Origin of the sequence: Streptomyces sp. NPDC085946 (genome assembly GCF_044540485.1) — a bacterium.
Taxonomy (GTDB): domain Bacteria; phylum Actinomycetota; class Actinomycetes; order Streptomycetales; family Streptomycetaceae; genus Streptomyces.
The window spans coordinates 228435-338184 of record NZ_JBITSF010000008.1 but is presented as its reverse complement, the minus strand read 5'-3'; the positions used below and the strand labels follow the sequence as shown (position 1 = coordinate 338184).

Here is a 109750-nt window from a genome sequence, read left to right as displayed (position 1 = left end):
TCATATCCGTTAGCGTGCCCGGCGGCGCCCGGCCGCGCCATGAGGTGAACCGCCAGGACGCACGGGGGTAAACCCCACCCCCGCATGCACCGCGGTGACGGGCTGCTTACCGTGCCTTTATCAGGGCCTAGACTCCCGTGCGTACAGATCGTCGCACCACGGCGTTCACAAGGGTCACGGAAGAAGCAGACTCAGGGAGCGAGGGACGGACGTGCCGGAACCGACCGCCGTCGAGACGACCGTCGTCGCGGCGGACTACTTCGAGTCCTACTCGGTCGTCGGACTGCTCGCCGCCGTCGGCGTGCTGTTCGTCGCCGTCGCCTTCGGGGCCGGACGTCTGCTGCGCCCCGTGGTCCCCACCCCCGAGAAGCTCCTGACGTACGAGTGCGGCGTCGACCCCGTCGGCGAGGGCTGGGCCCACACCCAGGTCCGCTACTACGTCTACGCCTTCCTGTACGTCATCTTCGCCGTCGACTCGATCTTCCTCTTCCCCTGGGCGACCGTCTTCGCCGATCCCGGCTACGGCGCGACGACCCTCGTGGAGATGTTCATCTTCCTCGGCTTCCTGGCCGTGGGCCTGCTCTACGCATACAAGAAGGGCGTCCTGGCATGGACGTGACCCCCACCCCCGTCTCGCTCCCCGAGCCGAAGCGGCTGGGCGCGCTCGCCCGCCTGGCCCCCGAGCCGATGAAGGTGGTCCTCAACTGGGGGCGCCGCTACTCGCTCTGGGTCTTCAACTTCGGCCTCGCCTGCTGCGCCATCGAGTTCATCGCCGCGTCGATGGCCCGCCACGACTTCATCCGCCTCGGCGTCATCCCCTTCGCGCCCGGCCCGCGCCAGGCCGACCTGATGGTGGTGTCGGGCACGGTCACGGACAAGATGGCGCCCGCCGTGAAGCGCCTGTACGAGCAGATGCCCGAGCCGAAGTACGTCATCTCCTTCGGCGCGTGCAGCAACTGCGGCGGCCCGTACTGGGACTCGTACTCGGTGACCAAGGGCGTCGACCAGATCATCCCGGTCGACGTGTACGTCCCCGGCTGCCCGCCCCGCCCCGAGGCGCTGCTCCAGGGCATCCTCAAGCTCCAGGAGAAGATCGCCCGCGAGTCGCTCGGCGAGCGCTACGGCACGGCAGCGGCCCGCCCTTCGGCGGCGGCCCTGCAGAGCGGCCTGGTGAAGGCGCCGTCGCCCACGGCCACGGACTCGACGACCGGCTCGGCGACGGGTTCGACGACAGGTTCGACGACCGGCTCGGCTCCCGGCGCGGTCCCCGATGCGAACCCGGGGGAGGAGCGATGACGGCGGTCGGCTGGCTGCCCGCCGGCGTCGAGGACCTCTTCGGCGCCGGGGCCACGGCCGAGGAGTCCTACGAGGTCCTCACCGTCGACGTCCCGCCGACGGCCTGGGTCCAGGCGCTGGAGACCGCCCGCGACCGGCTGGGCTGCACGTTCTTCGACTGGCTGAGCGCGGTCGACGAGCCGGGCACGGGCTTCCGCGTCGCCGCCCACGTCGCCGCCCTCGCCCCCGTGCGGCGCCTGCTGCTGCGCACGACCGTCCCGCACGAGTCGCCGGTCCTGGCCAGCGCGGTCGGCGTGTACGCGGGCGCGACCTGGCACGAACGCGAGACGCACGAGATGTTCGGCGTCGTCTTCGAGGGCCACCCCGGGCTGGAACACCTCCTCCTCCCGGAGAACTTCGAGGGCCACCCCCTGCGCAAGGACTTCGTCCTGGCGGCCCGGGTCGCCAAGGCCTGGCCGGGCGCCAAGGAACCGGGGGAGCCCGCGGCGGGTGCCGCCCACGCCGGCCCCAAGCGCCGCCAGATGCTCCCCCCGGGCGTCCCCGACCCCAACGAGTGGGGCCCCCTCAAGGGCCAGCTGCCCCCCGCCCCCGCCCGCCCGGCCCGGGGCGCGGCCCGCCCGGCGGGCGAACGCCCACCGCGCCGCACCCGCACGGCGGGCGAGGGCTCGGCGAGCCAGGCGGCAGCGCCGGCGGAGCCGGGTGCCGCGCCGACGGGTCCGCGCCGGGCGCGTACGGCGGCGGAAGGCTCGGCGAGCCAGGCGGTCCCCGGCACCGAAGCGCCGTCCGGCGGTGCCACGCCCCCGACCGGTGCGCCGGCGGCTCCGCGTCGTGCCCGGAGCGCGGGCGAGGGCTCGGCGTCGCAGCGCGCTGCGGGGGCAGGCGCCCCGGCCGGTCCGCGCCGGGCGCGCAGTGCCACGGAGGGCTCCGCGAGCCAGCGCGCCGCGTCGGCCCCGACCACGCCCGAGGACACGGCACCCACGGAGAACGCGGCACCCACGGAGAACACGGCACCTACAAAGAGCGCGGCACCTACGGAGAACGCGGCACCCGCGGACGACACGGTAGCCACCGACGGCACGGTCGCTACCGACGGCACGGCCACCACGAGCGCCCCGCCCGTTCCCCCCGCCACGGGCGACGATCCCGCCGCCGCGCGCCCCCAGGCGCGTGCCGCGAAACCCCCCGCTGCCCCGCGCAGCCCGGACGCCCCCTGGCACCACGCCCGTCCGGCCTTCGACGCACCGCGCCCCGAACCCTCACCGGAGGCCGCGCCGCTGCCGGAGAGGGAGGACCCGCAAGCCGAAGACGACCCGCACAACCCCGAGGACCCCCAAGGAGGCCGGCAGTGAACGACGCGCTCGACGTCATCCTGCGTCTCCTGGTCGTCTTCGTCGTCTTCCTCACCTTCCCGCTGATCATCGGCCAGACCGAGCACAAGGTCATGGCCCACATGCAGGGCCGCCTCGGCCCGATGTACGCCGGCGGCTTCCACGGCTGGGCCCAGCTCATCGCCGACGGCGTGAAGTTCGCGCAGAAGGAGGACGTCGTCCCCGCGGGCGCGGACCGCCGCATCTTCCAGCTCGCGCCGGCCGTCGCCCTCCTGCCCTACCTGCTCGTCCTGCTCGCCGTCCCGATCGGTCCGGGTGAGGGAGCCGTCGGCCAGGTCCTGGACGCGGGCGTCTTCTTCGTCCTGGCCGTGATGGGCGTCGGCGTCCTCGGCTCGCTGATGGCCGGCTGGGCCTCCGCCAACAAGTTCTCCCTGCTCGGCGGCCTGCGCACCGCCGCCCAGCTCCTCGCGTACGAACTCCCCATGCTGCTCACCGCCGCCTCCGTCGCGATGGCGGCCGGCACCGTCTCCCTGACCGGCATCCTCGACGCCTTCCAGTGGTGGTGGCTGCCCTGGCAGATCGTGGGCGCCCTCGTGTTCTTCGTGGCGGGCCTGGCCGAACTCCAGCGCCCGCCCTTCGACATGCCGGTCGCCGACTCCGAGATCATCTTCGGCGCGTACACCGAGTACACCGGCCTGCGCTTCGCCCTGTTCCTCCTCGCCGAGTACGCCGGGATCGTCGTCCTGTGCGGCCTGACCACCGTCCTCTTCCTGGGCGGCTGGCACGGCCCGTGGGGCGCCGACGGCCTCGGCTGGGTCTGGACCCTGCTGAAGACGGCCCTCCTCGCGTTCGTCGTCATCTGGCTGCGCGTCACCTATCCGCGCCTGCGCGAGGACCAGCTCCAGAAACTCGCCTGGACCCTCCTCGTCCCCCTCGCCCTCGCCCAGATCGCCCTCACCGGCATCGTCAAGGTGGTGATCCAGTAACCATGGCGCCCATTCCCGGCTCGGGCCTGGCCAAAGGCCTGGCCGTCACCCTGCGCACGATGACGAGGAAGTCCGTCACCGAGCAGTACCCGGAGGCCCAGCCCGACCTCCCGCCCCGCACCCGCGGCGTGATCGGGCTGTTCGAGGAGAACTGCACGGTCTGCATGCTCTGCGCCCGCGAGTGCCCGGACTGGTGCATCTACATCGACTCGCACAAGGAGACGATCCCGGCGGCGGCCCCGGGCGGCCGCGAACGCAGCCGCAACGTCCTCGACCGCTTCGCCATCGACTTCTCCCTGTGCATGTACTGCGGTATCTGCATCGAGGTCTGTCCCTTCGACGCGCTGTTCTGGTCCCCGGAGTTCGAGTACGCCGAGACCGACATCCGCGACCTCACCCACGAGCGCGACAAGCTCCGCGAGTGGATGTGGACCGTCCCGGCCCCGCCGGCCCTCGACCCCGGCGCGGAGGAGCCGAAGGAACTCGCCACCGCCCGCAAGACCGCCGAGAAGCTGGCGGCCCAGCAGCGGTCCGAGGCCGCGGAGGCCACCGGGCACGCCGCACCGCCCGCCGCTCCGGCCTCCTCCGGCACCGCATCCCACGCCGACGAGCAGGCCCGCGCCGCCGAAGGACCCACCCGCCCGCACGGCGACTCCCCGCAGCAGACGGACCGGCCCCGGCCCACGGACCGGCGGCAGGAGGGCCGGGAATGACCCTCGCAGCAGCAGCCACCACGGCGACGGCAGCAGCCGCCCGGCTCACGGCGGACCCCACGACCACGGCCGCCGAGGCCCACGGCTTCCTCTCGCCGACCGGCGTCGAGATCGCCTTCCTCCTCGTCGGCCTGGTCACCTTCGGCGCCGCGCTCGTCACGGTCACCACCCGGCAGCTGGTGCACGCCGCCCTGTGGCTGGTCGTGACCCTCGGCGGCCTGGCCGTCGAGTACCTCCTGCTCACCGCCGAGTTCATCGCCTGGGTGCAGGTCCTCATCTACGTCGGCTCCGTCGTCGTCCTCCTCCTGTTCGGCCTGATGCTCACCAGGGCCCCCATCGGCCGCTCACCGGACGCCGACTCCGGCAACCGCTGGGCCGCCCTCGCGGTGGCCGTCGTCGCCGCCGCCGCCCTGGTCTGGGTCGTCGTCGACGCCTTCCGCACCACCTGGATCGACCTGGACGGCCCCGCCGCCGGATCCACCGAGGTCACCGGCGAGAGCCTCTTCCAGCACTGGGTCCTCCCCTTCGAGGCCCTCTCCGTCCTCCTCCTGGCCGCCCTGGTCGGCGCCATCGTCCTGTCCCGCAAGGCGAAGGCGGAGCCGGACACCCGAGCCGGCGGCGCCCCCGGCGCCCGCGGCGCGAAGGAAGGGGACCGCTGATGCACCTCGCCTATCCCGCCGTGCTCTCCGCCCTCCTGTTCTGCACGGGCCTGTACGGCGTCCTCGCCCGCCGCAACGCGATCCTGGTCCTGATGTCGGTCGAGCTGATGCTCAACGCCGTCAACCTCAACCTGGTCGCCTTCGACGTCTGGCTCAGCAGGACCGCCGAGGAGACCCTGCACTCCGGCCAGGCCCTCACCCTGTTCACCATCGCCATCGCCGCCGCCGAGATCGGCATCGGCCTGGCCATCGTCCTGGCCGTCCACCGCAACCGCGGCACCTCGGACATCGACCGGCTCCGCGACACCGCCGAGGGACACGAGACCGACGGCCCCGGCCCCGACGCCCGCCCGGCCGAAGCGACCGAGAAGGCTGAGGCCACCGCGTGACCACGACCACCCTCGCCGTCCTCGTCCCCCTCCTCCCGTTCCTCGGCGCCGCCGCCGGCCTGCTCCTGGGCCGCACCGCCCCCGGGTTCGTCCGCCCCCTCGCCGTCCTGCCGACGCTCGCGTCGCTGGTGTTCGCCGTGCTGGTCGCCGTGCGCCAGGGCGGCGGCCGGGCCGTGAACGCCGCCACCGAGCTCACCCCCACCGGCTCGGTCCCGATCGAGCTCGCCCTGCACGTCGACGGCTTCGCCGCCCTCGTCGCGGTCCTGGTCGGCGTCGTCGCCACCTGCGTGCAGATCTACTCGACCGGCTACCTCCGCGACGACCCGCGCTACCCCTCGTACGCCGCGCTCGTCTCCCTGTTCACCTCCGCGATGTTCCTGGTCGTCTACTCCGGCGACCTGATGGTGCTGCTGGTCGGCTGGGAGGTCATGGGCATCTGCTCCTACTTCCTCGTCGGCCACTACTGGGAGACCCCCGAGGCCCGCGCCGCCTCCCTGAAGGCCTTCCTGGTCACCAAGCTCGGCGACGTACCGTTCCTGATCGGCCTGTTCGCCCTGGCCGTCGATGCCGGGTCCTTCCGGATCACCCGCGTCCTCGGCGCCGTCGCGAGCGGCGCGATCGACCACCCCACGCCGATCGCCCTGCTGCTCCTGGCCGGCGTGGCCGGCAAGTCGGCGCAGTTCCCGCTGCACACCTGGCTCCCCGACGCCATGGCGGGCCCGACCCCGGTCTCCGCGCTGATCCACGCCGCGACGATGGTCGCCGCCGGTGTCTACTTCGTCGCCCGTCTCCTCCCGCTCTTCGAGGCCTCGCAGGCCGCGATGGTGGTCCTGGCCGTCATGGCCGCCGTCACGATGACCGGCTCGGCGCTCGCCGCGCTCGCCCAGGACGACATCAAGCGCGTCCTCGCCTACTCGACGGTCGGCCAGCTCGGCTACATGACCGGCGCGCTCGCCGTCGGCGACCGCGGCGCCGCCGTCTTCCACCTCCTGTCCCACGGCGCCTTCAAGGCGCTGCTCTTCCTCGCGGCCGGCGTGATCATCCACGCCGCCGGCACCAACTCGCTGGCCGCCATGTCCCGCATGCGGAACCTGCGCGACCGCGTCCCCGACGCCTACTGGACGATGACCGTCGCGCTCCTCGCGCTCGCCGCGATCCCGCCGTTCAGCGGCTTCTTCTCCAAGGAGGCCGTCCTCGGCACCGCCGAGCACGTCGTCACCGGCCACACCGAGCACGCCCCGTCCGCCGCGGGCTGGCTCGTCCTCCTCTCCGGTCTGCTGACGGCCCTGCTCACCGCCGCCTACGCGACGCGCCTGTGGCTGCTGGCCTTCCGCGGCCGGGGCGCCGAGGCCCCGGACCACGGCCGGCAGCCGCTGACGATGACCGTCGTGCTGTGGGTGCTCGCGGTGCCGTCGCTCGCGCTCGGCGGGTTCGCCTTCCGCGCGCTGCCCGGCTGGTTCGACGGCCGCGACCTGACCCCGACCCTCACCACCTCCGTGCTCGGCACGGGCGTGGCCCTGGCCGGCGGCATCGTCACCTACGCGGCCTGGCGGCACACCACGGCCCTCGCGGCCCGCGTCCCGCTGGGCGCGGTCGCGGCCCACCCGGAGGGCGGCGCCGCCCGGGTCGAGGCCGAGGCCGTCGCCGGCCACAAACCCGCCTACGGCACGGTGGCCGCCGCACCCGACCCGTCCGACCCCGGCCGGCTGCTGCTGGGCCCGCTGCACCGCCACGCGGCCCTCGGCTTCCACCTCGACGCCGTGTACGCGGCCCTCTTCGTCCGCCCGGTCCAGGCCGGCGCGCGACTCGTCCGGTTCCTCGACCGCGAGGTCGTCGACGCCTACGTACGCGGCGCGGGCGCCCTGCCGCGCTGGCTCGGCACCGCCGTGCGACGCGCCCAGACCGGCAATGTGCAGACCTATGTGAGCGCGCTGCTCGCCGGCACCGTCGTCCTGGTGGTCGCCGCCGTCCTCGTCGCCACGGGAGCGTGAGCAGGCGTGATCGATATCAGCGAGTCCGTGATGCAGTTCCTTCTGGCGTTCGTCGTCGTCGGCCCGCTCCTCGGGGCCGCCGCCGCCCTCCTGCCGGCCCCGCCCGGGCTGAAGGGGAAGTCGCCCGAGCAGGCCGTGCTGCGGCACGGCGTGACCGTGACCGGCGCGGTCCTCGTCGCGGCGGTCGTCCTGGCGCTCGGCTTCGACCACGGCCGGCCGTCCAGGATGCAGGCCACGACCGACATCAGCTGGATCCCCGCACTCGACGTGCGCATCCACCTCGGCATCGACGGCATCTCCCTCCCCCTCCTGGTCCTGACCGCGCTGCTGACCTTCCTCTGCGCGCTCTACTCGTACTTCAAGATGCCCGCGGGCCCGGCCCCGAAGGCCTTCGTCGCGCTGCTGCTCGTCCTGGAGTCCGGCACCCTCGCGACCTTCGCCGTCCTGGACCTGCTGCTGTTCTTCCTCGCCTTCGAGACGGTCCTGATCCCGATGTACTTCCTCATCGCCCGCTGGGGCGGCGAGGGCCGGGCCGGGGCCGCCTGGAAGTTCATCCTCTACACGCTGCTCGGTTCCGTGGTCATGCTGCTCGGCCTGCTCCTGATCGGAATCACGGCGGGCACGTTCGACATGGTGGCACTCGCCACTGACAACGGCCGGTCGCTGACCACGTCCGTGCAGGTCATCGCCGTTCTGACGATCGGGATCGGGCTCGCGGTCAAGACGCCGATGTGGCCGCTGCACAGCTGGCTGCCCGACGCCCACACCGCCGCCCCGACCGTCGGCTCGGTCCTGCTGGCCGGCGTCCTGCTGAAGATGGGCACGTACGGATTCGTCCGGATCCTCCTCCCCGTGGCGCCGGACGGTTTCCGCACCTTCGCGCCCTACCTCGCCGCCTTCGCCGTCGTCGGGATCATCTACGGGTCCCTGGCCTGCCTGGCCCTCGCCCGGCAGGGCGCGAAGGGCGACCTGAAGCGCCTCATCGCCTACTCCTCCGTCGGCCACATGGGCTTCGTCCTGCTCGGCATCGCCACGATGACCCCCACCGGCGTGAACGGCGCCCTGTTCGCCAACATCGCCCACGGCCTCATCACCGGCCTGCTGTTCTTCCTGGTCGGCGCGCTGAAGGACCGCACCGGCACCACTGACCTCGACACCCTCGCCGAGAAGACCGGAGCCGCCCTGTACGGCAGGGCCCCGCGCCTCGGCGGCCTGCTCGCCTTCGCCGCGGTCGCCTCGCTGGGCCTGCCGGGCCTGGCCGGCTTCTGGGGCGAGATGCTGGCGCTGTTCGGCGCCTTCGACCCCGCCGAGGGACTCAGCCGCCCCGCCTTCCTCACCTTCACGGCGATCGGCGCCTTCGGCACCCTGCTGACGGCCGCGTACCTGCTCGTCGTGGTCCGCCGCGTCTGCATGGGCGCCGTCCCGCAGGACGCCCCGGGGCTGGCCGACGTCCGCTCCTACGAGTTCGCGGCCTGGACCCCGCTCGTCGTCCTCACCGTCGTCGCAGGCCTGTGGCCCAAGGTCCTGCTGGGCCTGTCCGACCCGGCCGTGCAGCAGCTCCTCGCAGGAGGCACCCGATGAGCTCCCTGGCCCTGCCCCCGGCCGAGTCGGTGATCCAGTCCGTCGACTGGCTCGCGATCGCGCCGCCCACCCTCGCCGCGGTCGTCGGACTCGTCGTGCTCGTCGCCGACCTGTTCGCCGACGAGCGCAGGAAGCCCCTGCTGGGATGGCTGTCGGTGGCCGGCCTCGCGGCCTCCCTGCTCCTGCTGCTGCCGCTCCTCGACGGCGACCGCAGCACCTTCTGCCTGACCGGCGACCCCGGTGTGTGCAGCTACACCGCCGACCGCTTCACCCTCGTCGTCCAGCTGCTGGTCCTCGGCGGAGCCCTCCTGACGGCGCTGCTGTCGGTCACCGGGCTGAAGGACGCCCGCGGGGCACTGCCCGAGGGCGAGTTCTGGTTCCTGCTGCTGTCCTCTGCGGCCGGCGCGGCCCTGCTGCCCGCCTCCCGCGACCTGGCGACCCTCGTCGTGGCCCTGGAGGTCGCCTCCCTGCCCGCCTTCGCGCTCGTCGGCCTCCGGTACGGCGACCGGCGGTCCTCCGAGGCGGCGCTGAAGTTCTTCCTGTCCTCGGTCACCGCCACCGCGGTCAGCCTCATGGGCATCAGCTTCCTGTACGCCTCCACCGGCACCCTCCACCTGACCCGGCTGGCCGAACGGATCCCGGACGTCGACGGGCAGCTCACCACGCTCGCCCACGCGGGAGTCGTCCTCACCCTCGTCGGCTTCGCCTTCAAGACGGCCGCCGTACCGTTCCACTTCTGGGTGCCCGACACCTACGTCGGCGCGCCGCTGCCCGTCGCCGCCTACCTGTCGGTGGTCGGCAAGGCGGTCGGCTTCACCGGCCTGATCCTCGTCACGGTCGTCGCCCTCCCGTCGTACGGCGACGTCTGGGGCCCGGCGCTCGCCGTACTGGCCGCGCTCACCATGACCGTCGGCAACGCCGGGGCGCTGCGCCAGCGGGCCACGCGCGCGTACAGCGCGGTCCGGCTGCTCGCCTGGTCGTCCGTCGGCCAGGCCGGCTACCTCCTGGTGCCGATCGCGGCCGCCGCGTACTCCGACGACGCCGAGCGGTCGATCGGCTCGACCGTCGCCTACGCCCTGATGTACGGCGCCGTGAACCTCGGCGCCTTCGCGGTGGCCGCGCTCCTGGGCCGCACCAAGCCCCTCAACCGCGTCTCCGACTACCGGGGCCTGTACGCCGCCAGCCCGCTGACCGCGCTGCTCCTGGCGTTCTTCCTGCTCTGCCTCGCCGGACTGCCGCCCGGTGTCATCGGCCTCTTCGCGAAGGTCACCGTCTTCTCCGCCGCCGTCGACGCGGGCCTCGGCTGGCTCGCCGTGGTCATGGCGGTCAACGTCGTCATCGCGCTGTTCTACTACCTGCAGTGGACGGCCCTGCTGTTCCGCGCCCCGGAGGGCGAGCCCGGCACCCACCGCGTCCCCGCGCCGGTCACCGCCGCGCTCGCCGCGACCGGAGTGCTCGCCCTCGCCCTGTCCGGCGCCCCGCAGCTGGTCCTGCGCTTCACCGACACCGGCCTCTTCTGACCACGGCCCCTCACACCGGTCGCTCCCGCCACGCGGGCCGCTTTGATCACGCGCGCGTGGGGCACCCGCCCCACGCGCGCGTGCCGTGTGCGCCCCCGTCACCCGGACGGCCCACACGCGCCGCCGCACCCACCAGGGAACCCGTGCCATCCGCCTGGCGTTGACCAGTTCGGGAGGGTCCACTGGACGTGACACCGCGACACCAGTGGGCATCGCAGACCAGCAAGGGTTCCCCTGCCGCACCACTTGGAGGGCGTACCGTGCACCGCCGGCACAACGGGCTCAGGACCGCAGTACTCCTCGGGGGACTGTCCGCACTCATCATTGTCATCGGCAGCTTCTTCGGCCGCACGGGACTCGTCGTCGCCGTCCTGATCGCCCTGGGCACGAACGCGTACGCGTACTGGAACAGCGACAAGCTGGCACTGCGCGCGATGCGGGCCCGCCCGGTGAGCGAGTTCGAGGCCCCGGGGCTGTACCGCATGGTCCGCGAGCTCTCCACGCAGGTCCGGCAGCCCATGCCGCGCCTGTACATCTCCCCGACGGACGCGCCCAACGCCTTCGCCACCGGCCGCAACCCCCGCAACGCGGCCGTGTGCTGCACCGACGGCATCCTGCGCCTGCTGGACGAGCGGGAGCTGCGCGGCGTCATCGGCCACGAGCTCAGCCACGTCTACAACCGCGACATCCTCATCTCGTCGGTCGCCGGCGCCCTCGCCTCCGTGATCATGTTCCTGGTCAACTTCGCCTGGCTGATCCCCATCGGCCGCTCCGACGACGACGACGGCCCCGGCCTGCTCGGCATGCTGCTGATCATGCTCCTGGGCCCGCTCGCCGCCGGCCTCATCCAGATGGCCATCAGCCGTTCCCGGGAGTACGAGGCGGACGCCTCCGGAGCCCAGCTCACCGGTGACCCGCTCGCCCTCGCCAGCGCCCTGCGCAAGCTCGAATCGGGCACCAAGCAGCTCCCGCTGCCGCCCGAGCCCCGCATCGAGACGGCCAGCCACATGATGATCGCGAACCCGTTCCGCCCGGGGCAGGGGCTGTCGAAGATGTTCTCCACGCACCCGCCGATGGCGGACCGCATCGCCCGGCTCGAGAGGATGGCAGGCCACCAGTGAAGACCGTCCTGAACGTCATATGGCTCGTCCTGAGCGGCTTCTGGCTGTTCCTCGCCTACCTGCTCGCCGGCGTGCTGCTGTGCGTCACGATCATCGGCATCCCCTTCGGCGTCGCGGCGTTCCGCATCGGCCTCTACGCCCTGTGGCCCTTCGGGTACACCGCGGTCGAGCGCCGGGACGCGGGCGCGCCGTCCTGCGTCGGCAACGTCCTGTGGCTGCTCCTCGCGGGCTGGTGGCTGGCCCTCGGCCACGTCGTGACCGGCATCGCCCTGTGCGTCACGATCATCGGCATCCCGCTGGGCATCGCCAACTTCAAGCTGATCCCGGTCTCGCTGCTCCCGCTGGGCCGCGAGATCGTCCGCACGGACCAGCCGTTCCCGCAGCGCTGGTGACTCCGCGCCGGGGCCCGTCCCGGCTCACGCACCCGTTGTCCACAACCGGCGCGTTGTCCACAGGCCCGCCCGCTTGCCGGCGGCAGCCCGCAGGATGAACCTATGACCGAGACCCGGCAGCGGCCGCCACGGCCACCGGCCCACACCCGCGCACCCGTACACCTGCGCACCCTGCACCCGTGCACCCGGAAGAGAGCGCCGACCAGGCCCGGCCCACCGAAGTCCGCCCCCCACGCCCCGTCGGCTCCTCGCCCTCATGCCCAGGCCGGCGTGCGCCCGCCCACTCCGCAAATCCCCACCCGCCCACTCGCGAGAAGCCGCGCGGCCGGCCGCTCGACACGCCCGTCGCGGCCGCTCCCCAGGCCGGCCGGCCACCCCCGCAGATGCCGCGCACCCGCTTCTCAGCCCCTCACGCCCGCCCAGCACCGCCGCACGCCCCTGCGCACCCCGCCTCCTGGGCCGCGCGCGGCCGACCACCCACTCCCCGCAGGCACGTGCCCTCGGCTCCCTAACCCCTCCGCCCGGCCGCCCACTGCCGCACTCCGTAGACCACGACCCCCACCGCCAGCACACCCGCCCCCACGACCACCGAGACCCCCGGCAGCGAGAACGCCAGCACCGCGCACCCGACGAGCCCCACCGCGGGCACCACCCGCGCCGCCGGAGCCGCGTCGAGCGTCCACGCGGAGGCGTTGGCCACCGCGTAGTACGCCAGCACACCGAAGGAGGAAAAACCGATCGCGCCCCGGACGTCCACCGTGGCGGCCAGGACCGCGACCACCGCGCCGACGGCCAGCTCGGCCCGGTGCGGCACCTGGAACCGGGGGTGCACCGCCGCCAGCGCGCCCGGCAGATGCCGGTCCCGGGCCATGGCCAGCGTCGTCCGGGACACGCCCAGGATCAGGGCCAGCAGGGAGCCCAGCGCGGCCACCGCGGCACCGGCCCGCACGACCGGCGCCAGCCCGGGCACCCCGGCCGCCCGCACCGCGTCGGCCAGCGGCGCGGTCGCCTCCGCGAGACCGCCGGGTCCCAGCACGGAAAGGACGGCCACCGCCACGCACGCGTACACCACCAGCGTGATGCCCAGCGCCAGCGGGATCGCGCGCGGGATGGTGCGCGCCGGATCCCGCACCTCCTCGCCGAGGGTCGCGATCCGGGCGTACCCCGCGAACGCGAAGAACAGCAGCCCCGCCGCCTGGAGGATCCCGCCCACGCCGCCCGAGACCCCGACGTCCAGACGCCCGGCGTCGGCCTCGCCCGACCCCAGGCACACGACCACCACGGAGGCGAGGACCGCCAGGACCACCGCCACGATCGTCCGCGTCAGCCACGCGGACTTCTGCACACCGCCGTAGTTCACCGCGGTCAGCGCCACCACCGCCGCGACCGCCACGGCGTGCGCCTGCCCCGGCCAGACGTACGCGCCCACCGTGAGCGCCATCGCCGCACAGGAGGCCGTCTTCCCCACCACGAACGACCAGCCCGCGAGATAACCCCAGAACTCCCCGAGCCGCTCCCGCCCGTACACGTACGTGCCGCCGGAGGCCGGATAGAGCGCGGCGAGCCGTGCCGACGACATGGCGTTGCAGTAGGCGACCACGGCGGCCACCGCGAGCCCCAGCAGCAGCCCGGACCCGGCCGCGTGGGCCGCGGGAGCCAGGGCGGCGAAGATCCCGGCGCCCACCATCGAGCCGAGGCCGATGACCACGGCGTCGCCCACGCCGAGGGTGCGCCGCAGCGCGGAGTCGGAGTGCGTCATGCGCCGGACCCTACTGACCCGCGCAACCACCAGGTGCACCCGGTACGTCTTGTTCACCAAGACGGCACGAACACGCGCGGCCCGAACGCCGCACACGGGAGGCCGACCGCACACGCACGACGCACGGAGCACTGCCTGTCCCCGGCGCACACACCGCGCGGGGACAGCGCGGGCACAGCGCGAAAGGGCAGGTTCACGGCATGACCTTCATCAGCTGGATCATCCTCGGGCTGCTGGCCGGAGCCATCGCCAAGTTCCTGCTGCCCGGCCGCGACCCGGGCGGCCTCGTCGGCACGACCCTGATCGGCGTCGCCGGCGCCTTCCTCGGCGGCTGGATATCGGCCCGCTGGCTGGACCACCCGATCACCAAGGACTTCTACGACGGCACCACCTGGGCGGCGGCGATCGGCGGCTCGCTCGTCCTCCTGATCGGCTACCGCATCCTGTTCGGCCACTCGCGGGACTGAACGCGCGCCGAACCGCGAGAAGGGCGGACACCGGCGGGTGCCCACCCTTCCTCGTCGACGCGCCGGCGAGGCCGACGCGCCCTCGGACCCACCGGCGCGTCACGCCCCGCCGGCGGATCACGCCTTACCGGTAGTTCACGAACTGCAGCGCGAAGTCGAAGTCCTTGCCCTTCAGCAGGGCGATGACGGCCTGCAGGTCGTCGCGGCTCTTGGAGGTGACCCGCAGCTCGTCGCCCTGCACCTGGGCCTTCACGCCCTTCGGGCCCTCGTCGCGGATGATCTTCGCGACCTTCTTGGCGTTCTCCTGGGAGATGCCCTCCTGGATCGACGCGAAGATCTTGTACTCCTTGCCGGAGAGCTGCGGCTCGCCCGCGTCGAGAGCCTTCAGGGAGATCCCGCGCTTGATCAGCTTGGACTGGAAGACGTCGAGGACAGCCTTCACCCGGTCCTCGGAGTTCGCCTCCATGAGGATCTTCTCGCCGGACCAGGAGATCGAGGCACCCACGCCCTTGAAGTCGTAGCGCTGCGAGATCTCCTTGGCGGCCTGGTTGAGGGCGTTGTCGACCTCCTGCCGCTCGACCTTCGAGACGATGTCGAAACTGGAGTCGGCCATGTCCTGTGGCTCCTTGTATCGGGGTGCGAATCGGGGTGCGTTCCGGGTGCGTACCGGCGTACGCGGGCGGCCGCCGAGTCCGGCAACATCCCGGACCGCATCCGGACAAGCCTAGCCACCCCGCGCCGTCCGGGCGCAGATCAATCCGGTGGCGAAGCACCCCTCGGCATCGGGTATTGTTTACGTCGTTGCCACGGAGCACCGCCGGAAGGCGGTTCGACAGGCAGCAACCCCGGCGGTGTGCCCGAGCGGCCAAAGGGAGCAGACTGTAAATCTGCCGGCTCAGCCTTCCCAGGTTCGAATCCTGGCGCCGCCACACGACCGAAAGGGTCTGTGACCAGCAGCAATGCTGGTCACAGACCCTTTCGTCGTTCACGGGCGCGGCCCGGTCGCTATGGGCGCTTTTTCCCGGTGTGTCTCACCCTGATTCGGGTGCTGACCAGTCCGTGTGGGGCAGGCGTGGGGCAGAGATTCGGCTCTCTAGCTGCCGCTCCTCAGCGCCCGCTCGATCCGGGCGTTAGCCGTGGCCGCACCGCCGTCCAGGCACTTGGCGTACACCCGGAACAGCACCGCCACACTGTGGCCGGCGCGCGCGGCCACTTCCTGCGGTTCCACATCGGAGCTGAGCCAGGTGGACACGGCGGCGTGGCGTAGATCATATGGGCGCTTCGCCAGCAGCGAAGCGCACTGAGCGGGCGTGAGAGCGCGTGTGCGGGCCTCTGCCCACACCTCGCCGTATCCGGTGTCCTGAATGAGCCCGCCGCGTTGCGTGCGGAACAGCCGGCCGTCGGGGGCGACGCCGTACGCGGTGACGTGCCACCGGAGCAGGCTCACGAGATCGGGCGGGATCGGCACGGTGCGGACTGCTTTCCGGGGCCGGTGCTTGAGCCCTCGCCGGTCGTGCGCCTCACCGCTGTCCGTCCAGGCCGAACCCGAGCGCGGGCGGGTCTCTCGGAGTCGCAGAGTGCCCCACCCCCGCCGGGGCAGGTCGCAGTCCTGGAGACGGAGACCGATGACTTCCGCCGGCCGCGCCGCCGCGTAGTACATGCAGCCGAAGAACGCGACCAGGCGCCGCCCGCGGGGACTCTGTGTGCGCACGGCATCGAGCAGCGCGAGAGCCTGCCGGGGGTCTGGCACTGAAGCCGGGTCCAGTTCCTCCGCCACCTGCTCCGGAGCTTTCCACTGCACCTGCGGCAGAGGGTTGTCCGTCAGACGGCCGGCGTCGACGGCGTAGCCGAGGGCGTTGTGGAAGATGGCCCGCTTCCGCCGAATGGTCGACGCGGATGCCGTGGTGCCGTCCAGCTTCTTGGTCAGGGCGTCCAGAGCCGCGCGCACGTGCATCCGGTCGGCCAGAGCGGACGTGGGCAGCGACTTCCGCTCGAACCACGCCAGCACGGCGGCCACGTCGTCCGGGAGTTCCTGGTCACGGCGGCTCATGTTGAACGCCCAGCTGTAGAGAGCCGTCCGCACAGTCTTGGCGTCGGCCATTCCCTTGGTGTTCGTGACAAGCGCCGGCGTCACTGTGGCCATGGCTTCCGCGAGCGTCCGGCGCGTCGAACCGGGGGAGTGCTGCCATTTCATCTCGATGTACTCGCGTGCGTGCTGGTACCAACTCACGTCGTTGCGCTTCCGCAGCTCGGAGACTGGCACCCCAGTGGACTCGTCGAACGGCTCGCCGGCGTGCGCCGCCCGCAGCAGCTCCGCGCGTCGGCCGTCTGCCAGGGTCTTGGTGCGGAACGTCTGAGAGTGCGGAGTCTCGCCCGTCTTCCAGCGCAGCTCTGCAGAGGTCTGTCCGCGGTCCTTCCTCTGCCGGACGGACCAAATCCGAACGTCGTACGTCTTCCCCATCGGAACCTTTCTGGGAAGGGGCCCGGCATGAGCCGGGCCCCTGAGGTGGTGTCGGCGAGCCGATGTGTTCAGTAGGCGGGGGTGTCCAGGTTGCTGAGCCAGTCGTCCAGGTCGTTGCGGCGAACCCGCAGGTGACCGTTGGGAAGCTTCACCAGTCGCGGCGCCTGCCCGCGGGCGCGCATGCGGTAGAAGGCAGCGCGGCTCATGCCGATCTCGGTGAGGACTTCGGGGAGCTTGAGCATCTTGGTGCTGGCCAAGGTGGTGACTCCTTCTCGGAAAGGGCGTCGGGGAGCACTCTCTGAGGGGCGCTACTTCCGCTACCGCCGCTACCGCGCAGGTCAGGGGCCTGTTGGAGGTAGCGGGAAGGGGTAGCGGTAGCGGCGGGGTAGCGGCAATCGGGGCCGGTTGCCGCTACCCCGTTGTGGCTGGTCAGGCGGCGTTTTCGGTGCCGGGTAGCGGAAGTAGCGGACTTTCCGGGGGTGGGGGGCAGTAGCGCTGCCATGCGTCGTGCAGATCGGTGGCGTAGTAGCCCTTGAGGACGCTTCCGGCGGTTTTGATGTTGCGGGAGGCGATCGGCTCGTTGTCGGCCGTCATGTACTCCGTGAGCATCCGCGACAGCCGCCGGTTGTCGAGCGGCTTGCCGTTGAGGTCGGCCCACGGTGCGTCGTCGAGGGCGTTTAGCCGGTCCAGGATGGCGACGGTCGGAAGGCGGTCGATGCCGACCATGACGTGGTCGCGCAGGTCGGTCAGTAGCCGCACGCCCAGGCTGCCTTTGTCGTTGGCCTTGGATGCCTTGACCAGGGCTACGCATGCCGCCCGTGCCCGGTCGGGCCAGTGGCCGCCGACGGCGTCGGCGACGGCGAGCAGGGGTTCCCACACGTCGGCCGGCCGGTCGGTCACCCCGTCGGGCATGTCCGGCCACGCCCCCATGACGTCCCCGCGGGCCTGCTCCGCCCACGCGGCGAGCCGGTCCCGCAGCGCGTGTCCCTCCGCTTCGTGGACGCGGGCCCGGAAGGGTTCGACCTTCTCGTTCCTGGCGCGGCGGCGCATGCGGATGACGATGGAGCGGCTGAGGATCGTGTCGGGCAGGGAACCGAGTCCGGCGACCGCGACCGCGCAGTAGGACGGGAAGGCTTGCACGGTCTGCTGTCCGCCGTCGCCGATGCACCGGTAGGTCACCCCGGTGCGGCGGTGTCCGGCGTTGAGGAATCCGCGCAGTTCCTCGTTGTCCCCGGCCTTGGGGCCGAAGACGGTGTCGATCTCGTCGAACAGGATGGTCGGCTTGCCGGTGCCGGCGGAGACGGATCGGAACAGGGCGGCGGCGGAGGCGTTGACGGCCGTCATGGGCTGCGGCACGAGGGTCTCCACGATCTCCAGCGCGCGTGTCTTGCCGGACCCCGGTTCGGGGGACAGGAAGGCGATGCGGGGGGTGGAGTCGAAACAGTCGAGCAGGTGGGCGTGTGCGTCCCACAGTGCGACGGCGACGAACGCGGCCTCGGTGGGGAAGACGTTGAAGCGTCGGTGGAAGGCTTCCACCTCGTCCAGCAGCGCGGCCCCGTCGATCGTGGTGGGGGTCATGCGGCGTTCCTCCGTTCGGTGCGCAGGGCGGGCGTGCCGGTGCAGAAGTGCTTGTGCGCGGCGTACTCGGTGACCAGAGCGGCCACGGCCTCCTGTCCGCGGGCGGTGGCGGTCTGGCCGCAGGGGCAGGCGTAGGCGGCGGTGGGGGTGTCGCCGTGCCGCTTGGACCAGCGGGCCCCGTCCCAGTGGTGGCGGTAGACGGGCGGGGCGTAGATGCGGATACCGGGCCGCTCCGGTGTCGGGTTGGCACTCGGGTGCGCTCCGTCGGCGGGGAACCGGTTCGAGCGAAGAGCAGTGACGACGCCCTGACGGGCGGCGCCTGTCGGCTCGCCCACGGCCGGCCGGGCGCTGCTCGGTTCGGCGGCGCGCGGGCCGGTGATCGGAGCCTGTTGGCCTTCCAAGCGGGGGCGGGGTGGGGTGGTCATGCCGCCTCCCGTGGCCGGGCGGTGCGCAGGGAGCTGTCCAGGGCGCTGCGGATCGTGGTGCGGCACTCGGCAGCGGTGAGCCCCACCGACTCCCCTGCCGCTTGGAAGGCGTCCTCGGCCACGTTGCGGGGGAGGTCGCCCCACGCGATGAACCGCCCCACCTTGAAGGCGCTGCGGTTCAACGTGGTGTTCCGCAGCCCGTCCGGCGCGGCGGCCACGGTCGCGCACTCGGCTTCCAGCGCGGCCATGGCCGCCCGGTTCCCATCGACCGCCGGGAGCCTGAGCGGGCCCGCCGGGCGGGCGGGAGCCGGTCGCAGGATGGAGAGCAGCCAACCGGGCAGCGGCGCGGCCACAGGAGCGCTCAGCGCTTCGTACCGTCCGGCGGGGGTGATGCTGTCCGCGGCGACGACGTATCCGCCCCATGCGCGGGTGTCCACGGAATCCGCGACGGTTCCGGCTGTGTTGGGCAGCCGGACACCGTCCGGGGCCAGGAAGTACAGGTGTGTCCCGCCGCTCGCGGTCCGGGTCCGGTAGGTGGTCGGGACGGCGTGGCCGGTGCGCTCGCAGAGCGCTCCGAAGGTCGCCGCGCCGTCAGGCGCGTCCGAACTGCCCTTGTGCTCTGGCGTGTCCAGGTCGACCACGACCAGCCCCGAGGGGCCGGTGGCGATGCCGACGTTGAACGGGGCCCGCGTCCAGGCGGCACGGATGCGGTCGGGGTCGGTGGTGGCGCGCTGCTCCCACTTCCGGTGCCCGCCCACGCACGGGCCGGTGCCGGTGCATGCCTTCTCGCCGTGCAGGGCGGGCCGCTTGGTACCGGGACGGAGCGGGAAGACGCGCCAGCCGCATGCGGTGGCGTCCAGGGCGGCGCGCAGCAGGTGTTCGCTCATGCGGCGGCCCTCCCGTCCAGTCCGGGGGCCACGGAAGCGGCGAGCAGGGTTCCGTAGGCGTGATGGGCCTGTTGGGGCACGACGCCGTTGCCGAGGATCTTGAGCTGTTCCTTGCGGGGAATGCCGGGGATGGCGGTGACCCAGCCGGCAGGGAGCCCCATCATCCATTCGACGAACGCCGGGGACAGGCGGCGGTTGCCGCGGGTGCCTGGTTCGGTCGGGCACGGTGCCGAACGACCGGTGATGTGCTCCCACCGGTGGATGGCGGGCCCGTAGTCGGTACCGTCGCTGGCGATCCAGCGGGCATCGAGCCGCACGGCCTGGCCGGGCAGGTAGTACCGGCCGGACGTGTCGCGCTGGTTCGGCCCGCCGTGCGGGCCGTCGGAGGCCTTCGGGGTGGGCAGCAGGTTCACCACGAACTCGTTGAGCGGCCGCGCGTTGCGGCCGAGCAGGTTCGACGCGCCGGACTTCCAGTCGCGGGCCGCTGGGGTGGGCAGCAGGCTCACACGTCCGGCGGGGGTGCCGGCAGCCTCGTGACGGCGGTGCGCAGGTTCATCCCGCCGCGCCGTTTCGGGGACGTGCCGGGACCGCCAGTGCCGTCCGAGGTGGTCGGGGTCGGCATCAGTGGGATGGGCAACTGCGAACCACCGGTCGCGCGGGTGCGGGGCGCCGATTTCGGGGTCACCAGCTCGTAGACATGTCCACCGCGCGTCATACCCGAGCGTGGCCAGGTCCGCGGCGACGACGTCCAGCCCCCGCGAGCGGAGCGCCGCCACGTTTTCCAGGAAGACGTAGCGCGGTCGAAGGACGCCCACAGCCTCAGCGACGTTTTTCCAGACCCGTGACCACTGCCCATGGATTCCGTCCCTTCGTCCAGCGTTGGAGATGTTGCGGCAGGGGAAACCGGCACCGATCACGTCCGGCGCGAACCGGGCGCGCACCTCGTGCCAGTCGACGGTGGTGATGTCGCCGAGGTTGGGCACCCCGGGGTGGTGCGTGGCGAACACGGCCGCCGCGAACGGGTCGCTCTCCGCGAACGCGGCGACCTGTCCGCCGATCCCGGCACTGACGGCGGTCTCCAAGCCGCCGTAGCCGGCGCACAGGGCCAGTAGCCGGGGCGGCGAGCTGACCGCTCGCCGGATGGGGATGGGTTGGGTCATGCTGGGAGGTCTCCAGTTCTGTGTAGAGGAGCTGGACATGGGGCAGCCGCGGTCTTTGGCGAGAGGGCGGTTGCCCCGGCATATGCGCCTGGGGAGGGCTTTGTGACGACTGCCTGGTTGATGCTGGCCATGGGCGATAACCGACGGCAGCACGGAGGGAATGACGGTTATGACGACAACCCGCGTCACCACTACGAGTGGGACAGCACCGTGCCCAATCACGCGCGTGTGGCAGTAGGCGATGTAATCGCGCTGTGGGATAGCAGAGAGCTGATCGGCGTCTCAGTAATCCACGGGATTGACACCCGCACCGAAGAGAAGACGGTCTATTTTTGCCCCAAGTGCAAGCGGGCCGGTTTCAAGCGTCGCCGCCGTCTGGCACCGGCATGCCGCTGCTTTCGGTGTGGAGCTCTCTTCGACACGCCGGGGCAGAAGACGAAGACCGTGACGACCTACCGGTCACAGCACGGCAGGAGCTGGGTCAATGGGCGAGGCCTGCTGGCAGGTGATGAACTGCGGAATCTGTGCGACTCGCCCTTTTCCCAGCTGAGCATGCGGCCCCTCCGGTGGGAGAAGCTGCGGGACGCACTTCTCGAACTCACCGGTGAGGAGCTGCCGCTGGAGCTGGAAGATGAGGGGAGGGTCCCCATCTCGGGAGGCCACAGGGTTTCCGAAGTTCGGGTACGGGTGGGACAACACGCCTTCCGTACCCGGCTTTTGCGTGAGCAGGGGGAACAGTGCGCCATGACCGGCGCAGCTCCCGCAGCTGTGCTTGAGGCTGCTCACCTTTACAGCTATGCCGAATCTGGCGAGCACCACGACTACGGCGGCCTGCTGCTCCGGCGGGACATCCATAGGCTCTTCGACCTCGGCCAGATCACCGTGGATCCAGGGTCCGGCCTGATCGAGATAGCTCCGAGTCTTCGCAGCTATCCGCTCTACGCACAGCTGCATGGTCAGCCATTGACCGTGCAGCTGCGACCCGAGCACCGTGTCTGGCTTGAAGCCCACTGGCTCAGCAAGCGACCTTCTACGTAACCGCTCAGCCGTGGAAATGGCTGCGCTTGATCACGGCCTTGCGGATGTTCACTATGGTGCTGCCCCTGTGGCCGCTCGCGCTGAAGAGCTGCACGGCGATCCATCCGCCAAAAATGACGGCGGCGAGAGTGATGAGCTGGGTGATGAACGCGGTCAGCGCGGCGATGAACGAGGTGAGCAGCAGCAGTCCGCCGCACACCGCGAGGAAGCCGACGCCTCCGAGAGCGACGTTCACCGCAGTGCGGGGGACGGCTGGCTTGGCGACGGCCGGTGCGGGCTGCGGGTGGTTGATGGTGTAGCCAGTGACGATCTGACCGTCCGGCAGGACGATGCTCGTCACTGCCGGGACCGCGCCCGGCTGGACGGGCACCATCGGCGCCGGGTGGACGGCGGCGGGCGGGAGCGGGGTCGGGTGGAGAACTTCCACAGCCCGTGCGGTGGGCGAGTGGTGGGTGTGGTCGGCGTACATGCGGAGTCCCTTCCGGCACGTGGCGGGCCCGCGCCGGTGCGTGACGCGGGCCCGTGTGGGTGGAGTGTCAGGCGCGGGTGTCAGGGGTGTCACGGCCGGGTGTCAGGGGCGTGTGACAGCGCGTCTGCCTAGGGGTTTGACTGTCAGGCGGCCGTGACGGTGTCAGGTGTCAGGCGGCGGCCATGGTGGGGACGATGCGCCACCGGCCGGTGGTGTTCGTCGGCTCCAAGCGCCCCTCGATAGCGGCTTCCTTGAGCCGCGCGGACACCCACGGGCGGGAGAGCTGGTGGCGGTCGCACCAGTCGGTGAAGTCCTTCGGACCCACGATCATCTGCCCGTTCTGCTCGAATTCCTCCAGCGCGGCCGCGAACAGCTCCCGGGCCTCCTCCGGGGACGGCTTGCGGCCGATCTCCTGTCCGAAGATCGGGTCGCCGTCGCCCTCCTCGGCCCCGGGCAGGTCCGCCTCCGGGTCGATTCCGGCGTCCTCGGGGTCGACCAGCATGCCGCCGGCGTGGTCCATATCGTCCTCCTCGCGGACGGCCCGCAGCGCCGCCGGCTGCAAGCCCTCCAGGGTGCGGCCGGTGTAGGCGGCGCCGGCGACACCCACGGCGGCGCCGGCGGTGATCGGGTCGGCGGTGGCGCCGTTGCGCTGCGCCCAGGTGGCCAGCAGCTCCATGACCGGCACGGCGCGGTGGGTGAAGCGGCGGGTGCGGCCCGGGGACGGGTAGCGGTCCTCGGGGATACCGGGCGAGACGACGTAGCAGTAACCCGGGCGGCGGTTGCCCCAGGCGCCCGGGTGGGCGCCCGCGGCCAGCACCTCGTCCGGCAGACAGAACCCCTCGTCCCGCGGGTCGCAGCCGAGCGCGATCACGGACGGCAGCGATGCCCGGGTGGAGGTGGACATCTGGTCGTACGAGGGGCGCTGAAGGGACACGATCAGCGAAATTCCCGCGGAGCGTGCTTCCTGTGCGATGCCGGTGAACGCGTCGTCGCCCAGCGCGCGCAGGGTATTGGCGGCTTCCTCGAACCAGGTGACCAGGAACGGCATACCGGGGCAGCCGCACGCCGTGCCGTCGGTGCGGCAGGTGTGGTCCGGGCTGTTCTGCTGCTCCGCAGCCTGCGGGACCCACTGGCGGTAGCCGTGGGCGCCGAGCCATCGAGTGCGGGCGGGAATGACCTCCTGCACGGCGGCCACCACGACCTCCGTCTGTGTGCCACCCTCCGCAGCCCAGTCCAGGCCCGGCCGCACGGGCGCGAAGTCCTGGAACGCCTTCGGGTCGGAGAACCACACGATCACATCCCGCCGGGACAGGATCTCCGTGAGCAGGTTCAGGGCGGTGTCACCCTTGCCCGAGCCGGTACCGCCGGCGATGAGCACGTGCGTGGAGTTGCGACCCGCGTCCGGGTCACCGGGCAGCCACATGACCAGCGGCGCGCCATCGTCGTAGCGGCCGATGACCAGCGGCTCGGCGATCGAACCCCCGAGGTTGGAGGGGCCCTCCCACTCCACCGTCTCGGCCAGCATGTCCTCGGGGACGATGATCAGGTCCCCGCGCCGGTTGGAGTCGGGATCGGGGGTGTAGCGCACGGCGGAGGTCGGCAGGTCCAGGGCGGAGGCGATGTTGCCCAGCGCCTTGGCCATGTCGGCGTTGGTCTGCTCCCCCGCCGCGAGCGCGACCGGTGCGGTGACCCGGTTCGGCTCCACCTTCGCCGCCCCGATCTGCGCCCGCGCCAGGCCCACCTTCTCCAGCAGGCCCTTGTCGGAGTTTTCGCCCGGGGCGTCGTTGTGGCGCAGGAGCATGCGCACGTTCCACGACAGGGCCAGCGCCGGCCCGCCCATCAGATACAGGTCGTCGAGCGGGCCGGCGGTGGGACCGGCCAGGCACGCAGCGGTCACCCATGCCGACCCGGCGGCCACGGTGATGGCGGAGTGCAGGCGGCGCTGGGAGCTGGTCGACTTGCCGGCCCACCAGGTGACGCCGGTCAACGCGACCGATGCGAGGGTGAGGCCGACGCCGGCCGCGGAACTGTCGGACCACCGCCAGTGCCCCAGCGCCCCCGCCAGACCCACACCGCCGGCGGCGAGCCACGGGGGAAGGTGCGGCTTGGCCCGGTTGAGCAGGTAGCCGCGGACGGAACCGCCCGTTGCGGTGTGCGTGTCGGTGGGGAGGGCGAGCGGGTACGCCCGGCCGTCCTGGTCGGTCCACTTGCGTGCCATGGTCGTACCTCCCTTACTGCTGGGCCCAGTTCATGACCGGCTGCTGCGGCTTGCGGGCACGGTGGCGCACCCGGTTGATCTCCTCCTCGTACTCCTGCTGGAAGGCCGCGTAGCAGGCGGCGGCGTTCTTCGCGGCGTCCCGCAGCGCGTCCGCGGACCGCTGCATCTTGCGCGCCACCTTCGCCGCCCGCACCCGCGAGCCAAACGCCCGCCCGTCCGGGTCGGGCACCGCGGCGAGCACGCCCTTGAGGATCTCGGCGCCCATCGCCACCTCGATGGACAGGGTCACGGCGGCGGCCCGCAGGGTGTTGCAGTAGTTGCGCACCTGCGCCGGCGAGGTGAACTCGGGGGCCGGCAGCAGCGACTCGGCGTGCGTACGGCCACCGCCCCCACGGGCGGCGCCCCGGTTGTTGTTCACGGTCACGTTGACCGGCGGGACGAACGAGCCGCTCAGGGCGCCGACGAAACCGCCCGCGGCGGCACCGACGTTGGCGAACTTGTTGCCCTTGTTGGCGGCGCCGTTCGTGCCGCCGTTACGCGTCGGGGTTGCCATCAGTGGTGTCTCCCTGAAGTCAGTGGGTGCGGCGGACGATGAGCCAGGCGGACTGAGCGGCGATCAGGGTGAGCAGCCACCACAGCTCCAGCGCGCCGGCGAGCGGCCCGAACCCGGCCGCGACGGCGAGCCAGGCCAGCGCGGACGAGATGAGCGCGGCCAGGCCGATGCGCCAGATGAGGACGGAGCCGGTGGCGGGGCGGCGGCGCTGCATGACCAGCAGCCAGGCCAGCGGGCTGGCGGCGGTCGGGGCGAGCAGCAGACCGGACCACCACGCGATGACGTGCAGCAGGGCGGCCACCACCAGCGCCAGGACTGCCAGAGCGGTCGGGGCGAGGGCGCGGCGCGAGCGCCACAGCCACCCCCCGACCACGGCGAGCGCCTCACGGGTCAGGGACGGGCGTTCGGGGACCACGATGACGAACGGGTCGGCGGCGCGGCGGCCCCTCTGGCGGGGGATACGGACGGTGTGGACTCCGGCGGTCGTCTTGGCGCCGCGGGCACGGATACGACTGGACACAGCAGAGCTCCCAGGAAGTCGGAGAGGGCTCAGGCGGCGCGCTGTTCGTCGGGGAAGGCGCAGTCACCGCACATGCCGAGTGAGGGCGGGATGACGTACCCGGCATCCCGTCGGCAGGCGGGGCAGGTGCGGCGGGCGGCGTTGGCCTTGGCCAGCGCCGCCCGCTTCGCGAGGGTCACCGGCCGCACCGGCTTGGCCCGGTCGATCGAGTAGAGGTAGGCGACCAGCGGGCCCCGCCGTCGGCGGGGCCGCTCGATCTGCGCGGCCACGTCCTGCCCGCCGGGCCGAAGCCCGAGGGCGCGCAGTTGGCGGCGGGTGGCGAGCCCGTCAGGGGCGAGCCGCCACCGGTAGACCGGGAGGGCGCCCATCACCGGCTCGCGATGGCCAGCTCAGCACCGCCGCCCGCGGTCGGTTCGCGGTGTTCGGCGTAGCGGGCGGACACCCATCCCACCGACCAGCCACACAGCTCCGCGGCAGCGCGCACCGGCAGCCCGGCCTCGAACGCGGCCCGCACGGTCGCCCGCGCTCGGTCCTCGGGGAACTTCTCGGCGGCCGGGCCGGCAGCCAGCAGCGCGGCGCGTTCACGCTCGGCCCGCGCCTCACGCTCGGCCCGGTCACGGCGCTCACGCTCCGCACGCTCCTGGCGCTCGCGCTCGCGCCGCTCGGATTCCTCACGCTCGGCGCGTTCACGCTCCAGGCGGAGCCGTTCACGCTCGCGCTCACGGCGTTCACGCTCTTCTCGCTCGGCCCGCTCCCGGGCGGCCTGCTGCTCGCGCTCCTCGCGGCGGGCGCGCTCCTCCCGCTCGGTCTGCTCACGGGCCAGGCGCGCTTCGTGTTCACGCTGTTCACGCGCCAGCATCGCGGCGTGCTCACGCTCCTCGCGAGCCAGCCGCTCCGCCCGCTCGCGTTCCTCCCGGGCGGCTTGGCGCCGTGCCTCCCGCTCCGCCTCCTGCCGCTCCTTCAACGCGGTGACGGCGGCGGTGATGGCCCGCCGGTAGGCAAGCCCGGTCTCGGCCGTGACGATCAGCAGCAGCGGCGCGACCGCGTGCACGGCCACGCCCACCAAATCCCTGTTCAGGGCGGAGTCGGCGACGTTCAGGGCCAGGGTCATGCCGCCAGTCATCCAGCGCAGCACCACCGGCCACCGGCCACCGTGCCCGCCCAACCGGGCCAGCACCGCATCCAGACGGACCACGATGACCACGGCCGCGTCGACCACGAGAGGGAGGATCGGCGCCGTCCAGTCCCACTCATCCGGCGTGTGCTCGGCCGCGAGCGGGGTCACGGTGAGGATGGAGTACAGCATCGCGCCCGCCACGATCAGCCACGTGCCGACTGACAGCGCCCGCTCCGCTGAACGGATCTGAACGCCGTTCACGCGGCCACCCCCGTCCATGAACGCACCCGGATCGCGGCGATCAGCACCACCGGCGACGCCGGGTCGTCGGGGTTCTCGCGGTCCTCCGTCCACTGCCACTCAGCGCCCGGTACCGGCTTGAAGCCGAGCGCGCTGAGCGCGTTCGCGCGCTCGGTGAACGTCGGCACCGGCAGTGCGCGGTCAAAGCTGTACTCGGGCCACCGCTCGGCGGTGTCCAGCAGCACCACGTACAGGCGCCACCGGCCGCGATACATGGACATCTGCGCGGTGAACTCCCTGGCCATCACGCCACCACCGGCGCGCCGGTGCTGCCCTGGCTGAGCAGCGCGACGCGGGCGGCCAGCGCGCGGCGGCGGGCCCGGCGGATACGCCGGACGTCCAGCTCCGTCAGCGTGCGGTCCAGCGTGGTGATGTGCGCGTCCAGCAGGTCGACGTCCGCCAGGATGACGGGCATCTCCTGCTCGATCGCGTCCAGCTCGGTGTTCGTCGGCTCCATGAAGTCGGCGAACGCGGTAACAGCGTCCTGAACAGTGACGATGTGCTCCATTGGGTCGTGTTCCTCTCACAGGTGGAACGGCCCGTCGCGGCTCCCGGGGTGCCTCCCGGGAGCCGCTTGCCGTTGGAGTCGGTTCCGGCTCCCCGCGCCCCCGCCCGTACGTCCTCACGCGATGCGCGGAACGGACGGGCGGGAGAGGCAGCCGGCCGCAGCGTCGGCGCTGCGAAACCAGGAAGAGACGGACCGAAAAGTCGAACGGGTGCCGCCGGCCGGTCCGGCCTCCAGCGGCACCCCAGGTATGTCGTCGGTTCACACCGAACCCCCGGTAGATCGCAGAGAATCGACTTGATCTCTCGCGGCTCCGGACGCGCCTTGCTCCGCCTCCCTTGGACGGCGCGCCATTGCCGTGCCGCTCAGTCGTCACTCGCTGAACGGCGCTCCCATCCCTCGCGGGTGTCATGGACCGGGTGCAGCCCAATCACCGGGGTCCCCGTGATCCGGTCCCTGGGTCTACGCCCAAGGGTCAGACCAGCGGCTTAACCGATGACACCGATCGATCCGTGAAGACGACGGACTTTTACGTCTCCCGTGCCGCGCGGACCGCGTGTAGGCGGGACCGGCGGTGTCGTTCCGCGCACCAGGTACCGAAGCCAGCTCCGTAATCTGGTGCGCACCAGTAGAGTGCATCTGGTGCGCACCAGAGTCAAGATGGTTCGCCATTTCGGGTGGCATTCGCTCCCTGCGGTGCCTCTCCAGGAGACCGCTCAGGGCAGGGCTGCCGGTAGCCAACAGCGCTTAACATCCGGCCTGTTAACCCCTGTTGACCTGCGGCAATGTGCGGCATGCTGAGAGCGCCAGTAAGGGCTTTTACCGTCGGACGGTGATCTGTGGGCGCAGGACTTCGAAGCGCGCGGGCGGCGCGAGGCTGGTCTCAGGAGCGGCTGGTTCGCGAGATCGAGCAGTACGCCCGGCGGAACGTCACGGACGTTGCCTCAACCGCGAGCCTGCGGGTGTACGTGTCCGAGTGGGAGAACGGGAAGCGCACACTCTCGGACCGGTATGCGGGCATTCTGCGGAAGCTTCTTGGCGTCACTGACGCGGAGTTGAGAGGCGCTGTACCGGCGTCGGTGGCTGCTTCCGTCGACGGCTACGACGAACTACTCAGCCGGATCGACGCGGCCGGCAGTGTCGGTGAGTCCATGGTTCAGGCGTTCAACGATCAGACAGAGTTACTCCGCACCATGGACAGGCAGAGAGGCGCGGCCGGCCTGGTCGACCAGATGACAGGGCACCTTGCTGCCCTGGAAGACGCGCTCAACTTTGCTGTGCTGCCGACCACGCGCCGCCCCGTCGCGCTCGCCCTCGCGGGTGCGTCGACCCTCGCGGCGTGGCAGGCCATCGACTCGGGGGCGGTCGAACGGGCGTGGCGACACTACGAACTTGCGAAGCGAGCTGCGCGTGACGCTGAGGCTCCGATGTACCTCGCCCACGCCATGGCGGAACAGGCGTACGTGCTCTGTGAGGCCGGTCGGCCCGCCCTTGGGGTCGACCTTGTACGGGACGCGCGGCGCACCGTTGGCCAGTCGGGTTCCGCCCGGCTGCGGGCGTGGCTGTATGCAGCCGAAGCGGAGATGTGTGCGTACGCCGGCATGCCGGATGACTCTCGACGCGCGCTCGATGCGGCTCTGGCCGCCATCCCACCGGGCCCGGAGGACAGGGACCCGGACATGTTGAGCATCTTCCTAAACGGCACCCACCTTGCGCGGTGGCAAGGCAACGTGCTCGCCATGCTCGGTGACGGCGACGCGGTTACGAGTCTGTACGGAGCGCTGGAAGACATGGACCCGTCGTTCGTCCGGGCGCGCGCTGGACTGCACACGGACTTGGCGCACGCGCACCTGACGCGAGCCGAGTACGACGACGCCCACACCCATCTGAGGCAGGCCAGGCTACTGGCGGGCCGCACCGGATCGGTGCGGCAGCGCCGTCGTGTCGACATGCTCAGCGCGCGGCTGTGATTCCCTGCGCGCGCCGGTTGGCCAGGATGTGCAGCAAGGCAACCAGGGTGCCGGACCCCATCAGCTCACCGCGGGCCATGAGCCCCGGAATGTCCGCGAGGGGAACCCATTCGATGTGGCCCGCTTCCTCCAGGTCGGTCGGTTCACCAACCCTTTCTGCCCCGTGCCCGACGAAGATGTCGTGGGGTGAGTCGACCATGCCGACCATGGGCTGATAGCTCACGACGTGTTCCAGAGCCTTCGGGCGCCAACCGGTCTCTTCGACGACTTCCCGCAGCGCCGTGTCGGCCGGTTCCTCGTCAACGTCGACAATGCCGCCCGGGAGCTCCCAGCCGAACTGTTGAGGTACGAAACGGTACCGCCACATCATGAGAACGCGGTCCTGGTCGTCCAGAACGGCGGTGATGGCTACATGGTGCAGCTTCACCACGTGATGTTCGAAGGGCTTCATGCCGGGCGGTTCCACGTCCCAGAGTTGAAGCTTCACCCATCGGTTGTCGTAGAGGTCGCGCTCACCGTGGATGCGCCACGGCTCCACTCCTTCCGGCTGCCTCACGCTCACCGCGCCCGGCACCCGGTACGAACTACGGCCCCGTACCTCCAACGCACCTTCGGCAACGAGACGGGCCAGCACTTGCCGTAGCGCTGTCCGACCGATGCCGAGTTCTTCGACCAGTGCGCGTTCCGAAGGGAGCTTGTCACCGGCGGCGTACTCGCCGGCGGCGAGCCGCTCCCGAAGCGTCTCGTAAACCTTGGTCGTCTTCGGTCCCATCCGCGGAGCACTCTCCGTTCTGCTGTGGTGCGTACCAGCGTAACGGGGGGCAGCGGCCTCCTGCGTGGTGTGGCCGGTGGATCACTCGCAAGCACCCTCGTTGCGCTGCTCTGAAATCCGATGCGGGTACCGCGGTCCTATGGGACAATAAGTCAGTTTTCATCCTGAGGGGGGCAAGTCGTGTCTTCGAGTTCGTTGCCATCGTGTCCGATGCCGCATGCGCATAAGCGTCTCATGGACTGCCATGCCCAGTGGCACGCGCTACAAGAATCCTATTTTGATCCGGACGGCTTTAGGCTGGCGCTGAATTCATTTCTGCAAACTCATCGAAGTGTTACGAGCCTCCTGCTTAAGCATAAGGCGAGTTTGACTGGTTTTCAGGAATGGTTCACGGCGTATAGTGACAGTACGGCGCAACTGCAAGTGATGCGATGGGCTAAGAATTCACGTAATCGCATCGTTCATGAATCCGATCTGGATCTCCACAGCTCTTGCCACGTAACGTGGATTGGAGACTGGCGCACCCGGTCAGAAATACGAGGGACGTTCCCTCCTCGTATGAGCGTCCGTGAAATCCTCTCCGCTATCCAAGAATCACGCGGTATGCCGCCGTTCGGCACTATAACGGTAGCTAGGCGCTGGATCGACAAAGAGCTGGAGTCCTGGGAAATTTTGGATGCCGCTGCTGCGGTCTACATGCATCTAAACGAACTGCTTCGCGCCGGGCATCAAGCGTCCGGCGTTGAAGCCTGCGATCTGGAATGGGGATTCGTTGACTGCGTGACTGCTCAACTCCCGGTCGCCTCCGGGTACCTCCCATGCATGCACATTGCGCAATCCGAACTCATCAGTCACTTCTCGGCTCCGGACGGCAGCGTCCTGGCCGAGCTGTCGGAGGAGTTCGAAGTCGACGAAGCGAAGGTGCAGAAAGCCTCCGAAGAGTACCAGCTGCCAGAGTTTCCGGAGGGTGACGCTATTGCGCGAGTGCCGGGAATGATGAAGATAGCCCGTAAGGTGATGGAGAAGGATGGCCACCATGGGACGTTCGCTTTTCTGTTTGCCGGGGAAAGCGCCCTGAATGCTATAGCGATGAACTTTGACAGTCAGCGCACTAAGAGGCTGTCGTTTGAACGCCTTGCCCAACTAGTGGAGTCCTCTCGCGCCGACGGCCTCCTGATAATCGGAGAAATGTGGGTGGGGGTGCAGACGAAACTGGAAAAGAAGCTGAATACGGTTCTGATTCCCGCTCGGGACCGGGTAGACAAGACCGAGGCGCTTTCTGTTTACGCTGTCACTCGTGACGGGCGTCGAGTGGAGCAGGTGTGCATGGTGGAGCGAGGGCCGAACGGTGAGACGCGTTGTGGTGACCCGATAGAATCCGACCCCGGCGTGATGAACACCATGATTCCCATCTTCAGGAAATGGAAGGAAATGGAAAATCGGGGCCTGTGAGTCGCTTCCGAGCCACGTCATGGGACACATCCACAGGGCAACATGGGATCACAAGCGGCATCAAGGGGCAGGGGACCGATGGCGTCTAAAGCGGATTTCGAGTGGCTCGAAAGTCAGCCAGAGTGGATCAAAAACGTCTACCGCCTCAAGGTGGAAGTAGAATATCGCCGTACATCGGGAACGTCATTTCAGCACGTCTTTGATCGGGTGATGAGATCGATCCATGAGGATGATTATTCAACGACTGCGACCTACGGAAACCAAGGCGACCTTGGCTGTGACGGAATCCTGCGATCCCGACGGGTGCACTTCGCAGTGTATGCACCCAATCCGTATTTCAAAGTGTCGGAAGCCAGAAGAAAGATGCGCGCCGACTTCTCCCGGACGCTCGAATGCTGGGAGATTGGAAGACAGGTAAAGCAGTGGACCTTTGTGATCAACTACCCCGGAGTCCACCCCTCCCTTCTATCAGACGCTCAAGAGCTTGAGGACTCTCATCCGGGGCTAAAGGTGACAGTCTGGAGTCGCTACGACCTGACTCAGCAGCTCCTCGCTTATGCACGTATGGATCTCCTGCACAGCGAATTTGGCACTGTCGAAGAAAAGGCTAGGCGCCTCGTGCCGCTGACCTTCGTGCCAGAGGACACTGCTCTGCCAAGCGACGAGGCCACCCTCACGTATAAAAGATTTCGAGCCCGGATCACCTGCGATCGTGACGAATTCGAGCACCTAACCGAACAGTGGCTGAGTCGATTGGGTGATAATCCGCTTCGGTGGCTGCTCGTGCATAACCAGTTTCTGATCGGAGTTATGGCGGCTGCGACCATGGCCGATGCGTACAACATTGCCGATCCCCCCATGGAGCGGCTGCAGTATGCACTCCCAATCAATGGTTCAGCGTGGGGTGGCGAATTCGAAACGGCTTGGGGGACGGCGGCTGCCATGATCCTTCAAGAGGATTACCCGCGAGATTTTCAAAAAGTGGGCGAGGATCCTGAAAGAATCCTGAAAGTGTGCATGATGCAAGAGGCTCTAACGCTTGGCGCGATTCGTGTGCATTCTTCGATCACAGGTGAGTGGGAAAATGAAATCCTCGAAGATGTCTGGTCGTACGTAACTGATATCAAGATCCATGATGAGTAAGCGGGCAGCCGGGTGGACAGGGTCGACGGAGGTGCGTTTTAGCGCAACCGAACGCAGCCTTCCAGAGGGCCGCTGCTGAACGCTCGTGTGCGCCGGACAGAGCTTCCTGCCTCTCCGCACCTTCACGGGACCTGGGCATGAACGATGTCCAGTGGGTCCCTCCGTCGGCCGCTTACGTGCTTTTCCCGACCACGTGGCTGCTGTCCATTGACGCTTGGAACCAGAGACAGTCACCTCATAATCGCTACTTGCCCGCGCCGGTGGTCACTGGACGCAGGAGGGCATTGCACCCCTGCTGGATGACGAGGTCTAGGCCCCGCGCGCCTACCACTCGCCGCGCCGTGCATGGGGCGGTGGTGGGGCTAGACCGTCGCAGAGCCGGTTCCTCCCAGATGGGGGCGGCGAAGCCGCGCAGACTGTAAATCTGCCGGCTCAGCCTTCCCAGGTTCGAATCCTGGCGCCGCCACACTGGGGAAGACCCCCTCCGATCACGGAGGGGGTCTTTTTCGTGCACGGGGCAGGGGCGTGTGAGGCACGTCTCAGCTATACCGCTCCCAGTGCCTCCACACGGCCTGCGGTGCCGGCGCGCGGCTCACCCCCCGACGCGTACCGCCAGATGCGGGACATCGCCTGGGCCGTGACCCGGCGCGAGGCCTGACCCGGCCGGCCGAGCCGTCCGTGAGCGTGACTTCGACCGATACAGGGTGTTTGTCCTGAGGGGTGCCCATCAGCCCGACCTGCTGGTGACGGACGAGCCGGCCGTCGGTCCGGACCCCATGGTGCGGCGGGAGTCGTGGCTGGTGTTCCAGCGGCCGGCGCGGGAGGGCGCCACCCTGCTGGTCCCCGGCCACGTCATGGACGAGGCCGACCGCTGCGACCGGCTGCTGCTGAAGCCGATGTTCCACGACTCCGAGCCGACCTTCGAGCGGGTCGGGCCGCAGGTCTTCGGTATCTTCCCGGTCGTCGTGATGTACATGGTGGCGTCCGTGTCCACGCCGAGGGAACGCGCCACCGGCACCGCCGAGAGGCTGCTGACGATGCCGGTGCAGCGTCTGGACATCGTGCTCGGCTACAGCCTCGCCGTGCTCATCGCCGGCGCGACTACACCCAAACGCTGACGCGCCGTTCCGGCGGCGGCCCTCAGCCGGCTCCCGGTGCCTACGTCCCATCAGTCCCGCGCGCCCCAGGAGAAGCCGCCGGAGAGCGAGCCGTACCGCGGGAACTCGAACGGGCCGAAATGCAGCGGCCGTCCGTGGCCGCCGTGGCCGAAGCCCTGCGGAGCGGGCTCGTCGACGACCGGTGCCGGGACCGCAGAGGTGCTGGTGGCCGTCACCGCCCCGCCCGCGGTCAGGGCGAACGCGGCCGGCGTCACGACGGCAAGGCACCGTACCCGCAGCCACATGGAAAACCTCCGACTGAAGGAAGAAAAGGGGAAGGAGGCAGGGAAAGAGCAGGCGGAATCCAGCCTGGTGGGCGCCGTCGGCCGCACCTGCCCAGGAAATGCCGCATTACCTCGAAGGGGCCGGACGGCAAATCTCCCTTGATTTCCCCGTGCCGCGATGATCGGACTCCCCGGTCATCTCCCGAGGCCGGGTTCCGGGACATCGGTACGGTCGGCACGGACATCGTGTGACGCGCAGAGGGAAAAGAGGAAAGGGAAACGAAGACCGGGTCGTGCAGGGTGACGCCTTCCTTGGGGCACACCCTTCTGGTCCTGGTGGCGAAGGCGAAACCCAGTGCCCCCGCAGGGCCGCCGCGAGCAGCCGGTCGTCGTCGGCGACCGGGGCGAAACGGTCGTAGAAGTCGGCGCTGTGGGTGGCGATCACCCACGCCTTCTCGTGTTCCGTGGCGCACGTGCCGCCGGTGTCGATCCACTCCACGGCCCGTTCCTCGATCTGCCGTACGTGCGGGTGAACGCCGGATCCCAGCGGGCAGTAAAGAGGTGGCAATTCCACTTCCAGCATGCCGAATGCCATGGCGGGGACCGGCCTTCCGATGGGAGGGCGGGGGGGAGGTGACGATCATCCGCAACGCGTTGTCCCGATGCGGCGATCCACGCCACGGTCCCGCACGGCACCGAAAGGAAAGACAGACCGAAAGGGAGGAGGCCCCAAAGAACGGCGAGACGAAGAGAACGGCGAGACGAAGAGAACGACGAGACGAAAAGAACGACAGGGTGAGAAGAAACGGCAGGACGAGAAGAGCGGTGGGCCGCCGGAGCGGCTGGCACACTGGCCCCATGTCCCCGCGCCGCCGAGCCTGCCCCGTGTGCCGCCGCGAGATCGCCGTCGTGGCCGGGCGGTACGCGCGCCACGACCCGCCCGGCGCCCGGGCGAGCGGCGAGCTGACCTCCTGCCCGGGCTCGCGCCGCCACGCCCTGCCGGGTGTGGAGCAGCCGTCGCTGGACGGCTACGCCGTACCCGAGTTCCCCGGGCAACTGCCCCTGTTCTGACCGGCGTCGCTCAGTTCCCCGCCACCGACTTCACCGCCACGGACACCGGCACCGACCCGCTGATCAGCTCCAGGGTGAGACCGGCCGTCGCGGGCGTGTCCAGCAGCTCCGCCAGGACGGCGGCCACGTCGTCGCGGGGGATCGGCCCGCGGCCCGTGCGGGCCTCCAGACGGACCAGGCCGGTGCCGGCGTCGTCCGTCAGCTGTCCGGGGCGCAGGATCGTCCAGTCCAGCGCGTCGAGGCCGCGCACGTACGCGTCCGCCTCGCCCTTGGCGCGCAGGTACACGTCGAAGACCTCGTCGCCCCGGTGCTCCGGGTCGGCGGCCATGGACGACACGACCACGAAGCGCCGTACGCCCGCGCGGACCGCCGCGTCCGCGAAGAGGACCGCCGCGGCCTTGTCCACCGTCTCCTTGCGGGCCACCCCGCTGCCCGGGCCCGCCCCCGCCGCGAACACCGCCGCGTCCGCGCCGCGCAGCCGCTCCGCGACCTCCTCCACCGACGCCGACTCCAGGTCGAGCACGACCGGTTCGGCGCCCGCCTGCCGCAGATCGTCGGCCTGCTCGGCCTTGCGGATGATGCCCGCCACCTCGTTCCCGCGCGCGGCGAGCAGCCGCTCCAGCCGCAGCGCGATCTGACCATGACCACCAGCGATGACAATGCGCATGCCTTCGACCGTACGCCCCGCCCACCGCATCCGCCGCACGACCGCGGCCCCGCCCCGGCGCGGGCGCCGCTACGACGGTTCCCCGCGCCCCTGCCGCGGCAGCCCCCGCTCCACCGACGCCGCCGAACTGCCGTACTCCCGCACCGCGCTGGTCCGCGCCACCACGCGTCCCCGGTGCACCACGATCCGGCTGTACCCCAGCGACAGCGCCCCCGCCAGCCGGTCCCCGCGCACCGCCAGCAGCTCGGCGGGGAAGCCCGCCTCCACCCGCACCCCGGGCAGGCCCAGCACCGCCCGCGCCGCGCCGCCGACGGCGTCGTAGGCGTCCTCGGGCGGCAGGCCGTGGCGCGAGGCCAGCAGGTACGCCGCCTCCAGCGGGTCTCCCCGGCCCACCGGGTTGGACAGGTCCCGCAGCGCGCCGCTGCCGGCGGCCACCCGCACCCCCGCCGCGCGCAGCAGCCGCACCGGGGCCGTGCCGCGCCGGTCCACGCCGCCGCAGCCGCCCTGCGGCAGGCACACCACGCTCACGCCGGCCGCCGCGAGCCGGTCCGCGGTCCGGGACGCCGCGTCGGAGGGCAGCCGGTCCAGGCCGCCGCACGGGCTCAGGGTGACCCCGGGGCGCAGCCCGCCCGCCATCGCGGCGAGCCGGGCCAGGCGGGCCGGGTCGGCCGCGTCGGTGTGCAGGTCGACGGGGCAGCCGTGCTCCGAGGCCACCTCCAGGACCGCCTCCGCGTGGCCCGTCGGGTCGGGGTCGAGGTCCGGGCAGCCGCCCACCACGGCGGCGCCCATCTCCACGGCGTCCCGCAGCATCGCCAGCCCGTCCGCCCCCGCGGCCCCCGTCAGCACGCGCGGCACCGCCACCGCCGTCAGCTCCACCAGCCCCGCCAGCGCCCGCCGCGCCCGCAGCACGGCGGTCAGCGCGCCCAGCCCCTGGACGCCGCCCACGCGCACGTGCGCCCGCAGCGCCGTCGCCCCGTGCCCGAGCTGGAGCAGGGCGGCCTCCGTGGCCCGGCGCTCGACGTCCCGGGGGTCGTACGGGAGCGGGCCGCAGGCGTCCGCGGACAGGGCCGTGTCGGCGTGGGCGTGCGGCTCGGCCGGGGCCGGCAGGAGCAGGTAGCCGGTGAGGTCCACGCGTGCGCGCGCGTCGCCCGCCGCGAGGCTGCCGGCCGTGCCGACCGCCTCGATGCGCCCGCCGCACAGCCGTACGTCCACGGTCCGTCCGTCGGTCAGCCGCGCCCCGCACAGCAGGAGCGCGGCCGGGCCGGTGGGGCCCGACGGGGACGAGGGCGGCGGCGGTGGCTGCGGCCGGCTGTCGGGCATCGTGCTCCAGGGGCTCGGCGGGCTCGGGGCTCGGGTCGCGCACGGGGGACGCAAGATCACGCAGAGTGAGTCGAGCCTAGGACGGCCGCCGGACCGTCGCGGGGAGGAGCGCAATAGTCGTACCAACGTGGTCCGCCCCGCCCTCCGGCCCCGGTCCGGTGCAGGCGGGAGGCGGGACGGCGGCGACGCGCGGGGCTCCCGGGGGGTCCGGGAACGGGCCCGGCCGGGGACCGGGAAACGGATTTGGGCGAACGGCGGCAGAGCGTGTAATGTCTTCATCGCTCGCCCCAATAGCTCAGTCGGCAGAGCGTCTCCATGGTAAGGAGAAGGTCAACGGTTCGATTCCGTTTTGGGGCTCTGGTGTGACGGTTCCCGCCGCGAGGCGGGGTCCGACCACATCAAAGCGGTGTAGCTCAGTCGGTAGAGCAAGCGGCTCATAATCGCTGTGTCACCGGTTCAAGTCCGGTCACCGCTACTCTCAGTAGCCGATTGCGGGGTCGGTCCTTCGGTCGGCTACTCTTTATGCGTTAATCAAGTCAACCCGTTCGTCAAGGAGCACTCACGTGGCTGCCACCGACGTCCGCCCGAAGATCACGCTGGCCTGCGTGGAGTGCAAGGAGCGGAACTACATCACCAAGAAGAACCGGCGTAACAACCCGGACCGTCTTGAGATGAAGAAGCACTGCCCGCGTTGCAACGCGCACACCGCGCACCGCGAAACGCGATAAATCAGGCTCGTACGCGAGGCCGTCCCCGTATCGTCGGGGGCGGCCTCGCGTCGTTTCAGGCCGCCGGTTACCGGCCGGTTCCGGTCGGCGTCGGCCGCAGCTCAACCGCAGCAGAGATCAGGAGGTGCCGGGCACATGGCACTCGACCAGTCCTTCGTGGGGCGGACCTACCCGCCCACCGAGCCCTACGAGGTGGGCCGGGAGAAGATCCGTGAGTTCGCCGAGGCGGTCGGGGACGCCAACCCGGCGTACACGGACACGGAGGCCGCCAAGGCGCTCGGCCACCCCGACGTGATCGCCCCGCCGACCTTCGTGTTCTCCATCACGTTCAAGGCGGCCGGGCAGGTCGTGCAGGACCCGCAGCTCGGGCTCGACTACAGCCGCGTGGTGCACGGCGACCAGAAGTTCGCCTACCGCCGCCCGGTGCGGGCCGGCGACCGGCTCACCGTCACCTCGACCATCGAGGCCGTGAAGTCGATGGCGGGCAACGACATCCTGGACATCCGCGGCGAGGTCCACGACGAGGCCGGCGAGCACGTCGTGACCGCCTGGACCAAGCTCGTGGCCCGCGCGGCCGGGGAGGCGTGATCACCACCGTGACCGCGAAGATCAGCTACGACGACGTCGAGGTCGGCACCGAGCTGCCCGCGCAGACGTTCTCCGTGACCCGCGCCACCCTCGTCCGGTACGCGGGCGCCTCCGGCGACTTCAACCCGATCCACTGGAACGAGAGGTTCGCCAAGGAGGTCGGCCTGCCGGACGTCATCGCGCACGGCATGTTCACCATGGCCGAGGCGATCCGCGTGGTGACCGACTGGGCCGGCGACCCCGGCGCGGTCGTCGAGTACGGCGTCCGCTTCACCAAGCCCGTCGTCGTCCCCGACGACGACCGGGGCGCCACCGTCGAGGTCAGCGGCAAGGTCGCCGCCAAGCTCGACGACAACACCGTCCGCGTGGACCTGACGGCCACCAGCGCCGGGCAGAAGGTGCTGGGCATCTCCCGGGCGGTCGTACGGCTGGCCTGACGGCACTCCCGGGGGCGCACGGGTGCACGCGTGCGAGGGGCCTCGCGCGCGTGCAACTACTCTTGGGCGGGTGCAGGAACTCCACGACGCCTCCCTCGCCCCGCTGACCACCTTCCGGCTGGGCGGCCCCGCCACCCGGCTGGTCACCGCGACGACCGACGACGAGGTGATCGCCGTCGTCCGCGAGGCCGACGACACCGGCACGCCCCTGCTGGTCATCGGCGGCGGCTCCAACCTGGTCGTCGGCGACAAGGGCTTCGCGGGCACCGCGCTCGTCGTCGCCACCCGGGGCTTCTCCCTGGACGGCACCCGGCTGGAGCTGGCGGCCGGCGAGGTGTGGACCGACGCCGTCGCCCGCACCGTCGAGGCCGGGCTCGCCGGGATCGAGTGCCTGGCCGGCATCCCCGGCTCGGCCGGCGCCACCCCCATCCAGAACGTCGGCGCGTACGGCCAGGAGGTCTCCTCGACGATCACCGAGGTGATCGCCTACGACCGGCTCGCCCGCGAGACGGTCGTCCTGGCCAACGAGGAGTGCGGCTTCTCCTACCGGCACAGCCGCTTCAAAGCCCACCCCGAGCGGTACGTGGTCCTGCGCGTGCGCTTCGCCCTGGAGGACGCCGGCGGGCTGTCCGGCCCCCTGAAGTACGCGGAGACGGCCCGCGCCCTGGGCGTCGAGCCGGGCGACCGCGTGCCGCTGGCCGAGGCCCGCGACACCGTGCTGAAGCTGCGCGCCGGGAAGGGCATGGTCCTGGACCCCGAGGACCACGACACCTGGTCGGCCGGCTCCTTCTTCACCAACCCCGTGCTCACGGACGCCGAGTTCGCCGCGTTCCGCGCACGGGTGCGCGAGCGGCTCGGCGACGGCGTGGAGCCGCCCGCGTACCCGGCGGGGGAGGGCCGCACCAAGACCTCCGCGGCCTGGCTGATCGACAGGGCCGGCTTCACCAAGGGCTACGGCAGCGGGCCCGCGCGCATCTCCACCAAGCACACCCTCGCGCTCACCAACCGCGGCGGGGCGACCACGGAGGACCTGCTCGCGCTGGCCCGCGAGGTCGTCGCCGGGGTCCGCGACGCCTTCGGCATCACGCTGGTCAACGAGCCCGTGACGGTCGGCGTCAGCCTCTAGCGGCCCGCCCCGGCGGCCGTCAGTAGGCCACTCCCACGCCCTGCTTGACGGTGGCCGGGTCGCCGGCCATCGCCAGCATGGCGTGCGCCACGTCGGCCCGCCCGATGAAGCGGCCCCGGGCGGGGGCCCCGCCGACGACCGTCCGGTACCTGCCGGTGACCGGCTTGTCCTGCAGCCGCGGCGGCCGGACGACCGTCCAGTCCGTGGTGCTCGCGGCGATGTCCGCCTCCATCCGGCGCAGGTCCGCGTAGATGTCCTTCAGGACGGCGGAGACGACGGCGCGCACGGCACGGTCGACAGGGCCGTCCTGCTCCGCCGCGGGTCCCACCGGCGCGGCGCTGACCACCAGCAGCCGCCGGGTGCCCTCCGCCTCCATCGCGGACAGCACCGTACGGGTCAGCCGGGTCGCGACACCGGCGTCCTTGCGGCTGCGGGCGCCCAGCCCCGAGAACACCGCCGTCCGCCCGGCCACCGCCGGACGCACCGCCTCCGGATCTGCGAGGTCGGCCCGGAAGACCTCCAGGCCCGAGCCGCCGACGGACAGCCGGGCGGGATCCCGTACGACCGCCGTGACCTGGTGGCCAGCGTCCAGGGCCTGCCGGACGATCTCCTGGCCGATGCCTCCGGTGGCACCGAAGACCGTGAACCTCATGGCGCGTTCCCCTTGCTCCCCTCGGTGGGTGAGTGTTCACTCACCCCGGTCTCCCCTAGAGTGAGCAAGGACTCACCCACCCGTCAAGTACCGCTGGGAGCAGCCATGCCGTCACCGGCCGCCAAGCCGGCGCGCGAGCGGGTCCTGGACGCCGCCCACCACCTGTTGCTCACCGCCGGGCTCTCCCGCGCCACCACCAAGGAGATCGCCCGGGCCGCCGAGTGCTCCGAGGCCGCGCTGTACAAGTACTTCGCGAGCAAGGAGGAGCTGTTCGTCCGCGTCCTGACGGAACGGCTGCCCCAGCTCGCACCACTGCTCCAGGGCCTGACCGCCGAGCCCGGGCGGGGCACCCTGGCGGACAACCTCACCGAGATCGCCCGCCGGGCTGCCCTGTTCTACGAGCAGAGCTTCCCGATCGCGGCCTCCCTGTACGCCGAGCCCCGGCTCCGGCAGCGCCACGAGGACGCGATGCGCGAGATGGGCAAGGGCCCGCACCTGCCCGTCGAGGGCCTCGCCGCCTATCTGCGGGCCGAACAGGCCGCCGGGCGGATCAGCGCCGACGCGGACCCCTTCGCCGCCGCCTCACTCCTGCTCGGCGCCTGCGTGCAGCGAGCCTTCGCCTACGAGATGAGCCCCGGCGGACGCCCTGACGTCGACGACTTCGCCCGGCGCCTGGCCCGCACCCTGCTGAGCGGGATATCCGTCGCCGGCACCCCGGCGTGACCGGGCGGCCGGGCGCGCGAGGCACCCCGCAGGCGCCCGGGACTCCGGCAGTTCCGGCCCCGCACCGGCCCCCGCCGGCACCGGGTCGCGCGACCTCGGCCCCCGCCGCGCCCCACCTCCCCGCGCGACCCGGCGCCGTACGGGACGCCCATGGGCGACCACGACGGGCTCAGCCGGCTTTCCGGCCCGTTCGCCTGCGCCGCCGGCTCCCGGAACGCGATCGTCCACGTCCCGCTGCGGCACGGGGTCACCGCCCGAAGAGGGCACCGGCGAGCTCGTGGTCCTCGTCCTCTTCCTCGTCCACCACTGCCACCGGCTGCGGCCGGGCGCGTGGCCCGCACCGCGCCGCCGGCCCGGCCCCGGCACGCCGCCCACCGTCCGCACCGGCGAGGCCCGCACCGCCCGCACCGCCCGCGACGCCGCGTCCCGGCGACGCCGCCGCGACCGCGCCGGACCGCGCGAGGACCCGCGGCACACCACGCCCGCCCGCACGTTCTTCCTGACCGGCAGCCGCGACGTCCCCGCCGAGGCGGCCGCGCCCCTCGCCCGCGGAGCCGGCCGGGGCCGCACCGAAGACACGCCGCCGGCGGGCCCCCGCCGACAGGCCCCCGCCTACGTGACCGGCCTGCCGGGCTCGCGCCACGACCCCCGCACCCGGCGCCCACCGGAGGCCGTCGTCCGCTTCGGGTCCTGCCCGGCCTGCGCCCGCTTCAGGCGACCGGGGCGCCGAGCCAGTCGTCGATCCCCGACAGCAGCTTGTCCTTCACGTCCTGCGGCGCCGCCGACCCGCGCACCGACTGCCGGGCCAGCTCCGCCAGCTCCGCGTCCGTGAAGCCGTGGTGGTGGCGCGCCAGCTCGTACTGGGCCGCCAGCCGCGAGCCGAACAGCAGCGGGTCGTCCGCGCCCAGCGCCATCGGCACGCCCGCGTCGAACAGCCGCCGCAGCGGGACGTCCTCCGGCTTCTCGTACACCCCGAGCGCCACGTTCGACGCCGGGCAGACCTCGCACGTCACCTGCCGGTCGGCCAGCCGCTTCAGCAGCCGCTCGTCCTCCGCCGCCCGCACCCCGTGGCCGATCCGGTGCGCCCGCAGGTCGTCCAGGCAGTCCCGCACCGAGAACGGCCCGGCCAGCTCGCCGCCGTGCGGCGCCGACAGCAGCCCGCCCTCCCGCGCGATCGCGAACGCCCGGTCGAAGTCGCGCGCCAGGCCCCGCCGCTCGTCGTTCGACAGCCCGAAGCCGATCACGCCCCGGTCCGCGTACCGCACGGCCAGCCGGGCCAGCGTGCGCGCGTCCAGCGGGTGCTTCATCCGGTTGGCGGCCACCACCACCCGCATCCCGAGCCCGGTCTCCCGCATCGCCGCGTCCACCGCGTCCAGGATGATCTCCAGCGCCGGGATCAGCCCGCCCAGCCGGGGCGCGTACGAGGTCGGGTCGACCTGGATCTCCAGCCACCCGGACCCGTCCTTCAGGTCCTCCTCGGCGGCCTCGCGCACCAGGCGCCGGATGTCCTCCGGCTCCCGCAGGCACGAGCGCGCCGCGTCGTACAGCCGCTGGAAGCGGAACCAGCCCCGCTCGTCCGTCGCCCGCAGCTTCGGCGACTCGCCGCTGCCGAGCGCGTCGGTCAGCGCGTCGGGCAGCCGCACGCCGTACTTGTCGGCCAGTTCCAGCAGGGTGGCGGGCCGCATCGACCCGGTGAAGTGCAGGTGGAGATGGGCTTTCGGCAGCTCGGACAGATCACGTACACGCTCCATTCCGTGATCCTGCCGTACGCCCCGGCCGCCCCGGTAGCGCTTTCCCCGAACGTGGTCTTGCTCGCACGGGCGGACGACGAGCGGGCCGCCCCCCGAAGGGGGCGGCCCGCTTCCCGTGACGTCCGCCGCGCGTCCGTCCGTCGTCAGTCCCTGGCCTCCGCCAGGAGCTTCTGCATCCGGCTCACGCCCTCGACGAGGTCCTCGTCGCCCAGCGCGTACGACAGCCGCAGGTAGCCCGGCGTGCCGAACGCCTCGCCCGGCACCACCGCGACCTCGGCCTCCTCCAGGATCAGCGCGGCCAGCTCGACGGTGGTCTGCGGCCGCTTGCCGCGGATCTCCTTGCCGAGCAGCGCCTTGACCGACGGGTAGGCGTAGAAGGCGCCCTCGGGCTCGGGGCAGAGCACGCCGTCGATCTCGTTGAGCATCCGCACGATGGTCCTGCGGCGCCGGTCGAAGGCCTCCCGCATCGTCGCCACCGCGTCCAGGTCACCGGAGACCGCGGCCAGCGCGGCCACCTGGGCCACGTTGGAGACGTTCGACGTGGCGTGCGACTGCAGGTTCGTCGCGGCCTTCACGACGTCCTTCGGGCCGATGATCCACCCGACCCGCCAGCCGGTCATCGCGTACGTCTTGGCGACGCCGTTGACCACGATGCACTTGTCGCGCAGCTCGGGCAGCAGCGCCGGCAGCGACACGGCCGCCGCGTCGCCGTACACCAGGTGCTCGTAGATCTCGTCGGTCATCACCCACAGCCCGTGCTCCACGGCCCAGCGGCCGATCGCCGCGGTCTCGGCCTCGCTGTAGACCGCGCCCGTCGGGTTGGACGGCGACACGAACAGGACGACCTTCGTCTTCTCCGTGCGGGCCGCCTCCAGCTGCTCGACGGTCACCCGGTAGCCGGTCGTCTCGTCGGCGACCACCTCCACCGGCACGCCGCCCGCGAGCCGGATCGACTCGGGGTACGTCGTCCAGTACGGCGCCGGCACGATGACCTCGTCGCCCGGGTCCAGGACGGCGGCGAAGGCCTCGTAGATGGCCTGCTTGCCGCCGTTGGTGACCAGGATCTCGGAGACGTCCGGCTCGTAGCCCGAGTCCCGCAGGGTCTTCGCGGCGATCGCGGCCTTCAGCTCGGGAAGGCCGCCCGCCGGGGTGTAGCGGTGGAACTTCGGGTTCTTGCAGGCCTCGACAGCGGCCTCGACGATGTAGTCCGGGGTCGGGAAGTCGGGCTCGCCGGCGCCGAAGCCGATCACCGGACGCCCGGCGGCCTTGAGGGCCTTCGCCTTGGCGTCCACGGCGAGGGTGGCGGACTCGGAGATCGCGCCGACTCGGGCGGAGACCCGGCGCTCGGTGGGAGGGGTTGCAGCGCTCATGGGGCCCATCGTTCCAGACCGGAAACGCGCGCGGCACACGGGTTTCACGGACTGAACAGCACGGGGCAAACCCGTGAACACCAGTCCGGATCATCGCCGCGGCCTGGGCGATCTTCGGCCGCGCTCGGGCCGCCGCACGGCCGCCGTGCCCGTTTCGGCGCCACCCGCGGGCGCTTTCTGTTCGACGCCCGGGCCAGGAGCACGTACACTCTCACCTCGTTGGCCTCCAACAGCCCGCGCTCACCCGGTGCACACCCAGCACCCGGGCGGATGCGGTACGTTGGGGACACACAAAGGGTCGTAGCTCAATTGGTAGAGCACTGGTCTCCAAAACCAGCGGTTGGGGGTTCAAGTCCCTCCGGCCCTGCTACACACACCTTCGCCAGGATGTGTGCGCATGTACGTACAGCATTGCACCGCCGTGCGGCTCAGACCGGGCGCGGCACGGCCACGACCCGGAATCAGGTGAGGACGAGTGACGGACGCCGTGGGCTCCATCGACATGCCTGATGCCCAGGACGAGGCGCCGGACTCCCGGAAGAAGAACCGCAAGGGCGGCAAGCGGGCCAAGAAGGGCCCGCTGAAGCGCCTCGCGCTCTTCTATCGCCAGATCATCGCGGAGCTCCGCAAGGTCGTCTGGCCGACCCGTAATCAGCTGACCACGTACACCACCGTTGTGATCATCTTCGTCGTCATCATGATCGGCCTGGTCACGGTGATCGACTACGGGCTCGGCCACGTCGCCAAGTACGTGTTCGGCTGAGTCGTGAGCGAAGAGCGCCGAGGTACCCGGCGCTCCTTTCGCATGTTCCACCCCTATGTATCCAGGAAGAAGCAGCCACCGTGTCTGACCCGAACGTGAACGACGCCGTCGAGCCTCGCGGCGAAGGGGCCGAGTCCGTCGAGGACGAGCTCGACACCGTCGCGGGCGCGGACAGCGAGGACACCGAGACCTCCTTCGACGAGGTCGAGGCTGCCGACGCCGACGCCGACCTCATCGAGGACGCCGACGCCGCCGAGGACTTCGAGGACGAAGACGAGGGCGCCGAGGAGGCCGAGGAGGCGGCGGCCGAGGTCGAGGCCGAGCCCGAGCTCGACCCGATCGAGAAGCTCCGCCGCGAGCTGCGCGGTCTGCCCGGCGAGTGGTACGTGATCCACACCTACGCGGGCTACGAGAAGCGCGTGAAGGCCAACCTGGAGCAGCGTGCCGTCTCGCTGAACGTCGAGGACTTCATCTACCAGGCCGAAGTGCCCGAGGAAGAGATCGTCCAGATCAAGAACGGCGAGCGCAAGACGGTCAAGCAGAACAAGCTTCCCGGCTACGTCCTCGTCCGCATGGACCTGACCAACGAGTCCTGGGGCGTCGTCCGCAACACCCCCGGCGTCACCGGCTTCGTGGGCAACGCCTACGACCCGTACCCGCTGACCCTGGACGAGATCGTCAAGATGCTCGCCCCGGAGGCCGAGGAGAAGGCCGCCCGCGAGGCCGCCGAGGCCGAGGGCAAGCCGGCTCCGCAGCGCAAGGTCGAGGTCCAGGTGCTGGACTTCGAGGTCGGCGACTCGGTCACCGTCACCGACGGCCCCTTCGCCACCCTCCAGGCGACCATCAACGAGATCAACCCGGACTCGAAGAAGGTCAAGGGCCTGGTGGAGATCTTCGGCCGCGAGACGCCGGTCGAGCTCTCCTTCGACCAGATCCAGAAGAACTGACCGCTTCCGGACGTACAACTTCCGAACAGGTCAGACGGGCTTTCACGGCCTGTCTGACCTGCTCGGTTTTTGGCCGCGCATGGATACCCGTTATCGTTGTGCGGTATGCCTCCATCCGGATGACCGGATGACGGCGGAAAACTCTCACTAGGACCCGGAGAGAGCACATGCCTCCCAAGAAGAAGAAGGTCACGGGGCTCATCAAGCTCCAGATCCAGGCCGGTGCCGCCAACCCGGCCCCGCCGGTCGGCCCCGCGCTGGGTCAGCACGGCGTCAACATCATGGAGTTCTGCAAGGCCTACAACGCCGCGACCGAGTCGCAGCGCGGCTGGGTCATCCCGGTGGAGATCACGGTCTACGAGGACCGTTCCTTCACCTTCATCACCAAGACCCCGCCGGCCGCCAAGATGATCCTCAAGGCCGCGGGCGTGGAGAAGGGCTCCGGCGAGCCGCACAAGACCAAGGTCGCGAAGATCACCCGCGACCAGGTCCGCGAGATCGCGCAGACGAAGATGCCCGACCTCAACGCCAACGACCTGGACGCCGCCGAGAAGATCATCGCCGGCACCGCCCGCTCCATGGGCGTCACGGTCGAGGGCTGACCTCCACCCCGTAGCACAGCAGAAGTGTGGAAGGGCCTGCTCGGCCCCGACCACGACTCCTAAGAACCCACAGGAGCTTTAAGTGAGCAAGCGCAGCAAGTCTCTCCGCGCTGCGGACGCCAAGATCGACCGGGAGAAGCTCTACGCTCCCCTCGAGGCCGTCCGTCTCGCCAAGGAGACCTCCACGACCAAGTTCGACGGCACCGTCGAGGTCGCCCTGCGTCTGGGCGTCGACCCGCGCAAGGCCGACCAGATGGTCCGTGGCACCGTGAACCTCCCGCACGGCACCGGTAAGACCGCCCGGGTCCTGGTCTTCGCGACCGGCGACCGTGCCGAGGCCGCGCGTGCCGCGGGCGCCGACATCGTCGGCGCCGACGAGCTGATCGACGAGGTGTCGAAGGGCCGTCTGGACTTCGACGCCGTCGTCGCCACCCCGGACCTCATGGGCAAGGTCGGCCGCCTCGGCCGCGTCCTCGGCCCGCGTGGTCTGATGCCGAACCCGAAGACCGGCACCGTGACCCCGGACGTGGCCAAGGCCGTGACCGAGATCAAGGGCGGCAAGATCGAGTTCCGCGTCGACAAGCACTCGAACCTGCACTTCATCATCGGCAAGACGTCGTTCGACGACAGCAAGCTGGTGGAGAACTACGGCGCGGCGATCGACGAGATCCTCCGTCTCAAGCCGTCCGCCGCCAAGGGTCGCTACATCAAGAAGGCCGCCATCACCACCACGATGGGCCCCGGCATCCCGGTCGACCCGAACCGCACCCGCAACCTCCTCGTCGAGGAGGACCCGGCCGCGGTCTGAGCCTGACGGCTCCACGCAACCGGTCACGGGCCCGGCACCTTTCGAGGTGCCGGGCCCGTTCCCTTTGCGGGACAGGTCCGCACGCGCCGGGTTAGCGTGCGGTCACGGGACCGGTACAGGGGGGACAACATGAGGTGCTCGACCGTGCGCCGCGTCGCGCTGCCGCTCGCGCTGGCGACCGCGCTGTCCGGAGCGGCCGCCTGCAGCTCCTCCGGCCCCGGCGACCGCCCGGCCCGGCAGGACGCCGCGCACACCCGCTCCCTGGCCGCCCTGCGCTCCGCGGAGCGCGCCACCGAGCGGGCCGGCTCCGCCCGCGTGGAGTCCCGCACGACCATGGGCTCGCTGATGTCCCTGACGGCCGCCGGCACCCTCGGCTGGGACGGCGGCGTCACCGGCGTCCTGACCCTCACGTACACCGGCGGCACCGTGGCCGACAGCATGCGCCGGCTGGGCACCCCGTCCATGGAGGCCCGCTACCTGCCCGACGCCTACTACGCGCGCATGGGCGACCGGTTCGCCGAGCGGACGGGCGGCAGGCACTGGATCCGGTACGCGTACGACGACCTGGACGACCTGGCCGGCGACTCCGGCGCCCACCTGGGGGACCAGATGCGCACCACCACGCCGAACCAGTCCCTGCGGCTGCTGCTGGGCTCGCGGGACGTGGCGCGGGTCGGCGAGGAGCGGGTCCGGGGCGAGCGCGCCACGCACTACGCGGGCACGGTCGAGGTCGCGGACGTCGCCGACGACGGGCTGCGGACCACGCTCACCCGGGCCGGCGTCACCTCCCAGACCGTCGACGTCTGGGTCGGCGAGCGGGACCTGCTGGTCAAGAAGGTGGAGAAGGCCCGGACGGCCACCGGCGTGCTGACCCAGACCGCGCACTACGACGACTACGGCGTGCCCGTCGAGGTCCGCCGGCCCCCGGCCTCCGACACGCGGGACGTCACGGATCTGGTGACGGACCACGGCGGCGGGACCTCCTGAACGCCGGAGACGATCACCGGCCCCGCCGGCGGAACCGCCGGCTGCGGCACCGGGCAGTCCCGGAGGCGGTGCCCGCGGCGGACGTCGCCGGGGTGGAGGAGGGCCGGGGCGGCGATGCGCGTGAGGTCCTCGGCCGTCATGAGCACGAAGAGGACGGCGTTCGACCAGGGCGCGGACGGCACCGCCGAGATCCGGCTCGCCGGCAAGGCCCTGTCCACCGGCGGGGGAGCCGGCGCGGCCGAGGAACCGGACGGCGAGAGCCGGATCGGGTCCGGCCCGTCCGCGCCCGGCGCCGGCGAGGGCCGGACGAGCTCGGCACCGCGAGCCGGGCCGACGAGGGCCCGGCGGCGGGGCCCGCCCTCCTCACCGGCGCCGAGAGGGCCGACGGCGTGGAGACCGCCCGTTGCTCGGGCACCGTCGCCCTCGACGGCCCGCGCTCGCCGCGGGACGAGGACATGGGCACCCGCGAGCGGCGCGAGAGGAGCATCGACCAGGACGAGAGGGCGGGTACCGGCAAGCTCACGCTCACGACGGACCTGTGGGGGACGGCGAGGACCACACCAGGCGGTCCGGGTGCGCGGCGACGCCGACGAGGGCCCGCTCGACCCGCCCCCACCTCCCTCGACGCGAACGAGCCGGTGACCGTCACGGCCTCGCCGGGACGAGGGCGGATGCCGGTGCCCGAGCGCCGCGGGAGCGGATTTGCTTGACAGGGATGCGGTCACGTACGCTCTTGCAGAAGCCAAAGACCGCTGGTCGTTGCCGTGCGCTCGCATGAGGGCGCGGTGGCCGAAGGATCCGCTGAACTGCGGACGACCCGCGCAGGTGACAGTGGAAGAGTTCCCGGAGTTCGCTGCCTCGTGTGTGCGAAGAACCGGTCGAGCTGAGCCCCGTGCGCCTGCGCCGGGGCGTTTCGTTTTCCCCAGTCCTCCTTCGGGTCCGCGCGGTCCGAATCACCCGGAAGGAGGCCGAGGCTCTATGGCGAGGCCCGACAAGGCTGCCGCGGTTGCCGAGCTGACGGACCAGTTCCGCAACTCGAACGCCGCCGTGCTGACCGAGTACCGCGGTCTCACCGTGGCCCAGCTCAAGCAGCTGCGCCGTTCGCTCGGTGAGAACGCCCAGTACGCCGTGGTGAAGAACACGCTGACCAAGATTGCGGCCAACGAGGCCGGGATCACGACGCTGGACGACCTGTTCAACGGTCCGACGGCAGTCGCCTTCGTCACCGGTGACCCGGTGGAGTCGGCGAAGGGTCTTCGTGACTTCGCCAAGGACAACCCGAATCTCGTCATCAAGGGCGGTGTCCTTGACGGCAAGGCGCTGTCCGCCGACGAGATCAAGAAGCTTGCGGACCTCGAGTCCCGCGAGGTTCTGCTCGCCAAGCTGGCGGGCGCCATGAAGGGCAAGCAGTCCCAGGCTGCCGCGCTCTTCCAGGCGCTCCCGTCGAAGCTCGTCCGCACCGTGGACGCGCTGCGCGCCAAGCAGGCAGAGCAGGGCGGTGCCGAGTAATTCGGCTCGCTTTCCGATCCTCGCCGCGTGAGGTGAGGGTCGATGCGGGCCCGACGTACGCCCGCCGCACCCAGTACATCCGGCACCTGCCGATTTAGTGGAAGGACCGCCATCATGGCGAAGCTCAGCCAGGAAGACCTGCTCGCCCAGTTCGAGGAGATGACCCTCATCGAGCTCTCCGAGTTCGTGAAGGCCTTCGAGGAGAAGTTCGACGTCACCGCCGCCGCCCCGGTCGCCGTTGCCGCCGCCGGCGCCCCGGGTGCCCCCGCCGCCGAGGCTGCCGAGGAGAAGGACGAGTTCGACGTCATCCTCACCGGCGCCGGCGAGAAGAAGATCCAGGTCATCAAGGTCGTGCGTGAGCTGACCTCCCTGGGTCTGAAGGAGGCCAAGGACCTCGTCGACGGCACCCCGAAGCCGGTTCTGGAGAAGGTCAACAAGGAGCAGGCCGACAAGGCCGCCGAGGCCCTCAAGGGCGCCGGTGCCTCCGTCGAGGTCAAGTAAGACCTTCGCGACCGCAGGAACGGCCCGCTAGGGCTGTAACGCGTACGCACCGAGGAGCGATCATCCATCCGGGTGGTCGCTCTTCGGCGTTCCCGGAGGGCGGCCGCGGTCGCCTTGCACCTCCGTCTCCGGGAGGTAAGGTGATCTTCACCGTGTCTTCGGGGGTCCGGTTCGGCCAAGGGGGCCTTGACGAACCGCACGCAGCGCGCAATTCTCAGGACGCGTCGTCACAAGGATCCGAATCCGAGGCATGGATCGACGGCGAAGAGGGCAGTATCAACGTGCGTTGAGGGCAGGCATGCCGCAGACGGCGAGGGCAGTGACGAAGGCTAGGAAGCGGGACTGGACATCAGTGGGCCAAGTGGCTACACTGACCCTTTGCGCTGCCTGTTAGCTGCCCCCTGCCCGTCACCAGGGGTCTGCCCTCACCTGACACAGACGACCAGATGATCTCCGACCTGGGATTTCTGTCTCTGTGCGCGGGAGAGGGGCCGGTACGCGCGTAGTGAGTCCGAGCCCTCGGAAGGACCCCCTCTTGGCCGCCTCGCGCAACGCCTCGACCGCGAATACGAACAACGCTGCCAGCACCGCCCCGCTGCGCATCTCTTTTGCAAAGATCAAGGAGCCTCTTGAGGTTCCGAACCTGCTCGCGCTGCAGACCGAGAGCTTCGACTGGCTGCTCGGCAACACCGCCTGGCAGAGTCGGGTCGAGGAGGCTCTCGAGAACGGTCAGGACGTCCCCACCAAGTCCGGGCTCGAGGAGATCTTCGAGGAGATCTCCCCGATCGAGGACTTCTCCGGGTCGATGTCGCTGACCTTCCGCGACCACCGCTTCGAGCCGCCGAAGAACTCGATCGACGAGTGCAAGGAGCGCGACTTCACGTACGCCGCGCCCCTCTTCGTGACGGCCGAGTTCACCAACAACGAGACCGGCGAGATCAAGTCCCAGACGGTCTTCATGGGCGACTTCCCGCTCATGACCAACAAGGGCACCTTCGTCATCAACGGCACCGAGCGTGTCGTCGTGTCGCAGCTGGTGCGTTCGCCCGGCGTCTACTTCGACTCCTCCATCGACAAGACGTCCGACAAGGACATCTTCTCCGCCAAGATCATCCCGTCCCGGGGTGCCTGGCTGGAGATGGAGATCGACAAGCGCGACATGGTCGGCGTCCGCATCGACCGCAAGCGCAAGCAGTCCGTGACCGTCCTGCTCAAGGCGCTCGGCTGGACCACCGAGCAGATCCTCGAGGAGTTCGGCGAGTACGAGTCCATGCGCGCCACCCTGGAGAAGGACCACACCCAGGGCCAGGACGACGCGCTGCTCGACATCTACCGCAAGCTGCGTCCGGGCGAGCCCCCCACGCGTGAGGCCGCGCAGACGCTGCTGGAGAACCTCTACTTCAACCCCAAGCGCTACGACCTGGCCAAGGTCGGCCGCTACAAGGTCAACAAGAAGCTGGGTACGGACACCCCGCTGGACGCCGGGATCCTGACCGTCGAGGACATCATCGCGACGATCAAGTACCTGGTGAAGCTGCACGCCGGCGAGACCGAGACGGTCGGTGACAACGGCCAGCCCGTGGTCGTCGAGACCGACGACATCGACCACTTCGGCAACCGCCGCCTGCGCAGCGTCGGCGAGCTCATCCAGAACCAGGTCCGCACGGGTCTGGCGCGCATGGAGCGAGTCGTCCGCGAGCGGATGACGACCCAGGACGTCGAGGCGATCACGCCGCAGACCCTGATCAACATCCGGCCGGTCGTCGCCTCCATCAAGGAGTTCTTCGGCACCAGCCAGCTGTCCCAGTTCATGGACCAGAACAACCCGCTGTCCGGGCTGACGCACAAGCGTCGTCTGTCCGCGCTCGGCCCGGGTGGTCTGTCCCGTGAGCGGGCCGGCTTCGAGGTCCGTGACGTGCACCCCTCGCACTACGGCCGCATGTGCCCGATCGAGACCCCCGAAGGCCCGAACATCGGTCTGATCGGCTCGCTCGCCTCCTACGGCCGGGTCAACGCGTTCGGTTTCGTCGAGACCCCGTACCGCAAGGTCATCGACGGCCAGGTCACCGACGAGGTGGACTACCTGACCGCCGACGAGGAGGACCGCTTCGTCATCGCGCAGGCCAACGCCACGCTCGGCGACGACATGCGGTTTGCCGAGGCCCGCGTGCTGGTCCGCCGCAAGGGCGGCGAGGTCGACTACGTCGGCCCCGAGGACGTGGACTACATGGACGTCTCGCCGCGCCAGATGGTGTCGGTCGCGACCGCCATGATCCCCTTCCTGGAGCACGACGACGCCAACCGTGCCCTCATGGGCGCGAACATGATGCGCCAGGCCGTGCCGCTGATTAAGTCGGAGTCCCCGCTCGTCGGCACCGGCATGGAGTACCGCTCCGCGGTCGACGCCGGCGACGTGGTCAAGGCCGAGAAGGCCGGTGTGGTCCAGGAGGTCTCCGCGGACTACATCACCACCGCCAACGACGACGGCACGTACATCACGTACCGCCTGGCCAAGTTCGCCCGCTCCAACCAGGGCACCTCGGTCAACCAGAAGGTCATCGTCAACGAGGGCGACCGCGTCATCGAGGGCCAGGTCCTCGCCGACGGCCCGGCCACCCAGAACGGCGAGATGGCGCTCGGCAAGAACCTGCTCGTGGCGTTCATGCCGTGGGAGGGTCACAACTACGAGGACGCGATCATCCTGTCGCAGCGCCTCGTGCAGGACGACGTCCTCTCCTCGATCCACATCGAGGAGCACGAGGTCGACGCCCGTGACACCAAGCTCGGCCCCGAGGAGATCACCCGGGACATCCCGAACGTCTCCGAGGAGGTCCTCGCCGACCTCGACGAGCGCGGCATCATCCGCATCGGCGCCGAGGTCATCGCCGGCGACATCCTCGTCGGCAAGGTCACGCCCAAGGGCGAGACCGAGCTGACCCCGGAGGAGCGCCTGCTGCGCGCGATCTTCGGTGAGAAGGCCCGTGAGGTCCGCGACACCTCGCTGAAGGTGCCGCACGGCGAGACCGGCAAGGTCATCGGCGTGCGCGTCTTCGACCGCGAGGAGGGCGACGAGCTTCCCCCCGGTGTGAACCAGCTGGTGCGCGTCTACGTCGCGCAGAAGCGCAAGATCACCGACGGTGACAAGCTCGCCGGCCGTCACGGCAACAAGGGCGTCATCTCCAAGATCCTGCCGATCGAGGACATGCCGTTCCTGGAGGACGGCACCCCGGTCGACATCATCCTCAACCCGCTGGGTGTGCCGTCCCGAATGAACCCGGGACAGGTGCTGGAGATCCACCTCGGCTGGCTCGCCAGCCAGGGCTGGGACGTCTCCGGCCTGGCGGACGAGTGGGCGCAGCGCCTGCAGCAGATCGGCGCCGACCGCGTCGAGCCCCGGACGAACGTGGCGACCCCCGTCTTCGACGGTGCCCGTGAGGACGAGCTCGCCGGTCTGCTGGAGAACACCCTGCCCAACCGCGACGGCGAGCGCATGGTGCTCCCGACCGGCAAGGCGCGGCTGTTCGACGGGCGTTCGGGTGAGCCGTTCCCGGACCCGATCTCGGTCGGCTACATGTACATCCTGAAGCTGCACCACCTGGTCGACGACAAGCTGCACGCCCGGTCGACCGGTCCGTACTCCATGATCACCCAGCAGCCGCTGGGCGGTAAGGCTCAGTTCGGTGGCCAGCGGTTCGGCGAGATGGAGGTGTGGGCACTCGAGGCGTACGGCGCCGCCTACGCCCTCCAGGAGCTGCTGACCATCAAGTCCGACGACGTCACCGGCCGCGTGAAGGTCTACGAGGCGATCGTCAAGGGCGAGAACATCCCCGAGCCCGGCATCCCCGAGTCCTTCAAGGTGCTCATCAAGGAGATGCAGTCCCTGTGCCTGAACGTGGAGGTGCTGTCCAGCGACGGTATGTCCATCGAGATGCGTGACACCGACGAGGACGTCTTCCGCGCTGCGGAGGAGCTCGGCATCGACCTGTCCCGGCGCGAGCCGAGCAGCGTCGAAGAGGTCTGACGGGAGTCCGGCGGGGCCCTGACCCACAAGGGCCCCGCCGACCCCCAGGCCCCCGTATCAGACCAAAGACTCACGACCCTGAGAGGGATTGACGCATAGTGCTCGACGTCAACTTCTTCGACGAGCTCCGGATCGGCCTGGCCACCGCTGACGACATCCGTCAGTGGAGCCACGGCGAGGTCAAGAAGCCCGAGACCATCAACTACCGCACCCTCAAGCCCGAGAAGGACGGACTCTTCTGCGAGAAGATCTTCGGTCCGACCCGGGACTGGGAGTGCTACTGCGGCAAGTACAAGCGCGTCCGCTTCAAGGGCATCATCTGTGAGCGCTGTGGCGTCGAGGTCACCCGCGCCAAGGTGCGCCGTGAGCGGATGGGCCACATCGAGCTGGCCGCCCCCGTCACGCACATCTGGTACTTCAAGGGTGTTCCGTCGCGGCTGGGCTACCTGCTCGACCTCGCCCCGAAGGACCTGGAGAAGGTCATCTACTTCGCCGCGTACATGATCACGTACGTGGACGAGGAGCGCCGTACGCGCGACCTGCCCTCGCTGGAGGCCCACGTCTCCGTCGAGCGCCAGCAGATCGAGCAGCGCCGCGACGCCGACCTGGAGGCCCGGGCCAAGAAGCTCGAGACCGACCTGGCCGAGCTGGAGGCCGAGGGCGCCAAGGCCGACGTGCGCCGCAAGGTGCGCGAGGGCGCCGAGCGCGAGATGAAGCAGCTGCGCGACCGCGCCCAGCGCGAGATCGACCGGCTCGACGAGGTGTGGAACCGGTTCAAGAACCTCAAGGTCCAGGACCTGGAGGGCGACGAGCTGCTCTACCGCGAGCTGCGCGACCGCTTCGGCACGTACTTCGACGGTTCGATGGGTGCCGCGGCGCTGCAGAAGCGCCTGGAGTCCTTCGACCTGGAGGAGGAGGCCGAGCGCCTCCGCGAGATCATCCGCACCGGCAAGGGCCAGAAGAAGACCCGTGCGCTCAAGCGCCTGAAGGTCGTCTCCGCGTTCCTGCAGACCAGCAACAGCCCCAAGGGCATGGTGCTCGACTGCGTGCCGGTCATCCCGCCGGACCTGCGTCCGATGGTGCAGCTGGACGGTGGCCGCTTCGCGACCTCCGACCTGAACGACCTGTACCGCCGTGTCATCAACCGGAACAACCGCCTGAAGCGGCTTCTCGACCTCGGCGCGCCCGAGATCATCGTGAACAACGAGAAGCGCATGCTCCAGGAGGCCGTCGACGCGCTGTTCGACAACGGCCGTCGCGGCCGCCCGGTGACGGGCCCCGGCAACCGCCCGCTGAAGTCGCTGTCCGACATGCTCAAGGGCAAGCAGGGCCGTTTCCGTCAGAACCTGCTCGGCAAGCGAGTCGACTACTCGGCGCGTTCCGTCATCGTCGTCGGCCCGCAGCTGAAGCTGCACCAGTGCGGTCTGCCCAAGGCCATGGCGCTGGAGCTCTTCAAGCCGTTCGTGATGAAGCGCCTGGTCGACCTGAACCACGCGCAGAACATCAAGAGCGCCAAGCGGATGGTGGAGCGCGGCCGCACGGTCGTGTACGACGTCCTCGAAGAGGTCATCGCGGAGCACCCGGTCCTGCTGAACCGTGCGCCCACCCTGCACCGCCTCGGCATCCAGGCCTTCGAGCCGCAGCTGGTCGAGGGCAAGGCCATCCAGATCCACCCGCTCGTCTGCACCGCGTTCAACGCGGACTTCGACGGTGACCAGATGGCCGTGCACCTGCCGCTGTCCGCGGAGGCGCAGGCCGAGGCCCGCATCCTGATGCTGTCCTCGAACAACATCCTCAAGCCGGCCGACGGCCGTCCGGTGACGATGCCGACGCAGGACATGGTCCTGGGTCTGTTCTTCCTCACCACGGACGCCGAGGGCCGCAACGTCAAGGGCGAGGGCCGGTCCTTCGCCTCCGTCGCCGAGGCGATCATGGCGTTCGACGCCGGCGAGCTGTCGCTCCAGGCGCCGATCGACGTCCGCTTCCCGGTGGGCACCATCCCGCCGCGGGGCTGGGAGCCGCCGGCGCGCGAGGAGGGCGAGCCGGAGTGGCAGCAGGGTGACAGCTTCCGTCTGAGGACCACGCTCGGCCGTGCGCTCTTCAACGAGCTGCTGCCCGAGGACTACCCGTTCGTCGACTACGAGGTCGGCAAGAAGCAGCTCTCCGAGATCGTCAACGACCTCGCCGAGCGCTACCCGAAGGTCATCGTGGCGGCGACGCTCGACAACCTGAAGGCGGCCGGCTTCTACTGGGCCACCCGGTCCGGCGTCACCGTGGCCATCTCCGACGTCGTCGTCCCCGAGGCGAAGAAGGAGATCGTCAAGGGCTACGAGGCGCAGGACGAGAAGGTCCAGAAGCAGTACGAGCGCGGTCTGATCACCAAGGACGAGCGCACGCAGGAGCTCATCGCGATCTGGACCAAGGCGACCAACGAGGTCGCCGAGGCGATGAACGACAACTTCCCGAAGACCAACCCGATCTTCATGATGGTGAACTCGGGTGCACGAGGCAACATGATGCAGATGCGTCAGATCGCCGGTATGCGTGGTCTGGTGTCGAACGCGAAGAACGAGACGATCCCGCGTCCGATCAAGGCGTCGTTCCGTGAGGGCCTGTCCGTGCTGGAGTACTTCATCTCCACGCACGGTGCCCGTAAGGGTCTGGCGGACACCGCTCTGCGTACCGCCGACTCGGGTTACCTCACCCGTCGTCTGGTCGACGTCTCCCAGGACGTCATCATCCGCGAGGAGGACTGCGGCACCGAGCGCGGTCTGCGGCTGCGGATCGCCGAGCGCAACGCCGAGGGCACGCTGCTCAAGGCGGAGAACGTCGAGACGTCCGTGTACGCGCGCTGCCTCGCCGAGGACATCGTGGTCGACGGCCAGGTGCTGGCCCCGGCCGGCACCGACCTGGGCGACGTCCTCATCGAGGAGCTCGTCCAGCGCGGCGTCGAGGAGGTCAAGACCCGTTCGGTCCTGACCTGCGAGTCCGCCGTCGGCACCTGCGCGATGTGCTACGGCCGTTCGCTGGCCACCGGCAAGCTGGTCGACATCGGTGAGGCGGTCGGCATCATCGCCGCCCAGTCCATCGGTGAGCCCGGCACCCAGCTGACGATGCGTACCTTCCACACCGGTGGTGTGGCCGGTGACGACATCACCCAGGGTCTGCCGCGTGTCGTCGAGCTCTTCGAGGCCCGTACCCCGAAGGGTGTCGCCCCGATCTCCGAGGCCTCCGGCCGCGTGCGGATCGAGGAGACCGAGAAGACCAAGAAGATCGTCGTCACGCCGGACGACGGCAGCGACGAGATGGCCTACCCCATCTCCAAGCGCGCCCGTCTGATGGTCAGCGAGGGCGAGCACGTCGAGGTGGGCCAGAAGCTCACCGTGGGTGCCACCAACCCGCACGACGTGCTGCGCATCCTGGGCCAGCGCGCCGTCCAGGTCCACCTGGTCGGCGAGGTCCAGAAGGTCTACAACTCGCAGGGTGTGTCGATCCACGACAAGCACATCGAGATCATCATCCGGCAGATGCTGCGCCGCGTGACGATCATCGAGTCCGGCGACGCCGAGCTGCTGCCCGGCGAGCTGGTCGAGCGCTCGAAGTTCGAGACCGAGAACCGTCGTGTGGTCCAGGAGGGCGGTCACCCGGCCTCCGGTCGTCCGCAGCTGATGGGTATCACCAAGGCCTCGCTGGCGACGGAGTCCTGGCTGTCGGCCGCCTCCTTCCAGGAGACGACCCGAGTCCTGACGGACGCGGCGATCAACGCCAAGTCCGACAGCCTCATCGGCCTCAAGGAGAACGTCATCATCGGTAAGCTCATCCCGGCCGGTACGGGTCTGTCCCGCTACCGCAACATCCGGGTCGAGCCGACCGAGGAGGCCAAGGCCGCGATGTACTCGGCCGTCGGCTACGACGACATCGACTACTCGCCGTTCGGCACGGGCTCCGGCCAGGCCGTGCCGCTGGAGGACTACGACTACGGTCCGTACAACCAGTAAGGCGCGGTGACGCGACGCGTCCGACGCACTGAAGGGCGGTCACCCCGTGGAGGGGTGGCCGCCCTTCGGCGTGCCCGGACGGCGGAGGCCGCCCGGGTGCGCGGCGCGTACCGGTACCGGGGTCAGCGCTGCGGCTGGAGGTACGGCTGCAGGTGGTGCAGGCGCGTGTGGTGGTCCGGGTGGGACGCCAGCAGCTTGCTGACGGGGCTCTCGGCGGCCGGCACCCCTTGGCCGGCCGCGGTCAGCGCGGCGGCCCGCTGCTGTTCCTGGTGGTGCAGCTTCTCCAGCACGGCCGCCAGCATCGGGGCGAAGCCGAGGGCGGCGGCGTGCCGGTCGGCGCGCAGCTCGGCGCGGCGGCCGACGGCGGCGAGCGCGTACGGCATCGCGAGGATCAGCAGCGGCAGGCCGTACAGCGAGCTGACGGTGGCCAGGGCGAGGCCGATCACGAACACGCCGAGGAAGAGCACGCCGAAGCAGGAGAAGACGCGCGAGACGCGGAACATCACCGCGGTGACCGTGCGCAGCACGCGCCAGGCGATCCGGCCGGGCAGCGCGTACCAGTAGCCGAGCAGCGACGACCAGGCGTGGCCACCGACGTGGTGGCCCAGTTCGTGGGCCATGACGGCGGCCAGTTCGCCGTTGGGGAGCTCCCGCAGCGCGAAACGGGGGACGCCGACGATGTGGCCGGCGGCGGCGACCGCGTTGAGGCTGTCGCTGTCCTCCACCCACAGCTCGTAGGTGCGGCCCTCGACGCCCGCGCGGGCGGTCACCTCGCGCCAGACCGGTTCGAGCGTGGCGCGTTCCTGCGGCGTGGGGTGGCGCAGGTGGAGCAGGTGGCGCGCGAGGGCGCTCTCGGCGGGGCGGTGGAACACGAGTGCGCCGCTGGCGAGCCAGACTATGACGACGAGGAACCCGAGGCCGCCGAAGAGGAGGGAGACGAGACCGACGACGAGGAGGCTGCACAGGAAGTGCGGCAGGTAGAGCAGCAGGTTGCCGACCGCGGTGGCGTCGGTGCGGCGCTGGTGGGCCGAGAGGTGGACCCGGCCGACGCGGTCGGTGTCGATGTGGTGGGGGTGGGCGGGGTCCTGGGCGGGGGGTGAAGGGGGCGGCGGCGCGGCGGAGACGGGGGGCTGGACGGCGGTCGGGTACTGCGGAGGGGTGGGGTACGCGGGTGGTGCGGGCTGGGGCTGGGGGTACTGCGGGGGTACGTGAGCCTGGGGGTACGCGGGGGGCGTCGGGCCCTGGGGGCCGGGGTACTGCGGTGGTGCGGCGGCGGGGCGGGGGAAGTGAGGCGCCTCGGGGTACGGGGGCGGGCCGGCGGCGGGTTCCGGGTACTCCGGCGGGGTCGGCGGGGACTGGGTCACGGTGGTTCCTTCGGGTGCGTGAGCGGTGGCCGGCCCGTGGGTCAGCCGATGAGCAGGGAGACGGGCAGCAGGAGCGTGCCGGCGCAGAAGGCGATCAGGCCGGTGCGGATCCACTGGTGCTTGCGCCAGGCGATGTGGCTCGTGTCGCCGAGGGCCGCGACCAGCCCGGCCGCCGGGTCGGCCTCGGTGTCGGCGAGCGCGGCGTCCAGGTGGCCGGCGCGGACGGCCCGCCGGATGTCGCCGAAGTACGTCAGGGGCTGGCCGGGCGTCCAGGTGCCCGTGCGGTGGCGGGGCAGGACGGCCAGGAGCAGCGCGCCCAGGGAGACGGCCAGCGAGAGGCCCCCGGCCCACCAGGTCACGGCGCCCGCCGTGGAGAGCGCCTCCGGGGTCCAGCGGCGCCCGGCGAGCAGGCCGCTGAACAGGCCCGCGGTCACGCCGAGCGCGGCGACGAGGACGGCGGCCTTGCTGTCGGCGCGGGCTATCTCGCCGCGCAGGTCGGTGAGCAGGCGTTCACAGAGCTGGACCCGGCCGTGGGCTGTGGCGGCGGGGGCGGTCGTGGGCGCGGGGCCGGTCGTCGTCATGGGGCGGCGTCCCCGGCCGCGCCGCCGCCGGTCCGCGCGGTGGGCGCGGATCCTTCGGGCTCCTCGCCCGCCGCGGCCGGCGTCGCGGAGGGCTGCCGCGGCGGCGCGGTCGGGGTCCTGCCGTACCCGGGCGGCGGCTGCCAAGGGGCGGGCGGCGCCGCGGGGGTGGGCGGCCCGTAGGCGAGGGGCGCGGGGACGACCGGGGGAGTGCCCGGTGTTCCCGGTGGGGCGTACGGGGTGTGCGGGGGCGGGAGCGGTGTTCCCGGCGCGGTGTGCGGGGGAGTGCCCGGCGTTTCTGGCGGGGCGTACGCGGTGTGCGGAGGCGCGGCCGGCATCCGGGCGGGCGGCGGGTACGGGGGCTGCTGGTGCGTGTGAGGGGTCTGCGGGTGTGCGTACGGGGCCTGCGCGGACGCGTACGCGGGGTGCGAGGGCGTGTGCGGGGTCACGGACCGGCCGGGCGCGGGGCCGGGGCCGGTCGCCGCTCCTGCGGGCGTGCCGGGTGTGGGGTGCTGGGGCGGGAGGCCGGGGTGGGCACCAGCCACATCGGCCACATCGGCCACGCCGGCCGCGCCGTTCACGCTGGCCACGCCGGCCGTGCCGTTCACGCTGGCCGTGCCGGCCGTGCCGGCCGTGCCGTCCACGCCGTCCGGGCCGTGGGTGCCGGGGCCGTGCCCGGGTGCGGAGGGCCGGGCGGGTGCCGGGTCCGCGGCGGTGACGGCCTGAGGTGCCGTCGCCGGGGTGCGCGGTGGTGCCTGGGGGTGTGCCGCCGGCGGAACGTCCTCCGCGTCCCCGGGCGGCGTGAGCAGGGGCGCGGCGTGCGGGACGCCCGGCAGACGCTGGGTGAGGATGTCGCTGACCGTGCGCAGGGCCAGCTGTTTGGGGCCCTCCAGTTCGAACTTCTCCGCGTTCTCCCCGTTGAGCAGCTCCTTCACGAGGTCCATCTGCGCCTGGATCATGCGGAGCTGGTCCTCGCGCATGCTGTTCATGACCAGCCGCGAGTCCTCGGGGTGCTGGGCCAGGTGCAGCGCCCAGGCGTGCACGCCGCCCTGCGCCAGGTGCCACTGGTAGAACTCGATCTTCTGCGCCTCCAGGCGCTGGAGCTCCAGCGCCTGCTGCCCCTGGAGCAGCGCCCGCTCGTGCTGCCAGTGCTGCTGCTGGAGGGCGAGGTCCTGCTCGCCGCGGCCGTACTCCATGGCCCGGGTGAGCTGGAGGGCGTCCTGCTGCCGGTGCCGGTGGTCCGTCTCGACGTCGACCTGCATGCCCTGCCGCGCCGCGCGGATCTGCTCGGCGGCGGAGTGGTCGATGGCCCGCAGGCGCTGCTGGTGCTCGATGCCGGCCAGGTCGCGGCGCAGCCGCAGCGTCCAGGTGACCTGGAGTCCCGCGGGCGCGCCGAGCGGCCCGAGCACGGTCACCGCGTGGAGCAGTTCCCGCTCGGCCGCCGCGCTGTCGCCGATCGGGAAGCGGCGCGTCACCGGCCGGGCGGCCTGCTGGAGCTCCCCGAGCAGCATGGCCGGCACGTCCCGGACGCCGCTCGCGACGAACCGGGCCGGGTCGAGGACCTGCCAGGACAGGTCCGTCTCGGCGGTGAACTCGAACGCGTCGTTGTCACTCGGCAGGGTGAGCGTGTCGGTGAAGGGGTGGACGCCCATGTCCACCTCGTACACGGCGGTGTAGCGGCGGCCCGCGATCTCGCCGCGGGTGGGGCGCCTGGGCGGCAGGTAGGCCTCGTACCCGCCCTTGGGGGTGGAGAAGACCAGGGCGTGGTCGATGCGGACCACGTGCTTGAGGGACATCTCGAAGCGGGACAGCTGCCGCACGGTCAGCACCGGGTCGATCAGCCGGGTGTGCCGGTCCGCGGGCTGCTGCCACTCGGGCGGGCGGTGGAAGCCGGGCATGGTGGGTCTCTCCTCGGACGTGCGGGCCCGCGCGGGCGGGCCCCCGGTCAGCGGTGCGGAAGGGTGGTGAGCAGCCGGGCGGCGACGTCGGGCGGGGGACTGCCGTCCTCGCCGGGCATGGTGCGCAGCAGGTGGCCGAGGCGCGCGTGCTCGGTCGGGGTGGTGACGAGCTCCGGCAGGAGCGCGGCGAGGGCCCACTCGGCGGCCGTCGAGCGGTCGGCGGCGAGCACCCAGGCGCGCAGGACGTCCAGGGCGTGCCGGGTGGTGTGCGGGTCGCCGAGCGCCTCGCGCCACAGGTGGGCGACGCCGTGCGCGGACGCGGGGTCCCCGGTGCTCGCGCGGGCGTACCAGCCGAGGACGAGCGGGGTGCCGTGGCGCTCGTCGCCCTCGGTGCGGCGGCACGCGTTGACGAAGCCGCCGAGGGTCAGGTCGCGCACGGGCCGGTCGTCGTCGAGGTGGGCGCGCAGTGCGGCGAGGACCGCGGGGGCGGCGGCCGACAGCAGGAGCAGCTCGACGGCCTCGGCGAGTTCACCGGCCGTCTCCCGGTCGAAGTCGTCCGGGGCGGTGGCGTCCGTGTGCAGGCGGCGGACGGCGCCGCGCAGCGCGGCGAGGGCCTGCTGGGGCCGTTCCGGCCCGATCAGCGCGTACGCCCGCGTCGCCACCCAGCGCAGCCGCCGGTCGTCGTGGCGGGACCAGTCGTCCAGGACGCGGGGGATGTTGGGGGTGCCGACGGCGTGCGCGAAGGTGAGCGAGTTGACCGCGACCAGCCGGTGCCGGAACCGCTTGGACCGTGCCCACGGCTCGATGACGAGGGCCATCGCGGACGGCAGGTCGGTGCGGGCGAGGACGGCGACGGTGGACGCGGCGCGGGTGCGGACCAGGGGGCGGCCGTCGTCGGCGAGGCGGCGCAGCCACTCGACGAGCGCGGGCCGCGCGGAGGGGTGGCCGGTCCAGACCTCGCGCAGCAGGACCAGCGGGACCCGCTCGTCGAGGAACGCCGCCTTGGTCTGGGTGACCGGCCCCCACTCGGTGGTCTCGTCCTCCTCGTACCGCTCGGCGCGGGCGAGCTGGAGGCGTTTGCCGACGTGGGTGCCGAAGACGGGGACCTCGGGGACGCGGGAGGAGTCCTCGGTCCGCTGCAGGCAGCGGTAGAGGAGGTCGCCGAGTTCGGCGGTGAGCGCGTAGGGGCCGCCGTCGAACGCGGCGAGCGCGACGAGGAACGCCTTGTCCCGCAGGTGGACGGCGGTCCCGTCCGCCTCGAACCACTCCTGGACCTGGTGCTCCAGGGTCACCAGGGAGAACTGGGCGACCGCCGCTCCGGTGACCTCCCCGGCGGCGTGCCGGACGAGCAGCCGGGCGAACGCGGCGATCTCGCGCGGCTGGTGGCGGCGGCCCAGGAACTCCTTGACGTCCGGCAGCCCGAGCAGGCGGGCGGTGGTCGCCTCGTCGGCGCGGGCGCGCAGGTGCGCGGCGAGGACGTCCTCGGCGGCGGGCGGCCGCCACGCGGCGGGGTGCACGTCCTCCAGGACGGCGGTGGGGCCGACGGTGACGACGAGGTAGGCGTCCTGGGCGGCTAGCCGGTCCCGGGCGGCCAGCAGGTGCGGTTCGCGCAGCGGGTTGCCGCGGCGGGTGGCGAGGTCGCACAGGACGTGCCCGCGGGGACGCGCGGCGTCGTCGTCGGCGGCGCCGGCGAACCGGTCGGCGAGGGCGCCGGGCGCGGTGTCGCGGTCCAGCGCGTGCACGGAGGCGACGCCGAGCCGGTGCAGCAGCATCAGGGCGGCGGTGCGGCGGCCGGTGAAGCGGGGGCCGGACAGCACCAGGACGCGTTCGCGGCGCAGCCGGTCCAGCAGATCGCCGAGCACCGCGTCGTCGGCGACGAAGGACTCCGCCAGCCGGTCCAGCGTGGCCCGCGGGACCTCACCGGAGGCGGAGACGGAGACGGAGGCGGCGGCGGGCAGTCCGGAGAGGGTCCAGTGGTGGACCGTCTTGCTGCCCATGATCACGTCGCCGGTGACGTCGGCGCGGTGCGCGACGTTGGTGTCGCCGCCGCCGAAGCTGCCGCCGAAGTCGACGGACCCGCCGCCGACGTGCATGGTGCGGGGGCTGTGGTCGAACAGGTCGCGCCGGGCCGACCAGGCGTTCTGCGTCCGGTCGGCCTCCTCCGCCTCCTCGGCCCCGCCCTTCCCCGTCCCGTCCGGGGCGGGCTCGCCCGGCTCCGGCGCGGCCCCGGACCCGCCGGGCGGTGCCGCGGGGGCCGCGGCGGCCTGCTGGTCCTGCTCGGTCACGGCCGCTCACCCCGGTCCCGGAGCCGGTCGCCCAGGACGACGGTGGTGTCGCCGCCGCCGAAGCTGCCCCCGAAGCTGACCGACCCCCCGCTGACGTTCAGGACGTGGCCCGGCGCGGGCGCTCCCCGCGCCCCGGCCGGCGCCGGTGCCTCCGCCGGTCCGGCCCGGTGCGGGACCTCCGCCGGTCCGGCCCGGTGCGGGCCCTTCGCCGATCCGCCCGGCGCCGGGCGGTCCGCGGCGCCGTCGGCTCCCTGCTCCGGGTCGCCGGCCCCTCGCGGCTCCGGGCCGCCCGACGGCCCCCCGCCGGACCCCCGCGGCGCCGGGCGGTCCCCCGAACCGCCCGGCGCCTCCCCCCTCCCCCCTCCACCGTGGTCCCCGCCCGCCGCGGTGCCCGGCACCGGCCCGTGCAGCCAGGCCCGCAGCGGTCCGTTCTTGCTCTCCACCGTCACCGGGTGGAAGTCCTCCGCCGGGATGCCCGGGTGGCCGTGCCGTACGACGCCGGCGTGCACGCTCTCCGAGACGCACAGGACGAAGTCGCCGGACCGTTCCCGCAGCGCGGCGCGCAGCGGCTCGGCGTCCAGCAGGCGGCAGGCCCGGTTCAGGTCGGAGCCGACCCACCCGTCGTGCCCGTCCACGGCGACGTACCCCGAGGCCACCACGCCCCGCAGCCGGATCTGCGCCGAGCTGGACGCCATGCGGTTGAGGGCGCGCAGCTCGGCGGGCACGTCGGTGAGCAGGGCTCTCAGCAGCGCGGTCACCGGGGCGTTCGCGTCGATCAGCTCCATCACCGCGTCGCCCCGGTCGGCCCGCAGCCGCAGCGTCCCGTCGATGCCGGCGCTCTCCAGGGCGCGGTCGGTGACGTCGTAGAGCATGCGCCGCAGGTAGGCCTGCTCGACGTCGTCCCGGTCGCTGTACTTCTCGATGTCGAGCAGGAGGATCGTCCGGCTCACGGGGTCAGCCATGGTCGCCTTCCGGTGGGAGCTGTCGCCTGGGTGAGAAGAGTGACGCCCGGGGCGGCTGCGGGAAGAGGGCGGATGACCCACTCGAAGTGTGAACGTGTGCACACAGGGCACGGGGCGTCGTGCCGCCGGGCCGCCGTGCCGCCGGCCGCTCAGGTCCCGGCCCGCGCGATGCGCCGCAGCACGTCCATGCGGACGATCAGCAGCGTCCGGCGGCCCGTGACGACCACGCCCCTGGCCCGCAGGTCCCTCAGCAGCCGCTGGACCATCTCCCGGGACGCCCCGACCGACCCGGCGAGCTCCTGCTTGCTCAGCGGGACCAGGAGCTCGACGCCCGCCTCCGTGTAGCGCGCGTTGGTGTGGGCCAGCTCCAGCAGGAGGGCCGCCAGCCGCTCCCGGACGCTCATCGACGCGAAGTCCAGGCGCCGCTGGTCGGCCGCGCGCATCCGGTCGGAGGTGAGCCCGAGCAGGGCGTACGAGACGGCGGGGGAGCCGGACAGGAACGCGGTGAAGCGGTCCCGCTCCACCACCACCGCGCGCACCGCCTCCAGGGCGGTCACGGTGGCCGAGCGGGGCCGGCCGGTGAGCGCGGCGGACTCCCCGACGATGTCACCGGGCCCGCGCAGCGCCAGCAGCGCCTCGTAGCCGTTGACGGCGGCCGCGGTCACCTTGGTCCAGCCGTGCGTGACGAGGAGGACGTACGACGACGGCTCGTGCTGGTGGAGCAGGACGTCGCGGGGCCGGAAGCCGAGTTCGCGGCCGAGACCGAGGAGCGCCTCGCGCTCCTGCTTCTCCAGACGCGCCAGGAAGGGCACCCGGTCGTCGAGCCCCGCCTCCCCCGGTAGGTCCGCCGTGGTCATGTCACTCTCCGTTTCCCCGCCGGTCCGCACAGCGACCGTTCAACGTACTGAACCCGTCGCCGCCCCGGACGCCGGATCGCCAAACCGGTGCCGTGCGCGCCGGTTCGGCGCATGATGGAGGGACTCCGGTGCTCCGGGAGGTGCTCCGTGTCGCAGCCGCCCTATCCGTCGTGGCAGCCCTGGCAACCCTGGCAACAGGGGCCGGACGGCGTTCCGCAGCCGCAGCCGCAGCCGCCGGCCTGGAACCCACCGGGCTGGAATCCGCCGGGACGGACCCGGCCGTGGGCCGTGGACGGCACCCACGGCACCCACCACATGCTGGCCTCGCACGCCGACCGCGAGCGGGCCGTGGACGTGCTCCGGGCCGGGTACGGCGAGGGGCGCATGGAGCACGAGGAGTTCGAGCGGCGGGTGGCGCGGGCGTACGCGGCCCGGACGGTGGGGGAGCTGGCGCTGCTGGTCGCGGACCTGCCGCTGGGGCCCGTGCCGCAGCCCGCGGCCGTCGTGGAGGTGCCCCGCACGTTCCGGCCGGCGGCGCGGCCGCAGACCAACGGCAAGGCGGTCGGGGCGGCCGTGTGCGGGCTGCTGTGCCTGCCGACCTTCGGGCTCACCGGCATCCCCGCGGTCGTCCTCGGGCACGCGGCGCGCTCGGAGATCCGGCGCTCGGGGGAGGGCGGCGACGGGCTCGCGCTGACGGGACTCGTCCTCGGGTGGTTGTCCACCGCGGGATGGGCACTCGTCCTGGTGCTCCTGACCATGGTGTCGGTCGCGGTCGGCTGACGCCCCGGGCTGAGGTGCGAAACGTGTTCGAAACGGACAGCCGCCGCCGATTCGAAGATCATCCGCGGCCCGGGGACTTGACATGTCTCGCCGGGCGTCGCGGGCGGGGTCCATTTGTTTTGACCGCAGCGAATGCGATAGGTACGCTCAGACCTTGTGCCTGGGGTGTGCCTTGGCTCTCCTGCGTGCCTTCAACCGCATAGGGAGCTGCGACCGGCCGCCGCAATCCGCGCCTCTTCCTGCCGTCCGGCAGGGGTCTGCGGGATTCGACACACCCGACCGCGTGGGTCGGCGACGTTCCAGGTTAGCTGTACTCATCGGCACACAGAAACCGGAGAAGTAGTGCCTACGATCCAGCAGCTGGTCCGCAAGGGCCGGCAGGACAAGGTCGAGAAGAACAAGACGCCCGCACTCGAGGGTTCCCCTCAGCGCCGTGGCGTCTGCACGCGTGTGTTCACGACCACCCCGAAGAAGCCGAACTCGGCCCTCCGTAAGGTCGCGCGTGTGCGTCTGACCAGCGGCATCGAGGTCACGGCCTACATTCCGGGTGAGGGACACAACCTGCAGGAGCACTCCATCGTGCTCGTGCGCGGCGGCCGTGTGAAGGACCTGCCGGGTGTTCGCTACAAGATCATCCGCGGTTCCCTCGACACCCAGGGTGTCAAGAACCGCAAGCAGGCTCGCAGCCGTTACGGCGCCAAGAAGGAGAAGTAAGAATGCCTCGTAAGGGCCCCGCCCCGAAGCGTCCGGTCATCATCGACCCGGTCTACGGCTCTCCTCTGGTGACCAGCCTGATCAACAAGGTGCTGCTGAACGGCAAGCGCTCCACCGCCGAGCGCATCGTCTACGGCGCCATGGAGGGCCTGCGCGAGAAGACCGGCAACGACCCGGTCATCACGCTCAAGCGCGCTCTCGAGAACATCAAGCCGACCCTCGAGGTCAAGTCCCGCCGTGTCGGTGGCGCCACCTACCAGGTCCCGGTCGAGGTCAAGCCCGGCCGTGCCAACACCCTGGCGCTGCGCTGGCTGGTCGGTTACTCCCGCGCCCGTCGCGAGAAGACCATGACCGAGCGTCTGCTCAACGAGCTCCTCGACGCCTCCAACGGCCTCGGCGCCGCGGTGAAGAAGCGCGAGGACACGCACAAGATGGCCGAGTCCAACAAGGCCTTCGCGCACTACCGCTGGTAGTCGGAAACCCCTTCGAGAACCGAGAGAAGACTGAAGCCTTATGGCTACCACTTCGCTTGACCTGGCCAGGGTGCGGAACATCGGCATCATGGCCCACATCGACGCGGGCAAGACGACCACCACCGAGCGGATCCTGTTCTACACCGGCGTTTCGTACAAGATCGGTGAGGTCCACGACGGCGCTGCCACCATGGACTGGATGGAGCAGGAGCAGGAGCGTGGCATCACGATCACCTCTGCTGCCACCACCTGCCACTGGCCGCTGGAGAACGTCGACCACACCATCAACATCATCGACACGCCGGGCCACGTCGACTTCACCGTCGAGGTGGAGCGTTCGCTGCGCGTGCTCGACGGTGCCGTGACGGTGTTCGACGGCGTCGCCGGCGTTGAGCCCCAGTCCGAGACGGTGTGGCGTCAGGCGGACCGCTACGGCGTTCCGCGTATCTGCTTCGTCAACAAGCTCGACCGCACCGGTGCCGAGTTCCACCGCTGCGTCGACATGATCTCCGACCGCCTGGGCGCGCAGCCGCTGGTCATGCAGCTGCCGATCGGTGCCGAGGCGGACTTCAAGGGCGTCATCGACCTCGTGACGATGAAGGCCCTGGTCTGGTCGGCCGAGGCGACCAAGGGCGAGATGTACGACACCGTCGACATCCCGGCCACGCACGCCGAGGCCGCCGAGGAGTGGCGCGGCAAGCTGCTCGAGGCCGTCGCGGAGAACGACGAGGAGCTGATGGAGCTGTACCTGGAGGGCGAGGAGCCCTCCGTGGAGCAGCTGTACGCGGCGATCCGCCGCATCACCATCGCCTCCGGCAAGGGCCAGGGCACCACGGTGACCCCGGTCTTCTGCGGCACCGCGTTCAAGAACAAGGGCGTCCAGCCCCTGCTCGACGCGGTCGTGCGCTACCTGCCGTCGCCGGTCGACATCGAGGCCATCGAGGGCCAGGACGTCAAGGACCCCGAGACGGTCATCAAGCGCAAGCCGTCCGACGACGAGCCGCTCGCCGCGCTGGCGTTCAAGATCATGAGCGACCCGCACCTCGGCAAGCTCACCTTCGTCCGCGTGTACTCCGGCCGCCTGGAGTCCGGCACCGCCGTGCTGAACTCCGTCAAGGGCCGCAAGGAGCGCATCGGCAAGATCTACCGCATGCACGCCAACAAGCGTGAGGAGATCGACTCGGTGGGCGCCGGCGACATCGTCGCCGTGATGGGCCTGAAGCAGACCACCACCGGTGAGACGCTGTGCGACGAGAAGTCGCCGGTCATCCTGGAGTCCATGGACTTCCCGGCGCCGGTCATCCAGGTCGCCATCGAGCCGAAGTCCAAGGGCGACCAGGAGAAGCTGGGTGTCGCCATCCAGCGCCTGGCCGAGGAGGACCCGTCCTTCCAGGTCCACTCGGACGAGGAGACCGGCCAGACCATCATCGGCGGCATGGGCGAGCTGCACCTCGAGGTGCTGGTCGACCGCATGCGCCGTGAGTTCAAGGTCGAGGCCAACGTCGGCAAGCCGCAGGTCGCGTACCGTGAGACGATCCGCAAGGCCGTCGAGAAGGTCGAGTACACCCACAAGAAGCAGACGGGTGGCACCGGCCAGTTCGCTCGCGTCATCATCGCGATCGAGCCCATCGAGGGCGGCGACACGTCGTACGAGTTCGTGAACCAGGTCACCGGTGGCCGTGTGCCGAAGGAGTACATCCCTTCGGTGGACGCCGGTGCGCAGGAGGCCATGCAGTTCGGCATCCTCGCCGGCTACGAGATGACCGGTGTGCGCGTCACGCTGCTCGACGGCGCCTACCACGAGGTCGACTCCTCCGAGCTCGCGTTCAAGATCGCCGGTTCGCAGGCCTTCAAGGAGGCCGCGCGCAAGGCCAGCCCCGTGCTGCTCGAGCCGATGATGGCCGTCGAGGTCACCACGCCCGAGGACTACATGGGCGAGGTCATCGGTGACATCAACTCCCGCCGTGGCCAGATCCAGGCCATGGAGGAGCGGGCGGGTGCCCGCGTCGTGAAGGGTCTCGTGCCCCTCTCGGAGATGTTCGGTTACGTCGGCGACCTGCGCAGCAAGACGTCCGGCCGCGCCAGCTACTCCATGCAGTTCGACTCCTACGCCGAGGTTCCGCGGAACGTCGCCGAGGAGATCATCGCGAAGGCCAAGGGCGAGTAACGGACCCCGTCCGTACGCCGTAGGCTTGACTCCGGAGCCTCATGGGGCAAACACCGCGATCGCGGGTGTTTGCCCCGGAGCTCCGGGCCATCCAGCAAAGATCACCTGGCGCCGATGAAGTAAGGCGTACAGAACCACTCCACAGGAGGACCCCAGTGGCGAAGGCGAAGTTCGAGCGGACTAAGCCGCACGTCAACATCGGCACCATCGGTCACATCGACCACGGTAAGACGACCCTCACGGCCGCCATTACCAAGGTGCTGCACGACGCGTACCCGGAGCTGAACGAGGCCACCCCGTTCGACAACATCGACAAGGCGCCCGAAGAGCGTCAGCGCGGTATCACCATCTCCATCGCGCACGTCGAGTACCAGACCGAGGCGCGTCACTACGCCCACGTCGACTGCCCGGGTCACGCGGACTACATCAAGAACATGATCACGGGTGCGGCGCAGATGGACGGCGCCATCCTCGTGGTCGCCGCCACCGACGGCCCGATGCCGCAGACCAAGGAGCACGTGCTCCTGGCCCGCCAGGTCGGCGTTCCGTACATCGTCGTCGCCCTGAACAAGGCCGACATGGTGGACGACGAGGAGATCATGGAGCTCGTCGAGCTCGAGGTCCGTGAGCTGCTCTCCGAGTACGAGTTCCCGGGCGACGACCTGCCGGTCGTCCGCGTCTCCGCGCTGAAGGCGCTCGAGGGCGACCCGCAGTGGACCCAGTCCGTCCTGGACCTCATGAACGCCGTCGACACCTCCATCCCGGAGCCCGAGCGTGACGTCGACAAGCCGTTCCTGATGCCGATCGAGGACGTCTTCACGATCACCGGTCGCGGTACGGTCGTCACCGGCCGTATCGAGCGTGGTGTCCTGAAGGTCAACGAGACCGTCGACATCATCGGCATCAAGACCGAGAAGACCACCACCACGGTCACCGGCATCGAGATGTTCCGCAAGCTGCTCGACGAGGGCCAGGCCGGTGAGAACGTCGGTCTGCTCCTCCGTGGCATCAAGCGCGAGGACGTCGAGCGCGGCCAGGTCATCATCAAGCCCGGTTCGGTCACCCCGCACACCGAGTTCGAGGCCCAGGCCTACATCCTGTCGAAGGACGAGGGTGGCCGTCACACCCCGTTCTTCAACAACTACCGCCCGCAGTTCTACTTCCGTACGACGGACGTGACCGGCGTCGTGACCCTCCCCGAGGGCACCGAGATGGTCATGCCGGGTGACAACACCGAGATGAAGGTGGAGCTCATCCAGCCCGTCGCCATGGAGGAGGGCCTCAAGTTCGCCATCCGTGAGGGTGGCCGGACCGTGGGCGCCGGCCAGGTCACCAAGATCACCAAGTAAGTTCCGCTTGCTTGGGGTCGGTTGACCCGGTAGCTCCAGCCGCGAGCTCCTGAAGGGGCCCGTACGACTTCGGTCGTACGGGCCCTTTCGTGCGTGCGGGCGGCGGGGACGCGAACGCCCCCGGCTCGTCGCGAGCCGGGGGCGTGGGGCGGGGCGGGTCAGGCGCTCAGCCGACCGTCCACTTCTGGTTGGCGGCCCCGGTGCACGTCCAGATCTGGAGCGGGGTGCCGTCGGCGGAGGAGTTGCCCTTCGCGTCCAGGCACTTGTCCGCGCCGACGTTGACGAGGTCGTTCGCGGCCGTGTGGACCCACTGCTGGGCCTTCGTGCCGTTGCAGGTGTAGAGCTGGACCGCGGCTCCGTCGGCGGTGGACCCGCCGCGCACGTCGAGGCACTTGCCGAGGGCGCGTACGGTGCCGTCGCCGCCGAGGGTCCACTTCTGGGCGTCGACGCCGGTGCAGGGGTGCAGCTGGATCGGTGTCCGGTCGGCGGTCGAGGCGCCGGCGACGTCGGCGCACATGCCGCCGATGCCCTTGATCGCGCCGGTCCTCGCGGTGCCTCCGCCGCCGGTGGAGCCGCCGGCGGTCGAGACGCGGACGTAGTCCACGGTCATCGTCTGCGGGAACTGGGTGCTCGCGTCCGGGCTGCCGGGCCAGTTGCCGCCCACGGCGAGGTTGAGGATCAGGAAGAACGGGTGGTCGTAGACCCACTTCTTGCCGCCGAGGTCGGCGGGGGTGCGGGTCTGGTAGGTCTGCCCGTCGACGGACCAGGTGATCTTCTCGGGGCTCCAGTCGACGGCGAAGACGTGGAAGTCGTCGGCGAAGGCCCGGCCGCCGGAGAGCGTGTACGCCGCGCCGATGCCGCCGCTGCCGGAGTAGCCGGGGCCGTGCAGGGTGCCGTGGACGGCCCCGGGCTCGTAGCCGACGTTCTCCATGATGTCGATCTCGCCGCTGTTGGGCCAGCCGACGCTGCCCAGGTCGTTCCCGAGCATCCAGAACGCGGGCCACATGCCCTGCCCGCGCGGCACCTTGATGCGGGCCTCGAAGCGGCCGTAGGCCTGGGTGAAGGTCTTCGCGGTGTTGAGGCGGGCGGAGGTGTACTGGCAGGGGCCGTACCAGCACTGCAGCCCGGAGCCGGTGTTCTTGCGGGCGGTGATGACGAGGTTGCCGTTGCCGTCGAGGGCAACGTTGTCCCTGCTGTTCGTGTAGTACTGCAGCTCGTTGTTGCCGTTGCCGGAACCTCCGGTCTCCACGGTCCACTTGGCCGGGTCCGGCGCGCTGCCGGCGGCACCGTCGAACTCGTCGGACCAGGTCACGGCGGTGGCGGCGGTCGTCGCGGCGTCGGCCCGGTCGGCGGACGAGCCGACCGTGGTCAGGGTGAGCGCGGCGGCGACGGAGGCGCAGACCAGCGGGACGAGCCCGCCGAGCGGCCACCGGCGTGCGCGATGAGCAGCCATGGTTGAACACACCTTGTCTGTGGGGGGTCGTGCAAGGGGGGAGCGGCCGGGACTGCCGGCCGCAGGGGGATGCTACGGACGGTGCAACGCGCAACCAACTGCCCGATTGGTCCCTCAACTGCCCCTGAGCTGCGGAGACTTGTGTGCCGTGGGGATGCCGCCGGATCGCTATAAGGCTCGTTTAAGGCGGTGTTAAGCAAGCGGGTCCGTCGCTGCGGGCTTCGGCTGTCCGGGGCCCGGACCTCACTGCATGTTCTGCAGGTGAGGGTGGGCGTACGAGGCCGTGCAGACGTACAGCTGGAGGCAGTAGCCGCGGCCGATGGCGAGGTGCGTGTCGCAGGCCGGGCCCATGACGTGCAGGCCGTCGTAGTCGGCGTCCTCCAGCGGACGCCAGCTGCCGCTGCCGCCGTCCCACTCGGTGCCGTCGAGGGTGAGCAGGGGCGTGACGTCGGCACCGCACTCGGGGCAGGACAGGGGGCAGGGGTCGGAGAAGCTCCACGGGGCGTGACCGCCGACCTTGGTGCCGGGGGCGACGGACAGGTCGTACTGGTAGTAGACGAGGTCGTCCTCGTCGTCCGTGCCGTCCTCGTCGCACCGCTCCTCATGGGCCTCCTCCCAGGCGTCGATCCGGTCCGCCAGTTCCTCGGGCAGTTCGTGCGGGGCCGGGTACTCGGTGACCGGCTCGGGGTGCACGACGCACGGCTCGGGCAGGTAGCCCGCGTTCCCGACGACGGCCGGCCGCGGCGGATCGGCCGGCGGGCCGACGACGTCGGCGGCGGCGCGCCAGCGCAGTACGGTGCGCGGCAGGTGGTCCTGGGCGTGGTCGAAGGGGCACCACAGCACCTGGAGCACGTCGGTCCCGTCGGGGCAGGGGAGTCCCGGCACGTCGGAGGCGTGGAGCTGGGCGACGGGCACCATCGGGACGGGCCCGTCCTGCGGTATCCGCCGGCGCTCGGACGCCCGGTCGACGAGGGCGCGCTCCTCGGGGGTCAGCAGGTCGTCCCCGTCGGCGCGGGGCCGGGTGTGGGCCTGCGCGAGGATCCGGCGGCGCAGGCGGATGTCGGCAGGGGCGAGGCCGTGGTGCGAGGGCCCGGTGTGCTCGGGGCAGGTCGGCCACGGTTCGTCCGCCGGCCACAGCAGCGGCCCGCCGACCGAGCTGTCGGCGGCGGTGGGGGCACCGGCCCGGGGGTGCAGACGCACCGCCGTCCGGGCGAGCGCGGCGACCTCGGGGAAGAGGGCGGTGACGTCGAGCGGGCGAGGTGGGGTGGTGCGGGTCATGGGGAGAACTTAGGGGAGGCGATTCCACGGGCGTGCCCTGGTCCGGTCCTTCCGGTGTGCGGGTCGGCTGATGCCCGGGTGGTCGAGAGCCCGGGCGGGAGGGTGATCTCCGCCCACACCGTCTTACGGGGGCGCAGGCCCGGGGCGGTGCCCCAGCGGTCGGCGAGTGCCTCGACGACGAGGAGGCCCCGGCCCGTCTCGTCGTCCGCGGTGGTGTGCCGGACCCGGGGGAGGTCGTCGCCGCGCGTGTCGGTGACCTCGATGCGCAGGGTGTCGCCGACGACGTAGACGGTGACGCGGAAGTCCCGGCCCGGGACGCGGCCGTGGGTGACCGCGTTCGTCGCCAGCTCGGCCACGATGTGCTCCGCCGGGTGCAGGGGCAGCCCCCAGGAACGCAGTTGCTCGGCGGCGAGCAGGCGGGCGAGGCGGGCCCCGCGCGGGGTGGAGGAGAGCCGCACGCTGAAGTTGCGGACGGTGGTGCGGAGTTCGGCGGTGGGGAATTTCTGGATCACGTCACTCAGCGTGGCGTCGGTCGCCTACCGTGAACAGTGACTCAGCGGGTACGTACGGTGACTGTCCGGTGGTTGTCCGGCCGTGTCGGGGCTGTCGGGGCGGGGCGTACGGGTAGGGCGTCGCTGCACGGTCGCACGACGGAGGGGTACGGGATGACGGTCGGGACGGAGACCAGCCGGCTCGGGAACGAGGCGGACGAACCGGGTTGGGAGGTCGATCCGGACGACGAGTGGGGGGTCGCGGTCATCGCGACGGTCGGACGGCAGCTGAAGCTGCGCCGGGAGGCGGCGGGGATGCGGGCCGCCGAGTTCGGTGTGGCGGTGGGGTACGGGGAGGACCTCGTCTACAAGATCGAGGGCGGGAAGCGGATTCCCCGGCAGGAGTACCTGGCCAGGGCGGACGAGGTGCTGGGGGCGGGCGGGCTCGTTGCCGCGACGTGGGAGGACGTGAAGAAGGTCCGGTATCCCAGGAGGGTGCGGGAGCTGGCCAAGTTGGAGGCGCAGGCCGTCGAGATCGGCATCTATGAGTGCAACAGCATCCATGGGTTGTTGCAGACACCTGAGCATGCTCGTGCCTTGTTCGAGGCGGCGCAGCCGCCGTATTCGTCGGACGATGTGGAACGCATGGTGGCCGCGCGGATGGCCCGGCAGGCGGTGTTCGAACGCGATCCGGCCCCGTCGATCCACTACGTGCTGGAAGAGGCACCGCTGCGCCGGCCCATCGGAGGCACAATGGTGTGGCGACGGCAGCTCGAACGCCTGTTGGAGGTAGGGCGCATGCGCAATGTCCTGCTCCAGGTAATGCCGTTGAGCTGTGAGACGCATTCCGGTCTGGACGGCAGGATTGAGCTGCTGAAGTTCGCTGACGGTACGGCGGTGGGGCGTTCGGACGGCGCTTTCAATGGCCGCCCGACCGGTGAGCCCAAGCAACTGCGCATCCTTGAACTGCGGTATGGCACGATCCGGGCGCAGGCTCTTCCCCCTCGGGAGTCGCTTGCCCTCATCGAGACACTGCTGGGAGAGACATGATTCGTGAAGCCTCCGAACTGGCCTGGTTCAAGAGCAGCTACAGCAGCGGCAACGACGGCAACTCCTGCGTGGAGATCGCCATAGCCCCCGGCGCGATCCACGTCCGCGATTCCAAGCAGGCCGCAGGCCCCCGGCTGGTGCTCGGGCCGGGGGCCTGGGGGGACTTCGTGGCGTACGCGTCGTCGCGGGGGTGAGCCGGGCGGCTAGCCGAACGTCACCACCAGGCGGCCGTCCGAGGCGAACGACCACTTCAGGGCGCCGAGGTACGACGAGCAGCGCGAGCCGTTCGTGCCGGACCAGAACTGGTTCGTGCTGTCGGCGTTGCCGATGATCCGGTCGTTCGTGCCGCTGCCGCTGCGGCACGAGGTGTTGTTGCGGAAGACCGACGTGCCCGCGTCGAAGTTGAAGTTGCGCTGGGCGTTGTCGACGGAGACGTTGTCCGAGACCGTCATCGTGCCCGGGTTGCTGTTGTACGTGAAGCCGTGCTTGCCGTTCTTGTAGGCGATGCTGCGCTTGATCACGTGGTTGACGGGGATGTCCTCGCCGCCGAGCTTGTAGCCGTTGCGGTCGCCCGCCCCGGCCTGGGAGCCGTCGCTGAGGGTGCCGTTGTTGTGGGCGAGGGAGTCCTCGATGGTCACCGGGCCGATCGCGCCCGTGTCCGACTTGGTGTAGAGGTCCCAGCCGTCGTCGATGTTGTGGTGGGCGACGGCGTACCGGAAGACGTTGCCCGGGCCGGTGGTGAGCTTCGAGGCGAAGCCGTCCGCGTCCTCGCCGTCGGAGTCGGCGTTGTCGTGGGACTCCGCGCTGAGGATGAGGTTGTGGGACGGCCACTGGTCCTTCGGGGTGGTGGAGGCCGCCCGGGAGAGCTGGAGGCCGGTGTCCCGGTTGAAGCGGGTGACCGTGCGCTCGAAGACGTTGTTGCTGCCGCCGACGAAGATGCCGTTGTCGCCCGCGCGCTCGACGACGATGCCCTTGACGTGCCAGTACGAGCCGTTGACGGCGAGGCCGCGGTTGGCCGGGTCCTCGGTCTGGGCGGAGAAGTTCAGCACCGGCGTCTCGCCCGGGTAGGCGGCCAGGGTCTTGCGGGCGGCGGAGGTTCCGCTGTTGTCCGCCGCGATGGTGACCGTCTGGGTGTGGCGGTAGGTGCCGCCGCGCAGGTAGATCGTGCCGCCGGGGGCGAGGCGGGTCAGCGCCGAGGTGAGCGTGGTCGGGCTGGACTCCGTGCCGGGCGCGCCGTCCGTGCCGTTCGGCGCCACGTACAGGGCGCCGCTCGTCGGCGGCGGGGTGGTCGTGTCGCCCGTCGTCTCCGCTTCGAGGTGGTCGATGTTGGGCAGGCCGGCGGAGGCGGTGGGGTTGAGGCGGACGGTGTTGCTGCCCGCCCGCACCGGCACGGTGAACGTCTTCGTCGCCCAGGTGCTCCAGGCGCCGGTGCCCTCGAAGGTCGCCGACGCGGCGGTGGTGCCGTTGACGACCAGGTCGGCGGGGCGGACCGTGGTGGTGCCGTTGGCGAAGCGGACGCGCAGGGTCGCGGTGCCGGCGGCGGGGGCGTTCACGGTGAACTGGGCGTAGGCGCCGACCGCGTTGGTGGCGTTGCAGAAGCCGGTGCCGGTGTAGCCGGTCCAGTCGGATTCGAGGGCGCCGGTGCACACCGCCGGGGAGGTCTCCGCCTCGTACCGGGTGGTGGCGGCCTGTGCCGTGGTGCCGGACAGGGCGACGAGCGTGCCGGCGAGCAGGCCCGCGCAGGCGACGGCGGGGCTCGCGACCGTCAGGGGTCTCCGTTGCATGGAATGTCTCCCAGAGTTCAGCCACCGGAATCGGAAAGCGCTTTCTGGGACGTTAAGAGGGTGTTGCGTACGCGTCAATAGACTCGTACTTGATCCTTATTCAGATGACTGAACACACGTCAGGTCCTGAGGGCGACGGGAGCCCGGGAAGCGCGCGGCGAGTTCGCCGACGATCCGGGGCACGCTGCGGGTCCCGTCGCAGAGGGCGACGACCTCCTCGTCCTGCCCGGTCAGGACGCCGACCCGCTCGGGAAGGAACAGCAGGACGGCGTCGCGCACGGGTCGTGGCGCCGGAGGGTGCCGGGGGCGGGCGGTCCGTCGCCGAGCGCGGCCGCGGGCGCGAGGGCGGCCGGCCGGTCGCCGGGCCGGGGGGCGGGCGGTCCATCACCGGGCTCGGAGGCCGTGCTCACGCCGGCTCCCGGTGGCCCGCCGCGTCCACCGCGTCCAGCAGCGACCACAGGACGTCGCACTTGAAGCGCAGCGCCGCCACGGCACGCTCCTGGTCGTCCCGGGTGCGGGCCCAGGCCAGCACCAGGTCGAGCGCCTCGCGGCTGTCGCGGCGGCCCTGGGAGACCCGGGAGCGGAAGTAGGCGAGGCCCTCGGTGCCGATCCACGGGTAGTGGCGTTCGAACGCCTCGATGCGGGCGCGCATCAGGTCCGGCGCCGACAGCTCGGTCAGCGAGGCGGCGACGGCTTCCAGCGGGGAGCGCAGGCGGCAGAAGTTGACGTAACCGTCGACGGCCAGCCGTACGCCCGGCAGCACGGTGTCGCCGCGCAGCATCGCCTGACGTTCGAGTCCGGCCGCCTCGCCCAGCCGCAGCCACCGCTCGATGCCGCCCTCGCCCTCCGCCGGACCGTCGTGGTCCTGGATGCGGCGCAGCCACATCCGGCGCAGGGCGGGCGTGTCCAGCTTGGCGGTGATCAGGGCGTCCTTGACGGGGATGTGGCGCTGGTAGTGGAACCGGTTGCCGATCCAGCGGCGCAGCTCCGACGGGCTCAGGTCACCGCTGTGCATGCGCACGTTGAAGGGGTGGCGGTCGTGGTAGCGCTCCTCGCCGACCGCGCGCAGGCGGGTCTCGAACTCGGCGGGGTCCCAGGGCTCCGCGAGCGGGGGGAGCGTGCCGTCGAGGTCCGTGTGTGCGGCTGCCGTGGTGGTCACAGCTCGATCACCATCCCGTCGTCCGCCACCTCGACGCCCGGCCGGGCGAGCCGCTTGTGCTGCGGTGCCGCCGGGTCGACGAGGGGGGTTGGTGTTGTTGAGGTGTGTGCAGAGGCACCGCGTGGGAAGGGCCGCGAGGCGTTCGGCGGTGCCGTGCGGTCCGTCGGCGGGCAGTGGCCGTGCCGGTCGCGGTGCGGGGGAGATGCCGGTGCGGCGGGGCTCGCCGTCCCGGAAGGTGCCGTCGACGAGGACGCGGTCGCCGCCCGCCGCCGCCAGGGCGGCGAGCGCGGCCGGACCGGAGCGGGTGGCGGAGCGCGGCGCGCGACCCGGGTGCGTCATGTCGACTCCTTCTCGGACGGACGGGGGCCCGGGACACCCCGGGCCCCCGTCGCGGCGTGCGCGTCTGCGGGCCGACGGCGAGGTCAGCCGGAAGGCGGGTTCACGACTCGCCCCGTGCCTTCGGAGGCTGGCTGGCCAGCAGACGCCCTGCGCGGGACGCGTCAGGCGGTGCGGTTGTCGTTGCCGTTGTAGTCGTCCTCGATGAGGCAGAAGTCGATGTGGCTGAGACCGTAGTAGCGGCCGCTGTTCGGGTTGATCGGGGCGTGCAGGTTCTCGTCCGAGCCGATCCCGTTGGGCCGGTAGTCGTAGAGGTTGGCGTTGGGGCCGCCCTTGACGATGACGCCGGCGACGGCCCAGTCACCGGTGACGTCGAAGTCGAAGGTCTGCCCGGCGCCCTCGTCCTCGTCCGTGATGTCGGAGACGGTGACCGGCCCGAACGTGCCCTCGCGGGCGGGGTCCACCTGGACGATGAGGTCGCAGTCGAAGTCCAGGTCGCCGAAGTCCGGGTTGCCCGGCACCTCGATGGGCTGCTCGCCGGACACGCTCGGCGGGCCGGGCTGGGCCGCGGCGGGGCCGGCGGCGAGGCCGAGGGCGACCGCGGTGGTCAGACCGAGACCGGCGAACCGCGCACCGAGCCTTGCTCGGCGCGACGCGGTCTTTGCACGGGTAGCTACTCGCATGACGAGTACTCCTCCTTAGGTCTTGGGTTGCCCCCGCGGACTCTCGCGCCTTTCCATCGGCGATCCGAGTGCTGAACTGCCGTCCGCCACCGGGCATCCGATCATTTGCACAATCCGACCGGCTCCACGCCCCGGGACCCGTCAGGCTGCGCCATCCGAGTCCCGGAACACCGGAAAGGACGAGTGCGGTCCCGGTGCGGCGGGGTAGCCGGTAAGGCTGCCCCCGCCCCGCGGCCGGTCTCCCGGCGGCCGCGGGGGGTGCCGCCCGACGGGCGGGGCGTGCGCGACGGCGGCCCGGACAAGTGGGACGCATGTGTAAAAAGGTTGGTATAACCGTCACATGGGGCGTCCGAGCTGCTCCCACCCCTCCGTGCAGCGCGCCCGAGGGCCTGTCGTCCGGGCCGGGTCGCAGGTGACCGGCGGTGTGCCGCCGACGTCGCGGACGCGCGTGCCGGACCCCGCGTCCGCGGCGTGATCCGAACGACAGGACCCGCACCTTCGTCGGGGGCCGGGGTCACAGGGAGAGCCATGCGGCAGTTCAGCAGCGCGGTGTCGGGGCGGGCGGTGCCTTGCGCGGCGCACCGGACCGCGTCGCGCAAGGGCCCGGGGGACGAGTGGTGCGTCCCGGTCGCGATCTGCGCCGACACCGCCGGGGCGGCGCTGCCGGCGGCGGTGCTGTTCTCCTCGGCGGGCCAGGCCCGCCCCCTCCACCACGCGCTGGTGATCGCCGTCGCCTGGGTGCTCGTCGGGCTGGCCGGCAGGCGCTACGCGCCCTGGACCTACGACGAGGGCGCCCCGGTCGGCCCGGTCGTGCGGGACTGGCTGATGCTGCTCGGCGCCCTGTCCGTGCTGGGCGCCGTGTCCGGGGCGGGCGGCGCGCCCGCCGCGCTTCCCCTCGCCCTGTGCCCCGCGCCGGTGGTCACCGTGGTCTGCCGCAAGGCGATCCACCAGCGCCTGCGGGCCGTGCGCCGCAACGCCCGCGGACTCAGGCGCGTGCTCGTCACCGGCGAGGCCGGGGCGGTGGACGCGGTGGTGGGGCAGCTCGCCGAGCGGACCGACCACGGGTACGTGGTGGTCGGGGCCTGCGTGGTCGGCGAGGGCGACGTGCTGTCCGGCGTGCCGGTGTCCGCCCGGCTGGGGGCCGACGCGCCCGCCGGTCCCGACGAGGACGCCACGCCCGTGGCGGACGCGGCCGAGGCGCTCGGCGCCGACCTGGTCTTCGCCGCCACGGGCCCGTCCCTCTCCGGCGACCGGCTGCGGCGGCTGTCCTGGGCCCTGCACGACCGGGACCGTCCGCTGACGGTCCTGCCGGGCCTCACCGAGGTGGCCCGGCGCAGGGTCCGGCTCACCTCGGCGGCCGGACTCACCCTGCTGCACATCGCGCCGCCGGCGCGCGGCGGGCCGCCCGCGCTGCTGAAGGCCGCCACCGACCGGCTGGGCGCGTTCCTCCTGCTGGCCGCGCTGGCCCCGCTGTTCGGGGTCCTGGCGCTGGCCGTGCGGGCGGGTTCCCGCGGGCCGGTCATCTACCGCCAGACGCGGGTGGGCCGGGGCGGGCGGCCGTTCCCCATGTGGAAGTTCCGCACCATGGTCGTCGACGCCGACCGGATGAAGGGCGACCTGGCGGCGGCCAACGAGCACGACGGCCACATGTTCAAGCTGCGCCGGGACCCGCGGGTCACCGGAGTCGGCCGGCTCCTGCGCCGCTACTCGCTCGACGAACTGCCCCAGCTGGTCAACGTCCTGCTCGGCCACATGTCGCTGGTCGGCCCCCGCCCGCCGCTCCCCGAGGAAGTCGCCGGATACGACCGGACCGAGCTGCGCCGGCTGAGCGTCAAACCCGGCCTCACCGGCCTGTGGCAGGTCAGCGGCCGGTCCGACCTGTCGTGGCACGAGACCGTCTCGCTGGACCTGCGGTACGTGGACAACTGGTCCTGGACCTGGGACCTGTCCGTCATGGCCCGCACGGTCCGCGCCGTGCTGGACGGACGCGGGGCCTACTGAGGGCGGGGACGCCGGGAGCGGGGCGCGGGGCCCGCCCGGGGCGGGCCGCGCTCTTCCAAGCGGTCGAGTGTGCCGGCGACACGCCTCCCGGTGCTGGCCCGCCCCCCTCGCCGGGAGCAGCGTGGGGACGCAGGCATGTCGTCCAGCTCGGGAAGGGCCGTTCCACCATGGCAGAGACCGCAGCGCCGCCCGTCGTGGGCACCCAGGCAGGCGGGGCCGGCCGCAGGACCGCCGTGCAGCGCTCCCTGCGGGGCTTCACGGGAGCGGGCTACGACAAGGGGCGCCCCCTGCTCGTGCAGGCCGCCTGGTTCGCCGTGCTCCACCTCGTCTTCGTCAAGTGGTGGTTCCCGGCCCGCTGGCGGCCCGCCGTGCTGCGGGCCTTCGGCGCGCGGATCGGGCGGCGGGTGCTGATCCGCCACGGGGTCCGCGTCCACTGGCCCTGGCGGCTGGAGGTCGGCGACGACGTGTGGATCGGCGAGGACGCCTGGCTGCTGAACCTGGAGCGGATCACGATCGGCAGCGATGTGTGCGTCTCGCAGGGGGCGTTGCTGTGCACGGGAAGCCACCGGCGCCACCACCCGACCTTCGAGTTCGACAACGCGCCCGTCCGCCTGGAACCCGGCGCCTGGGTCGCGGCGCGGGCCGTGGTGCTGCGCGGGGTCACCGTCGGCCGCGGGGCGGTGGTGGGCGCCTCGGCGGTGGCCCGTCGCGACGTCCCTCCCGGCGCGGTCGTCACCGCGGGGACCGGCTCGTGAGGGTCGTCCACGTGGTGACGCTCGTCAGCGACGACGGAGCCTACGGCGGCCCGACCAGCGTGGCCGCCGGGCAGCTCCGGGAGTGCGCGGCGCGGGGCCACGACGTCACGCTGGTGTCCCTGTGGCGCGGTCGCGGCCCCGCACCGGCACGCCTCGGCCCGGTGCCGCTGCGCACCCGCCCGGCCCGCTCCCTGCTCCCCGGGCGTTTCACCGGACTGATGCACCCGCTGCTCGTCCGGGACCTGTGGCGCTCCCTGGGCGGGGCGGACGTGGTCCACGTCCACGCGGGGCGGGACCTCGTCTCCCTGACCGCGCTCGCCGTCGCCGTCCTGCGCCGCAAGCGGTTCGTCGTCCAGACGCACGGGATGGTGCAGCCCCGGCGCGCGGCCGCCGTCCGGCTCTTCGACCGCCTCTACGTGCCCCTCCTGCGCCGGGCGCGCGGCTGCCTGGTCCTGACCGGGCGGGAGCGCCGGGACGTCGCCGCGGTCGTCGGCGCCGGCGGGCCGCCGCTGCTGACCGTCCCGAACGGGGTGCGGCCCGGGTCCGGCGCGGCGGCGGACCCCGTGCGGCGCGGGAGCGAGGTGCTGTTCCTCGCCCGGCTGCACCCGCGCAAACGGCCGGAGGCGTTCGTGGCGATGGCCGCGCTGGTGCACCGGCGGGTCCCCGGCGCCCGGTTCACCCTGTACGGGGCGGACGAGGGCGCGCTGCCCGGGGTGCTGCGCCTCATCGCCGCCCACGGACTGGAGGGGGTCGTGTCCTACGGCGGCGCGCTGGCCCACCCCGAGGCGGTACGGGCGTACGCCAGGGCCGCCGTCTACGTGCTGCCCAGCGTGGACGAGCCGTTCGGCATGACCCTCATCGAGGCCCTCGCCGCCGGAACGCCCGTGGTGTGCACCGACACCTGCGGGATCGCGGAGGAACTGGCCGGCAGGGGAGCGGCGGTGGTCACCGACGGCAGCCCCCGGGAACTGGCCGACGCGGTGTGCGGCCTGCTGGCCGACGAGGGGCGGCGGGCCGCCCTCGCGGCGGCGGGCCGGCGGGCCGTCGCCGAGGCGTTCTCCGTCCACGCGGTGACGGACCGGCTGGAGGAGATCTACGGGCGGCTGTGCCGGGTGCCCTGAGGCGGCGGGCCGCGACCGCGCGCCGGAACGGCCCGACGACCCGCCAAGCCGCGCCCAATCGGATGGATATCACGATAATCCCGCTGGTCGGAGCCGGTGGCGCGGGGCAGGGCGCCTACGTTCGAGCCATGGACTTCGCCAGCGCGCTGAGGCAGCTCTCCCAGGCGCAGAAACCCGCCCGGGGCGTGTCCCTCTACGCCCGGTTCGTCAACCGGCCGGCCGGCCGGGTGCTCGCGGCCACGGCGCACCGCGCCGGGCTCTCGCCCAACCACGTGACCGCCGTCAGCGCGCTGATCACCTGTGGGGCCGTCGCCGCGATCGCCTGGTACCCCCCGTCCCGCACCCTCGGGCCGTGCGTCGCGCTCGCCCTGCTCGTCGGCTTCGCGCTCGACTCCGCGGACGGCCAGCTGGCCCGGCTGCACCGGTCGGCCAGCCCGTCCGGGGAATGGGTCGACCACGTCACGGACTGCGCGAAGCTCCTGGGCCTGCACGCGGCGGTGCTGGTCTCCTTCCACCGGCACGGCGATCCGTCGCGCCCCGCCCTGCTGCTCGCCCCGCTCGCCTTCCAGTTCGCCGCCGTGCTGCTGTTCTTCGGCGGGATCCTGGCCGAGCAGCTCCACCGGCGGGACGGGGCAGCGGGCCCCGGCCCGGTGCCCCCGCCCTCCGCCGTCCGCGGCGCGGCGCTGCTGCCCCTCGACTACGGCCTGCTGTGCCTGGGGTTCGTGCTGTGGGGGCACCAGGGGCTCTTCCTGACGGTGTACCTCGTCCTGCTCGCGGCGCACGCGGTGCTGCTGCCGGTGTTCCTCGCCAGGTGGTTCCGGCGGCTCTCTCCCCGTCCCCGGACGGAGGCATCGGGCGCCGAACGACACGAAGGCGCGCCCGACATCGCATAAATACGGACAAACGGTGATTAACCTTCGGGCAGATTCCGGATTCCTCGAAGGAGCTGCCATGAGCAAGCAGGTGGACGTCGTCGTCGCCGGAGGTGGGGGATTCATCGGAGGGCACCTCGCCGCGGACCTCCTGGAGCGGGGGCTGACGGTCCGCTGCGTCGACATCAAGCCGCGGCACGAGTGGCACCAGGTGCACGCCGCCGCCGAGAACGTCGTCGCCGACCTGTCCCTCCTCGACAGCGCCCGGGAGGCGGTCCGGGGCGCCCGCCAGGTGTACATGCTGGCGGCCGACATGGGCGGCATGGGCTTCATCGAGAACAACAAGGCCGCCTGCATGATGTCGGTGCTGACCAGCACCCACATGCTCAAGGCCGCGCAGGAGTCCGGCGTCGAGCGCTACTTCTACTCCTCCTCCGCCTGTGTGTACGCGGCCGGGAAGCAGACGGACCCGGACGTCACCGCGCTGAGGGAGGAGGACGCCTATCCGGCCCAGCCCGAGGACGGCTACGGCTGGGAGAAGCTCTTCGGCGAGCGCATGTGCCGGCACTTCGAGGAGGACTACGGACTCACCTGCCGCGTCGCGCGCTACCACAACGTGTACGGCCCGGCGGGCACCTGGACCGGCGGCCGGGAGAAGGCCCCGGCGGCCGTGTGCCGCAAGATCGCCGAGGCGGTCCTCTCCGGCGATCACACGATCGAGATCTGGGGCGACGGGCGGCAGACCCGCTCCTTCATGTACATCGACGACTGCCTCCACGGCACCCGAATGATCATGGAAGGGGACAGCGGCACCCCGGTCAACCTGGGCTCCTCCGAGCTGGTCACCATCGACCAGCTCGTCGACGTGGTCGAGGAGATCGCCGGCGTCCGCTGTGAGCGCACGTACCGCCCGGACGCCCCGCAGGGCGTGCGCGGCCGCAACTCCGACAACACCCTGATCCGGGAGCTCTACGGCTGGGAGCCGTCGATCCCGCTCGCCGACGGCCTGGAGAGGACCTACGCCTGGGTCTACGACCAGGTGAAGCTCGCCTGCCGCTGAGCGCGGGCGGCAAGGGAGCAGCCGATGAAGATCCTGGCCCACGACTACAGCGGCCACCCGTTCCAGGCGCAGCTCAGCCGCGAACTGGCCCGCCGCGGCCACGAGGTCGTGCACTCCACCTGCGCGGCGTACGTCTCCGGCAAGGGCAACCTCGCCGGAGACGCGGCCGGCGGACTGCGGTTCGTCACCATCGGCGCCGGCACGGTGCTGAAGAAGGACGCCTACCTCCGCCGCCTCTTCCAGGAGACCCGGCTGGGCGTCGAACTGGCCCGCCAGGTGCGGCGGGAGAGACCGGACGTGGCCCTGCTCGGGAACCTGCCCGTCCCGGCCCTGGCCGTGACCGCGCTGGCGGCGGGGGCGCTGCGCGTCCCCTGGGTGCTGTGGCACCAGGACGTCACCGCCGTCGCGCTGCGGAGCTTCGCCGCCGCCGGCGTCTCGAAGCTGATGGGCGTCGCGGCCCGGGTCCTCGGACAGGGGGAGAAGTGGGCCGCGCGGCGCGCCTCGGCGATCGTGGTGATCGCCGACTCCTTCGTGCGGGTCCACCGGGAGTGGGGCACGGCCGGCAAGGTCACGGTCATCCCCAACTGGGCACCGCTGGACGAGATCCGCCCGGTGGCCCGGGCCAACCCCTGGTCGGCGGAGCACGGTCTCGACGGCGTCCGGACCGTCCTGTACTCGGGCACCCTCGGCCTCAAGCACCACCCGGTGCTGCTGGTGCGGCTGGCGGAGGCACTGCGCCGGCAGGGCGAGCGGGTCCGTCTCGTCGTCGTCAACGAGGGCCCGGCCGTCCCCGTCCTCACGCAGGCCGCCGCCGCCCGCGGGGTCGACCTGACCCTGCTGCCCTTCCAGCCCTACGAGCGGCTGCCCGAGGTGCTGGGCTCGGGAGACGTACTGGTCGTGCTGCTGGCCGCGGACGCCGGCGCGTTCTCGGTGCCCTCCAAGACGCTGTCGTACCTGTGCGCCGGACGTCCGGTGCTGGGGCTGATGCCGCGGGACAACCTCGCGGCGACGCTGCTGCGCCGGGCCGGCTCGGCGGTGTTCCCTCCCGAGGAGTCCGCGCTGGACGACGCGGCCGCCTGGGTGCGCGAGGTGCTGGCCGACCCGGTGCGGGCCGAGTCGCTGGGCAAGGAGAGCAGGGCGCTGGCCGAGCGGGAGTTCGCCCTGGAGCGCTGCGCCTCGCGCTTCGAGCACCTCCTGAACGCGGTGCGCGATGAACATGTCGTACGTAAATAGCAATCAACGGTCATTCGCGCCGCACAAAACACCCTCGGGAATTCTGACGATAAGTCCGATAGCTGGGCTATAAATCACTTGGCGCCCATTCATTCCGTTTGCCCGCTTCATCGGGGGTGCAGGTGCGAGGCAGCACAGAGCGTTGTGCCGCAGCCGTGTGCTGCTGGACCCTCGTGCTCGTCGCCCTGCTCCCGGCGCTCGTCCTGCTGGACACCGGCACCCGCTTCGGCACGGCGCTCGCCGTGCAGTGCGTCGTCGTCCTGCACACCGGCGGAGCGCTCGTCCGGGTCCTCACCGCCCCGTCGGTGCGCCTGGTCGCCTTCGGCTTCTGGCTCTTCGCCTACGTGTGGCTCGGGCTCGCGCCGCTCGCCATGCTCGCCACCGACACCTACCCGCTGGACTACCGGACCGGTGAGCCGACCGCCGTCGCCGCCGTCGCGCTGACCGAGCTCGGGCTGCTCGCCCACAGCGCGGGCGCGGTGCTCGCCGCCCGGCGCGCGGGCGGCGGGCCGGCGGTGCTCAAACGCCTGCTGTCGCGCCGGCTCGCGCCCGTGCCCGTCCTCCTGCTGTGCGGCCTGTCCCTGCTCCTCGCGGTCACGGTGGTCCCGTGGCAGCAGGGCGGCGTGGAGGCGTTCTTCACCAGCCGGCAGGCCCTGCGGCAGTCGGGCGCCGAGGAGGACTCGGCACGGGCGCTGTGGGTGTGGGCCGTCGCCGTGCCCGCCTTCTGGGCCCTGCTCGCCCTGCTGCACCTGCCCCGCCGGGCGTCCGGCGACCGCCTGCTGCGCGGCGTCCGCTGGGCGCTGCTGCCCGCCCTCGTCGCGCTCAACGTGATCGTCAACAACCCCATCAGCCGGCCCCGCTTCTGGGCCGGCACCGTCCTGCTGGTCCTGCTCTTCTCGTGGCGGCGGTGCGCCGGCCCCCGGGCCTTCCGCGTGGCCGCGGCGGCGGTCACGGCCGGCGTGCTGTTCGTCTTCCCGTACAGCGACTACTTCCGCTACGACGAGCGGGAGGCGGTCCGGGTGCTGACCCTGACGGAGCAGTTCAGCACGACCATGGACTACGACGCCTTCCAGCAGATGCAGACCGGCATCGACTATGCGGCGGACCACGGCTTCTCGCCGTCGGCCGCGCTCGGTCCCGCCCTGTTCATGGTGCCCCGCTCCCTGTGGCCCGGCAAACCGCAGACCACGGGCATCGAGCTCGCCCACTACGCGGGCTACGACTTCTCCAACCTGTCGGCGCCGCTGTGGATCGAGACCTACCTGTGGGGCGGCGCCCCCTGCGTCGCCGCCGCCTTCTGCCTGCTGGGGATGGCCGGCCGCCGCATGGACGACCTCCGCGACCGGGCGCGGGACGGGCAGGTGACCCTGGCGGTCCTGCTGGTCCCGGCCTTCGCCTTCTACCAGATCATCCTGCTGCGCGGCAGCCTCATGGCGATCGTCGGACCCCTGCTGCTGCTCCTGGCGGTCCCGCTCCTCATCACCACCCGCGCCGTCACCCGGTCGTCGCCGCCCCGGGCACCGGCGCGGCCGCCCGCGGCGGGCCACGCCCCCATCCCCGGACACCGGAGGCATCCGTGACCAGCCCCCCCAGCGCCGACGTGCCCCACGACGACCGGTACGACGACCCCGACCAGCTCCGCGACCAGCTGCGTCGGCTGCTGCGGTACCGCGGCACCCTCGCGGCGGGCGTCGTCCTGGGGCTGCTCGGCTCCGTGCTGCTGGTGGTGCTGCGGGCGGGCAGCTACAGCTCCACCGGCGAGGTGCTGGTCCGCGCCAGGACGGACCCGTTCAGCACGTTCGGCGTGGCCGCCGACAACCAGGTGAGCATGGGCACCGAGCGGCAGATCGCGCTCAGCGCCACCGTCGCGGCCCGCGCGGCGGCCGCGCTCGGACAGCCCTCCCGGGCCGACGCGCTGCTGGACGACCTCCGGGTCACGAACCCCCCGGACACCCAGGTCCTCAGGTTCGAGTACACCGCGGACACGGCCGATCGGTCGGCCCGGGTGACCAACGCGTTCGCCGACGCCTACCTCGCCGACCGCCAGGACCGCACCCGGGCCATGGTGCGGCGGATGACGAGCGGGCTGGACCGGCAGATCGAGGCGCTGACCCGGCGGATCGACGAGAAGTCCGACGACTCCGCCACGTCGACCGCGGGCCTGCGGGACCAGATCGCCGCCCTGCAGAAACGGGCCTCGGACATCAGGGCCTACGACACGTCCGGGGGCGACGTCGTGCGGCGGGCCGAGCCGCCGGCCCGGCCCGCCGGACCGGGCCCCGCGTGGCTCGTCGCGCTCGGCCTGCTGAGCGGCGCCCTCCTGGGGGTCGTGCTCGCCTGGCTGCGCTCCGCCCTGGAACCCCGGGCGCGCTCGGTCGGCGAGGTCCAGGGAGCCCTGGGCGCCCCGGTGCTCGGCGTCCTCCCCGGCCCGGACCCGGACGACGCGGACCTGCTCCAGGTCGGCCGGGTCGCGGGCGACCGCGCGGAGGCGTACCGGGCCCTCGCCTTCCGCCTGCGTGCCGGGGAGGGCCGGGCCGGGGCCGGCCCCCTCCTGATCGCGGCACCCCGGCAGGACCGCCACGCCGAGGCCGCCGCGGTGAACCTCGCCGCCGCCCTCGCGGAGTACGGCGACGACGTCCTCCTGGTGGACGCCACCGCCGCCCCGGACACCCCCGGACTCCCGGCCCGGCTGCCGCTGGTGACCGGCGACGGGGCCCCCGGCGGCACTCCGGAGGGCGGCGTGACCGTCGACGCGGGCGCGGCCGGGCGGTTCGTCCTCCTGCCCGGCGGCCCCGGCACCCCGGGACACGGCCCCGCGGCGGCCCCCGCGGTGACGCGGACCCTCCCGCCCCCCGGCTCCGCCGGGACGGCCCTCGTCCTCACCCGGCCGCTCCTCGAACACGCCGACGGTCTCGCGGCCGCCCAGCGCGTGGCCGGCGTGCTGGTCGTGGCCGGGCTGGACCACACCAGGCGGGACGACCTCAGGCGGGTCCGCGAGCTGATCGGCTGCGCGGGCGGACACCTCGTGGGCGCGGTGCTCGACGGCACCGCACCGGACGGCCGTCCCCGCCGCGCCGCGGACGGCGGCCGGTTGCGCCGGCGCACCCGTCCGCACCCGTCCGCGCCGGCCGACGACCTGATCGAGGAGTCGTCCGCGCCCGTGCGGGACGACACGCTCAGCGTCCCCCGGTGAACGCCCCCCGCACGGCCGCCCCCGCCACCGGCCCGCCGGCCGCCCGCTCCGGGGTGGCCGCCACCGCGCGCGGCGGGTGGTGGGGCTTCCTGGGCGCGGCGGTCAACGCCGTCCTCGGCTACGCCCTGGTCGCCCTGGTCACCCGCGCCCTCGGGGCGTACGGGGCGGGCGCGGTGTTCACCGGCGTCGCCGTCTTCACCATCCTGTGCAACGCCTGCAAGCTCGGCGCCGACACCGGGCTGGTGCGCTTCGTCTCCCGCGACCTGGCCACCAGCGGCGGCCGCCGGGTCGGCGCACTGCTGCGCAGCGCCGTGCTGCCGGGGGCCGCGGTGAGCACCGCGGCCGCCGCGCTGCTGTTCTGCTCGCCCCGGGCGGCCACCGCGCTGCTGCCGAACCTCGCCCCGGACGACGCGGTGACCCTCGTCCGGCTGTTCGCCCTGTTCCTGCCACCGGCCACGGTCGGCCTCGTCCTGCTGGGCGCCACGCAGGGGTTCGGCACCGTGGTGCCGTTCGTCGGCGTCGAGCAGATCGGCAAACCAGTCCTGCGCGTCCTGGTCGCCGTACCGGTCGCGCTGCTGGCCCCGGGGGTGCTGGGGCTGGCCGCGGCCTGGCTCGCCCCCTCCCTGGCCGGCACCGTCATGGCCTGGTACGCGCTGCGGCGCTGCCGGCGCACGGCCCCCGCCCGCGCGCCCCGCTCCCAGGAGGCCGCCGACCGGCGGGGCTTCTGGGCGTTCGCCGCGCCCCGGGCGGTCTCCTCGCTCTTCGACATCGGCTCGGTCTGGGTGGGCGTCGTCCTGCTCTCGGGCCTCGCCACGAGCGAGGAGGCGGGGATCTACACGGCCGTCGGCCGGGTCGTCATCGCGGCGACCCTGCTCCAGCTCGCCGTCCGGCTGGCCGTCGCCCCGCAGATCAGCCGCCTCCTCGTCGTGGGCGACCTGACGCAGGCCCACCACCTGCACCGCGTGGCGACGCGCTGGATCGTGCTGTTCTCCTGGCCGCTGCTCGCCCTGCTCACGAGCTTCCCGGGCACCGTCCTGTCCCTGTTCGGGCCGGAGTTCACGCGGGGCGCGGACGCGCTCGTCGTGCTCTGCGTCGCCGCGGCGGTCAACGTCGGGGTGGGGAACGCCCAGACCGTGCTGCTCATGGCCGGGAAGAGCACCTGGCACCTCGCCGTCACCGGTGCCGCGTTCGCGGTGCAGCTGACGGTCGGCGTGCTGGCCGTTCCCCGGCTGGGCGTGCTGGGAGCCGCGCTGTCCTGGGGAGCGGCGACCGTCGTCGAGAACCTCGCCTCGGCCGCGCTGGTGCGGCGGCACCCGGGCTTCACGGTCGTCGACGACGGGTACGTCCTCGCGACGGCCACGGGGCTGGGTCTCACGGTGCCCCTGCTGCTTCCCGCCCGGCTGCTGGCCGGTGACACGGCCGTCGGACTTGCCGTCGCCATCGCCCTGGCGTTGTGCGTGTTCAGTATAAGTTTGTGGCGATTTCGTACTCCGCTGGGAGTGCGCGAGCTCGTCGGTGTGCTGCGGACACGCGCCCCATGAGGCCGTCCGGACACCCCACCGCAGCACCTTCTCCCTTTCTCACCCCCGTACCTCCTGCCACCCGGGATGTTCCATGCGCCTGAGAAAAAAGACGACGAGGGGCGCCACCACGGCTTCCGCTGTGGTCCTCCTCGCGGCCGCCTCGCTCCTCACCGCCCCGGCCTCCGCGGCGAACGGCGACGAAGAGACCTTCACCGCCGACCCGTTGGCGACCTGGCAGACCGACGGCATCGTCTGGACGGTCGAGTACGCCCGCGGAGTCGTCTACGTGGGCGGCACCTTCGGCAGCGTCCGCCCGCCGGGCGCGGAGCCCGGCGAGGGGGAGGTCCCCCGCCGGAACTTCGCCGCCTTCGACGCCGCCACCGGCGAACTGCTGCCCTGTGCCCCCGCCTTCTCCGGCAGCGGCAACACCGTCCGGGCGCTGAAGGCGTCGCGCGACGGCCGGGTGCTGTTCGTCGGCGGCTCGTTCAACAGGGCCGCGGGGACGGGCGTGGCCAGCGCGGCCGCGCTCGACACGGCCGACTGCGCGCTGCGCGAGGACTTCCGCCCCGCGATGTCGTCGTTCGTCCGGGCCATCGAGGTCACCGACGCGGCGGTCTACGTCGGAGGCGACTTCCTGCTCGCCGACGGCCGCAGCCGCGCGCGCATCGCCGCGTTCACGCCGAAGGGCGCCCTGCTGCCCTTCAAGGCGGACTTCGACGCTCCGGTGCGGGCGATCATGGCCGTTCCCGAGCACGGCAAGCTCATGGTCGGCGGCGACTTCCACCGGGTGAACGGCGCGGAGGACCACGCGCTCGTCGGCCTGCACCCCACGACCGGCGCGACGGTGGCCTCCTACCGGGACTGGCTGCCGAAGAGGTCGTCCGTGAAGGCGCTGGCCCGGGACGCCACCCGCTTCTACCTGGCGGCCGAGGGCAGGGGCACCGGCGTCTTCGACGGCCGCCTCGCGGGCCGCCTCGCCGACGACACGCTGGTGTGGAAGGACAACTGCCTGGGCGCCACCCAGACCGTCGCCGTCCACGCCGGCGTCCTCTACAGCGGCTCCCACGCCCACAACTGCAGCGAGACGCCGGGAGGCTTCCCGGAGCACAACGACCGCCAGCACTTCCTGGCCCAGTCGGTCCGCGACAAGCGCATCCTGCACTGGTTCCCCGACACCAACGGCGGCATCGGCGAGCAGAACGGCCCGCGGGTGCTGACGGTGGCGGACGGGGTCCTGTGGGCCGGCGGCGAGTTCACCACGGTCAACGACCAGCCGCAGCAGAGCCTGACCCGCTTCGCCGCCGGGCCCGACACCGGGGCGCCCGAGGCCCCTCCCCGGCTGAAGGTCGCGGACACCTCGGCCGGCCGCGTCACGCTCACCTGGCGTGCCGCGTGGGACCGGGACGACGCGGAGCTGACCTACCTGATCTACCGGGACGGCCGCCGCGTCGCGTCGCGGACGCAGCGCTCCGCCTCCTGGGACCGCCCGGACATGACGTACACGGACACGGTCGTCCCCGGCGCGCGCCACCGCTACGCGATCGCGGTCACCGACGGCGACAACACGACGCCTCCGTCGAAGGAACTCGACGTGACGACGGCCGTGGCCGAGCGGCCGAAGGAAGAGCGCTGATGGCGGAGCGTCTCGGCTACGCGCCCGGGGTCTTCGACCTCTTCCACGTCGGCCACCTCAACATCCTGCGCCGCGCCCGGGAACACTGCGACCGCCTCGTCGCGGGCGTCTGCTCCGACGACCTGGTGGAGCGCCTGAAGGGCAGGCCGCCGGTCGTACCGCTCTCCGAGCGGCTGGAGATCGTCCGCAGCGTCCGCTACGTGGACGAGACCTTCGTCGCGTCCGTCGACGACAAGATCGAGATCTGGCGGGACGTCGGCTTCGACGTGATCTTCAAGGGCGACGACTGGCTCGGCACGGACGTCTGGACGCGGCTCGAAGCGGAGTTCGCGCGGGTCGGCGTGGAGGTCGTCTACTTCCCCTACACCGCGCACACCTCCAGCACGCTGCTGCGCCACGCCCTGGACCTGCTCGCCGCGGACCCGGGCGCCGGGCCGCGGGCGGCTCCGGCCGGGGCGGACGCCCTCGTGCCCCGCCGGGGTTAGGCGCCGGCCGGCGCCCTCCGGTCACGCACCGGCCGGAGGGCGTTCCCCTGCCCGGAGGGGACCCGCGCCGCGCGCCGCCGCGTTTGACCTACATCACTCCCGGGGTATTCTCTCCGGCTCGATTGGCATCCGCCCTGCCCCCTGTGGCAGACTGTCGGAGTTGCTCGGTCGAGTGTTGATGCTGCGCGCCTCCCGCCGGGAGGACCGGAAGCGAGTCCCACAGTACTCGTCGCCCTAACTGCCACCACGGCAGCGCTGGGGCGGACGTACGGGAATCTTCCGGGAAGCGTGGGCGCGGCACCGGCCAGGCACCCGGTGGGCATCTCGCCCCCGACCCGCGGTTCCGGAAGGGCCGTGCGCAATCCCGCAGGGATGTTCGGACAAGGGACATCTGTGTCAGCGGGAGCGCGACACGCCCGACCGCGTGGGTCGGAGGAACGACGAGGGGCCCCGGGTTCCAGAGCTGTAGAGAGACAGGACTACGAAGTAGCCATGGCGGGACAGAAGATCCGCATCCGGCTCAAGGCCTACGACCACGAGGTCATCGACAGCTCGGCGAAGAAGATCGTCGAGACGGTGACCCGCACTGGTGCGTCGGTCGCGGGCCCGGTGCCGCTGCCCACTGAGAAGAACGTGTACTGCGTCATCAAGTCGCCGCACAAGTACAAGGACTCGCGCGAGCACTTCGAGATGCGCACGCACAAGCGCCTGATCGACATCCTCGACCCGACCCCCAAGACCGTTGACTCTCTGATGCGACTCGACCTCCCGGCCGGTGTCGACATCGAGATCAAGCTCTGAGGCCGGTGATCTGAACGATGGCTAAGCAGATCAAGGGCATCCTGGGCGAGAAGCTCGGTATGACGCAGGTGTGGGACGAGAACAACCGTGTCGTTCCCGTCACCGTCGTCAAGGCCGGGCCGAACGTCGTCACCCAGGTCCGCACGAACGACGTCGACGGCTACGAGTCCGTCCAGATCGCCTTCGGCGAGATCGACCCGCGCAAGGTGAACAAGCCCCTCAAGGGTCACTTCGCCAAGGCCGACGTCACCCCCCGTCGCCACCTCGTCGAGATCCGCACCGCGGACGCCTCCGAGTACACGCTGGGCCAGGAGATCACCGCCGAGGTGTTCGAGGCCGGCGTGAAGGTCGACGTGACCGGCAAGAGCAAGGGCAAGGGCTTCGCCGGTGTCATGAAGCGCCACAACTTCCGTGGCCTCGGCGCCGGACACGGCACCCAGCGCAAGCACCGCTCTCCCGGTTCCATCGGTGGCTGCGCCACCCCGGGCCGTGTGTTCAAGGGCCTCCGCATGGCGGGTCGCATGGGCAACGAGCGGGTCACCACCCAGAACCTGACCGTCCACGCCGTTGACGCGGAGAAGGGTCTGCTGCTCATCAAGGGCGCGGTTCCCGGTCCGAACGGCGGCCTCGTCCTGGTCCGCACCGCGGCCAAGGGGGCCTGAGGTAACCGATGAGCACTGTTGACATCCTTTCGCCGGCGGGCGACAAGGCCGGTACCGTCGAGCTCCCCGCGGAGATCTTCGGCGTTGAGAAGGTCAGCGTCCCGCTGATCCACCAGGTCGTCGTCGCGCAGCTGGCCGCTGCCCGCCAGGGCACCCACAAGACCAAGACGCGTGGCGAGGTCCGCGGCGGTGGCAAGAAGCCGTACCGCCAGAAGGGCACCGGTCGCGCCCGCCAGGGTTCGACCCGCGCGCCGCAGTTCGCCGGTGGTGGCGTCGTGCACGGTCCCGTGCCGCGCGACTACTCGCAGCGCACGCCCAAGAAGATGAAGGCTGCCGCGCTGCGTCACGCCCTCACCGACCGGGCGCGTCACAACCGCATCCACGTCGTCACCGGCGTGGTCGAGGGCGAGAACCCCTCCACGAAGGCCGCCAAGAGCCTGTTCGGCAAGATCAGCGAGCGCAAGAACCTGCTCCTGGTCGTCGACCGCGCCGACGAGGCCGCGTGGCTGTCCGCCCGCAACCTGCCCCAGGTCCACATCCTGGAGCCGGGCCAGCTGAACACGTACGACGTTCTCGTCTCGGACGACGTGGTCTTCACCCAGGCCGCTTTCGAGTCCTTCGTCGCCGGCCCGAAGGCCAATGACAACGAAGGGAGCGAGGTCTGATGGCTATCCGTCACCCCTCCATCGCCTCGAAGGCCGCGAAGAAGGCCAAGGAGGCCCGCGTCAAGAAGGCGCGCCGCCACGCCACCGAGGGCAAGAACACCGTCGTCACCCCGGCGAGCAAGGCGTACACGGACCCCCGTGACGTGCTGCTGAAGCCGGTCGTGTCGGAGAAGAGCTACGCGCTTCTCGACGAGAACAAGTACACGTTCATCGTCGACCCGAACGCCAACAAGACCCAGATCAAGCAGGCCGTGCAGTCGGTCTTCCAGGTCAAGGTCACCGGGGTCAACACGATCAACCGCCAGGGCAAGCGCAAGCGGACCCGCACCGGCTTCGGCCAGCGTGCGTCCACCAAGCGCGCGATCGTGACCCTCGCCGAGGGCGACCGTATCGACATCTTCGGCGGTCCGACCGCCTGACGGCGGTCCGGATCGTCCGATATCGGACGAGGACTGAGAAATGGGTATCCGCAAGTACAAGCCGACGACTCCGGGCCGTCGTGGCTCCAGCGTCGCCGACTTCGTCGAGGTCACGCGGTCCACGCCGGAGAAGTCGCTGGTTCGCCCGCTGCACAGCAAGGGCGGCCGTAACAATTCCGGTCGTGTGACCGTCCGCCACCAGGGCGGTGGCCACAAGCGCGCCTACCGCGTGATCGACTTCCGTCGTCACGACAAGGACGGCGTGCCGGCGAAGGTCGCGCACATCGAGTACGACCCCAACCGCACCGCGCGCATCGCGCTCCTGCACTACGCGGACGGCGAGAAGCGCTACATCCTCGCGCCGCGTGGCCTGAACCAGGGCGACCGCGTCGAGAACGGTCCCGGGGCCGACATCAAGCCGGGCAACAACCTCGCCCTGCGCAACATCCCGGTCGGTACGACCCTGCACGCCATCGAGCTGCGTCCGGGCGGCGGCGCGAAGTTCGCCCGCTCCGCCGGCGCCTCCGTGCAGCTGCTCGCGAAGGAGGGCGCCTACGCCCACCTGCGCATGCCGTCCGGTGAGATCCGCCTGGTCGACGTCCGCTGCCGCGCCACCGTCGGCGAGGTCGGCAACGCCGAGCAGAGCAACATCAACTGGGGCAAGGCGGGCCGCAAGCGGTGGCTGGGCGTTCGCCCGACCGTCCGTGGTGTGGTCATGAACCCGGTTGACCACCCGCACGGTGGTGGTGAGGGCCGGACCTCCGGTGGTCGCCACCCCGTGTCCCCGTGGGGCAAGAAGGAAGGCCGTACTCGTTCGCCCAAGAAGGCGTCGAACAAGTACATCGTCCGCCGCCGCAAGACGAACAAGAAGCGCTAAGGACGGGTTGAGATGCCTCGTAGCTTGAAGAAGGGGCCCTTCGTCGACGACCACCTGATGAAGAAGGTGGACACGCAGAACGAAGCCGGTACCAAGAACGTCATCAAGACCTGGTCCCGTCGCTCGATGATCGTCCCGGCGATGCTGGGCCACACGATCGCGGTGCACAACGGCAAGACCCACATCCCGGTGTTTGTCACCGAGTCGATGGTCGGCCACAAGCTCGGCGAGTTCTCGCCGACCCGCACCTTCCGGGGCCACGTCAAGGAAGACCGGAAGTCGAAGCGCCGCTAGTCGGCGGGGTGCAATCGACCATGACAGACACTGAAGGGACAACCATGGAAGCCAGGGCCCAGGCGCGGTACATCCGCGTCACGCCCATGAAGGCCCGCCGCGTGGTGGACCTCATCCGTGGCATGAACGCCACGGAGGCTCAGGCGGTCCTGCGTTTCGCCCCGCAGGCCGCGAGCGTGCCGGTGGGCAAGGTGCTGGACAGCGCCATTGCCAACGCCGCGCACAACTACGACCACACCGATGTCGACAGCCTCTACATCTCCGAGGCCTACGTCGACGAGGGCCCGACCCTGAAGCGGTTCCGTCCGCGCGCCCAGGGCCGCGCCTACCGGATCCGCAAGCGGACCAGCCACATCACCGTGGTCGTCAGCAGCAAGGAAGGAACCCGGTAATGGGCCAGAAGGTAAACCCGCACGGGTTCCGGCTCGGTGTCACGACCGACTTCAAGTCGCGTTGGTACGCCGACAAGCTGTACAAGGACTACGTCAAGGAAGACGTCGCCATCCGTCGGATGATGACGTCCGGCATGGAGCGCGCCGGCATCTCCAAGGTCGAGATCGAGCGCACCCGTGACCGTGTGCGTGTGGACATCCACACCGCGCGTCCGGGCATCGTCATCGGCCGCCGTGGCGCCGAGGCCGACCGCATCCGCGGCGACCTCGAGAAGCTCACGGGCAAGCAGGTCCAGCTGAACATCCTCGAGGTCAAGAACCCCGAGACGGACGCTCAGCTCGTGGCCCAGGCCGTTGCCGAGCAGCTCTCCTCCCGCGTCTCCTTCCGCCGTGCCATGCGCAAGAGCATGCAGTCGGCGATGAAGGCCGGCGCCAAGGGCATCAAGATCCAGTGCGGCGGCCGCCTCGGCGGCGCCGAGATGTCCCGCTCGGAGTTCTACCGCGAGGGCCGCGTGCCCCTGCACACGCTCCGCGCGAACGTGGACTACGGCTTCTTCGAGGCCAAGACGACCTTCGGCCGCATCGGCGTGAAGGTCTGGATCTACAAGGGCGACGTCAAGAACATCGCCGAGGTCCGCGCCGAGAACGCTGCCGCCCGTGCGGGCAACCGCCCGGCCCGCGGTGGCGCCGACCGCCCGGCCCGTGGTGGCCGCGGTGGCGAGCGGCGCGGTCGCAAGCCGCAGCAGGCCGCTGGTTCCGAGGCCCCCAAGGCCGAGGCTCCCGCGTCCGCCGCTCCGGCTGAGAGCACCGGAACGGAGGCCTGACCACCATGCTGATCCCCCGTAGGGTCAAGCACCGCAAGCAGCACCACCCCAAGCGCAACGGCATGTCCAAGGGTGGCACGCAGGTTGCGTTCGGCGAGTACGGCATCCAGGCGCTGACCCCGGCGTACGTCACGAACCGCCAGATCGAAGCGGCTCGTATCGCCATGACTCGTCACATCAAGCGTGGCGGCAAGGTCTGGATCAACATCTACCCGGACCGTCCCCTCACCAAGAAGCCGGCCGAGACCCGCATGGGTTCCGGTAAGGGTTCTCCGGAGTGGTGGATCGCCAACGTCAAGCCCGGACGCGTGATGTTCGAGCTGTCGTACCCCAACGAGAAGATCGCCCGTGAGGCGCTGACCCGTGCGGCCCACAAGCTGCCGATGAAGTGCCGGATCGTCAAGCGCGAGGCAGGTGAAGCGTGATGTCGGCCGGTACCAAGGCGTCCGAGCTGCGCGAGCTGGGCAACGAGGAGCTGCTGGACAAGCTCCGCGAGGCCAAGGAAGAGCTGTTCAACCTCCGCTTCCAGGCGGCGACCGGTCAGCTCGAGAACCACGGTCGGCTGAAGGCCGTCCGTAAGGACATCGCGCGGATCTACACCCTGATGCGCGAGCGCGAGCTGGGCATCGAAACGGTGGAGAACGCATGAGCGAGAACAACGTGACTGAGCAGAACACCGAGGCGCGCGGCTTCCGCAAGACCCGTGAGGGCTACGTCGTCAGCGACAAGATGGACAAGACCGTCGTCGTCGCCGTCGAGGACCGCGTCAAGCACGCGCTGTACGGCAAGGTCATCCGCCGTACGAACAAGCTCAAGGCGCACGACGAGCAGAACGCCGCGGGTGTCGGCGACCGCGTCCTCCTGATGGAGACCCGGCCGCTGTCCGCGACCAAGCGCTGGCGCGTCGTCGAGATCCTCGAGAAGGCCAAGTAATTCCTGCGGGGTATCCCGCAGGACAGTTCCGCCAGGCTCCGGGGGCCGCTCGGTGAGCGGCCCCCGGGGAACCGGCAGACGATCAGGAGATAGACGTGATCCAGCAGGAGTCGCGACTGCGTGTCGCCGACAACACGGGTGCGAAGGAGATCCTCTGCATCCGTGTGCTCGGTGGCTCCGGTCGCCGCTACGCGGGTATCGGTGACGTCATCGTCGCCACCGTCAAGGACGCGATCCCCGGTGGCAACGTGAAGAAGGGTGACGTCGTCAAGGCGGTCATCGTTCGCACCGTGAAGGAGCGCCGCCGTCCGGACGGCTCGTACATCCGCTTCGACGAGAACGCCGCCGTCATTTTGAAGAACGACGGCGACCCTCGCGGCACCCGTATCTTCGGCCCGGTGGGCCGTGAGCTGCGCGAGAAGAAGTTCATGAAGATCATCTCCCTCGCGCCGGAGGTGCTGTGAGCATGAAGATCAAGAAGGGCGACCTGGTCCAGGTCATCACCGGCAAGGACAAGGGCAAGCAGGGCAAGGTCATTGCCGCTTTCCCGCGCGAGGAGCGCGTCCTGGTCGAGGGTGTCAACCGGGTCAAGAAGCACACGAAGGCCGGGCCGACCGCTCGCGGTTCGCAGGCCGGCGGCATCGTGACCACCGAGGCCCCCATCCACGTCAGCAACGTCATGCTGGTCGTGGAGAAGGACGGCCAGAAGGTCCCGACCCGCGTCGGCTACCGCTTCGACGACGAGGGCAACAAGATCCGCGTTGCCAAGCGGACGGGTGAGGACATCTGATGACGACCACCGTGACTCCGCGTCTCAAGACGAAGTACCGCGAGGAGATCATCGGCAAGCTGCGTGACGAGTTCAAGTACGAGAACGTCATGCAGGTTCCGGGCCTCGTCAAGATCGTGGTCAACATGGGTGTGGGCGACGCCGCCCGCGACTCCAAGCTGATCGAGGGCGCCGTGCGCGACCTCACCACGATCACCGGCCAGAAGCCGGCCGTCACCAAGGCCCGCAAGTCCATCGCGCAGTTCAAGCTGCGTGAGGGCCAGCCGATCGGTGCCCACGTCACGCTCCGTGGCGACCGCATGTGGGAGTTCCTGGACCGCACCCTGTCGCTCGCGCTGCCGCGCATCCGCGACTTCCGCGGCCTGTCCCCCAAGCAGTTCGACGGCCGTGGCAACTACACCTTCGGTCTCACGGAGCAGGTCATGTTCCACGAGATCGACCAGGACAAGATCGACCGTGTCCGGGGTATGGACATCACCGTGGTGACCACGGCGACCAACGACGAAGAGGGCCGTGCCCTTCTCCGTCACCTCGGCTTCCCGTTCAAGGAGGCGTGAGCGAGATGGCGAAGAAGGCTCTCATCGCGAAGGCTGCTCGCAAGCCCAAGTTCGGTGTGCGTGGCTACACCCGCTGCCAGCGCTGCGGCCGCCCGCACTCCGTGTACCGCAAGTTCGGCCTGTGCCGCGTGTGCCTTCGTGAGATGGCTCACCGTGGCGAGCTGCCGGGCGTGACCAAGAGCTCCTGGTAATCCCCTTATTGGGGATTCCTGAAGCTCTCGGTAAGCAACCGGGGCGGCAGGACGCCCAGCCCGCATGCCTTAGGCTTGTGGGGTTGGGCGTCTGCCGCCGCCCTTACGACTTACTACGCCGTAGGTCCACCGCGCCGCACCCGTCCCGTCTCGGATCGGGGAGAGGGATGGCGCACCAGGAAACCCCGGCGAGAGAGGCCGAAGGCCAATTCATGACCATGACTGATCCGATCGCAGACATGCTGACGCGTCTGCGGAACGCGAACTCGGCATACCACGACTCGGTGTCGATGCCGCACTCCAAGATCAAGTCGCACATTGCGGAGATCCTCCAGCAGGAGGGCTTCATCACGGGCTGGCGCGTCGAGGACGCCGAGGTCGGCAAGAACCTCGTCCTCGAGCTGAAGTTCGGCCCGAACCGTGAGCGCTCCATCGCGGGCATCAAGCGGATCTCCAAGCCCGGTCTCCGGGTGTACGCGAAGTCCACCAACCTGCCGAAGGTTCTCGGCGGCCTGGGCGTGGCCATCATCTCCACGTCCCACGGTCTGCTGACCGACAAGCAGGCGCAGAAGAAGGGCGTGGGTGGGGAAGTCCTCGCCTACGTCTGGTAATTCGGGAACGGAGGAGAGACAGCAATGTCGCGTATCGGCAAGCTCCCCATCCCGGTTCCCGCCGGCGTGGACGTCACCATCGACGGCCGTACGGTCTCGGTCAAGGGCCCCAAGGGCGAACTGACCCACACCGTCGTCGCGCCGATCGAGATCGCTAAGGGCGACGACGGCACCCTCCAGGTGACCCGCCCGAACGACGAGCGGCAGAGCAAGGCCCTGCACGGCCTGTCCCGCACGCTGGTGGCGAACATGATCACCGGTGTGACCCAGGGATACGTCAAGAAGCTCGAAATCAGCGGTGTCGGTTACCGCGTCCAGGCCAAGGGCTCCAACCTGGAGTTCTCCCTGGGCTACAGCCACCCGATCACCGTCGAGGCGCCCGAGGGCATCACCTTCAAGGTGGAGACCCCGACCCGTTTCTCGGTCGAGGGCATCGACAAGCAGAAGGTCGGCGAGGTTGCGGCCAACATCCGCAAGCTGCGCAAGCCCGACCCGTACAAGGCCAAGGGCGTCAAGTACGAGGGCGAAGTCATCCGCCGCAAGGTCGGAAAGGCGGGTAAGTAAGCCATGGCATACGGGCAGAAGATCCTCAAGGGCGACGCCTACAAGCGTGCCGCTATCAAGCGCCGCCACATCCGGATCCGCAAGAAGGTCTCGGGTACCGCCGAGCGTCCCCGTCTGGTCGTGACCCGCTCCAACCGCCACATCGTGGCGCAGGTGATCGACGACCTCAAGGGCCACACCCTGGCGTCGGCGTCCACCCTGGACAGCTCGATCCGCGGTGGCGAGGGCGACAAGTCCTCGCAGGCCAAGCAGGTCGGCGCCCTGGTCGCCGAGCGTGCCAAGGCCGCCGGTGTCGAGGCCGTCGTGTTCGACCGAGGTGGCAACCAGTACGCCGGGCGCATCGCCGCTCTGGCGGACGCCGCCCGCGAAGCCGGCCTGAAGTTCTGAGCCGGTTCCGTAGCTAGCGGAAACAGAGAGAGGTAATTCCAATGGCTGGACCCCAGCGCCGCGGTGGCGGTGCCGGTGGCGGCGAGCGGCGGGACCGGAAGGGCCGTGACGGCGGCGCAGCTGCCGCCGAGAAGACCGCGTACGTTGAGCGCGTCGTCGCGATCAACCGCGTCGCCAAGGTTGTGAAGGGTGGTCGTCGCTTCAGCTTCACCGCGCTGGTCGTGGTGGGCGACGGTGACGGCACCGTGGGTGTCGGATACGGCAAGGCCAAGGAGGTGCCGGCCGCCATCGCCAAGGGCGTTGAGGAGGCCAAGAAGCACTTCTTCAAGGTCCCCCGCATCCAGGGCACCATCCCGCACCCCATCCAGGGTGAGAAGGCTGCCGGCGTCGTGCTGCTCAAGCCCGCGTCGCCCGGTACCGGTGTGATCGCCGGTGGTCCGGTGCGTGCCGTGCTCGAGTGCGCCGGTATCCACGACGTGCTGTCGAAGTCGCTCGGCTCCGACAACGCCATCAACATCGTGCACGCGACCGTGGAGGCCCTCAAGGGCCTGCAGCGTCCCGAGGAGATCGCGGCCCGCCGCGGTCTGCCGCTCGAGGACGTCGCCCCCGCGGCTCTTCTCCGTGCGCGTGCCGGGGCGGGTGCGTAATCATGGCGCAGCTCAAGATCACGCAGGTCAAGTCCTACATCGGCAGCAAGCAGAACCACCGTGACACCCTGCGGTCGCTTGGTCTCAAGGGGATCAACACCGTGGTCGTCAAGGAGGACCGCCCCGAGTTCCGCGGCATGGTGCACACCGTCCGCCACCTCGTGACGGTCGAGGAGGTCGACTGATCATGGCGGAGAACAACCCGCTCAAGATCCACAACCTCCGTCCCGCCCCGGGCGCCAAGACCGCCAAGACCCGTGTGGGTCGTGGTGAGGCGTCGAAGGGTAAGACGGCCGGTCGTGGTACCAAGGGCACCAAGGCCCGCTACCAGGTTCCGGAGAGCTTCGAGGGTGGCCAGATGCCGCTCCACATGCGTCTCCCGAAGCTGAAGGGCTTCAAGAACCCGTTCAAGACCGAGTACCAGGTCGTGAACCTCGACAAGCTGGCCAAGCTCTACCCGCAGGGTGGCGAGGTCACGGTCGAGGACCTGGTGGCCAAGGGCGCCGTTCGCAAGAACAGCCTGGTCAAGGTCCTCGGCGAGGGTGAGATCTCCGTGGCGCTGACGGTGAAGGTCGACAAGGCCTCCACCTCCGCCAAGGAGAAGATCGCCGCCGCCGGCGGTTCGGTCACCGAGCTCGTCTGAGCCGGCTGACCCGACAACGGCGAAGGCCGGGAGTTCCCTCCGGGGGCTCCCGGCCTTTCCGTGTGTCCGCCCCCGTGCGCGGGGGTGCGGCGCGGGGCGCGTGCGGGTGAGATGTGTCGCGCCGCCGGCGTGACGTCCGTCGCGCGGCGGACGCCCGGGGGAGGCGGCTCGGGACACGGCGGAAAGGCCGTGCGAGGCGCTCGGCGGCGGAAGGGGCCGTGGAGCGGCGCAGAAGGCCGTGGAACGGCGGAAACGAGGCGAGGGGCGCCTTGAAGGGCCTGGAAAAGGCTCCGGAGGCGTCGGGGCGGGCGTCCGGGCCGCGCCGGGGCTGGTGACAGGGGGCTCACAGCACCCGTGTCACACCCGTATCGGCTTCAACACTGGCCGACAGGGCGGTTTCCTGTCGGTGCGGGCTCCGCGTAGGGTGGTCGACACTGTTAGTCTCCCTGATGCCCTGTCGTCGGACCTCGTGGTCGGGCGGGGCATCAGGCACAGAGAATTCCGTCCCTCGCACAACATACCGTCACCTCTCGCGTAGCGAACGCGGGGGTCGCAGGAGGCACCGTGCTCACCGCGTTCGCCCGGGCGTTCAAGACGCCCGACCTGCGCAAGAAGCTGCTCTTCACGCTCGGCATCATCGTGCTGTACCGGATCGGTACCCAGGTCCCGATCCCGGGTGTGAACTACCAGAACGTCCAGACCTGCATCGACGCGGTCGAGTCCAACTCCGGCCTGTTCGGTCTGGTCAACATGTTCAGCGGTGGCGCACTGCTGCAGGTCACGGTCTTCGCGCTGGGCATCATGCCCTACATCACGGCGAGCATCATCCTTCAGCTGCTGACCGTGGTGATCCCGCGCCTGGAAGCCCTCAAGAAGGAGGGCCAGTCCGGTACGGCGAAGATCACCCAGTACACCCGCTACCTGACGGTGGCCCTCGCGGTCCTGCAGGGCACCGGCCTGGTGGCCACCGCCCGCAGCGGCGCCCTGTTCACCAACTGCCCGGTCGGCAGCCAGATCGTTCCCGACCAGTCGATCTTCGTGACCATCACCATGGTCATCTGCATGACCGCCGGCACGGCGCTGGTGATGTGGCTCGGCGAGCTCATCACCGACCGCGGCATCGGCAACGGCATGTCGATCCTGATGTTCATCTCGATCGCCGCCACCTTCCCCGCCGCCCTGTGGGCCATCAAGGAGCAGGGCGACCTCGCGGGTGGCTGGATCGAGTTCGGCACCGTGATCCTCGTCGGCCTGGTCATGGTCGGCCTGGTGGTCTTCGTCGAGCAGGCCCAGCGCCGTGTCCCCGTGCAGTACGCGAAGCGCATGATCGGCCGCCGCTCCTACGGCGGCACCTCGACCTACATCCCGCTCAAGGTCAACCAGGCGGGTGTGATTCCGGTCATCTTCGCGTCGTCGCTGCTCTACATCCCGGCGCTGATCGTCCAGTTCACCAACTCGACCGCGGGCTGGGCGACCTGGATCCGCCAGAACCTCGCGGACACGGCCGCGCCCGCGCACATCGCGCTGTACTTCCTTCTGATCGTCTTCTTCGCGTTCTTCTACGTGGCCATCTCGTTCAACCCCGAGGAAGTCGCGGACAACATGAAGAAGTATGGTGGCTTCATCCCGGGCATCCGGGCTGGCCGACCGACCGCTGAGTACCTCAGCTACGTGCTCAACCGGATCACCTGGCCGGGTTCGCTGTATCTGGGTCTGATCGCTCTCGTGCCGACGATGGCGTTGGCAGGTTTCGGGGCAAACCAGAACTTCCCGTTCGGCGGGACCAGCATCCTGATCATCGTGGGTGTCGGTCTCGAGACGGTGAAGCAAATCGAGAGCCAGCTCCAGCAGCGCAATTACGAAGGGTTCCTCCGCTGATGCGAATCGTCCTGGTCGGGCCGCCGGGTGCAGGCAAGGGTACGCAGGCCACGCGCCTTGCCGAGAAGCTGCGCATTCCGCACATCTCCACCGGCGACCTGTTCCGAGCCAACATCAGCCGGCAGACGGAGCTCGGGAAGCTCGCGAAGTCCTACATGGACGCCGGCAACCTGGTGCCGGACGAGGTCACCATCGCGATGGCCAAGGACCGCATGGAGCAGCCCGACGCCGAAGGCGGCTTCCTGCTGGACGGCTTCCCCCGCAACGTCTCCCAGGCCGAGGCGCTCGACGAGCTCCTGGAGACCGAGGGCATCACGCTGGACGCCGTCCTGGACCTGGAGGCGCCCGAGGGCGAGGTCGTCAAGCGGATCGCCGGCCGGCGCATCTGCCGCAACGACTCCGCGCACGTCTTCCACGTGTCGTACAAGCAGCCCGCCAAGGAAGGCGTCTGCGACGTCTGCGGCGGCGAGCTGTACCAGCGCGACGACGACTCCGAGGAGACCGTGCGCACCCGGCTGGAGGTCTACCACACGCAGACCGAGCCGATCATCGACTACTACAAGTCCCAGGGCCTGGTCGTGACGATCAACGCCATGGGCCCGGTCGACGAGGTCACGCAGCGGGCGCTGGAGGCGCTGAAGCGCGAGAGCGCCGACAAGTAGCCGCCGGCCTCATCCGGCCGTGGCGCCCGCGGGGGTGCCACGGCCGTACTGTTGTGCAGGTAACCGGTTGACGTGAGTGACGGAGAGCGCAGGGCCCCCATGGTGCAGATCAAGACCCCCGAGCAGATCGCCAAGATGCGTGAGGCGGGCCTGGTCGTCGCCGCCATCCACGCGGCGACCCGTGAGGCCGCCGTCCCGGGCGCCACGACGAAGGATCTGGACCAGGTCGCCCGCAAGGTGCTCGCCGAGCACAACGCCAAGCCGAACTTCCTCGGCTACGGCGGCTTCCCCGCGACGATCTGCACCTCGGTCAACGAGGTCGTCGTCCACGGCATCCCCTCCGACGAGGTCGTCCTCAAGGACGGCGACGTCATCTCCATCGACTGCGGCGCGATCGTCGACGGCTGGCACGGCGACGCCGCGTACACCGCGTTCGTGGGCTCGGGTCACGCCCCGGAGCTGATCGAGCTCTCCCGGGTCACCGAGGAGTCGATGTGGGCCGGCATCGCGGCCATGAAGCAGGGCAACCGGCTCGTCGACGTCTCCCGGGCCATCGAGACGTACATCCGCCGTCAGCCCAAGCCGGGCGGCGGCCGGTACGGGATCATCGAGGACTACGGCGGCCACGGCATCGGCACCGAGATGCACATGGACCCGCACCTGCTGAACTACGTCGACCGGCGCCGCGGCAAGGGCCCGAAGCTGGTCCCCGGCTTCTGCCTGGCCATCGAGCCGATGGTGTCGCTCGGCACGCCGAAGACCCGGGTGCTCCAGGACGACTGGACGGTCGTCACCACGGACGGCACCTGGTCCTCCCACTGGGAGCACTCCGTCGCCCTGACCGAGCAGGGCCCGCTGGTCCTGACCGCCCCCGACGGCGGCCGGGCCAAGCTCGCCGAGTACGGCATCACGGCGGCGCCCGACCCGCTGGCCTGACGGCGGCCCCCGTCCCGTGCCCGCCCTCGCCTCCCGTGACCGGGAGGCGGGCCGAGGCTGTCCCCGCCCGCCCGCATAATGATCTGCGGTGTGGGGCAGACTCCTTCCATTTCGCCTTTCCGGGTGTGCTGACGTAGACTGACTCGTCGGCTCTCGTGCACCCGCATGTCCGCATGCACCTCGTGGTGCACGTGGGAGTCGATCAAGGTAGTCGATTCGAAGGGCGAAGCGTGGCCAAGAAGCAAGGTGCCATCGAGATCGAGGGCACTGTCGTCGAGTCTCTTCCGAACGCCATGTTCAAGGTCGAGCTCCAGAACGGCCACCAGGTCCTGGCACACATCAGCGGCAAGATGCGTATGCACTACATCCGCATCCTCCCTGACGACCGGGTCGTGGTGGAGCTGTCTCCGTACGACCTGACCCGTGGCCGGATCGTCTACCGCTACAAGTAGATCTTGCCCGTGCCCCGCTGCGTCGGGGCGCGCATCCCGTTTGCCGCGGGGTGGGTGGCACTGACCCGGAGAACCTCAATCCCATGAAGGTCAAGCCGAGCGTCAAGAAGATCTGCGACAAGTGCAGGGTGATCCGCCGTCACGGCCGGGTCATGATCATCTGCGAGAACCCGCGCCACAAGCAGCGCCAGGGCTGACCGCACGATCACACCCTCTGCACCGCTATCGCAGAGATTCGCGCGACGCGAGCTGAATATGTTCATACGCAGGGCCCGAGCCGTCATGGCTCGACACCCCCGGTTCGGAGGCCGGGGACCCAGTCCGTACCTGATACGGCGGCTGGGAGCCGGTCCTGCGGCAGACCTCCGAAGATCACCAGGAGCCATTGAATGGCACGCGTTTCCGGTGTCGACATCCCGCGCGACAAGCGCGTGGAGATCGCCCTGACCTACGTGTTCGGCATCGGCCGGACCCTTTCCCAGCAGACGCTGGCCGCCACCGGCGTGGACCCGAACACCCGTGTCCGGGACCTCTCCGAAGAGCAGCTGGTCGCGATCCGCGAGTACGTCGACAACAACATCAAGACCGAGGGTGACCTCCGTCGCGAGATCCAGGCCGACATCCGCCGCAAGGTCGAGATCGGCACGTACCAGGGTCTGCGCCACCGTCGCGGTCTGCCTGTCCGTGGTCAGCGCACGAGCACCAACGCCCGCACCCGCAAGGGCCCGCGTCGCGCCATCGCCGGCAAGAAGAAGCCGGGCAAGAAGTAGTCCGCAGCGGACGCCTGTCCACGGTCTTCGCTGTAGGACCGACCACCTCCCGTAGGAGTTAAGAGATGCCCCCCAAGGGACGTCAGGGCGCTGCCAAGAAGGTGCGCCGCAAGGAAAAGAAGAACGTCGCTCACGGCCACGCGCACATCAAGAGCACGTTCAACAACACGATCGTCTCCATCACGGACCCGTCCGGCAACGTGATCTCCTGGGCCTCCGCCGGCCACGTCGGCTTCAAGGGCTCCCGGAAGTCCACGCCGTTCGCCGCGCAGATGGCCGCCGAGTCGGCCGCCCGCCGCGCCCAGGAGCACGGCATGCGCAAGGTCGACGTCTTCGTCAAGGGCCCGGGCTCCGGTCGCGAGACCGCGATCCGCTCCCTGCAGGCGACCGGCCTCGAGGTCGGCTCCATCCAGGACGTCACGCCGACCCCGCACAACGGCTGCCGTCCGCCGAAGCGCCGCCGCGTCTGACGCACGGCTCTTCGCCGCAGGTTTCCGGGCGGCACGGTCCGCAAGGGGCGTGCCGCCCGTACCCTTGC

Annotated in this window: 116 protein-coding genes and 5 tRNA genes (1 of these 121 running past the window's edge); 84 read left to right on the top strand and 37 right to left on the bottom strand. The window is 71.0% G+C overall.

Features of this window, described 5'->3' with window-relative positions; all coding sequences use genetic code 11:
* On the bottom strand, positions 1 to 4 hold the 5' portion of the coding sequence (locus tag ACIF8T_RS19040; protein WP_400036394.1) for a sensor domain-containing protein. 1361 nt of this gene lie to the left of the window's left edge; the window shows 4 of its 1365 coding nt (coding positions 1–4); its start codon is at positions 2 to 4; its stop codon lies off the left edge, out of view.
* 207 nt (positions 5 to 211) lie between these two features.
* Here ACIF8T_RS19040 and ACIF8T_RS19035 point away from each other — a divergent pair, with 207 nt between their 5' ends.
* From ACIF8T_RS19035 to ACIF8T_RS18980, 12 genes are all read left to right on the top strand, one after another.
* The gene (locus ACIF8T_RS19035) at positions 212 to 619 is read left to right on the top strand and encodes an NADH-quinone oxidoreductase subunit A (RefSeq protein ID WP_400036392.1); all 408 of its coding nucleotides are present in this window, start codon (positions 212 to 214) and stop codon (positions 617 to 619) included.
* Entirely contained in the window at positions 610 to 1296 is a 687-nt protein-coding gene (locus tag ACIF8T_RS19030) for an NADH-quinone oxidoreductase subunit B (RefSeq protein ID WP_400036390.1), read from the top strand. Before ACIF8T_RS19035 ends, ACIF8T_RS19030 begins: the two co-directional genes overlap by 10 nt.
* Positions 1293 to 2645: an NADH-quinone oxidoreductase subunit C gene (locus tag ACIF8T_RS19025; RefSeq protein WP_400036388.1), complete on the top strand. Its 1353-nt coding sequence runs from the start codon at positions 1293 to 1295 to the stop codon at positions 2643 to 2645. Before ACIF8T_RS19030 ends, ACIF8T_RS19025 begins: the two co-directional genes overlap by 4 nt.
* Complete coding sequence (locus ACIF8T_RS19020; RefSeq protein WP_400036386.1) at positions 2642 to 3610, top strand: NADH-quinone oxidoreductase subunit H; 969 nt, start codon at positions 2642 to 2644, stop codon at positions 3608 to 3610. The genes ACIF8T_RS19025 and ACIF8T_RS19020 overlap by 4 nt, the downstream gene beginning before the upstream one ends.
* A gap of 2 nt (positions 3611 to 3612) precedes the next feature.
* Positions 3613 to 4323, top strand: a complete 711-nt coding sequence (locus ACIF8T_RS19015; RefSeq protein WP_400036385.1) for a NuoI/complex I 23 kDa subunit family protein — start codon at positions 3613 to 3615, stop codon at positions 4321 to 4323.
* The gene (locus tag ACIF8T_RS19010; RefSeq protein WP_400036383.1) at positions 4320 to 4982 is read left to right on the top strand and encodes an NADH-quinone oxidoreductase subunit J; all 663 of its coding nucleotides are present in this window, start codon (positions 4320 to 4322) and stop codon (positions 4980 to 4982) included. The genes ACIF8T_RS19015 and ACIF8T_RS19010 overlap by 4 nt, the downstream gene beginning before the upstream one ends.
* Positions 4982 to 5371, top strand: a complete 390-nt coding sequence (gene nuoK, locus ACIF8T_RS19005; RefSeq protein WP_400036381.1) for an NADH-quinone oxidoreductase subunit NuoK — start codon at positions 4982 to 4984, stop codon at positions 5369 to 5371. Before ACIF8T_RS19010 ends, nuoK begins: the two co-directional genes overlap by 1 nt.
* The gene (locus ACIF8T_RS19000) at positions 5368 to 7362 is read left to right on the top strand and encodes an NADH-quinone oxidoreductase subunit L (RefSeq protein ID WP_400036379.1); all 1995 of its coding nucleotides are present in this window, start codon (positions 5368 to 5370) and stop codon (positions 7360 to 7362) included. Before nuoK ends, ACIF8T_RS19000 begins: the two co-directional genes overlap by 4 nt.
* 6 nt (positions 7363 to 7368) lie before the next feature.
* Positions 7369 to 8943, top strand: coding sequence for an NADH-quinone oxidoreductase subunit M (locus ACIF8T_RS18995; protein ID WP_400036377.1), 1575 nt, complete (start codon positions 7369 to 7371; stop codon positions 8941 to 8943).
* Positions 8940 to 10463 (top strand): NADH-quinone oxidoreductase subunit N, encoded by a 1524-nt coding sequence (locus ACIF8T_RS18990; protein ID WP_400036375.1) that lies wholly within the window; start codon positions 8940 to 8942, stop codon positions 10461 to 10463. The genes ACIF8T_RS18995 and ACIF8T_RS18990 overlap by 4 nt, the downstream gene beginning before the upstream one ends.
* Before the next feature lie 260 nt (positions 10464 to 10723).
* On the top strand, positions 10724 to 11584 hold the full coding sequence (gene htpX, locus ACIF8T_RS18985) for a zinc metalloprotease HtpX (protein WP_400036373.1): 861 nt from the start codon (positions 10724 to 10726) through the stop codon (positions 11582 to 11584).
* A complete protein-coding gene (locus ACIF8T_RS18980) occupies positions 11581 to 11976 on the top strand; it encodes a YccF domain-containing protein (protein ID WP_400036371.1) in 396 nt (131 codons plus the stop codon). The genes htpX and ACIF8T_RS18980 overlap by 4 nt, the downstream gene beginning before the upstream one ends.
* 508 nt (positions 11977 to 12484) lie before the next feature.
* Here ACIF8T_RS18980 and ACIF8T_RS18975 read toward each other — a convergent pair.
* Positions 12485 to 13735 carry an APC family permease gene (locus ACIF8T_RS18975; RefSeq protein WP_400036369.1) on the bottom strand — a complete coding sequence of 417 codons (1251 nt, stop codon included), beginning with the start codon at positions 13733 to 13735 and terminating at the stop codon, positions 12485 to 12487.
* Positions 13736 to 13935: 200 nt separating this feature from the next.
* Here ACIF8T_RS18975 and ACIF8T_RS18970 point away from each other — a divergent pair, with 200 nt between their 5' ends.
* Entirely contained in the window at positions 13936 to 14202 is a 267-nt protein-coding gene (locus ACIF8T_RS18970) for a GlsB/YeaQ/YmgE family stress response membrane protein (protein ID WP_400036368.1), read from the top strand.
* A 124-nt stretch (positions 14203 to 14326) separates the two neighbouring features.
* Here the strand turns inward: ACIF8T_RS18970 and ACIF8T_RS18965 are convergent, their stop codons facing one another.
* Positions 14327 to 14815, bottom strand: coding sequence for a YajQ family cyclic di-GMP-binding protein (locus ACIF8T_RS18965; RefSeq protein ID WP_400036366.1), 489 nt, complete (start codon positions 14813 to 14815; stop codon positions 14327 to 14329).
* Positions 14816 to 15049: 234 nt separating this feature from the next.
* Between ACIF8T_RS18965 and ACIF8T_RS18960 the strand changes: the two genes are divergently transcribed.
* A tRNA-Tyr gene (locus ACIF8T_RS18960) sits at positions 15050 to 15131 on the top strand.
* 164 nt (positions 15132 to 15295) lie between these two features.
* Here the strand turns inward: ACIF8T_RS18960 and ACIF8T_RS18955 are convergent.
* The 6 genes from ACIF8T_RS18955 to ACIF8T_RS18930 all read right to left on the bottom strand — a co-directional run bounded on the left by ACIF8T_RS18955 (position 15296) and on the right by ACIF8T_RS18930 (position 20713).
* A complete protein-coding gene (locus ACIF8T_RS18955) occupies positions 15296 to 16663 on the bottom strand; it encodes a tyrosine-type recombinase/integrase (RefSeq protein WP_400036364.1) in 1368 nt (455 codons plus the stop codon).
* A gap of 68 nt (positions 16664 to 16731) precedes the next feature.
* Complete coding sequence (locus tag ACIF8T_RS18950; protein ID WP_398934204.1) at positions 16732 to 16920, bottom strand: helix-turn-helix transcriptional regulator; 189 nt, start codon at positions 16918 to 16920, stop codon at positions 16732 to 16734.
* Between the two features lie 172 nt (positions 16921 to 17092).
* Positions 17093 to 18241: a DUF3631 domain-containing protein gene (locus ACIF8T_RS18945; protein WP_400036362.1), complete on the bottom strand. Its 1149-nt coding sequence runs from the start codon at positions 18239 to 18241 to the stop codon at positions 17093 to 17095.
* Complete coding sequence (locus ACIF8T_RS18940) at positions 18238 to 18666, bottom strand: hypothetical protein (protein WP_400036361.1); 429 nt, start codon at positions 18664 to 18666, stop codon at positions 18238 to 18240. The genes ACIF8T_RS18945 and ACIF8T_RS18940 overlap by 4 nt, the downstream gene beginning before the upstream one ends.
* Positions 18663 to 19553 carry a bifunctional DNA primase/polymerase gene (locus ACIF8T_RS18935; RefSeq protein ID WP_400036359.1) on the bottom strand — a complete coding sequence of 297 codons (891 nt, stop codon included), beginning with the start codon at positions 19551 to 19553 and terminating at the stop codon, positions 18663 to 18665. The genes ACIF8T_RS18940 and ACIF8T_RS18935 overlap by 4 nt, the downstream gene beginning before the upstream one ends.
* Positions 19550 to 20713: a DNA cytosine methyltransferase gene (locus ACIF8T_RS18930; protein WP_400036357.1), complete on the bottom strand. Its 1164-nt coding sequence runs from the start codon at positions 20711 to 20713 to the stop codon at positions 19550 to 19552. The genes ACIF8T_RS18935 and ACIF8T_RS18930 overlap by 4 nt, the downstream gene beginning before the upstream one ends.
* 102 nt (positions 20714 to 20815) lie before the next feature.
* Here ACIF8T_RS18930 and ACIF8T_RS18925 point away from each other — a divergent pair, with 102 nt between their 5' ends.
* Positions 20816 to 21751, top strand: a complete 936-nt coding sequence (locus ACIF8T_RS18925; RefSeq protein ID WP_400036355.1) for an HNH endonuclease — start codon at positions 20816 to 20818, stop codon at positions 21749 to 21751.
* A gap of 4 nt (positions 21752 to 21755) precedes the next feature.
* Here ACIF8T_RS18925 and ACIF8T_RS18920 read toward each other — a convergent pair whose 3' ends face one another.
* The 8 genes from ACIF8T_RS18920 to ACIF8T_RS18885 form a co-directional block, all read right to left on the bottom strand.
* The gene (locus tag ACIF8T_RS18920) at positions 21756 to 22220 is read right to left on the bottom strand and encodes a hypothetical protein (protein WP_400036353.1); all 465 of its coding nucleotides are present in this window, start codon (positions 22218 to 22220) and stop codon (positions 21756 to 21758) included.
* A 169-nt stretch (positions 22221 to 22389) separates the two neighbouring features.
* On the bottom strand, positions 22390 to 24438 hold the full coding sequence (traB, locus tag ACIF8T_RS18915; RefSeq protein WP_400036351.1) for a plasmid transfer protein TraB: 2049 nt from the start codon (positions 24436 to 24438) through the stop codon (positions 22390 to 22392).
* A 13-nt stretch (positions 24439 to 24451) separates the two neighbouring features.
* Complete coding sequence (gene traA, locus ACIF8T_RS18910) at positions 24452 to 24991, bottom strand: plasmid transfer protein TraA (RefSeq protein ID WP_400036349.1); 540 nt, start codon at positions 24989 to 24991, stop codon at positions 24452 to 24454.
* A gap of 19 nt (positions 24992 to 25010) precedes the next feature.
* On the bottom strand, positions 25011 to 25511 hold the full coding sequence (locus tag ACIF8T_RS18905; protein WP_400036347.1) for a hypothetical protein: 501 nt from the start codon (positions 25509 to 25511) through the stop codon (positions 25011 to 25013).
* 29 nt (positions 25512 to 25540) lie between these two features.
* Positions 25541 to 25879, bottom strand: coding sequence for an RRQRL motif-containing zinc-binding protein (locus tag ACIF8T_RS18900; RefSeq protein WP_400036345.1), 339 nt, complete (start codon positions 25877 to 25879; stop codon positions 25541 to 25543).
* Positions 25879 to 26889 carry a DUF2637 domain-containing protein gene (locus ACIF8T_RS18895; RefSeq protein WP_400036343.1) on the bottom strand — a complete coding sequence of 337 codons (1011 nt, stop codon included), beginning with the start codon at positions 26887 to 26889 and terminating at the stop codon, positions 25879 to 25881. The genes ACIF8T_RS18900 and ACIF8T_RS18895 overlap by 1 nt, the downstream gene beginning before the upstream one ends.
* The gene (locus tag ACIF8T_RS18890) at positions 26886 to 27173 is read right to left on the bottom strand and encodes a DUF6303 family protein (protein WP_400036341.1); all 288 of its coding nucleotides are present in this window, start codon (positions 27171 to 27173) and stop codon (positions 26886 to 26888) included. Before ACIF8T_RS18890 ends, ACIF8T_RS18895 begins: the two co-directional genes overlap by 4 nt.
* Positions 27173 to 27436 (bottom strand): DUF6284 family protein, encoded by a 264-nt coding sequence (locus ACIF8T_RS18885; protein WP_400036339.1) that lies wholly within the window; start codon positions 27434 to 27436, stop codon positions 27173 to 27175. Before ACIF8T_RS18885 ends, ACIF8T_RS18890 begins: the two co-directional genes overlap by 1 nt.
* A 959-nt stretch (positions 27437 to 28395) precedes the next feature.
* On the opposite strand from ACIF8T_RS18885, the gene ACIF8T_RS18880 reads away from it, so the two are divergent.
* Entirely contained in the window at positions 28396 to 29403 is a 1008-nt protein-coding gene (locus ACIF8T_RS18880) for an XRE family transcriptional regulator (RefSeq protein ID WP_400036431.1), read from the top strand.
* Here ACIF8T_RS18880 and ACIF8T_RS18875 read toward each other — a convergent pair.
* Positions 29387 to 30175, bottom strand: coding sequence for a GntR family transcriptional regulator (locus ACIF8T_RS18875; RefSeq protein ID WP_400036337.1), 789 nt, complete (start codon positions 30173 to 30175; stop codon positions 29387 to 29389). The two genes, ACIF8T_RS18880 and ACIF8T_RS18875, sit on opposite strands and share 17 nt — an antisense overlap.
* Before the next feature lie 558 nt (positions 30176 to 30733).
* On the opposite strand from ACIF8T_RS18875, the gene ACIF8T_RS18870 reads away from it, so the two are divergent.
* The 4 genes from ACIF8T_RS18870 to ACIF8T_RS18855 all read left to right on the top strand — a co-directional run bounded on the left by ACIF8T_RS18870 (position 30734) and on the right by ACIF8T_RS18855 (position 33888).
* Positions 30734 to 31627 carry a hypothetical protein gene (locus tag ACIF8T_RS18870; RefSeq protein WP_400036335.1) on the top strand — a complete coding sequence of 298 codons (894 nt, stop codon included), beginning with the start codon at positions 30734 to 30736 and terminating at the stop codon, positions 31625 to 31627.
* Between the two features lie 78 nt (positions 31628 to 31705).
* Positions 31706 to 32770, top strand: a complete 1065-nt coding sequence (locus ACIF8T_RS18865) for a hypothetical protein (RefSeq protein ID WP_400036333.1) — start codon at positions 31706 to 31708, stop codon at positions 32768 to 32770.
* A gap of 349 nt (positions 32771 to 33119) precedes the next feature.
* Positions 33120 to 33236, top strand: a tRNA-Tyr gene (locus tag ACIF8T_RS18860).
* Positions 33237 to 33474: 238 nt separating this feature from the next.
* Positions 33475 to 33888 carry a hypothetical protein gene (locus tag ACIF8T_RS18855; protein ID WP_400036332.1) on the top strand — a complete coding sequence of 138 codons (414 nt, stop codon included), beginning with the start codon at positions 33475 to 33477 and terminating at the stop codon, positions 33886 to 33888.
* Positions 33889 to 33938: 50 nt separating this feature from the next.
* Here ACIF8T_RS18855 and ACIF8T_RS18850 read toward each other — a convergent pair whose 3' ends face one another.
* Positions 33939 to 34142, bottom strand: coding sequence for a hypothetical protein (locus ACIF8T_RS18850; protein WP_400036330.1), 204 nt, complete (start codon positions 34140 to 34142; stop codon positions 33939 to 33941).
* Between the two features lie 867 nt (positions 34143 to 35009).
* On the opposite strand from ACIF8T_RS18850, the gene ACIF8T_RS18845 reads away from it, so the two are divergent.
* The gene (locus ACIF8T_RS18845; RefSeq protein WP_400036328.1) at positions 35010 to 35222 is read left to right on the top strand and encodes a hypothetical protein; all 213 of its coding nucleotides are present in this window, start codon (positions 35010 to 35012) and stop codon (positions 35220 to 35222) included.
* Positions 35223 to 35232: 10 nt separating this feature from the next.
* Here the strand turns inward: ACIF8T_RS18845 and ACIF8T_RS18840 are convergent, their stop codons facing one another.
* Both ACIF8T_RS18840 and ACIF8T_RS18835 read right to left on the bottom strand, forming a co-directional pair.
* Positions 35233 to 35889 (bottom strand): NAD(P)H-binding protein, encoded by a 657-nt coding sequence (locus ACIF8T_RS18840; protein ID WP_400036326.1) that lies wholly within the window; start codon positions 35887 to 35889, stop codon positions 35233 to 35235.
* Between the two features lie 69 nt (positions 35890 to 35958).
* Positions 35959 to 37209 carry an amidohydrolase family protein gene (locus ACIF8T_RS18835; protein ID WP_400036324.1) on the bottom strand — a complete coding sequence of 417 codons (1251 nt, stop codon included), beginning with the start codon at positions 37207 to 37209 and terminating at the stop codon, positions 35959 to 35961.
* Between the two features lie 284 nt (positions 37210 to 37493).
* Here ACIF8T_RS18835 and ACIF8T_RS18830 point away from each other — a divergent pair.
* The 6 genes from ACIF8T_RS18830 (at position 37494) to ACIF8T_RS18805 (ending at position 40088) form a co-directional block, all read left to right on the top strand.
* Positions 37494 to 37566 (top strand) — tRNA-Thr (locus ACIF8T_RS18830).
* Between the two features lie 45 nt (positions 37567 to 37611).
* Positions 37612 to 37684, top strand: a tRNA-Met gene (locus ACIF8T_RS18825).
* 88 nt (positions 37685 to 37772) lie between these two features.
* Positions 37773 to 37937, top strand: coding sequence for a 50S ribosomal protein L33 (rpmG, locus tag ACIF8T_RS18820; protein ID WP_003948671.1), 165 nt, complete (start codon positions 37773 to 37775; stop codon positions 37935 to 37937).
* Between the two features lie 135 nt (positions 37938 to 38072).
* Entirely contained in the window at positions 38073 to 38525 is a 453-nt protein-coding gene (locus ACIF8T_RS18815; RefSeq protein WP_400036322.1) for a MaoC family dehydratase N-terminal domain-containing protein, read from the top strand.
* Positions 38526 to 38533: 8 nt separating this feature from the next.
* Entirely contained in the window at positions 38534 to 38962 is a 429-nt protein-coding gene (locus ACIF8T_RS18810) for a MaoC family dehydratase (RefSeq protein WP_400036429.1), read from the top strand.
* Between the two features lie 70 nt (positions 38963 to 39032).
* Complete coding sequence (locus tag ACIF8T_RS18805) at positions 39033 to 40088, top strand: UDP-N-acetylmuramate dehydrogenase (RefSeq protein WP_400036320.1); 1056 nt, start codon at positions 39033 to 39035, stop codon at positions 40086 to 40088.
* Between the two features lie 19 nt (positions 40089 to 40107).
* Here the strand turns inward: ACIF8T_RS18805 and ACIF8T_RS18800 are convergent, their stop codons facing one another.
* Positions 40108 to 40740: an NAD(P)-dependent oxidoreductase gene (locus ACIF8T_RS18800; RefSeq protein WP_400036318.1), complete on the bottom strand. Its 633-nt coding sequence runs from the start codon at positions 40738 to 40740 to the stop codon at positions 40108 to 40110.
* A gap of 105 nt (positions 40741 to 40845) precedes the next feature.
* Between ACIF8T_RS18800 and ACIF8T_RS18795 the strand changes: the two genes are divergently transcribed.
* Positions 40846 to 41463 (top strand): TetR/AcrR family transcriptional regulator, encoded by a 618-nt coding sequence (locus ACIF8T_RS18795; RefSeq protein ID WP_400036316.1) that lies wholly within the window; start codon positions 40846 to 40848, stop codon positions 41461 to 41463.
* A 710-nt stretch (positions 41464 to 42173) separates the two neighbouring features.
* Here ACIF8T_RS18795 and ACIF8T_RS18790 read toward each other — a convergent pair.
* Complete coding sequence (locus tag ACIF8T_RS18790) at positions 42174 to 43214, bottom strand: adenosine deaminase (RefSeq protein WP_400036314.1); 1041 nt, start codon at positions 43212 to 43214, stop codon at positions 42174 to 42176.
* A gap of 143 nt (positions 43215 to 43357) precedes the next feature.
* Positions 43358 to 44584, bottom strand: coding sequence for a pyridoxal phosphate-dependent aminotransferase (locus ACIF8T_RS18785; RefSeq protein ID WP_400036312.1), 1227 nt, complete (start codon positions 44582 to 44584; stop codon positions 43358 to 43360).
* Positions 44585 to 44878: 294 nt separating this feature from the next.
* Here ACIF8T_RS18785 and ACIF8T_RS18780 point away from each other — a divergent pair.
* From ACIF8T_RS18780 to ACIF8T_RS18735, 10 genes are all read left to right on the top strand, one after another.
* Positions 44879 to 44951: transfer RNA gene (locus ACIF8T_RS18780), tRNA-Trp, on the top strand.
* Positions 44952 to 45059: 108 nt separating this feature from the next.
* On the top strand, positions 45060 to 45347 hold the full coding sequence (gene secE, locus ACIF8T_RS18775; protein WP_400036310.1) for a preprotein translocase subunit SecE: 288 nt from the start codon (positions 45060 to 45062) through the stop codon (positions 45345 to 45347).
* Positions 45348 to 45427: 80 nt separating this feature from the next.
* Positions 45428 to 46294 carry a transcription termination/antitermination protein NusG gene (gene nusG, locus ACIF8T_RS18770; RefSeq protein ID WP_400036308.1) on the top strand — a complete coding sequence of 289 codons (867 nt, stop codon included), beginning with the start codon at positions 45428 to 45430 and terminating at the stop codon, positions 46292 to 46294.
* A 167-nt stretch (positions 46295 to 46461) separates the two neighbouring features.
* Positions 46462 to 46896 (top strand): 50S ribosomal protein L11, encoded by a 435-nt coding sequence (rplK, locus tag ACIF8T_RS18765; protein ID WP_028420794.1) that lies wholly within the window; start codon positions 46462 to 46464, stop codon positions 46894 to 46896.
* Positions 46897 to 46978: 82 nt separating this feature from the next.
* Positions 46979 to 47704: a 50S ribosomal protein L1 gene (gene rplA / locus ACIF8T_RS18760; RefSeq protein ID WP_400036306.1), complete on the top strand. Its 726-nt coding sequence runs from the start codon at positions 46979 to 46981 to the stop codon at positions 47702 to 47704.
* A gap of 129 nt (positions 47705 to 47833) precedes the next feature.
* Entirely contained in the window at positions 47834 to 48691 is an 858-nt protein-coding gene (locus ACIF8T_RS18755) for a hypothetical protein (protein ID WP_400036304.1), read from the top strand.
* 978 nt (positions 48692 to 49669) lie between these two features.
* A complete protein-coding gene (gene rplJ, locus ACIF8T_RS18750) occupies positions 49670 to 50200 on the top strand; it encodes a 50S ribosomal protein L10 (protein ID WP_400036302.1) in 531 nt (176 codons plus the stop codon).
* A gap of 114 nt (positions 50201 to 50314) precedes the next feature.
* Positions 50315 to 50701, top strand: coding sequence for a 50S ribosomal protein L7/L12 (gene rplL / locus ACIF8T_RS18745; RefSeq protein WP_400036300.1), 387 nt, complete (start codon positions 50315 to 50317; stop codon positions 50699 to 50701).
* 535 nt (positions 50702 to 51236) lie between these two features.
* Positions 51237 to 54722: a DNA-directed RNA polymerase subunit beta gene (rpoB, locus tag ACIF8T_RS18740; protein WP_400036298.1), complete on the top strand. Its 3486-nt coding sequence runs from the start codon at positions 51237 to 51239 to the stop codon at positions 54720 to 54722.
* A 98-nt stretch (positions 54723 to 54820) separates the two neighbouring features.
* Positions 54821 to 58720 carry a DNA-directed RNA polymerase subunit beta' gene (locus ACIF8T_RS18735; RefSeq protein ID WP_400036296.1) on the top strand — a complete coding sequence of 1300 codons (3900 nt, stop codon included), beginning with the start codon at positions 54821 to 54823 and terminating at the stop codon, positions 58718 to 58720.
* A 122-nt stretch (positions 58721 to 58842) separates the two neighbouring features.
* On the opposite strand, the gene ACIF8T_RS18730 is transcribed toward ACIF8T_RS18735, so the two are convergent.
* The 6 genes from ACIF8T_RS18730 to ACIF8T_RS18705 all read right to left on the bottom strand — a co-directional run bounded on the left by ACIF8T_RS18730 (position 58843) and on the right by ACIF8T_RS18705 (position 66664).
* Positions 58843 to 60084 carry a M48 family metalloprotease gene (locus ACIF8T_RS18730; RefSeq protein WP_400036294.1) on the bottom strand — a complete coding sequence of 414 codons (1242 nt, stop codon included), beginning with the start codon at positions 60082 to 60084 and terminating at the stop codon, positions 58843 to 58845.
* Positions 60085 to 60125: 41 nt separating this feature from the next.
* Positions 60126 to 60665: a Pycsar system effector family protein gene (locus ACIF8T_RS18725; RefSeq protein ID WP_400036292.1), complete on the bottom strand. Its 540-nt coding sequence runs from the start codon at positions 60663 to 60665 to the stop codon at positions 60126 to 60128.
* Positions 60662 to 62560: a hypothetical protein gene (locus ACIF8T_RS18720; protein WP_400036290.1), complete on the bottom strand. Its 1899-nt coding sequence runs from the start codon at positions 62558 to 62560 to the stop codon at positions 60662 to 60664. The genes ACIF8T_RS18725 and ACIF8T_RS18720 overlap by 4 nt, the downstream gene beginning before the upstream one ends.
* A gap of 47 nt (positions 62561 to 62607) precedes the next feature.
* Positions 62608 to 64845: a hypothetical protein gene (locus ACIF8T_RS18715; RefSeq protein WP_400036289.1), complete on the bottom strand. Its 2238-nt coding sequence runs from the start codon at positions 64843 to 64845 to the stop codon at positions 62608 to 62610.
* The gene (locus ACIF8T_RS18710; RefSeq protein ID WP_400036287.1) at positions 64842 to 65807 is read right to left on the bottom strand and encodes a hypothetical protein; all 966 of its coding nucleotides are present in this window, start codon (positions 65805 to 65807) and stop codon (positions 64842 to 64844) included. Before ACIF8T_RS18710 ends, ACIF8T_RS18715 begins: the two co-directional genes overlap by 4 nt.
* 149 nt (positions 65808 to 65956) lie before the next feature.
* On the bottom strand, positions 65957 to 66664 hold the full coding sequence (locus ACIF8T_RS18705) for a Crp/Fnr family transcriptional regulator (protein WP_400036285.1): 708 nt from the start codon (positions 66662 to 66664) through the stop codon (positions 65957 to 65959).
* Positions 66665 to 66811: 147 nt separating this feature from the next.
* Between ACIF8T_RS18705 and ACIF8T_RS18700 the strand changes: the two genes are divergently transcribed.
* From ACIF8T_RS18700 to tuf, 5 genes are all read left to right on the top strand, one after another.
* Complete coding sequence (locus ACIF8T_RS18700; protein ID WP_400036283.1) at positions 66812 to 67444, top strand: DUF1707 and DUF4190 domain-containing protein; 633 nt, start codon at positions 66812 to 66814, stop codon at positions 67442 to 67444.
* Positions 67445 to 67786: 342 nt separating this feature from the next.
* Positions 67787 to 68158, top strand: coding sequence for a 30S ribosomal protein S12 (gene rpsL / locus ACIF8T_RS18695; protein WP_003948652.1), 372 nt, complete (start codon positions 67787 to 67789; stop codon positions 68156 to 68158).
* Between the two features lie 2 nt (positions 68159 to 68160).
* Entirely contained in the window at positions 68161 to 68631 is a 471-nt protein-coding gene (rpsG, locus tag ACIF8T_RS18690; RefSeq protein ID WP_003998848.1) for a 30S ribosomal protein S7, read from the top strand.
* 40 nt (positions 68632 to 68671) lie between these two features.
* Positions 68672 to 70798, top strand: coding sequence for an elongation factor G (gene fusA / locus ACIF8T_RS18685; protein WP_400036281.1), 2127 nt, complete (start codon positions 68672 to 68674; stop codon positions 70796 to 70798).
* A 155-nt stretch (positions 70799 to 70953) separates the two neighbouring features.
* Positions 70954 to 72147: an elongation factor Tu gene (tuf, locus tag ACIF8T_RS18680; protein WP_400036279.1), complete on the top strand. Its 1194-nt coding sequence runs from the start codon at positions 70954 to 70956 to the stop codon at positions 72145 to 72147.
* Positions 72148 to 72313: 166 nt separating this feature from the next.
* On the opposite strand, the gene ACIF8T_RS18675 is transcribed toward tuf, so the two are convergent.
* From ACIF8T_RS18675 to ACIF8T_RS18665, 3 genes are all read right to left on the bottom strand, one after another.
* Positions 72314 to 73600: a family 16 glycosylhydrolase gene (locus ACIF8T_RS18675; protein ID WP_400036277.1), complete on the bottom strand. Its 1287-nt coding sequence runs from the start codon at positions 73598 to 73600 to the stop codon at positions 72314 to 72316.
* 243 nt (positions 73601 to 73843) lie between these two features.
* The gene (locus ACIF8T_RS18670; RefSeq protein ID WP_400036275.1) at positions 73844 to 74878 is read right to left on the bottom strand and encodes a hypothetical protein; all 1035 of its coding nucleotides are present in this window, start codon (positions 74876 to 74878) and stop codon (positions 73844 to 73846) included.
* Entirely contained in the window at positions 74875 to 75390 is a 516-nt protein-coding gene (locus ACIF8T_RS18665; protein WP_400036273.1) for an ATP-binding protein, read from the bottom strand. Before ACIF8T_RS18665 ends, ACIF8T_RS18670 begins: the two co-directional genes overlap by 4 nt.
* Before the next feature lie 153 nt (positions 75391 to 75543).
* Between ACIF8T_RS18665 and ACIF8T_RS18660 the strand changes: the two genes are divergently transcribed.
* Positions 75544 to 76419, top strand: a complete 876-nt coding sequence (locus ACIF8T_RS18660) for a helix-turn-helix domain-containing protein (protein ID WP_400036272.1) — start codon at positions 75544 to 75546, stop codon at positions 76417 to 76419.
* Positions 76416 to 76613, top strand: a complete 198-nt coding sequence (locus ACIF8T_RS18655) for a DUF397 domain-containing protein (RefSeq protein WP_400036271.1) — start codon at positions 76416 to 76418, stop codon at positions 76611 to 76613. The genes ACIF8T_RS18660 and ACIF8T_RS18655 overlap by 4 nt, the downstream gene beginning before the upstream one ends.
* Before the next feature lie 9 nt (positions 76614 to 76622).
* On the opposite strand, the gene ACIF8T_RS18650 is transcribed toward ACIF8T_RS18655, so the two are convergent.
* From ACIF8T_RS18650 to ACIF8T_RS18635, 4 genes are all read right to left on the bottom strand, one after another.
* Complete coding sequence (locus ACIF8T_RS18650) at positions 76623 to 78203, bottom strand: carbohydrate-binding protein (RefSeq protein WP_400036270.1); 1581 nt, start codon at positions 78201 to 78203, stop codon at positions 76623 to 76625.
* A 96-nt stretch (positions 78204 to 78299) separates the two neighbouring features.
* Entirely contained in the window at positions 78300 to 78482 is a 183-nt protein-coding gene (locus tag ACIF8T_RS18645) for a hypothetical protein (RefSeq protein WP_400036268.1), read from the bottom strand.
* 127 nt (positions 78483 to 78609) lie between these two features.
* Entirely contained in the window at positions 78610 to 79362 is a 753-nt protein-coding gene (pqqC, locus tag ACIF8T_RS18640) for a pyrroloquinoline-quinone synthase PqqC (RefSeq protein ID WP_400036266.1), read from the bottom strand.
* Between the two features lie 500 nt (positions 79363 to 79862).
* Entirely contained in the window at positions 79863 to 80381 is a 519-nt protein-coding gene (locus tag ACIF8T_RS18635; RefSeq protein ID WP_400036264.1) for a hypothetical protein, read from the bottom strand.
* Positions 80382 to 80909: 528 nt separating this feature from the next.
* Between ACIF8T_RS18635 and ACIF8T_RS18630 the strand changes: the two genes are divergently transcribed.
* From ACIF8T_RS18630 to rpsK, 39 genes are all read left to right on the top strand, one after another.
* Positions 80910 to 82382, top strand: a complete 1473-nt coding sequence (locus ACIF8T_RS18630) for a sugar transferase (RefSeq protein WP_400036262.1) — start codon at positions 80910 to 80912, stop codon at positions 82380 to 82382.
* A 167-nt stretch (positions 82383 to 82549) separates the two neighbouring features.
* On the top strand, positions 82550 to 83137 hold the full coding sequence (locus ACIF8T_RS18625) for a putative colanic acid biosynthesis acetyltransferase (RefSeq protein ID WP_400036260.1): 588 nt from the start codon (positions 82550 to 82552) through the stop codon (positions 83135 to 83137).
* A complete protein-coding gene (locus ACIF8T_RS18620) occupies positions 83134 to 84258 on the top strand; it encodes a glycosyltransferase (protein WP_400036258.1) in 1125 nt (374 codons plus the stop codon). Before ACIF8T_RS18625 ends, ACIF8T_RS18620 begins: the two co-directional genes overlap by 4 nt.
* 128 nt (positions 84259 to 84386) lie before the next feature.
* The gene (locus ACIF8T_RS18615; protein ID WP_400036256.1) at positions 84387 to 85151 is read left to right on the top strand and encodes a CDP-alcohol phosphatidyltransferase family protein; all 765 of its coding nucleotides are present in this window, start codon (positions 84387 to 84389) and stop codon (positions 85149 to 85151) included.
* A gap of 58 nt (positions 85152 to 85209) precedes the next feature.
* Positions 85210 to 86190 carry an NAD-dependent epimerase/dehydratase family protein gene (locus tag ACIF8T_RS18610; RefSeq protein ID WP_400036254.1) on the top strand — a complete coding sequence of 327 codons (981 nt, stop codon included), beginning with the start codon at positions 85210 to 85212 and terminating at the stop codon, positions 86188 to 86190.
* A gap of 24 nt (positions 86191 to 86214) precedes the next feature.
* Entirely contained in the window at positions 86215 to 87423 is a 1209-nt protein-coding gene (locus ACIF8T_RS18605) for a glycosyltransferase family 4 protein (RefSeq protein WP_400036252.1), read from the top strand.
* A gap of 155 nt (positions 87424 to 87578) precedes the next feature.
* Entirely contained in the window at positions 87579 to 89003 is a 1425-nt protein-coding gene (locus ACIF8T_RS18600; RefSeq protein ID WP_400036250.1) for a hypothetical protein, read from the top strand.
* Positions 89000 to 90616, top strand: a complete 1617-nt coding sequence (locus ACIF8T_RS18595; protein ID WP_400036249.1) for a hypothetical protein — start codon at positions 89000 to 89002, stop codon at positions 90614 to 90616. Before ACIF8T_RS18600 ends, ACIF8T_RS18595 begins: the two co-directional genes overlap by 4 nt.
* Positions 90613 to 92157, top strand: a complete 1545-nt coding sequence (locus ACIF8T_RS18590; RefSeq protein WP_400036247.1) for an oligosaccharide flippase family protein — start codon at positions 90613 to 90615, stop codon at positions 92155 to 92157. Before ACIF8T_RS18595 ends, ACIF8T_RS18590 begins: the two co-directional genes overlap by 4 nt.
* Positions 92158 to 92230: 73 nt before the next feature.
* Positions 92231 to 93772 (top strand): fibronectin type III domain-containing protein, encoded by a 1542-nt coding sequence (locus ACIF8T_RS18585; protein ID WP_400036245.1) that lies wholly within the window; start codon positions 92231 to 92233, stop codon positions 93770 to 93772.
* Positions 93772 to 94257 (top strand): adenylyltransferase/cytidyltransferase family protein, encoded by a 486-nt coding sequence (locus ACIF8T_RS18580; RefSeq protein WP_400036243.1) that lies wholly within the window; start codon positions 93772 to 93774, stop codon positions 94255 to 94257. The genes ACIF8T_RS18585 and ACIF8T_RS18580 overlap by 1 nt, the downstream gene beginning before the upstream one ends.
* 492 nt (positions 94258 to 94749) lie before the next feature.
* A complete protein-coding gene (rpsJ, locus tag ACIF8T_RS18575; protein ID WP_003948644.1) occupies positions 94750 to 95058 on the top strand; it encodes a 30S ribosomal protein S10 in 309 nt (102 codons plus the stop codon).
* Positions 95059 to 95075: 17 nt separating this feature from the next.
* Positions 95076 to 95720, top strand: a complete 645-nt coding sequence (rplC, locus tag ACIF8T_RS18570; RefSeq protein WP_014674369.1) for a 50S ribosomal protein L3 — start codon at positions 95076 to 95078, stop codon at positions 95718 to 95720.
* An 8-nt stretch (positions 95721 to 95728) separates the two neighbouring features.
* Positions 95729 to 96385, top strand: coding sequence for a 50S ribosomal protein L4 (rplD, locus tag ACIF8T_RS18565; RefSeq protein WP_400036241.1), 657 nt, complete (start codon positions 95729 to 95731; stop codon positions 96383 to 96385).
* On the top strand, positions 96385 to 96804 hold the full coding sequence (gene rplW, locus ACIF8T_RS18560; RefSeq protein ID WP_400036239.1) for a 50S ribosomal protein L23: 420 nt from the start codon (positions 96385 to 96387) through the stop codon (positions 96802 to 96804). Before rplD ends, rplW begins: the two co-directional genes overlap by 1 nt.
* A 40-nt stretch (positions 96805 to 96844) precedes the next feature.
* The gene (gene rplB / locus ACIF8T_RS18555) at positions 96845 to 97681 is read left to right on the top strand and encodes a 50S ribosomal protein L2 (RefSeq protein ID WP_400036237.1); all 837 of its coding nucleotides are present in this window, start codon (positions 96845 to 96847) and stop codon (positions 97679 to 97681) included.
* A gap of 12 nt (positions 97682 to 97693) precedes the next feature.
* Entirely contained in the window at positions 97694 to 97975 is a 282-nt protein-coding gene (gene rpsS / locus ACIF8T_RS18550; RefSeq protein ID WP_030641188.1) for a 30S ribosomal protein S19, read from the top strand.
* 44 nt (positions 97976 to 98019) lie between these two features.
* Positions 98020 to 98367, top strand: coding sequence for a 50S ribosomal protein L22 (rplV, locus tag ACIF8T_RS18545; RefSeq protein ID WP_184818458.1), 348 nt, complete (start codon positions 98020 to 98022; stop codon positions 98365 to 98367).
* A complete protein-coding gene (gene rpsC / locus ACIF8T_RS18540; protein WP_030233882.1) occupies positions 98367 to 99191 on the top strand; it encodes a 30S ribosomal protein S3 in 825 nt (274 codons plus the stop codon). Before rplV ends, rpsC begins: the two co-directional genes overlap by 1 nt.
* Positions 99192 to 99196: 5 nt before the next feature.
* Positions 99197 to 99616, top strand: a complete 420-nt coding sequence (gene rplP / locus ACIF8T_RS18535; protein ID WP_009190136.1) for a 50S ribosomal protein L16 — start codon at positions 99197 to 99199, stop codon at positions 99614 to 99616.
* Positions 99616 to 99840, top strand: coding sequence for a 50S ribosomal protein L29 (rpmC, locus tag ACIF8T_RS18530; RefSeq protein WP_054217228.1), 225 nt, complete (start codon positions 99616 to 99618; stop codon positions 99838 to 99840). The genes rplP and rpmC overlap by 1 nt, the downstream gene beginning before the upstream one ends.
* On the top strand, positions 99837 to 100124 hold the full coding sequence (gene rpsQ, locus ACIF8T_RS18525) for a 30S ribosomal protein S17 (protein ID WP_028420769.1): 288 nt from the start codon (positions 99837 to 99839) through the stop codon (positions 100122 to 100124). Before rpmC ends, rpsQ begins: the two co-directional genes overlap by 4 nt.
* A 95-nt stretch (positions 100125 to 100219) precedes the next feature.
* Positions 100220 to 100588, top strand: a complete 369-nt coding sequence (rplN, locus tag ACIF8T_RS18520; RefSeq protein ID WP_003998823.1) for a 50S ribosomal protein L14 — start codon at positions 100220 to 100222, stop codon at positions 100586 to 100588.
* 2 nt (positions 100589 to 100590) lie between these two features.
* A complete protein-coding gene (rplX, locus tag ACIF8T_RS18515; protein WP_365828294.1) occupies positions 100591 to 100914 on the top strand; it encodes a 50S ribosomal protein L24 in 324 nt (107 codons plus the stop codon).
* The gene (gene rplE, locus ACIF8T_RS18510; protein ID WP_358782558.1) at positions 100914 to 101471 is read left to right on the top strand and encodes a 50S ribosomal protein L5; all 558 of its coding nucleotides are present in this window, start codon (positions 100914 to 100916) and stop codon (positions 101469 to 101471) included. The genes rplX and rplE overlap by 1 nt, the downstream gene beginning before the upstream one ends.
* A gap of 5 nt (positions 101472 to 101476) precedes the next feature.
* Positions 101477 to 101662 (top strand): type Z 30S ribosomal protein S14, encoded by a 186-nt coding sequence (locus tag ACIF8T_RS18505; RefSeq protein WP_003948630.1) that lies wholly within the window; start codon positions 101477 to 101479, stop codon positions 101660 to 101662.
* Between the two features lie 212 nt (positions 101663 to 101874).
* Positions 101875 to 102273 (top strand): 30S ribosomal protein S8, encoded by a 399-nt coding sequence (gene rpsH, locus ACIF8T_RS18500; RefSeq protein ID WP_029380979.1) that lies wholly within the window; start codon positions 101875 to 101877, stop codon positions 102271 to 102273.
* Between the two features lie 24 nt (positions 102274 to 102297).
* Positions 102298 to 102837 carry a 50S ribosomal protein L6 gene (gene rplF / locus ACIF8T_RS18495; RefSeq protein ID WP_400036233.1) on the top strand — a complete coding sequence of 180 codons (540 nt, stop codon included), beginning with the start codon at positions 102298 to 102300 and terminating at the stop codon, positions 102835 to 102837.
* Between the two features lie 3 nt (positions 102838 to 102840).
* A complete protein-coding gene (gene rplR, locus ACIF8T_RS18490) occupies positions 102841 to 103224 on the top strand; it encodes a 50S ribosomal protein L18 (RefSeq protein WP_279548906.1) in 384 nt (127 codons plus the stop codon).
* Between the two features lie 41 nt (positions 103225 to 103265).
* Positions 103266 to 103871 carry a 30S ribosomal protein S5 gene (gene rpsE / locus ACIF8T_RS18485; RefSeq protein WP_009190144.1) on the top strand — a complete coding sequence of 202 codons (606 nt, stop codon included), beginning with the start codon at positions 103266 to 103268 and terminating at the stop codon, positions 103869 to 103871.
* 2 nt (positions 103872 to 103873) lie between these two features.
* Entirely contained in the window at positions 103874 to 104056 is a 183-nt protein-coding gene (gene rpmD, locus ACIF8T_RS18480) for a 50S ribosomal protein L30 (protein WP_003998814.1), read from the top strand.
* Between the two features lie 2 nt (positions 104057 to 104058).
* The gene (gene rplO / locus ACIF8T_RS18475) at positions 104059 to 104514 is read left to right on the top strand and encodes a 50S ribosomal protein L15 (RefSeq protein WP_029380982.1); all 456 of its coding nucleotides are present in this window, start codon (positions 104059 to 104061) and stop codon (positions 104512 to 104514) included.
* Between the two features lie 564 nt (positions 104515 to 105078).
* Positions 105079 to 106392 (top strand): preprotein translocase subunit SecY, encoded by a 1314-nt coding sequence (gene secY, locus ACIF8T_RS18470; protein WP_400036230.1) that lies wholly within the window; start codon positions 105079 to 105081, stop codon positions 106390 to 106392.
* Positions 106392 to 107054, top strand: coding sequence for an adenylate kinase (locus tag ACIF8T_RS18465; RefSeq protein WP_400036228.1), 663 nt, complete (start codon positions 106392 to 106394; stop codon positions 107052 to 107054). The genes secY and ACIF8T_RS18465 overlap by 1 nt, the downstream gene beginning before the upstream one ends.
* 99 nt (positions 107055 to 107153) lie before the next feature.
* Complete coding sequence (map, locus tag ACIF8T_RS18460; RefSeq protein ID WP_400036427.1) at positions 107154 to 107990, top strand: type I methionyl aminopeptidase; 837 nt, start codon at positions 107154 to 107156, stop codon at positions 107988 to 107990.
* A gap of 230 nt (positions 107991 to 108220) precedes the next feature.
* Positions 108221 to 108442 carry a translation initiation factor IF-1 gene (gene infA / locus ACIF8T_RS18455; protein ID WP_003948620.1) on the top strand — a complete coding sequence of 74 codons (222 nt, stop codon included), beginning with the start codon at positions 108221 to 108223 and terminating at the stop codon, positions 108440 to 108442.
* 83 nt (positions 108443 to 108525) lie between these two features.
* Positions 108526 to 108639 (top strand): 50S ribosomal protein L36, encoded by a 114-nt coding sequence (rpmJ, locus tag ACIF8T_RS18450; RefSeq protein ID WP_004984509.1) that lies wholly within the window; start codon positions 108526 to 108528, stop codon positions 108637 to 108639.
* 192 nt (positions 108640 to 108831) lie between these two features.
* Positions 108832 to 109212 carry a 30S ribosomal protein S13 gene (rpsM, locus tag ACIF8T_RS18445; RefSeq protein ID WP_010036675.1) on the top strand — a complete coding sequence of 127 codons (381 nt, stop codon included), beginning with the start codon at positions 108832 to 108834 and terminating at the stop codon, positions 109210 to 109212.
* A 65-nt stretch (positions 109213 to 109277) separates the two neighbouring features.
* Complete coding sequence (rpsK, locus tag ACIF8T_RS18440; RefSeq protein ID WP_003956432.1) at positions 109278 to 109682, top strand: 30S ribosomal protein S11; 405 nt, start codon at positions 109278 to 109280, stop codon at positions 109680 to 109682.
* The last annotated feature ends 68 nt before the right edge of the window (positions 109683 to 109750 follow it).

What these genes read in the sequence shown, in the direction of transcription:
- ACIF8T_RS19030 (WP_400036390.1), top strand. Translation starts at nt 610, where the DNA reads ATGGACGTGACCCCCACCCCCGTCTCGCTCCCCGAGCCGAAGCGGCTG.
- ACIF8T_RS19025 (WP_400036388.1), top strand. Translation starts at nt 1,293, where the DNA reads ATGACGGCGGTCGGCTGGCTGCCCGCCGGCGTCGAGGACCTCTTCGGC.
- ACIF8T_RS19015 (WP_400036385.1), top strand. Translation starts at nt 3,613, where the DNA reads ATGGCGCCCATTCCCGGCTCGGGCCTGGCCAAAGGCCTGGCCGTCACC.
- ACIF8T_RS19010 (WP_400036383.1), top strand. Translation starts at nt 4,320, where the DNA reads ATGACCCTCGCAGCAGCAGCCACCACGGCGACGGCAGCAGCCGCCCGG.
- nuoK (WP_400036381.1), top strand. Translation starts at nt 4,982, where the DNA reads ATGCACCTCGCCTATCCCGCCGTGCTCTCCGCCCTCCTGTTCTGCACG.
- ACIF8T_RS18990 (WP_400036375.1), top strand. Translation starts at nt 8,940, where the DNA reads ATGAGCTCCCTGGCCCTGCCCCCGGCCGAGTCGGTGATCCAGTCCGTC.
- ACIF8T_RS18975 (WP_400036369.1), bottom strand. Translation starts at nt 13,735, where the DNA reads ATGACGCACTCCGACTCCGCGCTGCGGCGCACCCTCGGCGTGGGCGAC.
- ACIF8T_RS18970 (WP_400036368.1), top strand. Translation starts at nt 13,936, where the DNA reads ATGACCTTCATCAGCTGGATCATCCTCGGGCTGCTGGCCGGAGCCATC.
- ACIF8T_RS18965 (WP_400036366.1), bottom strand. Translation starts at nt 14,815, where the DNA reads ATGGCCGACTCCAGTTTCGACATCGTCTCGAAGGTCGAGCGGCAGGAG.
- ACIF8T_RS18955 (WP_400036364.1), bottom strand. Translation starts at nt 16,663, where the DNA reads ATGGGGAAGACGTACGACGTTCGGATTTGGTCCGTCCGGCAGAGGAAG.
- ACIF8T_RS18945 (WP_400036362.1), bottom strand. Translation starts at nt 18,241, where the DNA reads ATGACCCCCACCACGATCGACGGGGCCGCGCTGCTGGACGAGGTGGAA.
- ACIF8T_RS18940 (WP_400036361.1), bottom strand. Translation starts at nt 18,666, where the DNA reads ATGACCACCCCACCCCGCCCCCGCTTGGAAGGCCAACAGGCTCCGATC.
- ACIF8T_RS18935 (WP_400036359.1), bottom strand. Translation starts at nt 19,553, where the DNA reads ATGAGCGAACACCTGCTGCGCGCCGCCCTGGACGCCACCGCATGCGGC.
- ACIF8T_RS18930 (WP_400036357.1), bottom strand. Translation starts at nt 20,713, where the DNA reads ATGACCCAACCCATCCCCATCCGGCGAGCGGTCAGCTCGCCGCCCCGG.
- ACIF8T_RS18920 (WP_400036353.1), bottom strand. Translation starts at nt 22,220, where the DNA reads ATGTACGCCGACCACACCCACCACTCGCCCACCGCACGGGCTGTGGAA.
- traB (WP_400036351.1), bottom strand. Translation starts at nt 24,438, where the DNA reads ATGGCACGCAAGTGGACCGACCAGGACGGCCGGGCGTACCCGCTCGCC.
- traA (WP_400036349.1), bottom strand. Translation starts at nt 24,991, where the DNA reads ATGGCAACCCCGACGCGTAACGGCGGCACGAACGGCGCCGCCAACAAG.
- ACIF8T_RS18900 (WP_400036345.1), bottom strand. Translation starts at nt 25,879, where the DNA reads ATGGGCGCCCTCCCGGTCTACCGGTGGCGGCTCGCCCCTGACGGGCTC.
- ACIF8T_RS18890 (WP_400036341.1), bottom strand. Translation starts at nt 27,173, where the DNA reads ATGGCCAGGGAGTTCACCGCGCAGATGTCCATGTATCGCGGCCGGTGG.
- ACIF8T_RS18885 (WP_400036339.1), bottom strand. Translation starts at nt 27,436, where the DNA reads ATGGAGCACATCGTCACTGTTCAGGACGCTGTTACCGCGTTCGCCGAC.
- ACIF8T_RS18875 (WP_400036337.1), bottom strand. Translation starts at nt 30,175, where the DNA reads ATGGGACCGAAGACGACCAAGGTTTACGAGACGCTTCGGGAGCGGCTC.
- ACIF8T_RS18870 (WP_400036335.1), top strand. Translation starts at nt 30,734, where the DNA reads ATGAGCGTCCGTGAAATCCTCTCCGCTATCCAAGAATCACGCGGTATG.
- ACIF8T_RS18865 (WP_400036333.1), top strand. Translation starts at nt 31,706, where the DNA reads ATGGCGTCTAAAGCGGATTTCGAGTGGCTCGAAAGTCAGCCAGAGTGG.
- ACIF8T_RS18845 (WP_400036328.1), top strand. Translation starts at nt 35,010, where the DNA reads ATGTCCCCGCGCCGCCGAGCCTGCCCCGTGTGCCGCCGCGAGATCGCC.
- ACIF8T_RS18840 (WP_400036326.1), bottom strand. Translation starts at nt 35,889, where the DNA reads ATGCGCATTGTCATCGCTGGTGGTCATGGTCAGATCGCGCTGCGGCTG.
- ACIF8T_RS18835 (WP_400036324.1), bottom strand. Translation starts at nt 37,209, where the DNA reads ATGCCCGACAGCCGGCCGCAGCCACCGCCGCCGCCCTCGTCCCCGTCG.
- ACIF8T_RS18815 (WP_400036322.1), top strand. Translation starts at nt 38,073, where the DNA reads ATGGCACTCGACCAGTCCTTCGTGGGGCGGACCTACCCGCCCACCGAG.
- ACIF8T_RS18800 (WP_400036318.1), bottom strand. Translation starts at nt 40,740, where the DNA reads ATGAGGTTCACGGTCTTCGGTGCCACCGGAGGCATCGGCCAGGAGATC.
- ACIF8T_RS18795 (WP_400036316.1), top strand. Translation starts at nt 40,846, where the DNA reads ATGCCGTCACCGGCCGCCAAGCCGGCGCGCGAGCGGGTCCTGGACGCC.
- ACIF8T_RS18790 (WP_400036314.1), bottom strand. Translation starts at nt 43,214, where the DNA reads ATGGAGCGTGTACGTGATCTGTCCGAGCTGCCGAAAGCCCATCTCCAC.
- ACIF8T_RS18785 (WP_400036312.1), bottom strand. Translation starts at nt 44,584, where the DNA reads ATGAGCGCTGCAACCCCTCCCACCGAGCGCCGGGTCTCCGCCCGAGTC.
- rplK (WP_028420794.1), top strand. Translation starts at nt 46,462, where the DNA reads ATGCCTCCCAAGAAGAAGAAGGTCACGGGGCTCATCAAGCTCCAGATC.
- ACIF8T_RS18755 (WP_400036304.1), top strand. Translation starts at nt 47,834, where the DNA reads ATGAGGTGCTCGACCGTGCGCCGCGTCGCGCTGCCGCTCGCGCTGGCG.
- rplJ (WP_400036302.1), top strand. Translation starts at nt 49,670, where the DNA reads ATGGCGAGGCCCGACAAGGCTGCCGCGGTTGCCGAGCTGACGGACCAG.
- rplL (WP_400036300.1), top strand. Translation starts at nt 50,315, where the DNA reads ATGGCGAAGCTCAGCCAGGAAGACCTGCTCGCCCAGTTCGAGGAGATG.
- ACIF8T_RS18725 (WP_400036292.1), bottom strand. Translation starts at nt 60,665, where the DNA reads ATGACGACGACCGGCCCCGCGCCCACGACCGCCCCCGCCGCCACAGCC.
- ACIF8T_RS18720 (WP_400036290.1), bottom strand. Translation starts at nt 62,560, where the DNA reads ATGCCCGGCTTCCACCGCCCGCCCGAGTGGCAGCAGCCCGCGGACCGG.
- ACIF8T_RS18710 (WP_400036287.1), bottom strand. Translation starts at nt 65,807, where the DNA reads ATGGCTGACCCCGTGAGCCGGACGATCCTCCTGCTCGACATCGAGAAG.
- ACIF8T_RS18705 (WP_400036285.1), bottom strand. Translation starts at nt 66,664, where the DNA reads ATGACCACGGCGGACCTACCGGGGGAGGCGGGGCTCGACGACCGGGTG.
- rpsG (WP_003998848.1), top strand. Translation starts at nt 68,161, where the DNA reads ATGCCTCGTAAGGGCCCCGCCCCGAAGCGTCCGGTCATCATCGACCCG.
- fusA (WP_400036281.1), top strand. Translation starts at nt 68,672, where the DNA reads ATGGCTACCACTTCGCTTGACCTGGCCAGGGTGCGGAACATCGGCATC.
- ACIF8T_RS18675 (WP_400036277.1), bottom strand. Translation starts at nt 73,600, where the DNA reads ATGGCTGCTCATCGCGCACGCCGGTGGCCGCTCGGCGGGCTCGTCCCG.
- ACIF8T_RS18670 (WP_400036275.1), bottom strand. Translation starts at nt 74,878, where the DNA reads ATGACCCGCACCACCCCACCTCGCCCGCTCGACGTCACCGCCCTCTTC.
- ACIF8T_RS18660 (WP_400036272.1), top strand. Translation starts at nt 75,544, where the DNA reads ATGACGGTCGGGACGGAGACCAGCCGGCTCGGGAACGAGGCGGACGAA.
- ACIF8T_RS18655 (WP_400036271.1), top strand. Translation starts at nt 76,416, where the DNA reads ATGATTCGTGAAGCCTCCGAACTGGCCTGGTTCAAGAGCAGCTACAGC.
- ACIF8T_RS18650 (WP_400036270.1), bottom strand. Translation starts at nt 78,203, where the DNA reads ATGCAACGGAGACCCCTGACGGTCGCGAGCCCCGCCGTCGCCTGCGCG.
- ACIF8T_RS18635 (WP_400036264.1), bottom strand. Translation starts at nt 80,381, where the DNA reads ATGCGAGTAGCTACCCGTGCAAAGACCGCGTCGCGCCGAGCAAGGCTC.
- ACIF8T_RS18630 (WP_400036262.1), top strand. Translation starts at nt 80,910, where the DNA reads ATGCGGCAGTTCAGCAGCGCGGTGTCGGGGCGGGCGGTGCCTTGCGCG.
- ACIF8T_RS18625 (WP_400036260.1), top strand. Translation starts at nt 82,550, where the DNA reads ATGGCAGAGACCGCAGCGCCGCCCGTCGTGGGCACCCAGGCAGGCGGG.
- ACIF8T_RS18615 (WP_400036256.1), top strand. Translation starts at nt 84,387, where the DNA reads ATGGACTTCGCCAGCGCGCTGAGGCAGCTCTCCCAGGCGCAGAAACCC.
- ACIF8T_RS18610 (WP_400036254.1), top strand. Translation starts at nt 85,210, where the DNA reads ATGAGCAAGCAGGTGGACGTCGTCGTCGCCGGAGGTGGGGGATTCATC.
- ACIF8T_RS18605 (WP_400036252.1), top strand. Translation starts at nt 86,215, where the DNA reads ATGAAGATCCTGGCCCACGACTACAGCGGCCACCCGTTCCAGGCGCAG.
- ACIF8T_RS18585 (WP_400036245.1), top strand. Translation starts at nt 92,231, where the DNA reads ATGCGCCTGAGAAAAAAGACGACGAGGGGCGCCACCACGGCTTCCGCT.
- ACIF8T_RS18580 (WP_400036243.1), top strand. Translation starts at nt 93,772, where the DNA reads ATGGCGGAGCGTCTCGGCTACGCGCCCGGGGTCTTCGACCTCTTCCAC.
- rpsJ (WP_003948644.1), top strand. Translation starts at nt 94,750, where the DNA reads ATGGCGGGACAGAAGATCCGCATCCGGCTCAAGGCCTACGACCACGAG.
- rplC (WP_014674369.1), top strand. Translation starts at nt 95,076, where the DNA reads ATGGCTAAGCAGATCAAGGGCATCCTGGGCGAGAAGCTCGGTATGACG.
- rplD (WP_400036241.1), top strand. Translation starts at nt 95,729, where the DNA reads ATGAGCACTGTTGACATCCTTTCGCCGGCGGGCGACAAGGCCGGTACC.
- rplW (WP_400036239.1), top strand. Translation starts at nt 96,385, where the DNA reads ATGGCTATCCGTCACCCCTCCATCGCCTCGAAGGCCGCGAAGAAGGCC.
- rplB (WP_400036237.1), top strand. Translation starts at nt 96,845, where the DNA reads ATGGGTATCCGCAAGTACAAGCCGACGACTCCGGGCCGTCGTGGCTCC.
- rpsS (WP_030641188.1), top strand. Translation starts at nt 97,694, where the DNA reads ATGCCTCGTAGCTTGAAGAAGGGGCCCTTCGTCGACGACCACCTGATG.
- rplV (WP_184818458.1), top strand. Translation starts at nt 98,020, where the DNA reads ATGGAAGCCAGGGCCCAGGCGCGGTACATCCGCGTCACGCCCATGAAG.
- rpsC (WP_030233882.1), top strand. Translation starts at nt 98,367, where the DNA reads ATGGGCCAGAAGGTAAACCCGCACGGGTTCCGGCTCGGTGTCACGACC.
- rplP (WP_009190136.1), top strand. Translation starts at nt 99,197, where the DNA reads ATGCTGATCCCCCGTAGGGTCAAGCACCGCAAGCAGCACCACCCCAAG.
- rpmC (WP_054217228.1), top strand. Translation starts at nt 99,616, where the DNA reads ATGTCGGCCGGTACCAAGGCGTCCGAGCTGCGCGAGCTGGGCAACGAG.
- rpsQ (WP_028420769.1), top strand. Translation starts at nt 99,837, where the DNA reads ATGAGCGAGAACAACGTGACTGAGCAGAACACCGAGGCGCGCGGCTTC.
- rplX (WP_365828294.1), top strand. Translation starts at nt 100,591, where the DNA reads ATGAAGATCAAGAAGGGCGACCTGGTCCAGGTCATCACCGGCAAGGAC.
- rplE (WP_358782558.1), top strand. Translation starts at nt 100,914, where the DNA reads ATGACGACCACCGTGACTCCGCGTCTCAAGACGAAGTACCGCGAGGAG.
- ACIF8T_RS18505 (WP_003948630.1), top strand. Translation starts at nt 101,477, where the DNA reads ATGGCGAAGAAGGCTCTCATCGCGAAGGCTGCTCGCAAGCCCAAGTTC.
- rpsH (WP_029380979.1), top strand. Translation starts at nt 101,875, where the DNA reads ATGACCATGACTGATCCGATCGCAGACATGCTGACGCGTCTGCGGAAC.
- rplF (WP_400036233.1), top strand. Translation starts at nt 102,298, where the DNA reads ATGTCGCGTATCGGCAAGCTCCCCATCCCGGTTCCCGCCGGCGTGGAC.
- rplR (WP_279548906.1), top strand. Translation starts at nt 102,841, where the DNA reads ATGGCATACGGGCAGAAGATCCTCAAGGGCGACGCCTACAAGCGTGCC.
- rpsE (WP_009190144.1), top strand. Translation starts at nt 103,266, where the DNA reads ATGGCTGGACCCCAGCGCCGCGGTGGCGGTGCCGGTGGCGGCGAGCGG.
- rpmD (WP_003998814.1), top strand. Translation starts at nt 103,874, where the DNA reads ATGGCGCAGCTCAAGATCACGCAGGTCAAGTCCTACATCGGCAGCAAG.
- rplO (WP_029380982.1), top strand. Translation starts at nt 104,059, where the DNA reads ATGGCGGAGAACAACCCGCTCAAGATCCACAACCTCCGTCCCGCCCCG.
- ACIF8T_RS18465 (WP_400036228.1), top strand. Translation starts at nt 106,392, where the DNA reads ATGCGAATCGTCCTGGTCGGGCCGCCGGGTGCAGGCAAGGGTACGCAG.
- map (WP_400036427.1), top strand. Translation starts at nt 107,154, where the DNA reads ATGGTGCAGATCAAGACCCCCGAGCAGATCGCCAAGATGCGTGAGGCG.
- rpmJ (WP_004984509.1), top strand. Translation starts at nt 108,526, where the DNA reads ATGAAGGTCAAGCCGAGCGTCAAGAAGATCTGCGACAAGTGCAGGGTG.
- rpsM (WP_010036675.1), top strand. Translation starts at nt 108,832, where the DNA reads ATGGCACGCGTTTCCGGTGTCGACATCCCGCGCGACAAGCGCGTGGAG.
- rpsK (WP_003956432.1), top strand. Translation starts at nt 109,278, where the DNA reads ATGCCCCCCAAGGGACGTCAGGGCGCTGCCAAGAAGGTGCGCCGCAAG.